Source organism: Edaphobacter sp. FHG110511_03, from assembly GCF_059115365.1.
Window position 1 is genome coordinate 230,686 of the sequence record NZ_JBZYWL010000006.1, and the last position, 115,343, is coordinate 346,028.

The window sequence follows — 115,343 nt, forward strand, 5'->3', positions numbered from 1 at the left end:
GGCGAGCCCACCCTTGAAACGGCATTGCAGGCAATGCGTTCCACCTACGGCTGTCAGCTTGCAGCCGCGACGCTTGGACACGATGGAGTTGTGGCCTTCGACGGAAGGAAATTTCATCATGCAGCGGCCTACCGTGTTCCTGTAGCGGACACTACCGGTGCTGGAGATATCTTTCATGCCGGATTTATCTTCGGCCTTCTTCAGAATTGGCCGCTCGATCGCCAACTTGATTTTGCATGTGCAGCAGCAGCTTTGAATTGCAGCGCAGTGGGAGCACGTGGCGGTATTCGGACAGTAGAAGAGATTATGACGCTGATCGAAAACGGTCCGCGATACCCGATTGAACACATCTCACAAGTGACACATTCGCCGGTAGGGCGCTAGCGCCAGCTTACTGCAAGATGCCATCGCAATTCCCGCTGCCTGGTCTTCTCCAACACTCGTTTATATTCCAGTAATTCAGCAAGAACCTGTTCACCCTCTGAGCCTAACTGTTGTGGTTCTTGCTGGAGTGCATCCACAAGCGCCACTACCGTCACTAGGCCGTCTTTGGCGGAGTACCATTGCGGCGGTGGCAGTCGATGCATTAGCTCTCGATTTCCTGCACCTTCTTCGATCAGCAGCGACATTGAATTTTCGTCTGCAGAAAAATATTCGATGAGAGGGCGAACGCCCAGACGCAAGGAGAGTTTCTCCAGAGCATCTTCGTTTCGGGCGAGTACCCGGCCATTGACGAAGATGTCAAATCCCGGGTCTTCCCCCTCAACCACGATATACATCGAAGCAGCCATTATCGAAGTGTATCTCCAGTAAAGTCATGAGAAAAGAACCTGATTTGGGACATCTATGAATTTAATGGAGTAGCGTGATCGACCTCAGGGAGTCCTAGTGGCAGAAGTAATCAATAAGAATCGTTCCCGAAACAGCCACATCGGAGGTTATGTCAAAACCTGTCGTACTTTCTCCACGACTACCGATTCCAAAAAATGATGTTCCGCCGTTTTGTGTGGCTGTACATATCTGCCCTTGCACGAGCTTCGTCTGCACTCGAGCAACTTTTCCTACTGTGGAATTCCTGGTCGCAACAAGTTCAATGCGTCCATGATCGCTAGTACAGTGATACCCACTGGCACAGCTAACACTTCCGGACGTATTGGCTGCTCCCAGGGTGAGTGTAGCCGGAGAAATAGAAGAACCAGCGGCAGAGCTCGCTGAAGCAGGCTGACTGCCAAGTTTTGGAATGTAGTAACCCGCCTCTGGAACAATGGTATAGACGGGTTGCGTTGCGCTGCCAGACTGCTGCACCGTCAACCCACTACCTCCCCGCCAGTTGATTGAAGAAATGCAGGGTGTATCGTGAGCTTGTGAGCCCCCTGAAACAAGAACATGGTCTTTGACTCCGAGGCAATCGGAGCCCTTGTCTGGTGTTTTTGGGAGTAATAGTTTGTCGATACTGGCGTTTTCCACTTCCAGCTTCTTTGCAGAGATCGTGTTTGTCTTGAAGGCGGCTGTACTGACAGTACTTGTTGCAGGGTCGTAGGCGATGTACCCGTTTTGCATTACGAATAATGTGTATGGAGCGGGGTGATCGCATCCCAATGAATCGCAACCGATCCGGAACAGAGTGCCACCGTTCATTGGCGAACTATCGACTCGGTGAAGAATCGAATATGGCCCGCGATGGATGATCCAGGTGATCGGATCCAAGGTTCCGCCACATCCTACATACATCTGACATGGATTGTTGTTGATCCATCGCGATGGACGAAAGTTGGATGAAATTCCTGCTCCCAGAAAAGCCCATAGCTCGGCGTGGGAATCTCCACCTGACGGTGGGGTATGCTGCGTAACTCCACTCATTCTGAAACGCATCTGGAAGCTGGGGTTATGTGGATTTTCGATGATATCGCCGGATTCCCAGGCAACGTTGTTTGGCTCCAATGGAACGCCGTCAGGCGTCCGGGGCGCCAGGATCTCTGCACCGGGATAGAGGTGAAACCCGTAGGAACTTGAGGGGAGATCGATTGTGGCTGAAGCAACTGTCGCATCCGGACCGGATTGTCTCCAGCTTAGGGAGATGTTTTGTCCGTTCTCATAGGCAGGCATCGATACTGTGCCATTGAAACTGGGATCGCTCGCATCGGCGATTACTACAGAGGGGGCCTGGTTATAAATGAAAGATGCATTGGGCTTAGCAAATAGTGCAGTCACGACACCGTCTTTTCTAGCAAGCTTGATCAAAGGGACGGGTGCGGAGTAAAGCTTTAACCCATTCTGGCGAACTGAGCCGTTGACGTTCCACACATAGGCGATGTGGGTGGAATCGGGCGTACCGACCACCGGATAGCTTGTTCGAAATCCGTCTCGTGCCAGATTTCTGTCCAGGCTGAGATAACTACCACAAAGGCCACCTTGCCAAAGCGAAGATGGGTTGTTTGCGTCAGTTGATGCCGTCGGATTCGGATTTTTGTGAATGAGCGTTACCTGTTGGGTATCCCCTTTCGGTAGAGAAACCGCAGTCACTGAAACCTGCTCCGGATACCAGCCACCTGCAAGACAGGCTACCCCAGGTTTGAAGGCGCCCTTCGTGAGGCTTACATCCAACGTAATTGATTCCGGAATATTGGCAATAGCAATGATAGGCAGCGGTGTCTGGATAATCCCGATTCCCGTCGATAGTGAAATATGCGCTGTTCCGGAAATTGCAACTGGCAGAGTATGAACTGAAGTTCCAGGGACAATTGAATCCTCTCCTGACACAGTGCCTGAGACAGTCCCTTTTGAAATATCGAGAAGAAATGCACCATCTGTCGTGGCATCTTGGCCGGAAGCAAAAACTACAGGAAGAATGGTTGTGCCGGCTGACGCTCCGTTGCCAACGGTTCCATGAAAATAGGTGTCGGTTTCTCCCCCTTCCCGCGTATCGACCGTGAAGCCCTCATCTGATTGTGCCGTGCTTCCGCCGTCGGTGAATGCATAGATATAGTCACCGCACGCAACATCTCCAACGGCATGCTTATGGCACCACAGATTTCGTTCCTGGGCAATACCGCGGCTGTTGAAGACAACTTCACCGTAATGGTCTTTTTGAACACCCCAACCACCATTGTTGCCCCAACTGTAGCTTGGTTGACTGAAGGTTGAAAAGGAGTAGTGTGCATCCTGCTCCGCAGGAAGAAAATGATCGTAGCTAGAGAGCTCAATATCGGAGGAAAGATGCTGCCGAAAATAATTAAAGTTGTTATGAAAGATCTGGATTCTTTGATCGCTGCGGAAGGTGGTTTTCGCACCGCAATCCATGCGCAAAGCTGTCCCGCCATCGCGGATAGTCGGGACATTGGCATGTGTAAATGAAGTGGTGAAGGTGTCTGGAGTCGCCGACAGAACCTTTAGGGTGATGCCGTTCAGGTAAGTAGCACGGTTCAGCTTCGAAACCAGAATCTCCTGTCCCGTTGCAAGATGATTGATTCCCCTAAATATTGCGACATTGTTCTCGATCTTCACTGCTGTGATTAGTGCGACGCAGTTTAAGGATACGATCTCATCCGGAGTTCCTTCGCTGCGGATAGCGGCAAATGGTGTCTGCGCATTTTCTGCGGAAAGCGAAGGGATCTTGATATCGCCAGTTGATTCACGCCCAACACTTGGCTGCGTCGCGTTCTGACAAAACGCAAAATTTACGACACTCAAACTCAGCAAAACCATATACATGACTTTGTTTGAAAGCATAGGCCCCCCGTAATAAGAATAAGACCGGCATGGACGAGATCTAGCTGTTAGATCATTGTCACAGCATGACAGCTATAATCCTGATGTGACGGATTCCTTCAAGCTATCTCGACGACCTCCTGGTAATACTTTGTTGATTGATGCCGACGACACGCTATGGGAGAACAATATCTATTTTGAGCGTGCAGTCGCCTCGTTCATCTCTTACCTCGACCACCAGACCCACACTCCTGATGAAGTTCGTGAACACCTGAATCAGTGTGAACATGCAACCATTTCTGCTCACGGTTATGGCTTGCGCAGCTTCCGTCGATCACTCGTCGATTGTTTCGAGCAGCTCTCTGGAGCCCCCGTTAGCGATGAGCAAAAAGAACGGATACACAGCTTTGCAGAATCCATTGCGCATCACGGGGTCGAGTTGCTTCCCCGAGTCGCTGAGACTCTTGCAGAGCTCTCAACGCGCCACCGTCTTATCCTCGTCACAAAGGGCGATCTTGTCGAACAGACCGGAAAATTTGAACGATCTGGTCTTGTTCCGTACTTTACGGCTGTTGAAGTTTTGCCCGAGAAGCATGATGAGGCATACTCCACTCTCTCAGTTCACCACCAATGCCATGCCGCCAATACCTGGATGATTGGCAACAGTCCCCGCTCCGATATTAATCCTGCGCTCAATGCAGGATTGCATGCGGTCTTCATTCCTCATAACTTTACCTGGATTCTCGAACGCGAAGCGGTGAGGCAGCCTCCTTTAGGACAGCATCTACTTGAGCTGACTGCATTTTACGAGCTGCTCGATCACTTTTAGAGATGTGACATTCTTCAAGCTATCCTGACGCATCCAATAGACACGTTATGTCCTCAATGGTTATTGTCAGCTTGACCGACCAGCGACGCCGTTTTCTTGCCTTCCTTGAGCGAAGAGTTCATGATCGGGCGGCGGCGGAAGATATTCTTCAGACGGCTTACACCCGAGCGGTTCTCCAAGCCGACACGCTCAAAGACGAAGATTCAGCTAACGCCTGGTTCTTTCGCATTCTTCGTAACACGCTAACTGATTATTATCGACATCACCAGGTTGAAGCGCGCGCTTTCGTGTCTTGGCAACCGGAGCTGGAGCCTCAAACATCCACGCCTGATCTGGTACCACCAAGTACTTGTGGCTGTATGGGAGATGCACTCGATGAAATTCATCCTGCTTATCGCGAGATCCTGTACAAGGTCGATCTCGCCGAAGTCCCCCTCAAGTCATTCGCCCATCAAGCAGGAATTACCACGGGGAACGCTGCCGTGCGCGCTCATCGAGCTCGCACGGCCCTTCGAAAACAACTTCTTTATCGTTGTGGTTCCTGTGCCCAGACAAACTGCCATGATTGCACGTGCCGGCCAAACTCTGTACGCCACTAGTCTTAGCAGCTAAATTCGGCTTTGTGCTAACAACGACCTCGTGTTGGAGTAAGATCTCTTTCGTTGGTTAGCGAATGGTGATGTCGCCGGAGCCGGTATTGGCGTGGATGATCGGTCCGCCTCCATTGACCGAGCCGCTGATGTGATGGTGGTTGAGGCTCCCTTGCATGGAAATGGGTTGAGAGACATTAACAGATCCGGAGCCAGTATCAGCGACGAGATTGAATTTAGCTCCGCTGCCGAGAGCCATTTGGATAGATCCGGAGCCAGTAGATAGTTTCCAGTCTGTGACGGGCTGACCTTCAACATCGATATCACCGGAGCCCGTAGAGGCTTTGAGGCCCCCATTTACACCATGAAGGTGAAGAGAGCCTGATCCGGTTTCAGCGCGGACGTCGCCAGGACCTGACTGACGGAGTTCTACGTCGCCTGATCCGGAACCGAGTGTCGCTGTTCCCTGAATTCCGCTGGCATGAACGGATCCTGATCCGGTCTGCGCCTTGAGGGTTGAGCCGACGTTTTCGATGGTCAAGTCGCCGGACCCGGTGGTGGCGGCGATATTAGAAGTCTTGGGAAGGGTTATATCGTAGTCGATGGAAATATTGCGGTATAGATCGCCATTGTGATGTTCGGGACCTATCGTGATTTCGTTTCCATTTTGTGCAATGGGAGGATTGTTGGAGATCTGGCGGACCCGAGCCTCCGCGTCTCCTCCCATCCAGCTATTACTGCTATGAATACGACCGACGATGTGGACTTGATTATCGGAACCGGGCTTAAGACGAATATAGCCGGAACCCGTGGCTATCGAGACGTTGGGGGAACTACCCACGTTGAGAGTGCGATCGAAGCTACCTTCAGCAGCGAAGGCGGTAGCGGCAATGAAGAAAATACCAGCGGTAAGGAGGGGACGTACATTCATGGTGGTGCCTCCAATGGAATTGGTTACGAATCTTTGTGAATCTTTGTTCCGATTTTGTTTATAAAAAGCGTGTTTCAACGTGAATGTCGGATAGCCATCGACATATCGGCCTGAATATTCTGTCCCGTCGCTTGAAACACAGGAGTCCTTCGCTGCATTCAGAAGAACGATGCTTTAGCGTATTGATACTGTCAATCTCTACTGCTGAAGGATGACGGTGTCGCCGACATTCAGACCGGACAGGACCTCGGTCCGGGTTCCGTTGGAAATCCCGGCCTTTATGGCTATCTTGCGACGGCCTTTCTTTTCTTTAGAATCGGGAACCTCGACGGAGGCGTTTCGATCCTTGTCATAGATAACAGATTGTTCGGGCACCGTGAGGACGCCTTTATGCTCTTCAAGGAGAATTTCAGCATTGGCGGTCATGTTGGCTTTAAGCTCGCCGCCAGGATTGTCGATGGAGACACGAACCTCGAAAGTGGTGACATTATCTTTCTCAACGCCGAGGGGAGCGATCTTGGTGACCTTGCCTAAGAAGGTCTTATCCTTGAAAGACTCTACTTTGATGCGTGCGGGTTGGCCCATGTAGACCTTACCGATGTCGGATTCATCGACCTTGCCTTGAACATAGACTTGAGTGGTATCCCCGATAGTCATGACGAGCGTGGCAGTGGAGCCCATAACCAGGATGGAGCTGACGGCATCGCCGAGCTCGACGTCGCGTGAGAGGATGACTCCGTCCATCGGTGAAGTTACGGTGGTGTAACTAAGCTGCTCCTCAAGCTGCTTGAGAGATGCCTGGGACTGAGCGACTTGAGCCTCAGCCTGGTGAAGCTTGGAGGTATCGACGGTGATCTGGGCGACGGCCTTGTCGCGGGTGTTAGCGGCAGCGAGATACCTCTGCTGGGCGTCGTCAAGCGCCTGTTGGGAGACGACACCGTCTTTGGACATTTCGAGATTTCGCTTATAGGTGTGCTCGTACATGGGAAGGTCGGGCGCTTCGGCGTTGACCTTGTCGTACTCGATGGCGGCTAGCGCCGCGCGAGCATTGGATTCGGCAGCGGTGAGCTGAGCCTTCTGGGCATTGACCTGGGCAAGAATCTCGATCTGGTCGAGTTGGGCGAGTACCTGCCCCTGCTTAACATGCTGGTTAATATCGACGTCGAGGCGGGTGACGATACCAGAGGCTTTGGACTTGAGCTCTACCTTGGTGATGGGCTGTACCTTTCCAGTGGCCACGACCGACTTGGCGATGTCGCCTTTTTCAGCTTTCGCAAGCTGGGAAGCTTCCAGTTTGGCGCTGTTTCCGCGAGCAGCGACGGCTACGCCGAGGATAACGATTAGGACCAGGCCGATGACGCCGGTCCAGATCCAGATTTTGCGCTTTTGTTTTCGCTGTGTCGCCAAGGTCTAGCTCCAGTTGAAGCCTAATTTAAGAAGAATCGTGTCGAAGATAGGGTACGCAGGAGGACAGGAGCCGGTTCCATCGCCTGAGGAAAAGTTTTGGCATGAACCGTACTTTAGACGTATCGGAAAGGTCGATGGAGAGAAATGATAGTCGCGGAATGCGAAATATTGGGTCGGAAAGGACAGAAGGGTAGCAGTCATGAAGGTTCAGACGTACTTGCGTAGAACTCCGAGGACCTTTCCCTGAACACTGACACTGGCGGCGGGAGCAAAAATTGGGGCCATCTCGGTATTGGAAGGCTGGAGGCGGATCATGCTGCCTTCGCGATAGAACCGCTTAAGGGTAGCATCGGAACCATCAACCAAGGCAACAATGATCTCCCCTTCACGGGCAGTGCGGGTACGTTCGACTAGGACGTAGTCGCCGGAGACAATATGCTCGTCACGCATGGAATCACCGCGGACTTCGAGTGCGAAGACCTCGCGATTGCCAATGATATCGCCTAGGGAGATGCTCTCGGCAGTCTCGATAGCTTCGACAGGTCTACCCGCAGCGATACGACCAAGCAAGGGAAGACGGTCAACGGAGCGCTTGCCTGTTCGTGTGGGCAGTACGTCGATAGAACGGCTGCGATTATGCGCACGTTGAAGAAGACCTTTGTTTTGCAGATTGGTGACATGTTTATGGACGGTAGCGAGCGAGCTGAGGCCAAGACCGCTGGCAATCTCTTCATAAGACGGGGAGTACCCGTTCTTTTGAGTAAAACCGGAGAGAAAGTCGAGAACCTCTTTTTGCCGCCTGGTGATTGCCATGCGGAAATTGTAGCGAATAAAAAGCGAATTGCAAGCAACTATCTTGGTTCTTATTTTCTTCTGCGCCAAAGGGAACCCCAAGATGCACAAATTCCCATTTTGAAATGACGTATGCAAAATACTGCACGGAAGTCTTGAAAGCTAGACCGCGATAAACCAAGGTAATAAAACGTCGCAGCCAAGGTTCCAAAGGATTCATGGCGGTGTGTCAGGAGATGAGCATGCAGATTTTGATCGTGGAAGATGATACGGCCTTGGGACTGTTTCTGCAGAAGGGGTTGAAGCTGGAGGGCCACGATGTCGAGTGGGTAGGGGACGGCGAGGCGGCGCTCGAACAAATGCACAAACGCAGGCCGGATCTGATGGTGCTGGACCTGAGTCTTCCTAAAAGAGACGGAATCGAGGTGCTTGAGCAAATGAAAGGGAGCTTTGACGAGACCGCAATTCTGGTGCTGACCGGAAGGAGCATGGTTGAGGAGCGGGTGAAATGCCTGAACTTGGGTGCAGACGATTGCATGCTGAAGCCATTCAGCTTTCATGAATTAACGGCGAGGTGCAGAGCCTTGCTGCGGAGGCGGGAGAGGTTTGCAGATCCCGTGCTACGCCATGGAGACGTAGAACTGAACCGGATGGAACGTCGGGTAACACGGAGCGGAATGGTGGTGGAACTGACGGGGAAAGAGTTCAGTCTGCTCGAGTATTTGATCCAGCGGCGGGAACGGTGTTGCAGCCGGGCGGAGCTACTGGAGGGTGTTTGGCAGATGTCGCCTGACGCAGGGACCAACGTGGTTGATGTTTACGTAAATTATCTAAGGAAGAAGCTGGCGGCTGTGGGTATGGAGGACGATGCGGGCCATGCCGTGATCGAGACGGTGCGCGGTGAGGGATATCGCATGAACAATAGGGCGGGGAGCGAGAAAAAGCAGCCTGGCCGAGAGCCAATCTGCACGATGAAGACTCCCTGGGCCGGGGCTCAACAGAGATAAAGGCGATGATCATCGAGAATCTTGTGGAACAAATGGATGGTTTGTTACATGCGTTATGCCAACCGCTTACGGTGTTGCAGTGCAGGCTCGCGCTTGGAGAGTTGAGCGGAGAGGCTTCGACGATGCGAGCTGCGATTGGCGAAGCCTTAGACGAGTGCGCGCGTGTGAATGAGAAGGTGGGAGCGATGCGCGAGATGTTGCAGGCGATGGAGAGACGGGGAGAAGTAGGACGATGATAAGCGAGATGGCGATTGCGAATGCGGGAATGGTGGAAGCGGGGGTGCTGTTTGGCGCGGTGTCGACGCGGAAGGTCGTGTTGGCTAGTGCAGATGCGGGATTGCGGGGGCGGCTAAAAATCTCATTGACGGGGATGCGTTGGGAGGTCTTTGAAGCCGTAGGCGGGGCGGAGGCGATGGAGCGTCTGGATGCCGTACGGCCGGAGGCGTTGTTGGTGGACAGCTGGCTTCCAGACCTCGAAGTGAGTGAGTTCGCAGGTCAGATTCGTATGCTGTATCCAGCTGTGGAGTTGATGCGGATGGATGGAAGCGCGGATGGACAAGTTCGTAGTCCCCGGCGCAATGAACTGCTACATGCCCTGCGCGAGGCCCAAGGCATGCAGGGCAATGATACCGCGGCATGGAACGTAGCTCCCACTATGGTGCCATCTACGCCGCGGATCATCGAGAGAGATCTGGCGCGCACGTCTGTGACGGTGGCGATGTTACCGGAGATGATTGGCGAGAGCGTTGCGATGCGCGAGCTGGCGCGACTAATCCGGCTGGTAGCGCCACGCTCAACGACCGTACTGATCGAAGGTGAAACGGGTTCGGGAAAAGAGGTGGTAGCGAAGGCGATTCATCGTCTGAGCGATCGTGCAAACAAGCCTTTTGCCGTCCTGAATTGCGCGGCGATTCCGGAGGCTCTGCTGGAGGCAGAGCTGTTCGGGCATACTCGGGGAGCGTTTACCGGAGCAGTACAGTCGCGTACTGGACGGATTGAAGCAGCACATGGAGGGACATTGTTTCTCGACGAGATTGGAGAGATGCCCTTGGCCCTCCAGGCAAAGATGCTGCGCTTTCTAGAGTGCGGCGAACTGCAACGCGTGGGCGACAACGAGACGACGCGCGTAGATGTGAGGGTGATCGCAGCGACCCACCAACCGCTGGAGAAGCGAGCCAGCGAGGGGGCTTTTCGATTAGATCTTTATCACCGGCTGGCCGTGTTTCCTATTGAAGTTCCGGCGTTGCGTGAGCGCATGGAAGACCTGAGCCTTCTAGCCGAATATATCCTCGCGAAATTAGGAGAGCGTATGCCGCGCAAGAGGTTGAGGGAAAACGCGGCGGAACAACTCCGGGAACACACCTGGCCGGGGAATGTTCGTGAGCTGATGCATGTGCTGGAGCGCGCGGCGATTTTGGCCGGTGATAACATGGAAATTGGCATCGAAGAGATTCGCTATCGGCGGACACCAAGATAAAAACGTAAACAAATAGTCGATTGATTCAATCGCTTAGAGCGCTCTCATCTGAGGGCGCTTTTTTTTGGCGCGTGGGGTGCATAAGAGTAGGTGGAGGCCTTGCCAATGCAGGTAACGACACCTTTGAGCAATGCGCTGACGCGCTACCTGGACCTGACGACGGAGCAGCTTAAATTGACGGCTGAAAATATGGCGAACGTGGACACGCCCGGCTACAAGACCAAGGGCTTCGACTTTGAGCACGAATTTGCTCGCCAGATGAATTTGTCGAATGCATCTGGACAGGTTGAGGGGCAGGAGGCGGAGGTAGGCGGCCTGGTTTCACGGCCAGATGGCAATAACGTCTCGATGGATCGCGAAGGTGTGCAACTGGCGAAGGCGCAACTGCAGTTCAAGCTGGGCGTACAGCTCTTGAAGAACGAGTACTCGACGGTAATGAGTGCGATTCATGCGGAGGCGAAGTAAGAATGAATCTCTTCGGAGTGATGGATGTGAGCTCTTCGGCGCTAAAAGCCGAGAGAGTGCGAGCCGAGGTAGTGGCTTCGAATATGGCGAACGCGGAGACGACAAGAACGCCTGAGGGCGGCCCCTATCAGCGGCATCATGTAGTCTTTGCGGCCGAAGGTGAAGGAGAATTTCAACATTCGCTGGTAAGTCATCTTGTCGGCAATGGTCTTCCTTCGTTGAATGGCGCGAGCTTGTCGCGCGGAGGGCTGACGGCTGCGACCGACACTCCGGGAGGAGTTGCGGTGACGGGAGTGATCGCCGATGGAAGCTCGCCCTTACGCCGGTACGATCCGCAGCACCCAGATGCGGGAGCAGACGGATATGTGTCCTACCCCGACATCAATCCGCTGACTGAGATGGTGGACCTGATGGGAGCGACGCGGTCGTATGGTATGAACGCGTCAGCGGTGCAGGCAGAGAAGAATATGGTGTCTTCATCGTTGGAGATTCTGAAGTAATTGGTATTTTGATTTTTATCTTTGAGGTGCAGGGATGAGTGACATTTTGACGGGAAATAGAGTTTCTGCTGTGAACGAGTTCAGCTCAATGGCAGGCCAGAGCTCGAGCATGGCAAAGAGCACGGATCAAAAAAACGGGACAGAGACGCCGTTCGCGGGGTTGCTGCAGTCGATGGTACAGCAGACCGCAGCGCTCGATCACCAGGCTTCGGCAACGGTGAGCGGGTTGCTGAGTGGGCAAGGCGTGGACATTCACCAAGCGATGATTGCAACTCAGAAGGCTGATATGGCCTTTGAGTTGGCCCTTCAGGTCAGAAATAAGGCTGTGGGAGCATATCAGCAGATGATGGGCATGCAGTTTTAGAGCGATGTTCGAAAGAGGTTAGAGGAGATCTCCTCTGCCGTGTTGGTAGTAAGAAGGATCGACAAACGCTTTTGAGCTTCGTTCGAAGAGCCTCCCTGGCGGCGATTCGTTGCCTCAATGAGACATTCGGACTTCCGATGCCAATATTGCGAAAGCTGTGGGGACACCACCACTCTGGAACGGATGAGAGCGAGCGGACGGAATGGTTGAGACAGAGCAGGAAGAGAAGACAGGGTTGCAACGGACGGAACCGGTACTGGTGAATCCAGGTAGCGGCGTTGCGGCCAGGGCAACTGCGATAGCCTCGACGCTGCGCGACAGGATCATGTCGCTTCCCTCGGGCAAGCGGACATGGCTGATGGCGTCGGCGGCGTTTCTCGCAGCCATGGTGATGGCGATGGTGTGGTACGCGGGCCGTAGAGACTGGAAACCGTTGTTTACAGGACTCGATGGCAAAGACGTCCAGCAGGTCTCGCAGGAACTGGCTGCGGCCGGGATACCTTACCAGATGACTCAGGATGGCGGGGCGATCGAGGTGCCGGCTGAGATGCTGGACAAAGCGCGTATGGAGATTGCGACGAAGGGTATGCCGCAGACAGGGCGGCTTGGTTTTGAACTGTTCGATAAACCGAACTGGGTGGGCAGTGAATTCGATGAGCGAGTGAACTATCAGAGAGCGCTCGAAGGGGAACTGGAGCATACGATCAGTACGCTGGGGGTGGTGCGGTCTGCGAGAGTCCACCTGGTTCTGCCAAAGCAATCCTTGTTTACCAGCGAAGAGCGAGCGGCGAAGGCTTCGGTTGTGCTAAAGCTGAAGCGTTCTTCTCTGGGCGAGGAGCAAGCGGATGCGATTCGCAGTCTAGTAGCTGGAGCCGTAGAGAATCTTAGCCCGGACGATGTAAATCTGGTGGACGCGGATGGCCGCGCGAATTTGAAGCCGAGATCCAAGAATTCCGTTGCTGCGGATGTGGAACAGGAAATGGAGGCGAAGCTGGTAGCGATGTTAGAGCCGCTGGCAGGACACGACAACGTTCGCGCGACGGTCAATGTTAGTTACGAGCAGGGAAATGAAGAGCGGACAGACGAGATTTATGACCCGAATCAATCGGCGGCATTGACTTTGCAGAAGAGCGAACAGGTCTCCGAACAAGCGCAAAGAGGCACCGGGGTTCCGGGGACGGCAAGCAACTCGCCGGCGGGAGCCCCGGCAGGAGCCGTACAGGGTTCGCAAGCCGCCGCAGCGCCAGGAACTCCTCCACTGCTGCAGAAGGAATCGTTGCCGGTATATCCGCAACAGGGAGCGGGCGCCGGACAGAGTCTTCGCGAGGAGAACGGAACCTACGGGGTGACCAAGCATGTGGTGCATATTGAAGAAGGCCCGGGGCGGGTTCGCAGGATCACTGCAGCTGTCGTGGTGAACGATCGAAGCTTGATAGAAGGCGCGGGTAAAGCGCAGCACATGATATGGAAGCCGCGAAGCGCCGATGAGATGCGACGGCTGGAACAACTGGCCCAAGCGGCAGTGGGATTCGACTTGAAACGTGGCGACCAAGTAGTGGTCGAAAATGTGGGTTTCAGCTCAAACTCGCCGGAGGCCCGCCCACCAGTGATGGAACAGGTGATGGAGCAAGCCCGTATGCTGTCACGGACGCAGCCAGGACTGGCTAAGACAATGATGCTTGGCATCTGCGTGGTTTTGCTTGTGCTGTGCGTGTTGCGACCGATGGGACGGCAGATCGCGGAGACACTGCGTCAACCCGCACTGCTGCCCGCGGGAGTCGATACGGCAAGTCTCGAGATGGGAATGGATGCGGATCAACTTGGTGGGAAGGCGGTGTCGCCGTTGACACTTCCGGGGAAGACAAAAGAGCAGATGCAGCATCAGGGAGTCTTTGAGCAGGTTGCTGAGCATATCCGGCGTGAACCGGTGCAGAGCACGCGGTTGTTAGAAGCATGGATCGGCTCGTCGGAGGAGATGGATTGATGGCGGAGCGTGGACAAAGAGGAAACGTCCCGGCAGCACAACGGCTTCCATTGATGCTTCCGGAGTCATCGGGGTTCGAGCCATTCGAAGGATCCGGCCTCCGAAAGGCCGCAATTCTGATGGTAGCGTTGGGAGACGAATTGGCCAAGACGCTGTTTCAAAGCCTTTCGGAGAGCGATGTGCACCGCGTGACCGAAGAGATTACGCGGCTGGGAGAGATAAAAGCACAGCAGCTTACCCAGGTGCTGACAGAATTCTATGGTCTGCTCGAAACCCAGCAATACATGGTTCGTGGTGGTCCAGAGTATGCGCTCCGTGTGCTCACCGAGGCCTTCGGATCTTCAAAGGCAGAAGCTTTACTGGCGCAAGTGAAACGCATTCGCGAGCGGGCAAACGGAGACATGGCGGTTCTGCAGAAGATGGATCCTCAGCAGTTGAGCAAGTTTCTGGAGAACGAGCATCCACAGACAATCGCGCTGGTACTGGCACACGTAGATGCGAAGCGAGGGGCGCTGATTCTGATGCAGATGCTGCCGACGATGCGCGTGGACGTGGTAAAGCGGTTGGCGGAGATGAGGCAGTTTTCGCCGGAGATGGCGCAAAAGGTCGCACTGGTACTGCATCAGCGCATGGAGGGTATGGGAAGCGGGGGACGGAAGTCCTATTCAGGCTTCAAGGCTGTGGCCGAGTTGCTTAACCGAGTGGATCAGACCGCGAGCAAAGTGATTCTTGAAGAGATCGAACACGAGGAGCCGAAACTGGCGATCGGAATTCGAAATCTGATGTTCACCTTTGAGGACCTGCTTACAGTTCCGGCTGAGAGCATTCGCGAATTTGTTGCTGCGGCTGACAAGAGGGTTCTCGCGATGGCGCTGAAGGGAGGACGAGAGAACCTGAAGGCACACCTGTTCAAGGCGATGAGTTCACGCGCGGTCGAGATGCTGAAGGAAGACATGGACGTAATGGGGCCGGTACGGATGAAGGATGTCGGGATTGCGCAGCAGGAACTGCTGGCGCTGGCTCGTCAGCTGGAGAGTGAAGGCAGAATGATGCTGAAGATGGGAGCAGACGATGATCTCGCCATTTGAAGCAACCCTGGAAGGAGAAACCCGGAGCCTTCGCGCCGTGTATCCGCTTGAGTTTAAGAATTTGAATGAGTTTTCGGTGGAAGAGACGGTCGACGCTATTCCAGAGCAGTCGATCCCAGAGAGAGAGGGCGAAGAAGTGGATGCTCTCGCTCAAATGGAGACGCATCTGTGCTCGCAGGTGGAGAACGGCCAAAGACAGGCCGATGCTATACGAGAAGAGGCCCGGGCTGAGGTCCGTGAAGAGATGCTGCTTGAGTTTGAAGAGAAGACAGCATCCGAACGGGAGTCAGTAGCGAAGATCTGCGAGCAATTTTCCAGAGAACGTACTCGATACTTCGCGGCAGTAGAAGTTGAAGTTGTTCGTCTTGCGTTAGCAATAGCCGCGCGTGTACTGCATCGGGAGATCGCGATGGATCCCTTTCTGCTGCAGGGAGTTGTGAAGGTTGCGCTTGAGAAGATGCAGGAGAGTGATGCGGTTACGTTTCGCGTACCTGAAGAACAGGTAGAGAAGTGGGGCCGTCTCCTTTCTGATGGAAGCAAAGGCGAAGTGGTGGTCACTGGTGACAGCCGATTGCGAGCTGGAGAGTGTGTATTTGAGACGACGGTCGGACGAGTGGATCTGGGAGTGAAAGCTCAGATGGAAGAGATTGAAAAGGGATTTTTTGATCTGTTGCAGCAGAGGCCGGCATGATGATTGCCAATGTCCAGAAGGAAGAAGGAAGATTATTGCTGCCGTATTTCGCCCGATTGGAGCGAGGACCATCGTGGCGCTGGAGCGGTCGTGTCGTTGAGGCAAATGGCCAGACGGTAGAGTCCGAGGGGCCGTTGTGTTCGGTGGGGGAATGCTGTGAGATTCTCGACTCAGGGGGAACGCGGCATCGTGGCGAAGTAATCGGATTTCGTGGACGCAACGTTCTTGCCATGCCCCTGGAAGCGACACGCGGGATCAGGTACGGAGATGCTTTGTACGCCACTGGGATGACACCGGGTATTGCGGTGGGCGAGGACATGGAAGGAAGGATCCTGGATTCGTTGGGAATACCACTCGATGGTCTCCCGGGCCCTAGAACGCGCGAATTATGGCCGTTGGACGGTATGATTCCGCACCCGATGGAACGGGTTCCGATCAAGAAGCAGATGAGCACGGGTGTACGAGTACTGGATGGAATGCTAACAGTGGGACGCGGCCAAAGGATTGGTATCTTCGGTGGATCGGGAGTGGGAAAGAGCACGCTGATTGGAATGATGACGCGGAATACGGCCGCCGATCTTACCGTGGTAGGGCTGGTAGGAGAACGTGGCCGCGAAGTGCGAGAGTTTGTCGAAGATTCGCTCGGGGAGGAGGGGATGCGACGCGCCGTTGTGTTGGTGTCGAGCTCAGACCAGAGCCCCTTGTTGCGAATGCGTGCGGCGCTTGCTGCTACCGCGGTCGCAGAGTTCTATGCTGCTCAAGGTAAGCACGTGTTGTTGGTATTGGATTCGTTGACGCGTTATGCGATGGCGGCTCGCGAGGTTGGCCTGGCCGCGGGAGAACCTCCAGCTACAAAGGGCTATACACCATCCGTGTTCACGCGGCTGGCGAAGCTGGTGGAACGAGCCGGAAACTTCAAACGTGGAAGCATCACGGCCTTCTATACAGTTTTGATGGAGGGCGATGATCAACAGGATCCAGTCGTCGATTCAGTGCGATCGTTTGTGGATGGGCACGTGGTTCTGTCACGATCGATGGCGTCAGCAGGATGGTATCCACCGGTGAACGTTCTCGATTCACTGAGCCGACTTATGCCAGCCGTAGTGAGCGATGAACATAAGAGGCAGGCGGCTTTGATGCGAAGACTTCTCGCGGCGCATGCTCGGTCGGAAGATCTAATCCGGATTGGAGCCTACAAGCAGGGAGCTGATGAGGAGCTTGACCGCGCGATGCGCGCGATGCCGATGATACGAGGTTTCCTCGAACAGGAAATCCAGGAAAGCATCGTTTTTGAGGAGACGGTGGAGCGACTGACGGCGATGGTGCTTTAGCGATGCAGCGGCTGATGGCATTACGGCGACTCGGCGCGGTATATGAACTGATTGAGGAGATTCACTCGATCGAAGCACGCATGGCCACTGCGGAGGTTAGCGAGGCTGAGATGGCGATCCATGCGGAGGCCGATATCTTGCATCTGGCCTGGCATAAGGAACGCGAAGCGATGAGCGCGCAGGATCGTCTCGGACGATCGGCAATGACGGCGCGGGAAGAGGTGGCGATCCGCAAGAAAGAACAGCTGCAGCCGATTTTAGAGAGACGAAGAGAGACCCGCGAGTTGGCGCAGGCTCGGCATATCGCGAGCAGGCTGTGGAGCGAACGCATGCAAACGTTGATAGACGGTGAAACTGAGCGGATTGCAGTTTTGCAGGAAAAGCTGGCGCAGGCTGCTTCCGATGATCGTTTTCTGGCCCAGAGATGGGGCAGGAAGCTGAGAGCAGACCTTTAGTAGGGGAGAGATGAATCTCTTCTAAGGAACTGGATCGCGATTTGGCAACGCAAATGCATTTTTCAAGAAAGGAGCGAGCGAGATGAAGATTGCGAGATTCATCAGGCCGGAAGAGACGCATGGGGTGCTTGTGCCCGGACTTTTGGGGGCTACCAACACGCAAAGCGTGTCGTTTGCCGAAGGTTTTGGAAATAGCATAACCTCCGCTGAAGAAAAAGAGGTACTTTCCGGAGGAAAATGCTTAATTCCTGCAAAGACGAGCGAGACAGAAGTAGGGAAGAATGGGTGGCCGGAGAACCCTTTCGTGACCCAGGCAGGTAAGGACAACATATCAAGCGGGACGATGCATATTGTCTCAGAGATGGCGAAGAACATTTCTGCAAACGCGGAGCGCGTGGTTGAGGGGATTCCATCGAAAGAAGAGGGAACTGGATCTGAATCTTCGGAAGGCATCTCGGCCGAAATAACGAAAAGGATTGTTTCCGGGCTGGAGGATCCACTTGCGTCCACTCAAAAACGAGGGGCTGTACTGGAGGGGCAGGATGAAACTTCGACAGAGAAGGAACTCATAACGTCTGAAGGCAAGATTTCTGATATCACGACAGAAGTCTTGAATGTCTTGCAAACCAGGGTGAGCAGCAGTTCCAAGGAAGAGGCAGGTTCCCGAACTGAGGAAGGTAAAGATGGTGCGAAGATCCGAAGAGAGAACACGCCACACAAACTGGTGGAGAAGGGAAATAACAAGCATTCCATTGCGAAGAAGCAAGAAGAAGGTATACAGACTGTAACGGTTACGCCAACATTAGAGGCGATCCTCGTAGCAACAGTTTCGCGGGAAAAGATGCCCCAGCAGCCGGCGATAGGCATTGCTGAAACTGTTGCACCAGGTAAGAATTCATCGATTGCCCCAGTTGTCGCTCCGAGCCGAGCAGGACGAACCAATTTGGGGAAGATGCAGACTGCAGGAGCTGCAGAATCTTCTTCCGTGTCGGCAAAAGAAAATGGGGCGATCACGAAGCGATCGACGCCTGTCGATCCTGCGCCGAAAGAGTCTGGTCCCGAACCGCACGAGGCAAAACCGGCTGCGGCGCAGAGAGCGATAGCAGACGGCGGCTCCGCTCATCAAACCGAGAGCGTGCATACAGCTCTGATGGAAGCTTCAGGGGGTGTCGCCTCGGCTGTGACGCATGTTCAACATCACCTATCGACTATTTCACCAATCGAGAAAGCCGCGCCAAGCACTGCGCACATGGTGAGCACGCAGAGCGGTGCCGAACCTAAGGCCCCGAACTTCTACACCGCGGACGAGTATAAGACTCTTTCAGCGAGTTCGACAACGTTAGAGGTTGGACTTCCAAATGGAACTCATGGATGGTTGAAGGTCCGAGCTGAGCTGGCCGACGACGGAGGAGTTCACGCCTCTGTGACGTCGAACTCCTCCGAGGGGACGGAGATGCTGCGGCGCGAACTCCCTTCACTGACGAACTACCTGCATCAGGAACAGGTTCCAGTCAGTTCGGTTGTTATCCATATGCCTTCAGGGGATATGGGCCTTTCGAATTTCTCCGGAGGAACTGGACAGAATCATGAGGCGGGTAGGGGCTCGGCTGAGGGGAACCCCAGTCACCAGAGTCCTGCCGCAATGAGCAGAAATGATGAGGGCGCCAGGCGGGGAGTCTCAGAAGAAGATGGCGGAGCCGGTTGGCCGTCGTTTGGGTATGCAAGGGCCGGCGGTTGGCTCAGCGTACGTGCCTAAACAAACCTGTTGTGAGATGGAGGAAAAGATGGATCTATCGCAGTTGAGTTCTCTTGTAGGACAAGGAAAGGCAGCAGACCGAGTCGCTACGGCACTGGTGCCGAAAGCGCGGCAGGACGTTAGTGCAAAGGATGAAAGCACGGGTAGCGGATCGGGAGAAGGTGGAACCGATAATTCTACGATTACCTCGAACGATTTTTTGACTCTGCTAGTCACGGAGTTGAAGAACCAGGATCCTACGCAGCCTACAGATCCGAACGCTTATATCCAACAACTGGTAGGCGTGAATAGCTTGCAGCAGCTAATTCAAATTAATCAAGGGCTGGGAAGTCTTGAAGACACTTTAGATGGTGCGATTACGGGCTAACGGACGTGGTCGTTGACAGGGAGCATTTACGCACGATGATCGGGCGTGAAATAGAGCAGACGTTATTGGGAGCTTCTGCGAAGGGATTCACTAAAGGAGAGAACGATGGGATCTTTTTCAATTGCATTAAGCGGCCTGCAGGCCGATACGACTTCCCTGAACACCATTGGGAACAATCTGGCGAACCTGAACACAACCGCCTATAAGCAGCAGGGGACTACGTTTGAGGATCTGTTTTATCAGCAGATCGGAACCTCAGGCTCGAATAACCCTCTGCAAGTCGGTGTAGGTACGCGCGTCTCGGGAACTGCAACCGACTTTACCCAAGGCACGCTCCTGCCAACGGGAGGGTCGGAGAACATGGCGCTGAGTGGTAACGGCTTCTTTGTCGTGAATCAGAATGGCGTTCAGCAATTGACACGGGCAGGGGACTTTCAACTTTCTCAACAAGGCGACTTGACCACTAAAGATGGCGCGAATGTGATGGGATATCCGGCAAACAACGGCGTAGTGGATGTAAATGCAGGACTGGTTCCGATCGAACTTCCTGTCGGTGTGACGCAAGCGGCGCAAGCAACTCAGAATATTTCAATTACCGCAAATCTTAACGCAGGAGCGGATGTGGGTACGGCGTTTACGACGCCGGTGAAGATTTACGACTCGCTCGGCAACAGCCATGCCCTTACCGTCACCTATACCAAGACGGCACAGAATGAGTGGAGCTATAGCGTAGGAATGCCTTCAGGAGACGCGGCAGGAACTCCTACGAACAACACAGGTACACTTACTTTTGATTCAAACGGAAACCTGACGTCTCCAACCGGGACCATCAGCGGGATTACTTTTCCCGGGCTAACCGATGGAGCCAGTGATTTGAGCTTTGATTGGAATCTTGCCACTGGCGGCAGCCCCACAATCACACAGACTACTGCTCCATCGACAACCGGCGCGGCCCCGCAGGACGGCTATGCTAGCGGAAACTATTCGGGGTTTACGGTGGACCAGAACGGAGTGGTGACTGCAAAGTTTGATAACAACCATACCCAGGTAATCGGGCAAGTCGCTGTGGCTTCAGTGACGAACACCCAAGGTTTAGTGAGGGTTGGGAACAATAGCTTCGAGACTACGGCAGCTTCGGGCGACGCAGTGGTCGGATCGGCGGGAACTGGAGGGCGCGGAACGATTGAAGATTCGACACTTGAGCAGTCGAACGTCGATATCTCGACTGAGTTCGCCAACCTGATTGTGGCACAACGCTCGTTTGAGGCGAATTCAAAGACGATTACAACCTTTGATTCGCTTACGCAGGCAACTTTGGGCATGATCCGCTAACAAAGGGTGCATAAAAAAGAAGTGCTAGGGGGCGGCTTTGGCCGCCCTCTTTTCTGTGCGATTTATTCCTATTGTGAAAATTCCCTAATCGAGGATCGGTCGTGGACGGCCCGACGATTGCATAAGAAAGAGACATCATGGCTACTACTCCTCCTGTAATCCAGGCAAAGATTACATCCGATCCGGTGAAGCTTCCTATTGTGCCTTTAATGATTGCGGTTGCACTTGGTGTCGTCGTTGCGACCATCGCAGTTGGTGGCCTCGTGTATTACCTGCTCCGCTCGGGCAAGGTCCCGCTCCGAGCGACCAGCGCCGCTCCGGCACCCGCCGTCGCTTCGATCAAAACGCACATGGTTTCACTGGAGCCCCTACTGGTTAATCTGGCGGACAACTCTGGAAGCGCTTTTCTGCGAGTCGGTCTGACGCTGCAAATTGCTGAGCCCTCGGGTGAAAGCGGAAAAGAGAGCAAGAGCGCAGAGGTAAAACCCTCAGCCAAAGATGCCGACGCCTCAGTGCGCGACACGGCGCTCACGGTCATGGGAGAGGAAACCTCGGAGCATTTACTGGCTTCGGGAGGGAAGGACCGCCTAAAAAAAGAGCTAAAGATGGCATTGGCTGATCACAATCCCGAGATCAAGGTCGTAGATCTGTTCTTTACCGAATTTCTGGTGCAGCGCTAAGAGAGAGTGCAGGAGAGACAGATGGGCGAAAATGAGTTGGCAAAACTGGAATCTATCATGCCCGCGAACTCGCAGGAGACCGTCGTACCGGCTGTGACAGCAGCACGCCCGTGGGTGATGCGGATTGAAGAACATGGTTTGTGGTCGCCGCTATCGCGGATGACTGTAGCCACAGCAGCGGGAATTCCTTTGAGTGGTTTCAAGATCGGGGATCTGCTGCGATTGGCTCCAGGACAAATTGTAGAGAGCAAATGGTCGCATACAGATGATATTCCGCTGAAGGCTGGCCGCGTTCAAGTTGCGTGGACGGAGTTCGAAGTTGTGGATCAGCACCTGATGGTGCGCCTGACGCGATTGGCATAGCCAAGATACGGAATTAGGGGAGTTGGGATGCGAAGTTCGATCTGGACAAGAGGGACGACAACAAACGTCGGTCACCCTGGTCTTGCAGAGATGTTATTGCGATTGTGGGCTGATCGGCGCGTAGCAAAAACTGAACGAGAACGCGAGATAGAACTGGTAGAGATTCTATCGCTTGGAGGGCGCCGTCAGTTGATGCTGATTCGCTGCGCCGGCGAGCGATTTCTCGTGGGAGGCAGTCTGGATCGAATTGAGACGATGGTGAAGCTTGAAAGCGGAGATCCTAGATTTGCACGTAAGGGTAGCACATGCGAGTAAGAGGTGTGACCGCAGGTCTTCTATTGTGGCTGGGGCTGTACGGGTCCATGCTCTCTGCACAGACAGGAGCTCTTGGAGCTAACCGAAAGGAATCCTTCTCCAATAAGCATCAACCTGCGGTACGGGCAGCCCATACGGAGGCGACTAAAGCGGCTGACAAGTTATCCCTGCATAAGATCTCGCCATCAAAGCCCGAGATCGTGACCCTGCACGCGAAGGAATCGATTGAAGATGCGATGAACGTTAGCCATAGCGTGCCATGGTCGATTGTTCTCGGGCTCACCTTGCTGACTCTAATCCCGGCGCTACTGCTGTCGGTTACGCCTCTGGTGCGGTTGCTAGTGGTCTTTCATTTTTTGAGGCAAGCCTTGGGAACACAGACCGCGCCTTCGAACCAGGTGCTGATGGGACTGGCATTGATGATGACCTGGTTCCTGATGACACCGGTTTTGTTACAGGTAGAGCAGCAGGCGGTGACACCATATCGCGCGGGGACAATCTCAGGGGAAGAGGCCATGAGCCGGGGTCTTCAGCCGGTCAAACAATACATGTTGCGATACGCACGCGAGAAAGACCTCACTGTCTTCGCTTCGGCGGGAATGAGCGCACGTCCGCAGACCAAGGATGATCTTCCGGTCCAGGTGGTTGTACCCGCCTACATTTTGAGCGAGCTGAAAGCTGGCTTCCAAATCGGCGCAGTGCTGTTTCTTCCATTTCTGCTGGTGGACCTGGTGGTAGCAAGCGTAACTACTTCGATCGGCATGATGCAGCTTCCACCAGTGGTGATCTCTACGCCGCTGAAGATTCTGTTGTTCGTGATGGTCGATGGATGGAATCTGCTTGCGGATCAGTTAATCAAGAGTTTTTGACGCATGGAGTGATACGAGATGGGACCTGACCAGACAGTCGAGATGATGCGCAGGCTGCTTGTAGAGGCGCTGCTACTGAGTGCACCGTTACTGTTCAGCGCTTGCCTGATAAGCCTGTTGGTGAGCCTCGTTCAGACGCTCACCGGCGTGCAGGAGCAGACGCTGACAGCAGTTCCTCGATTAGTAGTGGTTTTTGGCGTAGCTATGCTTGCGTTGCCATGGATGATCCACCGGATGGTGGCCTACTCCATTCATCTGTTTCAGGACTTCCACCGGTATCTGGGGTAGAGATGAGCGAATTGACGACAACGAATATGGCTGACTGGCCGCAATTTCTCACAACTGCGGTACTGGTAATGATTCGTGTGAGTGGTTTACTGGTTTTTGCCCCACTCTTTTCCTCTGCTGCAATAGCACCGCGGATTAAAGCCGGCTTTGTCTTTGCACTCACGATACTACTGGCACCAGTGGTGGTTGCCGTGCCCGATGCGAGGCCATCGCTGGACATGATGGGAGTGCTGGGGGAATTGGGCGTCGGGTTGGTCTTCGGATTGACCTTGATGATGCTCAATGAAGCCTTGCTATTTGCCGGAACTTTGCTCGGAATGCAGTTCAGTTTCTCTCTTGTAAATCTGCTTGACCCCAACTCAAAGATCGAGACGCCGGTGCTGGGCCAGATGCTGAGCTGGATCGGGCTGCTGGTTCTGATGGGAGCGGGGTTGGACCGGACGTTGCTGGCGGCTATAGTCCGCAGCTTCCGATCTGTGCCAGTGGGTCACGCGATGATTCAAGCCGGGACGGGATTCGCGGTTGCCGGGATGGCAGGAGGGATCTTTCTTGCAGGTTTGCAATTGGCCGCGCCGGTGATCGCGGCCGCCATGGTAGTGGAGATCACCGTCGCATTGATCAGCCGGATGGCTCCTCAGCTTCCGGCGATGGTGCTGGGAATTCCCCTGAAGACGCTGGTGTCTTTCGGGGTTTTGATTGGCAGCCTTGCGTTGTGGCCGGGATGGATCGAAGGACACTTCACGGCTCTTTTGGACACCGCAGGAAAGTTGATCGCGCACACATGAGCGGACAGGCGACAGAACAGGCAACTCCACAACGAAAGAAGAAGGCGAAAGAGAGGGGAGATGGAGTTCGCAGTCGTGAATTGCTTTCAGCGATGGCCATGCTGGGAGGCGTGCTGATGCTGGGAGCGACGGCGCATGGGTTTTCCGGTAGCTGGGGGAAGGTGTATCTCGAAAGTCTACGTTCGGCTGGAGTCGGCGAAATGAGCGGCGAGCGCGGATGGACCGAGACCGTACGAAACGTGATTCAGCCCGCATTCTTGCCGGTTGGTTTGGTACTGACTGCAAGCTTCGGATGCGCGCTAATAGCAGGCGTGGGGCAGGCTGGCGGAGTACAGATTTATCCCAATGCGATTGAGCCGAAGTTTTCGCGTCTTAACCCTGCGACAAATATTAAAAACCTGTTCAGCCTGCGACAGGCAATGCGTCTGGTGAAATCGTTGGTTCCTGCGACTGTCATGGTTGCGTTAGGGTGGAGCACTTTGAAGGCGAATATGTTGTCGATGCCGGCGATGAGCATGGTGCGGCTTCCATCAACCTTTTCAAGCGCCTATCGTCTCGCCCTCGATGCGGCCTGGTTGATGCTCGGCTGGTCTGCTCTGGACTACGCAATTGAGTGGAGAAGCTGGAACGAGCGGCTGAAGATGAGCAAGCAGGAGATTCGGCAAGAACTGAAGGAATCGATGGGAAACCCTGAAATCAAAGGAAAGATCCGACAGATTCAGCATGCGATGCGGAGGCGTAAGGTGAAGGCCGACATGAGCCGTGCCAGTGTCGTGATCACGAATCCCACGCACTATGCAGTCGCACTGGAATTTAGCTTTGAGACGATGCAGGCGCCGGTGGTTCTGGCCAAAGGACGCGATCTGTTTGCCGCCGAGATTCGAGAAGAAGCAAAGTGGGCGGGCGTCCCGATTATCGAAAATCCTCCGCTGGCGCGGAGTCTCTACAAGATGGTCGAGCCAGGACATTCGATTCCGTTTGAGCTGTATTCGGCGGTCGCAGGAATTCTGGCCTATCTCTACAGACAGAAGGTGGAAGAGCGGATGCGTAGACAGCGACAAGCACAACAGGCAATACCGCCGATGAAGCGTTATCCCGCTTCTATGGCTGCGGAAATACATAGTGCTGGAGGTGGGATGTGAGCGAACGAAAGACTGCGGGCGGATGGTCGCTCGCCAAGTTGCAAGGAATCTTTTTGCCGGTTGCGGCGATCAGCGTTGTCTTTGTAATGCTTATCCCCATCCCTAGCTTCGTATTGGATCTATTGCTGGCGGCTTCGATTACCGCGTCGGTGATCGTGTTTCTTACCGCAGTGCAGGTGCGGCGCGCAGTCGACTTCTCGGTCTTTCCGACACTGCTTCTTCTGCTGACTCTGTTTCGGCTGTCGTTGAATCTTGCGTCGAGCAGAAGAATTTTGCTGCATGGCCATGAGGGGACGGCGGCTGCGGGCTCGGTCATCGAGGCATTCGGCCAGTTCGTAGTCGGCGGCAACTACGTTGTAGGTTTTGTTCTCTTCCTCGCATTAATTGCAATCCAATTTCTTGTAGTGAGCCATGGCGCAGTAAGAACTGCGGAGGTTACGGCGCGGTTCACTCTGGACGCTCTTCCGGGCAAGCAGATGGCGATCGATGCCGACATGAACGCCGGCCTGATCGACGAGCAGCAGGCCCGCAAGCGCAGGCAGGCGATCGCCCGCGAGGCTGAATTCTATGGCGCGATGGACGGCGCGGCGCGCTTCAACCAACGCGACTCAATGGCAACGATTTTGATCACTGTAATCAATATCGTTGCCGGCCTTCTGATCGGGGTGATCCAGCAGGGGGCAGACCTTGCAACAGCGGTGAAGACGTATACCATTTTGACGGTAGGTGATGGCCTTGTAACGATGATCCCGAGTCTCCTGGTCTCCGTGGCCGGAGGGATGGTGTTGACGCGAGCCTCCTCCGCCGGGGCTCTCGACCAGGAATTAGGAACGCAGTTGTTGAAGGGGCGGAACACGTTGTGGATCGCCTGCGGCGTACTGGTCACCCTTGCGCTGATTCCGGGCTTGCCGAAGATGGCATTTATATTGATGGCGATTGGTGTAGCGCTCATAGCCCGAAGACTCCCTGCAGGACAGTCTCAGGTAGCAGATGTCGAGATAGATGAGGCGTCTGCGGGCAAGGCGAAAAACATCGCGGTGACGGGTGGAGAAAACCTTGCTTCGTTATTGAAGATCGATGAATTAACCCTCGAGATCGGATTCCAATTGATTCCGCTGGTGGACGAGAAGCAGAGCGGTCAGATGCTGAATAGAGTTCGCGCGCTTCGTCGACATCTCGCAACGGAGCTTGGCTTCATCGTCCCTTCCGTCCACATCACCGATAATCTCCGGCTGAAACCTCGCGAGTACGTAGTGAGCTTGCGCGGCGTGGAGATCGCACGCTGGCAGACAGAGCAGAATTGTCTTCTGGCCGTCAATGCGGATCCGAAGGCAAGGCCGCTTCCAGGTATAGAGACCAAGGAGCCAGCGTTTGGTGTTAGCGCACGTTGGATCCAGCCTGGGCTCGAAGAACAGGCGTTGGCGGCTGGTTACTCGGTCGTCGATCAAACGACGGTGATCGGAACCCACCTGGGTGAGCTGATTCGGCGTCATGCGCATGAATTGCTTGGACGGCAGGAGGTAAAGCGCCTGCTGGATAGCATCAGCGAGAGTCATCCAAAGCTCGTCGAAGAACTTGTTCCGAAGCTGATGTCGCTCGGCGAGGTGCAACGGGTTCTGCAGCAACTGCTGCGCGAGCAGGTCTCGATCCGAGACATGGGAGCAATTCTCGAGGCGTTAGTGGAATCGGCACCGCAATCCAAGAACTTGGTTCATCTTGTAGAAGCCGTCAGACAGTCTTTTGGCCGTGGGCTGGTGCATTCGTTGCTCGATAGAGAGGGTGAACTCAAGGTGTTAATGCTGGAACAGGCGATCGAGAGCGAGCTGATCGGCGCCTTCGACCCGCAAAGCGCAGGCATGTTGCTCGGGGATGGATCTCGCACCTCCGGAATGCCATCGGATTTTCTCCGTCGGCTTGTGGATTCTGTGAAGCGGCTAACCGTTGCGGGCGCTGGATCGGCCCTTCCCGTGCTCCTATGTCCGAGTCCGGCGCGCTATCACGTACGGCGTTGGCTGGAACCTTTTCTTCCCAAAATGACCGTTCTTTCGCCGATGGAGATCCCTCCGGAGGTGAGGGTGAGGAGCATAGGCACGGTTGGCTGAGCGGCAGGCAGGAGCAGGGCGATTTTAGACGTGGGAGGCGACGATGAACGCAGGACGATCAATACCGCTAGGGATGCTTGAGGCGGAGGTATGTGCTGGTGGACCACGATGGTTTGGAAATGGAGGCGAGGAGGCCGGGACGATGCCTGCTGAGAAGCCGTTTACGGAGCAAGCACTGAACGCTAGCCACTCGACAGAAGCGGAAGTTGCGAACAAAAGAGACCTGTTGCTGATGGAGCATCTTCCCACAGTTCGGTACATTGCCCGCCGTATCCATGAACGGCTACCGCAACATGTAGACCTCGATGACTTGGTTTCGGCAGGCGTTGTTGGCTTGATGGATGCGTTCTCAAAGTTCGATCATGGCAAGAAGGTTCAGTTTAAAAGCTACGCGCAGTTCCGGATCCGAGGTGCAATTCTCGATTCACTGAGAACGCTGGACTGGAGCCCACGTGAGTTGAGACGCAAAGGAAGGGCCGTTGAAGAAGCAATCCGTACCGTAACACAGAGGCTGCGGGGCGCTCCTTCGGAGCAGGAGATCGCCTCGGAGATGAAGCTGACGCTGGCTGAATATCAGCAGTTGCTGGGGGACCTGAAAGGGCTGGAGATCGGAAGTCTGCACATGGAGCGATCTGAGGACTCGGGCGATGAAGAGTTGGCCTATATTCCTGGATCTCCAGAGGAAGATCCATTGTTCCGCTGTTTGAAAGGCGAAATGAAACAGAGGCTGACCGATGCGATCGAAGACCTTCCCGAGAAAGAACGCATGGTCCTGACGCTTTACTACTATGAAGAATTGACGATGAAGGAGATCGGCCTGACGCTCGGCGTAGTCGAATCGCGCGTGTCTCAGATTCATTCCTCGGCGGTGCTCAGACTGCGAAGCTCGCTTGGCGGAGTACGAACTCAGCGGCGGTAATGAGCAGAAGAATGGAAGGAACACAGCACACCGGAACGTGATAGTTCAGGCTAATGTTCAATTGTACTTTTGAAGGGGAAATATGGAAAAAAATCTGGGGCAGGATGACATTGATGCTCTATTTGCTGCTGCGAACGCCTCGGCAAAGCCGCTCAAGGTCGAGGCGGATAAAGGGCCGGAGAAGTATGTCTTCAGTCGTGCAGGTCAGATTAGCAATGATCAGATGAGGGCTATCACAACGGTGAACGATTTGTTTGCGAGGAACCTGATGCACTCGATGGGAGCTTGGCTTCGCATGCCGTTCCGCGTAAAGCTTGTCGCCGGCGAACAGCTGCCCTTCAGCGAGTTCCTGGAGAGGCTCTCCGCTATGGCATACATCTGTTCACTGCGATTGGAGCCGCTGGGAGCGGTGGGGCTGTTGGAGGTCGACCTGGCTCTGGTCGCCCCGGTAGTGGACGTTCTGCTGGGTGGTGTGGGGCATGCGGCAGAGAAACGTGAGCTGACCGATATTGAAGAAGCCATCATGCGGGCGGTCATTGAAATGATCGTGCAGGAGCTGACATCCGCATGGCAGGCAGTGGGGTTGGAGTTTGCGTTTGAAAAACGCGAGACTGAGGCGCAGGCTGCTCGGACGATGACACTTGCGGAGAAGACACTCTGCGTAAGTTTTGAGGTGAGGATGCCCGAGGTACAGGGGGTGGTTAATCTGTGTCTGCCCGCTGTGGTGCTGAATGCGATTCTGCGAAGACTCATTGCTGAGGGCGACCGCCCTCGACGCAGATCGAAGGAGTCAGCTATACGGATGCGTGAGCTGATGGCTGAGTCCAAGGTAGAGGTACTGCTGCAGCTTCCGGCGATACGCGTCCGTGCCAGTGAAGTAGCAACATTGGAAAAGGGAACTGTGCTTCGTCTGATGGTGCCGCGATATGAAACCCCAGATCTGATCATAGGAGGACTGGCAATGGGCAAAGCTCAACCTGTACGTTGCGGAGAACATCGCAGTGCCAAGGTGGAGAACCTGTTCCACGGGGCAGGTACGCAGACGCCATCAAATTCGGTTTCAGAACCGCTGGTGAATTAGGGGGAGTGAGATGGAACAAGCCGTAAGTGAATCTGGGAATGCAGGGATTGAATCAAAGATGGATTTGTTGTGCGACATCGACCTGGACGCGACACTTCGATTCGGGGCTCGGGAGATGGCCCTGCATGAAGTGTTGGAACTCGGTCCTGGAAACGTGGTCGAACTCAACCGGCATGTAGCCGAACCGGTTGATCTGGTAGTGGGAGACAGAATCGTTGCGCGCGGAGAGGTCGTCGTCCTTAATGGCAATTTTGCTCTGCGTGTGACCGAAGTAGCCACTCCGCAACTGCGGTTGGAGAGCATACGATGCTTTTTCTAGGGAAGAAAACCGAGCCAAGGCTGGACTTTTTACAGACTTCGTCCCAAGGAAACCCGTTCGCACGGGTTGAGGACAACTATCGACCGTCGAATGTTGCGCGTCTTACACCGGGGACGATACAGGGGCCTAGGACATGTTCCAATATTCAGTGCACAGCAATGTGGACGGCACCTTGGCGAAGCCGGAAACGTCCTGTTTTTGAGGAACAGTGGGGCTGTAGCGGTCGATGTGTCCTTGAGATGGTGCGAGCGGCGGTGCAGCGTGAAGTCGGAAATGGTATGGAAAATGCCCCGGTACGACACCGACATCGGGTTCCGCTTGGTCTTCTGCTGCTGGCACAAGGCTGGATTACCCCTCTACAACTGCAATATGCTCTGGATGTCCAACGCGAACACGGTGGGCGCATCGGAGAGGTGCTTGTGGCTCAGTGCGATGTGGATCCTGATCGGATCACGCGAGCCTTGAGCCTGCAGTGGAGTTGCCCAGTGCTGAGCGCCAGTGGTTTCTCTCCACGAGAGATGGCATTCGTAGCCCCAAGAACCTTCGTGGAGCAGCTTGGCCTGTTGCCGGTCAGAGTAGCGGGATCGCGGATCCTCTACCTTGGTTTTGAGGATCGCCTGGATGCCTCGGCTGCGCTGGCGCTGGAGCAGATGTCGGGGCTTATCGTCGAGAGTGGCTTGATGAAGACACGAGAATATGAATCGGCTCGCCTCGCTTTTTTGGAAAGCGATGCCGTAGAGCTCAAGGAAGAATCCTATGGAGAGGCCGATGCCATGGCTGCGAGGATCACAGCGATCCTGGAGCAAAAACAACCAGTGGCCTCGAAGCTGGTTCGCGTCCACCGTTATTACTGGCTGCGTCTCTGGTTGGAGGCTGCAGCCCACCGATCGCAGGAAAGATTAGCGCGTAACGGCGAAGACATGCTCGATTACATATTTACGATAGGAAAATGAACAGAAAAGAATTGTCCTGGTCCGTAGCCAACTGGCGAAAAGTATTTTCTCTTCACTGATGTGGCAAAGAGGACAACATAAGCAGCTTCGTTTCCGAATCTATCGCTGCGAAAGATTCACATCAGCTGAGGTGTCAGCAATGGTCTGCGCGGCGGAGACACTCCGGGCCGCTGGAGCCGAATTGGATTGAGAAGGTCCGAGGCCGAGCTTAATGATGGCGCGAGAATCCGGCATCAACTTGGTTTGCCAACCGTTCTCGGCCTGAAATTTTTGCATAGCTGTTTCAGTAGCTGAATCCCAATGACCACTGGGTTCAGTCATATAACCAGAGCGAACAAGAGCCTGTTGAATCTCGATGGCTCTATTATCGTCGATCGAGCGCTGCCCTGTGTGTTTCGCCGGTGGCTTGGATTGCTTGGTTGTCGTTGATTTGTGATGACTACGGGTCTTGGCAACACAGGGAGTAAGTGCAGTTGCAAGAAGTAAAACGAAGCTTGGGAGTCGGCCTGGCCGCATTAGATAGAAACCTCGCGCTACAGCGTTGGGGGGCAGAGTACCGTTCGTTTCTGCCGAACTCTAGGGTTTAGGGTATCTCGAGGGAATTGAGGATGCAAGAAAAAGGTTGCCCCAAAATGTACCCGCTTCCAGTACGGGAAAACTAGAAGGGAAGGTAAATTTTCGAGGGGGCGGTTCTCTGAACCGCCCCCTCATAGAGGGGCCAGTTATGGAAGGGTTCCCCCAACGTAGGAGTTTCCACCGTCTTTCCGCATCGGAGAGTGGATGACGAAGACTACGTCATCCTTGGACTTTAGGGCAGTGACGACGGTTCTATAGGAGGCTTCATCGTTCACCGGCTGCTTATTGATTTCGGTGATGATGGCTCCTTTGGCTAGCCCGATTTCATCGGCAAAAGAGCCAGGACGTACGGTTGTAACGATTACGCCTTTGCTGATCCCGGTCTTCTGGGCCACAGCTGGAGGAATCGTTGAAACCGTGATGCCGAGCTTACTCTGTCCAGCGTCGGACTCCTGCGGAGTATTGTCATCGTCGTTGTTGTCACCAGCAAGGTCGGCGTAGGTCTTTGCTCTGTCTCCGATTGTCACGCTGGCAGTGCCGGGTTTACCGTCACGAAGATAACCGAGCTTGACAGCGCTCCCAACCTTACGGGCTGAGATATCGTTGACGAGGTCATCGCCATCCTTGATTTGACGGCCTTCGATGGAGACGATCACGTCACCCGGCTGAATGCCGGCCTTTGCAGCGCCTCCATTAGGAGTAACCGTAGAGACAATAATTCCATTCTTGAAGCCGTAGATTCGTCCAACCGCGGAACTGGTCGAAGACTGAAAGCTGATGCCGATAGAACCGCGAACAACCTTATGTTCCGGACCAATCAGCATGTTGTAGACATTCGCGATGATGTTCGACGGCATGGCGAAGCCGACACCCTGCGAACCCATGGATTGAGTGTAGATGGCGGTGTTCATACCAATAACGTCACCATCCATATCGACCAGCGGCCCCCCCGAATTGCCGGGATTGATCGCGGCATCGGTCTGAATAAACCGTTGGAATTGTGACTGCGAAATACCGGAGGGAGAGGGCTCATCAATGGATCGGTTCTTAGCCGAGACGATACCGGCCGAGACTGTCTGCGAGAGACCGAAAGGACTTCCAACTGCAAGCACCCAATCTCCTACCAACGCGCTATCGGAGTTGCCAAGCTTGACCGTGGGCAGCGGTTTGTCCGAATCAATTTTGATGACGGCGATATCGGTATCCTTGTCGACGCCGATCACCTTGGCTGGGCGGCCTTCTGATTCTGGACCACCGTCGGGATCGGTCGACAGTTTGACATAGATCTTATCGGCCTTATCGACCACGTGATTGTTCGTGATGATGTAGCCTCGAGCGTCGACGATGAAACCGGAACCAAGAGCACGGCGTTCACCCCCCATGGGACCACCGTCGCCATCGTCGTCTCCACCCCCCGGATTGCCGAAGAAGCGGTTGAAGAAGTCCTGCATGTCACCCTGCTGGTCGTCATCGCCGCCGGGAGGGGTCTGAGGAACCGGACCACGCTGGGTGCCACGACGGCCACGGCGATTTTGGGACTGTTTGGGAAGCGATTCGGTATTGATATTTACTACGGCAGGACCAACCTCTTTGGCGATCTGCGAGAAGCCATTGGAAAGCGTCTTCGCCGAGGGAATAACCAACTGCTTCGCGTCGGATGTGTCGGGCGCCTGTTCTTTACCGCTGACGCCACGCGTAATCACCGAGCCGACGAGAATGCCGGCGGACAGAGTGGCCAGAAGGGCGAAGGTCGTAGTGAGACGATGGCTGCGCATACGCTCGAGCCAGTTCGTGAACTTGCTTGTCGGTGTATCCATCAATAAATCGAACCTCTTTCGTGTGCTTCCTGTCCGTCACGGATGGACGGTATCTGCGAAGAGTTAAGTATAGCCCTCGAAGGGCAGGAAACTATGCTGCAGAGCCCTCCCTGGGGCATTCGGTTGTTAGACGCAAAAGAACTCGCAAAGGTATTTCGGCACCTTGTTGCAGGCAAATCGTTCTGCATCTTTGTGATGGCATGCGTTGCTAGAGCGGATGCTTCGAGACCGGTGAAGATAAGGGCAGGAGCTCGGTGACCAATATGCCTAGCAGAATCAGGAGAGCTCCGACAAACGAGCGGGAACCGAACTGTTCGCCCAGGAAGAAAAAAGAGGTCAGCCAGGCGAAAACCGGCTCCAGGGTAAGCAAAAGCGCAGTGTGGGACGGAGAGAGATGTCGTTGGGCCCAACTCTGGATGGTGAAGGCGGCGGCTGTCGCGAAAAGTCCGGTGACAGCGAGAGCCACGATCACCCGTGGCGTCATAGAGAAATAAATAGGTCCGCCCAACGACAGCGTGGCCCCCATGACTAACGCGGCGAAGAGGATCTGCAGCGTCGCAAGTTGCGGGATGGGAACTTGCGGTGAAGTGTGAGCCAGGGCGATAAGATGTCCTGCAAATGCAATTGCACAGAGCAGGGTAAGCAGATCTCCAACGCCGACGGAAGTGATGAGATTTGACCAGGTTGTACCTGTTGGAGTCGTGAGAAACATGAGGCCGGCAAAGGCGAGAAACGCTCCCAGGAGCGTGGCAATACCCGGAGCGGGGGCCGATGCAGGACGTACTACCGGAATCGCAGTAAGCAGGGGGACGATGACGACGACCAGGCTAGTAATAAAAGCAGACTTTGACGCCGTCGTTCGAGCCAGGCCTGCAGTTTGAAACTGATATCCGGCAGCAAGGAATAAACCAACGATAGCCCCGGATGCGATGGTCCGTCTTGGGATGTGCCGGAGATGGCGACGATTTAGGAAGATCAGCGCGAGCGCGGCCACACTCATGCGAAGGAAATTGAAGAGTAAGGGAGCCGTATCCTTTAATGCATCTTTGACCAGAACGAAGGTGACGCCCCAAAGGGCAACCACGGCAAGGAGCATGACGTGAGCGAGCGTGGATGGATTGAATCGGGACAAAACGTTGTCTTGAAGGCTGAGACCTCAATGATACCGGAGAGTCTCCCGTTTCAAGGGATTGAATGCATCGCCCCGTCCGAGCTCGCCGCGGTCGATTCCATCCCAAGCTGTGGCGTGATCTGCGTGGTGGCGAGCAGTAGAAGAAGGATGCGTCGCAGTGCGATTTCGCGACCGGCGGGGTCGTACCATTCTTTTAACGTATGAATGCTACCCCCCGTGCCTCCAGTACCGATGGCGAGCGCAGGAACCCCGAGCGAAAGCGGCAGGTTCGCGTCCGTCGACCCCAGGCGCAGCTCCGTGCGGAGGTTGAGGTGTCGATCGACGGCTCGAAGAGCGGCAAGCAATGCCGAGTCAGCGTGAAGTGAGGCCGCAGGGCGGTCGCCTATCGATTCAAGATGCAGCGAGGGTGGGCTGGGCAGGGATGTGAACGGCAGTATTGTATCGGCGATGATGCGGCGAATCTCAAAAGCGGCATCGCACAGCGGCTTGGACTCGCTGGAGCGAATCTCAAGCAGAGCGCTGGCCGAGGATGGGATGGAATTGACAGATGTTCCTCCTGAGATAGAACCCACGTTGAGAGTGGTCAGGGGAGAAGTGGGAAATGGCAGATCGGAGATGGCTGTCAGGGCGCGACTGAGCAGGAGAATCGGATTTGGGGTTCCGGCGTCTGACCACGAATGGCCGCCTGGTCCTTCAATCGTTATGCGATAACGCAGGCTACCGAGTGCCCGGGTTACCACGGCGGTGCCGCTGCCCTCCAAGGCGATCGCGGCACAGATACGGCTTTTGTATGGACTGTCGCCGAAGAGATGTCGCATGCCGCGCAGGTTTCCTTCACCTTCTTCGCCTACGTTGGCTGCAAAAAGAATGGTTGCCGGAGGGTTGATATGGGCGTATCGCAGGGCCGCGGCGATGGCCAGAAGCGCAGACAGACCAGCGGCATTATCGCAGACGCCCGGACCATGAATACGCGATGAATCTGCTCGCTCGACCGGGTCACACGGCGTGTCTGCAGGAAATACAGTATCGAGATGTGCCGAGAGCAGGATGACTGGCGAGGTGGATATGCAATCGTCCTCCGGGGAAAGCTCCGCCAACGCATTGCCTTCTTGGTCAAGGTGAACATTTGTAAGACCCAGGGAACGGAAATGCTCGAGAAACCATAGAGCGCGGGCCTGTTCTCCGAAGGGAGGGGCGGGGATGCGAACCATCTCCAGCAGCCATTTGTGAATCTGGGGCTGATGCAGATGCAGCCAGTGGAAGCCCCGATGGACGGGGGTGAGGGCAGCAAGGCTGGTGATGCGCTGATGGGTAGAAGCAGACATGTGTTGCTTGAAGGTTAGCGCGATTCTCCCGAGAATTTGTAATCGACTTCGAGAAGGAAAAGTCCTTGAGGCGGAGCAGTGGGCCCTGCAGCTGAGCGGGAACGGGCAGAAAGAATCGCTGAAAGGGCATCGGCTGAGGTGCGTCCGCGGCCGACATCGACGAAGGTTCCAACAAGATTGCGCACCATATGATGCAAAAATCCTGAGCCGGTTACGCGGTAGACCAGAAGTTCTGATTCACGATGCCAATACGAGGCGAAGATAGTACGAATTGCAGTTTTTTCAGGAAAAGAAAGGAATTCCTGTTCTTTACCGCGATCGCCCTGATCAGGATCGATAGCGGCAAATGAGGTGAAGTCGTGCCTGCCGATCACATGTGTGGCCGCCTGCTGCATAGCGGATAGATCAAGTGGCCATGTGCAATTCCATACGAAGGGAGCCAGCATCGGTAAGCAGATGGCTTGGGGGGCGATTCGATATTCGTAGGTTTTACGCCATGCGCCGTGGCGGGCGTGAAACTCCGCCGGAACCGCCTCCACCGTCAGAACGCGGATGCTCGAAGGCAAAAGATGGTTCAGGGCGCGCTGTAGGTTGGAGCCTGGGATGGGGGATGAAAGCGAGAAGGATGCGACCTGTCCGAGCGCGTGAACTCCTGTATCGGTGCGGCCTGAGCCCTGGGGGAGGACCGTTTCGCCCGTAATATTGTGCAGGGCCTCAGCGAGCGCGCCCTGAATCGTGGGCAGACCCGGCTGGATCTGCCAGCCGTGAAAGGACGTGCCATCATAGGCAATTGTGAGTTTCCAGTGGGGCATGAGACAGATTGGACGGTAACACAGGAAAAGGACGCAGGGTATACCGGTCTGCCAATCCAACCTGAAGCGACTAACGGACGAAGGTTGATATACTTAGCGGGTCAAGAATCAGAAATTTTTCACGGCAGCCCGGAACGAAATGGGGGATCGGTGCGTATCTCTGCCCATCTGTTCCGTTTTAAGTGAATTGAGGTAACCATCAGAGCATCATCTTTAAAGAGTCCTCAACTAGGGGCTGCGCGTCTTTAGAAAGACACTGTACAAAGAATAAGAACCGCTTTTACCTGTCGCCGGTCGTAATGGGCCCGACAAGAGAAGTTATCCCGGTGAGCCCTCCGAGCGCAGGGGGAGTGCCCGGTTCGGAGTCAAAGAGAAGGTTTTGGAGATCGCATCGTGAGATTAAGGGATATGCAGGCGGCAGCGAGCATCGGACTGCTGCTGATGAGCATGAGCACACAGCCGCTGATGGCGCAGCAGACCAACGTACAGCCCCAGACGAATCCGCAGCCCCAGACCCAGACCAACCCAACCACTCCGGCCCCACAGCAGCCGGTGGTGACGGACACGACGGGAACGCCGGGCCTTCCACAGGCGCCCCAGCCTAAACCGACCGAGCCCTTCTATCTGCGGGACACGATCGTGGATTACACCAAGCCGAAGAGCCATTTCTGGAACCCGCTTGCTCCCTATACCGCAACCAACGTTCCTCAGGCGCGGTTGGGCAACACGCCACAGCTGGATCAGCTCCTGCGCGACGGCAAGCTCTACCTGAGCCTGAATGATGCGGTCACCTTGGCGCTCGAGAACAACTACGACATCGAGATCGCTAGGTTGAACCTGGATATCGCAGACACCGATATCCTCCGGACCAAAGCTGGCGGCACCATCCGCGGTGTCAATACAGGAGTGGTACAAGGCACGATCGGCGGAACGACGTCAACGGTTTCGGCCGGCGGAGGCCCCGGCGGAACATCCACCGGAGCTGGCGGCGGAGCAGCGGGTGCTCAAGGTATCGTTCTGAGCACCAACGGTGGCGGACCCCTCCCTACAAATCTTGATCCATTGCTTACGGGGACGTTGCAGTATGAGGCTGCAAACACGCAACAGTCAACCACGTTCATCACTGGTACGAATACTCTCAGCCAGAATACTGGCTCGTATAATTTCGGATACCAGCAGGGATTCCTGACAGGTACCCTCTTCAACGTCACCTTCAATAATTCCCGGACGACAACAAATAACATCCGTTCGACCTACAGTCCGCAGGTCAACTCGCTCTTTCAGGCGAAGGTGACGCAGCATCTGCTGCAGGGTTTCGGCCCGGGACTCAATGGTCGTCTCATGCTTCAGGCAAGGAACGATCGGCGTATAACGGATTCTGCCTTCCGCCAACAGCTGTTGTTCACAGTTACCCAGGTAGAGGATATTTACTGGGGTCTGGTTAGCGCCTATGAAGACGAGCAGGCGAAAGAACGGGCGCTGGCACAGTCGACCCAGTTGACAGCTGACAATCGAAGACAGCTCGAGATCGGAACGTTGGCTCCCTTGGATGTTGTGAACTCGGACTCGGCAGTTGCAACCGACAAGCAGGCATTGGTCGCCTCGCAGACCAACCTCGAATATCAGCAACTATTGATGAAGCAGGCAATCGCCCGCAACCTGAACGATCCACAACTCTCGAATGCACCCGTCATTCCGACGGATCGCGTGGGTCTGGATCGGCTTCCCGAAGAAGACACGCCGATCGAAGATCTCGTGCGCCAAGCCTATGCCAACAATCCCCAGATTGAGCAGGCTACGTTGAACATGAAGAATAACGAGATTACGATTAAGGCCTTCAAGAATAATTTGTTGCCGACTGTAGATGCGTATGCTTTCTATGGCGGATCGGCGCTGGGCGGATCGCAGAATCCAAATCTCAATTGTGATCAGGCTGGTCCTGGAGTTTGCCCTGTTGCTTCCGTTGGGTATCGAGATGTGTTCTCGAACGCTTTCAACAACTCTTTTCCAGATAAAGGGGCTGGCGTCAACATTAGCATTCCGTTGCGCAACCGCATCGCGCAGGCGGACCAGGCGCGGTCGCAGATGGAGTATCGTCAGTCGCAGATGCGGCTGCAACAGCTCTACACGCAGACCCGCATCAATGTGATCAACGGTCAATATGCTTTGACCAACGACCGTGCCCAGGTGCAAGCCGCGCAGGCTGCGCGGGATTTTGCATTGCAGAGCCTCGATGCCGAACAGAAGAAGTACAAACTGGGAGCGTCCACAACCGCATTGGTTCTTCAGCAGCAGAGGAACCTGGCAGTTGCCGACAACAACCTGATCTCGGCAACAGCGCTCTACGCAAAGGATCGTGTGGCGCTTGGACAGCTTCTCTCCACTCTCCTGGACAAGTACAACATCAACATCGTGGATGCGGCGACCGGGAATATCTCCCACCCGCTGGCGATTCCAGGACTTACCCCACCAAAAGCGCCGGAGACGCCGAAGCCTATCTCGGCAACTCCATCCGCTCCTCCGCAGTAAGCTGAGAGCTATACCTGTAAAGAGCCCGGACAATGTCCGGGCTCTTTTGTTTGCGTGTGAGGGCAGTAGCTTCGAATAAGGTGAATAACGCTGCTGCACTACACTGGAAGTATGAGTGAAGGACACAAGACCGCATCGGAAAACGGCCTCGCAAACGCAGCATCAGCCTATCTGCGATCTGCAATACATCAGCCAGTGAAGTGGCACGAGTGGGGCGAGGAGGCATTTGCGCGTGCCCGCGCAGAGGATAAGCCCGTCCTACTGGATATTGGCGCCGTGTGGTGTCACTGGTGCCATGTCATGGACCGTGAGTCCTACGAAAATCCCGAGACGGCGAAGTTGATCAACGAACATTTTGTCGCGGTGAAGGTTGATCGTGACGAACGTCCTGACGTGGATACCCGTTATCAGGCTGCTGTCTCGGCCATCAGCGGACAGGGAGGATGGCCGCTGACAGCTTTTCTTACTCCTGATGGGAAGCCTTTCTTCGGTGGAACCTATTTCCCACCCGAGGATCGGCATGGTCGACCTGGACTCCCGCGCGTTCTGCTGACGATGGCGGAGGCCTTTCAACAGAAACGCGGCGAAGTAGACGACTCAGCGGGCAGTGTAATGGCTGCGATTGAACATAATGAGTCATTTATGGGACGCTCCGGCAATCCCGGGCCAGAGTTGGTTAGCAAGCTTATCGAGTCAGCGTTGAAGCAATTCGACGCGCGATCCGGAGGCTTCGGTTCGCAGCCGAAGTTTCCCCACTCGGGTGCTATCGACCTACTGCTCGACGTAGCTTCGCGAGCCTCGTCGCTCGCAGCACCCGCGACAGCCGACCAAGCTAAGACAGCGGCACTGGTAACCCTCGAAAAAATGTCTCGGGGAGGAATCTACGATCATCTCGCAGGCGGATTTCATCGCTATTCCGTGGATGACCACTGGGTCGTGCCTCACTTTGAAAAAATGGCATATGACAACAGCGAGTTGTTGAAGAACTACGTTCATGCCTTTCAAAGCTTTGCAGAGCCGCAGTGCGCGCGGGTAGCGAATGAGATCGTTCGTTGGATGGATGAGTGGCTCAGTGACCGTGAGCGAGGAGGATTTTATTCGTCCCAGGACGCCGATTTCTCGCTGGACGATGACGGAGACTACTTTACCTGGACGCAGGACGAAGCAGAGGAAGTTCTAACCCCCGAAGAATTTGTGATGGCCGGGACGTTTTACGATATCGGCGAGATCGGGGACATGCACCATAACCCGGCCAAGAATGTGCTGCATATTCGTAAGCCGTTTGAAAGTATCGCGATGGCCAACGGCATTGCTTTCGATGTGGCGAAGGATCTGCTGGCTTCCGCAAAGAAGAAGATGTATGCAGCGCGCCTGAAGCGGCCGACACCATACATCGACAAGACGATGTATGGTGGCTGGAATGGCATGTGCATCTCCGCTTATCTTGAAGCGGGGCGAATCCTGGACATGCCCGACGTCCTGGACTTTGCTCTGAAATCTCTGGACCGCGTTCTTTCCGCCGCGTGGGATCCGGCTCAGGGAATGGCGCACGTCGTGTCCTATGGTGAGGGGATGGCCCGCCAGCGGGTCGCGGGCACTCTTGAGGATTATGCCTTCATAGGTAACGCAGCACTCGACGCCTGGGAAGCGACCGGAGAATTACGTTATTACGATGCAGCACAAGCCATCGCTGAAGCGCTTGTTGCCCGCTTTTACGACAACGTAGGTGGAGGCTTCTTCGACACAGAACCGGCTGGTGATGGCAAGGAAAAGCTGGGAGCGTTGACTGTTCGCAGGAAGCCCCTGCAGGATTCTCCGACGCCAGCTGGAAATTCAGTTGCAGCAACCCTGCTGCTTCGCCTTGAGGCCCTTAGCGGTCGTGATGATTACGCCGCCAAGGCTCTGGAGACTCTGGAGACCTTTGCGGGAATCGTAGAACATTTCGGCCTCTATGCTGCCAGCTACGGCCTCGCATTACAGCGCATGGTGAAGGCTCCTGTACAGGTCTGTGTCATTGGCGATGATGCACAGGCTGGCCAGCTTGAGACAGTTGCGCTGGCCCGTTACGCAGTCAACAAGAGCGTAATTCGGCTGCGAAAAGAACAGCTCAGTGCTTTACCTCCCGCACTGGCGGAAACGCTTCCACATCTTCCGGGCTTGAAGGATGCCGCCGCCGGTAGCATCGCCGTCGTCTGCACGGGAAAAGGATGCCTGCCTCCCGTAGGGACAACAGACGAGTTGGTCGATGCGCTCAATCAAACTTTGTAGGCTGTAGAAGGTGGACGAGTCGAAACGATCGTCCACTTCAGGCGGCCATCACGAAGGTTTGGGCTATCCGCCAAGGGTGGGTGCTGCAGGGGGAGCCGTCGGATCAGCTTTCTGCTGCATCACCAGCATGTTTGACGAGATACCGAGAGGAACCCCCTCTTTCTCGAAAGCTAAAATAATTCGTCGGCGAAGTTCACGCAACACACCGTCACGCTGGTTTGCGCGGACCCGAATGTTGACTGGATAAATGACTTCACGACCTCGGATCTCATTAACTCCGACAATCTCCGGGTCGGAGATGACTACATCCTTGAAGGCAGGATCTTGGCGAACCTCATCTGCTAGCTTACGGAGAATCTCCATGACGCGATCAGGGTTGGCGCTGGCATCAACCGAAACCGGAAGCTGAGCGACGGAGAAGTCACGCGACTGGTTGGAGACGGTCGCGATCTGACTGTTAGGAATGACGTACAGGGTGCCATCGCCATCACGTAGACGGGTACTGCGCAATGAGAGGTCTTCAACCGTACCTTTTAGCCCTGCGATGGATACGACCTCACCGACGTTATATTGGTCCTCAAGCAGGATGAAGATGCCGTTTAGCATGTCCTTGAAGATCGATTGTGCTCCAAGACCGATGCCTACACCGAGGATTCCCGCAGAGGCCAGAAGTGGCTCGTAGGGGATGCCAAAGATGGTCAGGACCTGCAGAAAGGCAAGAAAACCGATGATCCCATAGGAGGTTGCGCGCAGGAGAGACGCCACGGTCCGCATTTGTGCGGCCCGATGGAAGTTGCCAACCTGCTGACTGGCCCTCACCTGGAGCCGTTTCACGAAAAATCGGACGATCCGCAGCAAGACAATTACGATAACGAGAACTGCGATAAGCTTCGGTGCCTTGTCACGAATAAAGACGACGATGTACTGATGCCAGTCATGGGTGGAGACATAGGAAAGGCGTTCTTCCTGAGGTATTCCTTGCAGGGTCACGGCCAGATGGAGCATGATACTGGCATCCTCGCTTTCGCGCTGGGTTCTTCCTCCAGCATGCAGGAACTCTCGGGCTGAATGCAATGCGCCAAAGCGAGAAAGGAGGCCACACATGAAAGGACTCCGGTTGACGAGCCTATGGCTTTTCCTGGCGATGGGAGCTTCATTCGTAATTGGTCAGGGTCAACGCCAAGGCAACTCTCTGCCCCCAATTCAGGCGCCTTCTTCTCAGAGATCGAATTTTCCTCCGATAGGGGGAATGGGACCGATGAATGCCGGCGATCCCTCGGGAACCCCGGACATTCTTAGCTCTCGTGTCGCTGAGCAGCAGGCCCGCTCCCGAAATAGTGAACGGCAGAAACGTCTGGAATTGGATACGGATAAGCTGGTGGGCCTGGTGAACGATCTCAGGCAACAGGTTGAAGACGAGAAAAAACTTTCCCCAGCGGATTTAAGCAAACGTGCTGAAGAGATCGAGAAGCTGGCAAGAAGCGTCAAAGACCGCATGAAAGGCTAACCTGAGCTCAGGGGTGGAAGTCTGCAGCCACGTTTACCTGAGGAAAGGGGAGGGTGGAAGTTCCTGGCGTCGCAGTGGATCGGAGTGTATCAATAATTGTAGAGGCACTCCAGTCTGGATGCGCCGCGCGCAGCAAAGCAGCAGCACCGGCTACCAGAGGGGCAGAGGCACTGGTTCCGATAGCCTGAACATAGGCCATATGGCCAAGGTTGAAGCAGCCGAAACTGTGTGACGTATCCGAGGGCAATCCGGACGCAGTGCCGGGAAGCCCGGAGCTGCAGGCCCCGCGGACCCATCCGCTGACATCCATATCGCCCCCGAGGGATAGCTTCCGCCCGGTGCGGCGACGGCATCGAGAGCGGATCCATAGTTGCTGTAGTATGCGAGGGATGACGGCCCGGCGACACAGACAGATCCGACGTTGACATTTTCACTGCAGGCAGGATTTGTCGAGGCAACTACTGCAAGCACGCCGCGGGACTGGGCGGGAATTTCGATATATCGCGAATTGGCGAGATTGGTCGCATCGTTTCCAGCCGCCGCCACAAGCACGGTTCCTGCCTGAGCGGCGGCATACGTGATACGGTCGAAGACCGTCTTCGTTCCAGCTCCATCTCCTGTTGAAAGGTCAATCATGGTGCCGAGCGACATGGAGACAACGTCGGCATGGTTCGCGATAGCATCATCCATTCCCTGGATTACCCAGCTCAGTAAACCGCTTGCCTCTCCGGCATTGCAACGAGCCACATCGCTGGCGCCGCTTGCAGCTGGCATGCGTTCCAGAACCTTGATACTTATCAGCGTTGCCGCTGGAGCGACGCCCACCGTCCTGCCCGTTGAAGGACCAAGCGCACCGGCTGCAAGCGAAGCAGTCCATGTTCCATGCCCATCCTGATCCTGCGGTGAGCCATCGTCGCATACGCTCGGCAGCTCGACAGGATTGACTTCGGAGAGGTTGAGTGCGAGATTTGGGGCAATATCAGGATGCGAAGCGTCAACGCCGCTATCCAGAATCGCGATCCGGACGCCTTTTCCTTTCGTGATATCCCACGGACCATGATTCGGGCCTCCCGGAATGTCGGCGCCATAGCCTCCCACCTGGCGAACCGCCCATCCTTGCGGAGAGTTGTAGTAGTTGTCAAAAGTCGCCGTCCCTACCGTAACGGAGAAAACCGGACGAGTGACCGGCCTCACTTGAAGGTGATGCGCGGTTACGACCCGGTCATGCAGGACATATTCCACATCGGGCTGTGCCGCCAACTGCCGCATGGCAGCCTGATCCTCTTCTGCAGCACCCTGAGTGGAAGGACCCGAGAGCCTCGAAAAGACGGTGCGCTGAAGCGTTTCACCCGCGGCGATTCCAAAACGAGGATGCCGCTGCACCATGTGCGCACCGACAGCCTGCGCGCGGGCACCTGCGTCGGCCGGAATCCTGCCGTCCCGATACACAACAAGATACCGATTTGGAATTACATTGCCTCCGTCATGAGTCAGCGATGACTGCGCATCAAGCCTCGATCTTGTCCAGACCAGAGCGCAAAGGAGGAAACGGGAAAGCAGGGAAGAGCACACAGCGACACCTCAAATCCATGGACTGATCTCCAGATCGGCGGAAAAAGAAAATTGCCGTAGCCAAGCCCGGCGAATGTGCTATTACTTTGGTTTATCAAGCAGGGTCTGGTCTAAAGATTGCATCCGACCTCACATTGACCCTGTTTGGGCCCACATGCTCTAATTGGCCGCTCTGCGGAGCAAACCCAGGAAAGTCCGCTGACTATGTAGTTTGCTGATTCAAGGAGACCTTTGCATGCATGTAGTAAGCCTTTTGGCTATGGCGTTTCAAGAGCAGGTTCCTTACACGCCTGCGACGGGAGATGGAAGTGATGGACGGTTTTGGCTCTGGATTGCGCTTTCGGTAGGAGTTCTGGCGCTGGTTGCAGCCCTGGCTCTGGCCCGCACGGTGATCGCCGCCGATACGGGAACGGCGGATATGCAGGTCATTTCCAACGCGATTCGAGAAGGTGCGGAGGCTTTTCTCAAACGCCAGTACCGTACGATCGGCGTCATCGCGATCGTAATTGCCGTGGTGCTTTTTATAGGCTTTCACATGTCGGACCGTACCTCGCCCTATGCCTTGAAGATGGTGCTCAGCTTCCTTACAGGAGCGATCTGCTCGGCGCTGGCGGGATACACCGGCATGTACTGCTCCATCCGGGCGAACATTCGCACCGCCTCCGCTGCCAGGAGCAGCCTGAACCAGGCGCTGCAGATGGCTCTGCGTGGCGGGGCCGTGACTGGGTTGGTCGTGGTGGCGCTCTCCCTGCTCGGCATCGGCGTGCTGTTTCTTCTTTTCGGCGGCCTTGAGAATCCAAGGGCTGTGCCGTATCAGCTCGTAGGCTTCGGCTTCGGGGCATCGTTGGTGGCGCTCTTCGCTCAGCTTGGAGGAGGCATCTATACCAAGGCAGCCGACGTGGGTGCGGACCTGGTAGGCAAGGTCGAAGCAGGAATCCCCGAAGATGATCCCCGCAACCCCGCGGTCATTGCCGACCTCGTCGGAGACAATGTGGGCGACTGCGCCGGTCGTGGGGCCGATATCTTCGAATCGACCGCCGCGGAAAATGTAGGCGCGATGGTCCTGGGCGCGGCCTTGTATCCGGTCTTCGGCATCAAGGGAATCCTGTTTCCTCTCATTGTCCATGCGATCAATCTGATCGCCAGTATTGCCGGCGTCTTCGTCGTGAAATGCAACGAGCAGGAAGATCCCATGCACGCACTCAATCGAGGCTTCTATCTCACCTCGGGGCTGGCGCTGCTCGGGTTTGCCGGCGCCGTCTATACCATGCTGAACGGCCCTGCGGTACAGCCAATCTGGTTCCTCGGCTGCGGCATCATAGGTCTGTCGACGGCATTCCTTTTCGTATGGATCACGGAGTACTACACGGAGTCCGTGTACCGTCCTGTGAAATCCATTGCCGAGGCTTCACTGACCGGACCGGCAACGAACATCATCAGCGGCCTGGCCGTTGGTATGGAGACCCCAGCCCTGCCCGTCATCGTCATCTCTGCGGCGCTTCTGTTGAGCTACTACTTCGGCGTGCGCGGCCTCGCTGGAGTCGTTGGCATCAGCGAATACGAAAAAGGCATCTATGGTACAGCTATCGCTACGATGGGCATGTTGAGCTGTGCTGCCTATATTCTGGCGATGGATACCTTCGGCCCGATCACTGACAATGCCGGTGGCATCATCGAAATGTCGCATCAGCCGCACGAAATTCGTGAGCGTACCGACAAATTAGACTCCGCTGGCAACACCACCAAGGCGCTTACCAAGGGATATGCCATCGGCTCTGCTTCGTTGGCAGCGTTTCTCCTATTCTCTGCTTATCTTGAAGAGATCAAAACGATCGTCTCTGATAAGGTCTTGAGCGCTGGCGGATATATGCCTGCGGGATGGAGCTTCACCAATATCAATCTCGCTCAGGTTCCGGTCTTCGTCGGCGCATTGCTGGGCGCGATGCTGACCTATCTCTTCAGCTCCCTCGCGATCAAGGCGGTCGGTCGAACGGCGCAGATGGTCGTTCAGGACGTAAGGGCGCAGTTCCAGGAAAATCCCGGAATTATGGCGGGAACCTCCAAGCCGGACTATGGCCGTTGCGTCAGCATCGTGACCGGAGCCGCATTGCGCGAGATGGTCGTTCCAGGCTTGTTGGCGGTTGGACTACCCGTTGCGGTTGGTCTTATCTTCCGTCACTTCAGCCCAAGCTATCATGCAAATACGACCGCCTATGCGCCAGGAACGATTCTCCCGGTTCCGGCGATCGCGGGACATATCGTCAACCTCGCTGGAGCGGAAGCCGTTGCCGGATTGCTTATGGTCGGAACCATCTCCGGAGTTCTGTTGGCTATGCTGATGAACAACGGCGGCGGCGCCTGGGACAATGCAAAGAAGTTCATTGAGACGGGACAGTATGGCGGCAAGAAGAGCGAGGCCCACAAGGCTGCGGTCGTCGGCGATACTGTGGGCGACCCTTTCAAGGACACCGCAGGGCCAAGTTTGCATGTACTCATCAAGCTGCTCGCAACGATTACCCTGGTGCTCGCCCCACTCTTTGTTTAAACGTGTGCCGCTGTAAAGGGAGCTGGCGAAATCCGGCTCCCTTTAAGCCATTCACTCCGCCAATCAGCGACAGCATCACAGATTCTGTATACCGTCTCGCGTTTAAGGAATGCAGATGAATGGTGTTGACATGATGGGGCGGAATTCGCTTGTTGCTGTGCATGCGTCGCGAGTCAATCCCTTTCCATAACCGGTACAATCTTCTTCGGGGGCGTGAAGTTCTCGTCCGCCCAGGATAAAGCTATGGTTCGACAATCGGGAAGTGGAGTTGCGGAGAGAAAGAAAGCCGCCGGCATGCTAAGCGGGACCTCGCTTACTCGCGAGCAGTTGGTTGAGTTTTACCGGCTGATGTATCTCTCGCGACGAACAGATGATCGCGAGATCGTGCTCAAGCGGCAACAAAAGATTTTCTTCCAGATATCCTGTGCGGGGCATGAAGCCTTGCTGGTGGCAGCAGGCATCGCGATGCGCCCAGGGTACGACTGGTTCTTCCCGTACTATCGCGACCGTGCAATCTGCCTCGCCCTTGGCAATACCGTTGAAGACCAACTGTTGCAGGCCATCGGAGCTGCCGATGATCCGGCAAGCGGAGGCCGTCAGATGCCTTCACATTGGTCGAGCCCAAAGCTGCATATTGTTAGCCCGTCTTCCTCAACCGCGACACAGTGCCTGCACGCTGTAGGGTGCGCTGAAGCAGGGCAATATCTCTCCAAACACCCTGAGGCGGCAAAGAAGCATGAGGGAGACTACCGCGAATTCAAAGACGTGGTCTTTCAGGGAGACGAGGTCACTTACGTTTCAATCGGTGAGGGAGCTACCAGCCAGGGAGAGTTTTGGGAGGCCCTGAATACCGCGAGCAACGGCAAGCTTCCGGTGCTCTTTGTGGTGGAAGATAACGGCTATGCCATTTCAACTCCGGTAGAGGCGAATACTCCCGGAGGAAATATCTCGCACCTGGTGGCAAACTTTCCTAACTTCCACTTCGCCGAGATCGACGGTACCGATGCGATCGCAAGCTACAACGCGATGGTAGAAGCGGTGGCGTACTGCCGGGCAGGCAAAGGGCCAGCACTCGTCCATGGACACGTCATTCGACCCTATTCGCACTCTCTCAGTGACGATGAGCGGCTTTATCGTACCGTTGCCGAGCTCGAGGCCGATGCGCTGCGGGACCCCATTTCGCGTCTGCAGATGTGGCTTCTTCGCGAAGGGGTTCTTGACGCCGACGCAATCAATCGTCTGGAGCGACAGGTCGATGAAGATGTGCAACGCGCAGCTGACAAGGCCATGATGGCCACGCTGCCCACGCCCGATACGATCCTGCGGCACGTCTACTCGGAACACCTCACCCCGATGGATGCGAAGTTCAATCGTCAACCGGAGAAGACGGCCGAACAGAGCGAGCGCACGATGGCCGACCTCATCAATATCTGCCTGAAAGACGAGATGCGTCGTGACAGCAGAATTGTCGTCTTTGGAGAGGATGTGGCCGATGCTACCCGGGATCAGCCACTGCGCGAAGGCAAGCTGAAAGGAAAAGGCGGCGTCTTCAAGCTGACCTCGGGGCTGCAACTGGAGTTCGGGAACGATCGTGTGTGGAACTCGCCATTGGCCGAGGCCAACATTGTGGGCCGCGCTATAGGCATGGCAGTGCGTGGGCTTAAACCCGTCGTCGAAATTCAATTCTTCGACTACATCTGGCCGGCGATGCATCAGATGCGCAATGAGCTCGCCGTCCTGCGCTGGAGATCGAATGACGGCTTCAGCTGCCCGCTGGTAATACGCGTGCCGATAGGGGGGTACCTCACTGGGGGCTCCATCTATCATTCTCAGTCCGGGGAGAGCATCTTTACCCACACGCCGGGCGTGCGGATCGTCATGCCTTCCAACGCGCTCGATGCTCTGGGACTGCTGCGCACCGCGATCCGATGCGACGATCCCGTGCTCTTTCTGGAGCACAAACGTCTTTATCGCGAGACCTTCGGCAGAGCCGTATATCCCGGTCCGGAATATGCGATTCCATTCGGCAAGGCCAATATCGTGCGCCCGGGAAAGGATCTCACGCTCATTACCTATGGCGCCGTGGTTCCGCGAGCCTTGCAGGCGGCGCAGAAGATTCATCGCGACAAGGGCATCGATGTGGAACTCATAGACCTGCGCAGTCTGGCACCCTATGACTGGGAGACGATCGCCGAGAGCGTGAGAAAGACCAACCGCGTGATTGTTGCTCACGAGGACATGATGAGCTGGGGTTATGGGGCCGAGATCGCCGCGCGCATCGCCGACGAGCTCTTCCATGATCTCGACGCGCCAGTGCGACGTGTGGCCGCAATGGATACCTTCGTCGCCTATCAGCCTCTGCTCGAGGATGTCATTCTGCCGCAGTCGCAGGACCTGTACGAGGCCATTGAGAATCTCGCAGCGTTTTAGGGAGCATTCGAGCGAAGCCCGAACCGCGATCTCACAGGGGCGAAACTTCCTTACCCAAACTGAGTTCTTAAGGAAGAAAGCTGGATGATTCAGGCGACCGATGACTTCAGGCGGCATCTGAGGAGATAACCCATGGCCCAGCCACCCGTCACGAGAAGAGGCTTCATGAAGGGCGGCGCTTTGGCGCTGGTTGGAACCTCAGCGATCCCTGGCTTCCTAGCTCGCAGTGTCATGGCAGAGATAACGACCGCTGCGGTAAGCAACAAAAAGTTGGTCGTGCTGTTCCAGCGTGGTGCGGCCGATGGGCTGAACATCGTCGTTCCCTACCGCGAGAAAAACTATTACGCCATGCGGCCCTCTATCGCCATTCGACCGGAAGAGGTTCTGGATCTCGACGGCTTTTTCGGTCTGCACCCCGCTATGGCTTCACTGAAGCCTCTGTACGATCAGGGGCATTTGGCCATCGTCCACGCAGCTGGATCGCCCGATATGACCCGCTCGCACTTCGACGCTCAAGACTACATGGAGAGCGGAACGCCGGGCGTGAAGGTCACCTCGGATGGCTGGCTTAATCGGGCTCTGCAGGCAGAGCCGCGATCCGTGACCTCCTCGCCCTTCCGTGCCGTAGCTCTTGGCTCCCAGGTCCCCCGTACCCTTGAGGGCAAGATTCCCGCCATCGCCGTGAACAATCTTAAAGACTTTGCAGTTGCTGGACGCGGCCCTCAGGCTTCGCCGATCAGCAATGCCTTCCAGGCGATGTATGACTCCAGTTCGGACTCCATACTGCACGGGACCGGACAGGAGACCTTCGAGGCTGTCAAGATGCTGCGGTCCGCCGATCCGGCAAGGTACACCCCTGCAGCGGGAGTGCTCTATCCCAACACCCAATTCGGAAACAGTCTCAGGCAGGTAGCTCAGCTTCTGAAGGCGAATCTTGGGGTCGAGGCCGCGTTTGCCGATATCGACGGATGGGATACGCACCAAAACCAAGGCAACAGCCGCGGCCAACTTGCGAATCGACTGCAGGAATTTTCCAATTCCATCGCGGCCTTCTGGCAGGACATGGGTAACGATGCAGGTAGTATCACTCTAGTTACCATGTCGGAGTTCGGCCGCACCGCTCGTCAGAATGGAACTGGGGGTACAGATCACGGTCATGCCAATGTAATGTTCGTTCTGGGGGGAGATGTCAGGGGCGGTAAGGTGTATGGCAAATGGCCCGGCCTGCAAAACGAACAGTTGAATGAAGGTCGGGATCTTGCTGTAACGACAGATTTTAGAAGTATCCTCGGAGAGGCCGCATCTCGCACGCTCGGCTGCAGAAATCTCGATTTGGTCTTCCCAGGCGAATCTCTTGCCAAGGCCAATTTTCTGGGAATTCTCGCCTGAAGCCGAGCTGTCAGAGATTTACGTAAATTCTATTTTTAGAATAATGATTTATCTCATCTTCAAAAAAATGTAAGAAACCCACACAACTTTTCATGGCTCTTGGCGTCTTAATGGATGTAACAAGAAAGCGCCGAGGCTAGCGGTTCCCACAGTTTCGGCTTCACCTATCCGCAATACAAGCTCCCTACCAAATGTAAGGCCTCCAGTGTATCGGAGGCCTTCTCGCCTTTATGACTCAGTTATTTAACTGATTACGCAAATCCAAATTTTCGATCCAGGGCGCAAACCCCGGCCCCATAGAAAAAAAGCATAAGGGCAATAACCATCAGCGCCAGAGAATACTCCGAGCCAGCATAACCATGGTGACGGTTGACCATCGCCACCGCAATCAGCATATTGATCGCGATCAGAAACGCAGCAAACCTGGTAAATAGCCCCAGAAGAACAAGAATTCCTCCCACAAATTCAGTCAGGGCGGAGACGATCCCAAGCCAGTAGGGAAATCCCAGCGCGGCGACAAACCTGCTGTGGTGTTCGATCGCCGAAAAAGCATTGCCGCCGTGGAATCCTCCTGCTGGAATTACCTTGCTATAACCGTGATAGATCATCGCGGCTCCTAGGACGAGCCGGAGTAGAAACGCCCCCCAGGGCTGCAGATTGTTAAGTGTGTTGGACATCGCTTCCGCCTTCAAAGGATGATTTGAGCGTAGCGCAGCCAGGCTCGTGTCAGCGCGGCTTTGTGCCGGAGGGTGTCGGAGAAGGCACCGTCAGATACTGATCCAGAAATCGGGTGACAGCCTCATTGAAGGCTGGACCAGAGCTTGTCGCAAGCGAAACGATGATCTTCGGATCAGCCGCCGTACGAAAGGCCACTGGGTCAGAGCTTCCTGTCGCTGCAATCAGCAGCTTTGGCCTCTGAAGTTGCGATAGAGGTTTGGCGAGCGGGAAATCTTCATGGAAGAGAAGGCCGGAGGGCAGAAACCTGAAGCGTGTATCCCGCTCGATGACCTCGCGCAGATCGGTATACGGTCGATCGAGAATCACACCCGGAATCTCTGGGTGTTCGAGAGCCAGCCTCGCCGCCAGAGAGGCCCCAACGCCAATGCCATAAGGAAGGATCGCGGTGCCTGAAATTCCGCGGATGCTTGTGAGATAGCTCCATGCAGCCTCACCATCCTCCGTCATGCGTTGCTGGCTGGGGTGGACGTTGGCGCTCTGGCCATAACCTCGATAGTCGAAGGTAAAAACGTTGAGCCCAAGATTCTGGAGAGCGGCCTGCGTAGAAGCGAAGCTTGCCTGGGGTCCATCTCCTCCAGCGAAAAACAGGATAGTCAGGTTGTTGTAATGACTTCCGGAAGCTGCTGTGAGCCACTCGCCCATGAGCTGCGGCTGCGCCGAGACGTCAGGATCGAAGCGAATCAGATTCCTGCCCGCAGGTTCCTGGCTCGCCACCTTGACGGGATGAAGCACAATCTGCCACTGACCGCGATAGAAGAGGAAACACAGCGTCAGGTAGACGCAGACGATCGCTACGGCGAAGACGGCGGCGAATGCCTTGAGCAGCCAGGCTCCCTGCACATTTGCGGTGTGGTGTTGCTGCTGGTTTGGCATCGGCGGGTCTGTTACGAATTTAGCATCTCCTTCGGTCGGCTTCGGACCCGATAGCATGGAAGGAGCGGAGGAGATTTGAAGTGGCAAAGTGGGTCAAATTGTGCGGCATCGCTGAGGCTCCCCCACCCGGAGAGGTGGCAGAGGCCGAGGCTGAGGGGGTTGCCGTCTGCCTTATCAATTTAGGCGGCGAATTATCTGCCCTGGATAACTGGTGCCCTCACCGCCGCGGGCCGCTGGGGCAGGGATGGCTGGAGAGGGACTGTGTTGTCTGTCCGTGGCACTCGTGGACCTTTCACGTGAAGACCGGTGAAGCGGAATTTCCTCCGAATGAGAAGGTCGAGGTCTTTCCTTTGCGCGTCGAAGACGACGACGTTCTGATCGATATCGAATAGCGTCTCGTCCAACCTGCCCAGACACCTTCCGTGTCGATCAACTCTTGTTATCCTTGCAGCAGCAATGGCCAATAAACCGATCGTCCTTACTATCCTCGACGGGTGGGGTTACCGTCCCGATACTCATGGCAATGCCATCGCGCTTGCGCGCAAGCCTGTCTACAACCGCCTTGTCGAAGAGTTTCCCAGCACCCTCATCCACGCCAGCGACCACTTTGTCGGTCTTCCGGACGGCCAGATGGGCAACTCCGAGGTCGGCCATCTCAATCTCGGCGCAGGTCGTGTCGTCCGCATGGACATTACCCGCATCGACGAAGCGATCGCGGACGGCAGCTTCTTTAAAGATCCCACGCTCGTCGGCGCCGTCACGCTGGCCGCACAGGACAACCGCGCGCTCCACCTCCTGGGTCTAGTCTCTGACGGTGGCGTCCACTCGCAGCTGCGCCATCTCTACGCGCTTCTGCGTTTGGCTGCCCGGCACAAGCTTACCCGCGTCTACATCCATGCCTTCATGGATGGCCGCGACACCATGCCCACCAGCGGTATCGGTTATCTCGAGGCACTGGAACAGCAGATTCGTGAGATCGGTGTCGGCCAGATCGCCTCGGTCTCCGGACGCTACTTTGCGATGGACCGAGACCTGCGCTGGGAGAAGGAGCGTCAGGCCTTCGACGCGATGGTCACCGGCACGCCGCAGGGAGGAACCTATACCGATCCTCTGGCCCATGTCCGCGAACTCTACAACAACGAAATTACCGACGAGTTCATTCCGCCTTTCACTGTCATCGACCAGCATGGAGCTCCCGTCGGCCCCATCTGCTCCAACGATGTGTGTATCTGTTTCAACTACCGTGCCGACCGTGTCCGCCAGATTACACGCGTCCTGGGGCGCAACTGCGATGTTCCCGGTGGTCTGACTGTAAACAACGCTCTCGATCTTCCCAATGCCGCCGAGCTCGACCTCGAGATTCCGCGCACCGAGGTTCCATCGAACATTCACTACGTGTGCATGACGCGGTACGACAAAAACTTCACGGTTCCTGTCGTCATCCCGCCCGAGTCGATGGATAACCTCCTGGCCAACGTCATGGCTGACGCCAATCTGCGCAACCTGCGGGTCGCCGAGACGGAGAAGTACGCGCACGTGACCTATTTCTTCAACGGCGGCATCGAGAAGCCGTTTCCCGGCGAAGACCGCGTCCTGATCCCATCCCAGAAGGTGGCGACCTACGATCTCGCTCCTGAGATGTCAGCGGCGGGAATCGCCGACGCTGTCGTGAAGGCCGTCAACGACACTGCCTTCGATGTCATCATCGTCAACTTCGCCAACGCCGACATGGTCGGGCATTCGGGAAGAATCGAGCCCACCGTTCGCGCCGTCGAAACCATCGATACCGAGTTGGGCCGTGTCTACCAGGCCGTCAAGCAACGCGGTGGGGCATTGCTGGTCACGGCGGATCACGGCAACGCCGAGCTTCTCATCGACCCGGTTACAGGCGGTCCGCACACCGCTCACACCACCAACCCGGTTCCGTTCATCCTGGTCACGGACGAGCGCGACACCAGCCATCATGCCATTCTTCGACCGGGAGGAAGCCTGCGCGACATCTCGCCGACGATCCTGAAGCTGCTCGGCCTGAAGAAGCCGCACGAGATGACGGGAGACGACCTGCAGAACGGCTAATTTTTTTCCCGGATTATGCTGGCTCCCTCAGATTTTGAGGTGGGGTGATTCGCTGTTGACCAACCCTCCCCCCTGCGGGTTTGGTGCAAAGTCTTCATGGGAAAAGGCTTAGCCTTGGACTTAGATCGTAAAGTATTCATGAAAAGAGGGTTGCAGGTAAAGTATTGATAATAATACTGCTAGATGGGGTTCTTTGCAGGTTCTCTCATTTCGCTCCAATGAAATTAGCTGCGACCCGAACAAAATACAGGGATTCCTCGACTCCGCTGCGCTCCGCTCGGAATGACGGATATTTTTTGTGGGCGGTTATTTTCGTAGACCGATACTTGCAGACAGATATTTGTAAGAAAGTAATGGTTAAAAACAAAGAGCCCGGATAGGATCCGGGCTCTTCTTGCGTTCTCTCTTTAGTATATCGAAAGCGCATAAACTCTTATGCAAGTGTATATGCTTTATTATGTTCTACTTACGTAGATATGAGCTTGACAGCTCTGTTTAGCTCAGAAGTTTGACCACACCGTCAGGTGTCTTAGTAAATCCATGAATTACCCGGCCTGTGTGGTCCAGGTGCAACAGAGTCAGCTTATCCGGAGCGATCTGAAGATGGCTGAAGCCGTAGACCTTTGCCGCATAAGGACCACGCTGGGCCTCTTCGATCTTCAGGGTGTAGAGATCCGCTCCTCCGCCGCCGGATAACACAAACGAGGTCGGGTGCCCTTCGAACTCCAGGTGCTGCATGTCGTGATCGTGACCGGCGAAGTAGAGGTGCGCCTTGTGCTGCCGCAACAGCGGCTCCCAATCGGCAAGGAGCACTTTATGATCGCCGTGCGGGCCGTTGGAATAGATCGGGTGATGGGCTATCACGATGAGATAAGGCGTATGCCGAGGCTTCTCGAGCTCAGCTTTCAGCCAGCTAAGCTGCTCGGCCTGTTCCTCCGGCGTGAGCGTGAAGTTCACACCTGAGGCCTGCGGACCTTTCGGGTGGGGCATGTTGCTGTCGAGTGCGATCACCGTCACCAGAGGCTGTGCGGAAGGGAATTCGAAGCTGTACCAGCGCGAGGGCATGATCCAGCGGGTTCCGTCTTTTTTCGCGTAGGCAAGCTCAGCGTCAACCTTGCTTTCCGGCATACGCTGATAGTCGTGATTTCCCAGCACGGCATAGGCGGGGCAATCGAAGTCCGCCTTCGGATACATGTCTTCGAACTGCGTCTTCCAGCGGGGAGAATCCACTCCGCCGGGAAGCTCACCGTACCAGTTGTCTCCCAGCATCAGCAGGGCATCCGGCTTTAGCCGATGCTCGCGGACATAGGCCTGCATCGCAGCGGCGACGGTCTTCTGTGCGGCGAAGTTTTCGTAGCCCCAGTCTCCGACCATGAGCCATTGCAGCCCTTCCGACTGTCCGTGAGGTTTGGCAAGCGAGGGGAGGGAACCAAGCCCCGCAAGCGCGCTGAAAGCAAAACTTTGACGAAGAAATCCACGACGACTAAGAGCCCCATTCATGGTGCGTTTATACCATCACGAGATGAAATTCGATTAAAACAGGCTGGTGCTGGAAGGCAGGGTTTCCTAATTCCAACGTTCTGCAAGGTCCGAGCGAAATACAGGGATTCCTCGGCTCGCTACGCTCGCTCGGAATGACGTTTTATTTTGGGCTAATTGCGGCTACGTGGGGAGGCTATTCCCAGAGGATGTTCTGCTAAATTTTGCGGAAGCAATTTCGTGAGGAAGCCAGCTGTCTAACCTCGCGCCAACATCCGAGAGTGCTAAAGTTCGCGGCGACCTTCGAGTGCGCGAGACATGGTGATCTCGTCGGCGTACTCAATGTCGCTGCCGGCGGGAACTCCTGTGGCTATCCGCGTTACCTTGACGCGAGTGTCGATGTGCCGGATCTCTTCGGCCAGATAGCGCGCTGTTGCCTCGCCCTCCGTTGTCGGCGAGGTTGCGAGAATCACCTCATCCACTGCGGAAAGCCGCGTCATCAGGTTTGCGATTCGAAGCTGCTCCGGCCCTACGCCTCCGATCGGGGACAGCGTTCCATGCAGCACGTGATATACGCCTGCGAAGCTTCGCGTCTTTTCGATGGTGGCGATATTCGTTGGTTCTTCCACCACGCAGACCAGCCTTTGATCGCGTACCGCACTGGTGCAGTAGCTGCACGGATCCACGTCCGTGATGTTGTTGCACACGGAGCACAATCGCAGCCGGGCCTTCAGTTCGCGAATCGCTCCCGCGAGCTTTTCCGCATCGTCCGCCGAGGAGCGCAGCACGTGGAACGCAAGCCGCTGCGCGCTTTTGGTGCCGATGCCCGGAAGCTTGCGAAGCTCGTCGATCAGCCGCGTCATCGGCTCGGCAAATCGCGCCACTAGCCCAGCCCCGGGAGGTTGAGCCCGCCCATCATGCCGGCTACGTTGGCCTTCATGGCTTCGTCGGCGCGGCGTCCGGCTTCATTGATCGCCGCGGCGATGAGGTCTTCCAGAAGCTCCAGATCGCTTCCTGCGCTTCCGACGGCGGAGGGTTCGATCTTTAACCGGAGAACCTCTTTTTTACCATTCATCCGCACGGAGACCACTCCGCCGCCGGTCGAGGCCTCAACGATCGTCTCGGCAAGCTTGCGCTCCATCTGCTCCTGCATCTGGCGCGCCTGTCCCATCATGTCTTTCATCTTTGCCAGGTCAGAGAAATCCATATCCAATCCTCGTAAGTTCTAGTCGTTGTCGCGCAGGTCGATCACATTGCGAATCTCGGCGTTGAACAGCCGCTGCGCCTGCTGCACGACAGGGTGGTCCATGGCCTTTGCCTGAGCGCTTCCGGTCTTTGCCGCCCTTGGCTTTTTGGAGGCCGCCGTCTTTGCCGCCCCCGGCAGCAGCACCAGCTTCCATTGAGCCGCACCGGCGCTTCTCAACGCGGCACGAACGATGCGATCAGCATCCGCGTTGATTACCATGGGAAGCATAGTCTTCGAGAGCTCGGTCTGCACGCGAAGCTCGTCGCCGGTGATGGTCCACTCCGCGTCGGCAAGTGCATCCGCTGCCGAACCCTGGCTTTTGGCTGCGCTCAGAGCTTCTATCGCAATGCGCTGCAGACCTTCTGCAGACTGCTGAGCATCCGTTGCTGGTTCTGATCGTTCTTCTGAACTTGTTACCGGTGAGGCCTCGGGTTCGAGCGTCGCAGTGGGAACCGCGCCCATCCCCAACAGTTCTGCGGCGACCTCGACTGCCGAAATTTCGGAGACAGGATCTGTCTCGACGATGGAAACCATCGGCGTGGAGGGTGGTGGTTGAGTCTGGACCAGAACCTCTGGTTGCGGGTTGACCTTTGGTGCTGGAGGAACAGGAGCCGGTTCGAAGCTCTTCCTACTATTGCTGGATGCGAAGGGAGAGAAGGCAGGCTTAGGAGGAGCCGCGGTCGCCGAGGCGGGAGCTGGCGAGGGCGTTGCGCGCGAGACCGGCGCTGTTGGCGTTGAGGGTGGCGTGGACGTCGAACGCGCGCGCGGAGGCGTTGATCCTGATGAGCCGCCCGTTACCGGAAACCGGCTCAAGAGCTCCTCTACGGGCAACAGCCGTTGCAGGTGGACCAGCTTCAGGAGGCCAAGCTCGAAGTGAAACCTCTGTTCCTGCCGATATCCCAGCTCGTCGAAGGTTCGCAGCATCACCTGAAGAAAGCGCGTCAACTCCTCCTCGGTGAAGAGTGCCGCAGAACGGCCTGCACGCTTCTGCTCATCGGCAGAGATCTGCAGAAGCTCCGTCGATCCTCCGTCCGCCTCTACACCGGCGATTTTCGCGATGACGCAGTTGCGTAGATAGCGCACGAACTGCCGAGCCAGTTGTGCCGGGCTGTTGCCCGCATCCAGCAGGTCGTTGGCTATCGTGATGACCTCGGCGCTGCGGTTGGCATCGATGGCTTCAAGGACGCGCTCGAAGACAGCGTTCGGAACCGTGCCCATCAGCTCCCGGATCTGGGAGGCGTCGAGCCGTGGCCGGCCATCTTCCACCGGAGCGCTGGCGATGGCCTGATCCATGATGGACAGGGCATCGCGCATGGACCCATCGCCTGCCTCGGCGAGAAGGGCCAGGGCGGCATCGTCGGCCTCCACCCCTTCGTGTGCGGCGATTCCCTTGATCTGCGCCAGAATATCGACCAGCTTCACGGCGTGAAAGCTGAAGTGCTGGCAGCGTGAGCGCACCGTCTGGGGAATGTCTTCCGGCTGAGTGGTCGCCATCATGAAGACGATGTGGTCCGGCGGCTCTTCGAGCGTCTTGAGCAGGGCATTGAAGGCGGCATCGGTAATCTGGTGCGCCTCATCGAGGATGTAAATCTTGTAACGATCGCGCGCGGGGCGGTATCTTGCCGCATCGCGCAGCTCGCGGATTTCATCGATGCCGCGATTGGTGGCGGCGTCGATCTCGATCACGTCAACGGCGTTGCCGGCGCGAATCTCCACGCAAGACTCGCAGACCTCGCAGGGCTCTGCGGTTGGCCGCTCGGCGCTGCCGATCGCATTGCGACAGTTCAGCGCCATCGCCAGAATGCGAGCGATGGTTGTCTTTCCGATTCCCCGGTGTCCGCTGAAGATATAGCCGTGAGCGATCCGGCCTTGCGTGAGCGCATTCATCAGCGTCACGGTTACGTGATCCTGCCCCGCGACATCGGCGAAGCGCTGCGGACGATACTTTCTTGCTAGAACCTGGTATGCCATAAACGCGGGCGGCGCTTAGCCGCATCTGGCTATTGTAGCGTCCGCGAGAGCTTCAAGCTTTTGCCGCGCGGCGAGCCTTACGCGCACGGCGTTTTACCTCGTCCTCGCTGAACATCGTTCCCCGGCACTTCGTCGACTTACAGTGGCAATCCGCGTCGTCGTCATCGCTGTCGTGCAGGTTATATTCGTAGGTCAGCTCCTCACCGGGAGCGATATCGCGAGTGGCGAGGATCCATATTTCATCGTCGATATGCTCGGTTTCGCAGTTCGGGTCGCAGGAGTGATTAATGAACATGGCCGTACCGAAGCCGTCGATCACGTTGCCGTTGCCGGTGCTGAACAGGTAGGTGATGAAACGGTCTTTGTAGCGCTCGTCCGCCTCATCCTTTCCGAAGCGCGGGCCGTCGTATTGAATGACCCTGGTGCCTTTAAGGATGGGCCGCGTCGTGTAGCAGCCCGCTGCATGGATAGAGGAAGAACGAATCATCAGGCCTGGGATCATTGAGAACTCATTGTGAATGTGTGGATTTTTGAGGCAGGGAACATCCATTTGGAGCGGCAAAAGCCTCTTCTTCCCAAGCCAGTCATGCTGAATATAACAAACTCTCGCACTCAGGCGTCAAACTCCCGAGACACGTAGTCTAATTAACGATGATGAGGCGTCTTTCGATTCGCGTCCTCCCGCTCATCGCTGTCTTCGCGATGACGGCGCTCGTGCGCGCTCAGACACCCCCACCTGCTCCATGTCCGCAAAAGACGGATAAGGCTTCGAGCAATTCCGATGGGAAATCTCAGCAGGGCAGCGATCCCTGCGCTCCTTCCACTGGAAAAGAGGCGCCTGCCGCGCAGCGTTTTCCGTTCCCGGGCGAGTCGGAGCCATCAAAGGCTCAGCCGCAGCAGAACACGCCCGATGCTCCTGCTCCGGGTGGAAAACAGCCTTCGGCAGCCGACAAGTTCCCCTTCCCGACCTCGGCTCCGCCAATGCCCGGCTCCGAACCCGACAACTCAGGCAGCAGCTCCGGTTCGTCCGGCAGCAGCTCTTCCAGTTCTGACGATCCTGCAAGTACACCGGCTGCGGACAAGCCGCCGATGAACGATAACGGGGACAGTCCTAAACCTTCGGCCCGCCGCCGTCTTCCCAAGGTAGAGAAGCTCCAAAGCGATGAAGACCGAGCCGCGGAAGACCTGAAGATCTCCAAGTTTTACGAGGATGCAGGCAATCTCAATGCTGCCTATCTCCGTGCTAAAGATGCGGTCAAGTCTCTGCCCTCTGACCCCGAGACGCACTTCGCCCTGGCCCATGTCGCGCAGAAGCTTGAGAAGCGCGACGAGGCGATCGCGGAGTACAACGCCTACCTGCAGTTGAATCCCGACGGTCTCAGGATCAAGCAGGCACACAAAGCCCTCTCCGAGCTCCAGCACTAGTCCGCAGTTCGATTACTGCAGGTGGCTGAACAGGTTGTCCTGTTGCAGTGCGGTGATTACGCTCAGCAACGCCTGGTACTGGGTCTGGCTCGACTTCAGCTCCGTCGCTACAGCTACAGGATCGGAGCCGACCAGCGCGCCCTGCTGCACCTTCAACTGCGCCTCCTGGGTCTGTGCATAGGTGCTCGTGGACTGGATCGTGCTCAGGGAGTTGTTCAGAAGACTGCGCTCCGTTGACACCGTACCGAGGGCATCGGTCAACGCAGAGCTGTCCGCTGAAATGCTTGCCGTGGGAGCTCCACTTGTAAGGTCTGACACCAGCTGATTCAAAACCCCGAGAACTCCTGAGCTGCCCGAGCCGAAGATCGACGAGCCCGGCAGGCTGATCTGGATCTTCTGGCCTCCCGGAGTCTCAATCGTTTGCACGTTACTATCGCCCTGGTAGCTGGCTGTAGAAGGCGTTGTCGTCGTATCCAGGCTGAAAGGCGTTGTTGTCCCTTGACTTCCGGCGAAGAGAAAGCTTCCCTGGTAGCTGGTGTTTGCCAGCGCCAGCACATTGTCGCGAATCGACGTGACCTGTTCCGCGATGGACTTCAGATTGGCATCGTTGAGCGTGCCGTTTGCCGCGCCGACGGCGAGCGAAATCGCCGAGGTCACTTGCGAAACAACTTCGCCCAGAGTTGAATCCACCATCTGCAGGCGCGACGAGACGCCCGAGGCGGTCTGCACGTAGGTGTCGATGGCTGCGATTTTGCCATCCAGCCGAAGGCTTTGGGTTGCAGCGGCCGGGTCGTCGGAGAGAGATCCCACGCGCAGGCCACTTGAAAGCTCCGCTGCAAGATCGTTCGAGTTCTTCATGGCGCTGTTGATTGCCAGCACAACGTTGTTGAAGTAGGTAGGATCTGCCCTCATGGTCTTCGCTCCCTCTGTCTTTCGCTTACGAGACGGACGTGGTTACGCCCAGGTTGATCGCGCTGGCCATCAGCTCATCGGTGATGGAAAAGATTTTGGCGGCGGCTTCATAGGCTCGCTGGTACTGGGTAAGATTTGACGCCTCTTCATCAAGCGATACGCCCGAAAGAGCATTGCGCTGGCTAGTCAGTTGAGACAGCGCAGCCTGCTGCACCGTGCTGTCCGACGACGCAGCGGATGCGGCACTTCCGATCTGCCCCAGCATATTCGTCAAGAAATTCAGCGGGGTCTGGCCTCCGACCGTTGCTCCATTTGCCAACCCGGCCAGCAGCAGGGCATTGCTGCTTCCCGTAGAGCCCTCGCCGACTGCCGCTGCTGCGATCGACTGTGGATCCGTCGTTGCCATCCCAATCAGAGCAGCAGCACCACTCGCGCTGCCCGGAAGCTGAAAGATGGCCGCGCCCGGATTTCCGTTTCCATCCAGTCCCTGCGCGTTTATCTGGTTGACCTGGGTTCCTATGTCATAGGCCAGCTTGTCCAGCGAGCTCTGGTACTGGGGCAGCAGTTGATCTCTTGCTTCGAGGGCACCGCCAAGGGCGCCACCCGTCAGCCCCGCCGTTACGTCCTTCGGCGGAATTCCCGCTGTGATATGGGTCGCACCAGATACCTGGGAGGTGCCTATCGCGTAAGACTGGCCACCGCTTACCAGCAATGCTCCATTCGTGGTGGTCAGGGTAATCTGGTTGTTCTCGATGGTGATCTGATCGAGACCGATGTACTGCGAAAGCTGCGCGATGGCCTGCTGCCTCTGGTCTTCGAGTACACCGGCGTCCCCATTCGGGCTGGTGCTTGAGATCTTCTGATTCAGCGTCGCAATAGTCGAGAGCAGGCCGTTCACATTGTCGACGTATCCCGAAACCTGCTTATCCAGATCCGACGAGACCCCGGCCATCTGATTCGATGCGGAGTTGAAGGCGCCGACCAGGTTGCTTGCAGCCGAGATCACTTTCTGGCGTGCGGCAGAATCCGACGGATTCGCTGTGAGCGACGATAGCGCGTTGTAGAAACCGTTCAGAGCCGTGCCGAGCGCTGTCGAACTGGCTGAGGTGGAGCTTGAACTGAGCCCGAAGATGCTCTGGACCTGGTTGAGAGCATCCCCCAGCGACTGGCTCTGCGCCTGTACCTGGATCTGTTGCTGCACTCTCTTCTCAAGAATGCGGTCGCGCTGCGAGGCTGCCGCCCCCACGCTCGCGCCCTGGCCTACGGTGACGTTGCCGATTGTGACGCTATCATTTTCCTGCCAGGTCGCAACCTCCCGCGTGTATCCGGGAGTGTTCTGGTTGGCAACGTTGTTCGAGGTAATGTTGAGCGCTGCCTGATTTGCCATCAGAGCCTGCTGCGCCAACGCCAGTGCCGAATTCAAGGTTCCCATCTTTACCGTTCCTTTCCAGCACACAACTTTCGACACACACCAACGTTATCTGTCCAAAGACACGCTTCCCCTGGCCCGGTCTTGAGAACCGAGCGCATCCAACCGTTGGTGAGCCTCTATCTCAAGAGGATCGCCATTCGTTTTCCATGAACTTCAGGGGCGGGACTTTCCAGATCCAGATTGCGACAGCGCCTGCGTCAATCGAGCAGCGACTGAATCAACTTGTCAGCGACCTGGGAGGACGAAACCTTATACGTTCCATCTGCGATTGATTTTTGCAGGGCTTCCACTTTTGAGGTACGGACATCGGATCCGCTGAGGGCCTGCGCAATTTTTTCACTCGCAGGACTGAGCTTCGTTTCGTCCGTATTCGTACGTGTTGCCGGCTTCGACTCTACCGCCTTTGCGCGGTCGACTACCGGGCGAATCTCCGAAGTCGATGTTGGGGCAACTGAATTCGAACTATGGTTCCAGTCACCAATTCCATTTGGGTAGCTCATTCTTCCTCCAACTGTACGAGTTCATCGGCAGCTCCGCCATAAACTTTAGTACTCTGCGCGATCATTATGCGTGCATTGGATCAGCTGAGACGGATTCGGTTTGACCATTCGTCCAAGAAGGCGATGAGTTCCTGCGGTGGCTTGAGCCAGATCTTTGCTTCGGTCTGACGATATTCATCACGCACCAGAATGGAAAGGCCCCGCTCCGAAAGCTTGCGGAATGCGTCCTCATCGGTAAGGTCATCCCCGAGAAACGCGACCGGTATAGTCTCGTCCAGCTCCTTCAGGACCGTGGCAACTGCGTCTCCCTTATCGGGGTGAGTGATGCGTAATTCGAGACCGCCCTCGAAGTGAAGGAGCTTGAGACCGGGATGCTCAGCGAGAGAGGACCAGCGGGTAAGAGTTTGCGAGAGTACCTTGGCGATCTGTTCTTCTGGCATGCCTCGCCAATGAACCGCTACGCCTCCGGGTTTAACTTCGGTGATGCCGGCCATGCCACTAAGTGCTAACCACTCCCGGGCCTGTTCCAAAACGGCACTGAATTCAGGCATGATCGGAATTTGCCGTCGTGTACCATCGGCAAGTTGATGATCAAGGCCATGAGCTCCCCAGATTTCGATCCCGCGAAAAGGGCTCAGCAAGGCCTGGACTTCCTCGATGGGACGCCCTGTGATTACGATGATTCTCGTTTTACCGCTTCGCTGGATGTTCTCAAGCACGGGCAGAACGCCGGGATAGGGGTAAGCCTGATAGCGGTCGACCTGAAATGGCGCCAGCGTGCCGTCATAATCCAACATCAGGACAGATGCTGGAGCGTTGGCCAAGCCATTGAGAAAATCTGAAATAGCGGTGGTCCCTTGCAAATCTGACATTACAGTCTCCATGGAGAAGGGAATCAACGCTGAAGGCGGAGGTCGCAGAGCTCCCCGATAAGGCTGCCTGCCCACCAATAAATGTTGTGCTCTTTCACTGTTTTTCGCATTCTTCGCATTCTGTCAACGATTTCGCTGGTGTCCATATCCAGAATTCTTGCGATTGCTTCTCCCGTTGCCTGGATGTCATAGGGATTGATGATGATCGCGTCCCGCAACTCTCTGGCCGCTCCTGTGAACCGGCTCAGGATCAAGGCTCCGCGCTCATCATCGCGCGATGCGACGTATTCCTTGGCGACGAGGTTCATCCCGTCGTGAAGAGACGTAACCATGCATAGATGAGCCGCACGATAGTAGCGCCGCACCTCTTTATGAGAGTGCTGTCGATTCAGAAAGACGATAGGTCTCCACTTGCCGCGCTTGAAGCGATCATTGATGCGATTGGCTTCGAATTCCACTTCTCTTTGGAATTCGGCATATCGGGGAATGGTGCTACGCGTTGGAGCGCCAATCTGGATAAAGGTGAATCTGCCCTGGTAACGAGGGTGGCGTTCAAGAAAGGACTCGACAGCCTGGAAGCGCTCGATGATTCCCTTGGTGTAGTCGACCCGGTCTACGCCTACACCGAGGAAGGTTGCTTCGATTCCCAGTTCGGAGATGATGGCGCTACGTTCCTCCTCGGCATTCCGTTCTGAAGGGAGAGAGGTTTCTTCGGTGAGTTCAACGCTGATGGGGAATGGAAGAACAGAGGACCAGTGATCGTTGCGTTTCACTGAAAAGTGCTCCCAATCCACTCGGGCTTCGAGGACCCGATCTACCGTGCTGAGGAAATTGTTGCAATGCGCCTGCACGTGAAATCCGATGAGATCGGCACCGAGCAGACCATCCAATAATTCTCGCTGCCACGGACAGATGCTGAAGGCTTCCGGATTCGGCCAGGGAATATGCCAGAAGATAGCGACTCTGGCATGAGGCATTCTGTCCTTGATCATTCGGGGCAGCAGAGCAAAATGGTAATCCTGGATCAAGACGACAGGATTCTGTTCGCCCGCCATCTCTTCAACCAGAGCGTCGGCGAACCGCTCGTTGACGGTGTTGTAGTACTCCCAGTCCGAGGCTCTGAATGTAGGACGGGTGTGCGCCATATGGCAGAGCGGCCATAAGCCTTCGTTGGCAAAACCGTAGTAGTAGCCCTCTTCTTCCGCAGCGCTAAGCCAGACTCGGCGAAGGGTATATTTGGGATCGTCGGGCGGAACCTGCAATCGGTTGTTGCTATCTACTGTTTCTGCATCCGCGGAGCCGCTGCCCTGCGCCACCCATGTGCCATTGCAGGCACAGAGGATTGGCTCGATGGCTGTGACCAAACCACTGGCTGGAACGGTGACCGTGATTGCGTTGCCTTGCCAGTTATGAATGTAGGGTTCCCGGTTCGAGACCACGAACAGGTTGCTTCCATCCAGCTTATTTCGAACATGCTCCGCTAATCTTTGCGCCGTCCACAGGGATTCATTGGTATTCCGCAGCCGAGCTTCTACTTCCGCCGCTGTGCGAGCTCGCCGCATACTCTCTGCCAAGGGCGCCATCTCGCGCGCCAGAGGCAGTAGAAAATCGAGGTCCTTGGATGGCGGTTGGACAGCCTGCCTTCCGGTACGGAGTGTCTTCATCCACTGCGCTGCACGCGCGACCGGGCCGACAAGACTCCAGCGCACGATAAGCAGCGTAATTGCCACAATTACGAGGACTTGACCGGCTATACGAATAAAGATCCGGCCCCAGACGCGAAAGATCTCGGTGCGAATGTAGCCAGTCTCATAAACGATGACAATTCCACCGATGATTTTCTTATCGGCGGCATGAAGCGGTGCCGCCAGCAGATACACTCGCCTGAAATGCAACCGCGTGAAACCGGTCTCCGGGCGATCATGGGCAAGCGCACTCGTGAGAGCCTCAGGCGCTCCGGGGAGCAAAGATCCTAACTCACGCGTCATGACCAGTCTGGAGCTGTCGCGATCATAGATTCCTATACCCAGGAGATGATCGCGATTGCTGAACCTTCGAACCAGCTGCTCGAGTCGAACAGTATCTCCGTTTGCCAGATAGAGTTCGGCACTGCTTGCAAGACTTTCTCCGAACGTCTCGGCCTTGTACTGCAGATCGCGGCGCAGAGCTTCCTTATCATCCTGAACGTCAGACCAGGATGATACGAGAGATACCAGGGTAACCCCCAGAATCAGCGCTATGATCAGTCGCAAACTTAGAATCCGCATAGGCCCAATAATGCATACTCCCACGGGAGCAGCGTAAGGTTAGTTTAAAGGTTGATCCCCATTGATGTCTTCTACTTGCCGATACTTCCTAAAGGCTTTGTGAATGAAGATCACGTTGGTGAAGTTCGAATTTTATCGATCCGAATGGCCCAAATCGCGTTCTGGGGCAATGCGATCGCGAATCAGCTGTTTGAGTTCCTTCATCTCCGGGAATCGTTCCTGCTTCGCACGCGACCACACGATGTCTTCTCCGATCCGTACTTCAAAGATGCCACCGGTGCCTGGCTGAAGACAGACCTGTCCGATTTCGTCCTGAAATGTGGTCAGCAACTCCTGTGCAGTCCAGCCGGCCCGGAGAAGCCAGCGGCATTGTGTGCAATATTCAATCTCAATCCTAGGAAGACTTTTATTCATCTTCCTAAGTCTATCTCGCCGTTATCAGCGCGTGACGATGCCAAGTTACGAAAGTCGAGGTCTGGCGTGGCACAGATGAGCAGCCGTGCCCGTTCGGATAAGCGAATACTTCGACAGCAAACGAAAGGTTGAATTTGTGCATCTAAGGGCGTTGTGATGGGGTAAATGTACCGCCATCACTTCCTTGCAGAGAGCTTCTTCTGTGCATCCAGAAATCGGCGTACACGGTCAAGCGATCGGGCTTTTCCGAAGACAAGCATGCTTTCAAGTAAAGGTGGCGACATCGTGCTGCCGGTAATGATCGCTCGAAGCAGCATGAAGTTCTCTTTGACGGACCAGAGCTTCTCCTCTCCCAGCTTCTTCAACGCAGGTTCCAAAGCTTCGTGGTTCCAGTCGGTAGCTTCAAGCGTTGCAAGTTGATCCTGCGCAAACAGAAGTGTCTCTTCGAGGGTGCGCTTCTTCGGAAGAAAGATCTCTTGAGATGGCATGACGTTATCGGAGAAGAAAAAGCTGGTCAGATCTCCGAACTGGCTCAGGGTTTCAATGCGAGTCTGCATTAGGGAGGAGATCTGACGCAGATAGTCATCGCCAAAGACGCGGTTGCGGACTGCAGCGAAGAACTCTTCGGGTGACAGCTTGCGAAGATACTCACCGTTAAGCCACTTAAGTTTTGTGAGATCAAAAACGGGCCCGCCGAGCCGGATGTTGGTAAAGACAAAATGCTCCACCATCTCAGCCAAGGTGAACTGTTCCGTGCCGTTATTAATATCGCCGGGCATGCCTCCGCCCATAAGACCAAGAAAATTAGTGATGGCCTCGGGCAGATAACCGCTGTCGCGGTAGTAAATGAGTGAAACGGGATTTTTCCGCTTGGATATTTTCGACTTGTCCAGATTGCGCAGTAGCGGCATGTGCCAAAAGCGAGGAAGCTGCCAGCCGAAGGCGCGATAGAGCAGGACATGTTTCGGCGTAGAAGAGATCCACTCTTCTGCGCGGATGACATCGGTGATCTCCATGAGGTGATCGTCGACGACGTTGGCAAGATGATAGGTTGGGTAGCCGTCGGATTTGAGAAGAACCTGATCGTCGACGTTGTTGTGATCGAAGGTGATCGCGCCGCGAAGTTCGTCCCGAAAGGTCGTGGAGGAGGAGAGATCCGAACCATGGGGGGGAACAGCAAGCCGTATGGTGTATGGTCTCGCGGTCGCAAGGTTCTGCTCGACCTGCTCCGTGGAGAGATGACGGCAGGTTCCGGGATATCGAGGCGGAAGTTTGGCCGCAATCTGCTGCTTACGTACGGCTTCCAGTTCGTCAGGACTGCAGAAACAGCGATACGCGGTGCCGTTTTTGAGGAGGACTTCGGCATGTGTGCGGTAGATCTCCGTTCGCTCCGATTGGCGGTAGGGGCCGAAAGGTCCGCCGACGTCCGGTCCTTCATCCCAGGCAAGCCCAAGCCAGCGGAGAGAATCAAAGATCATCTGCTCGGAGGTGGAAACAAAGCGCGCGCGATCGGTGTCCTCGATGCGGAGGATAAATTTACCCGACCGCTGGCGCGCATAGATGTAGTTGAGCAGGCCAATATAGGCGGTGCCAACGTGAGGGTCCCCGGTAGGTGAAGGAGCAATGCGGACGCGGATAGAGGCTTCTGTACGGATACTGGTCATGATAGCGGTCAAGTATTAATGCTAGCAGAGCCAGAGGCGGCACATAAGCAGGGGGAAGAGTAGGACCTAAGGGCGCTCTCCATACACCGAAATCGTTAAGACGGAGCCCTGAAACTGGTAGGACCGTATAAGGCGAAATGTCGACGCCTTTTTATGGATGTCGTAGTGGGTTCCGCTTACGACGGTCGGGACGGAAAGCAAGCATTCGGCATTGAGAGCAGGTATCTTCGACTTCCATGCCCCGGCAAGAATATTGGCGATTTCGCCAAGCCCATCAAGGACGGTGTCGTCGACGGTAGGAACTTCCGTGCCTATCATGCAAGTTGTAATCTGCTTTGCTCCAGATTCATTGACGACAACAGTGAAGGCCCCGCTGAGTGCTCCTGCCAGTCCGATGACAGCAGTGAGTGTGACGGGAACATTCGTAGGCGCGATCGGAGTCTCAGAGACATTGACAGGCACTCCCATCATGAGGCCAAGAACCTCCTCAACGGTTTGGTCGAGGGTAACTGTATCTGTAGCCAGAGCGACGAGGCTGTCGGAAGTAGCGGCGTCAACGGTGGACTGAGCCATATTAGGTAGGGTTCTCCTTCGGCGAATAAAAGCCTTATCGGCATAACCGCGTTAAAGATGAGCCCCGCCTTATGCTTTCTTAGGAAACGCGTTGCCTAACTCGGCCAATTGATCGAGGAATGGCTGAGGGATCGTTCCGTCCAGCTTGACAGGCACGTCCCATGTGACGGATCCACCAAAATCTCTGATTTTCTTCGTATAGGTGATGACTTGATCTGTAGTAAAGCGCGGTGCTCCCGAACCCCACTTTTCACCGAGAAAGCTGAGCATGTGAACCTGAGCGCCGTCAACGCGGCCATCCACAGAGCGGCGAACGGTGGCTAATTCAGGTTTGTCGATTTCTCCAGCGGTGTAATCATCGCATGGACTCATAGAGACAATGCGATAAGTCACGCCGGGATTGAATGCGAGGCTGGAATCCGGATTACCAGCACGAGCGGCAGCAGCCAAACTTGCAAAGTTAGGCGAATCCGATGAGCGGTACATTGAATTGGGAAAGTAGCAGCCGTCGAACCACCAGCCTGCCACTTTCTTTGCCCAGCGCCGTGACCATTCCGTAATGACCTGTTCCCACTTGAGTTGGAAATTTTTGTTTGGGTATGGGCCGTTCAACCATTCGAGCGCTGCTACTGCCGTCTTATCCTGCCCTGGAGCTCCTGATGGGAGATAAACCATCAGTTTGATATCTCGTTTTCGTAAGGGTTCGTAGAAGTCCGCGACGAGATCTCGATGGGAACATTTGCCAGGTTGAATACCCGTGATTTTGTCATATACAGAGTTTGGAGAAAGGTAATAACCGGAGTTTTGCCCGATGCTGAGCTGATAATGGCCAGCCCCGACTGATTCCAGGTGCTTGGCCATTCCTTCGACATCGAAATCGTCTACAAGCTTGTTCCAGAGATCCACCGTCATAACAAGGTTGTTTGTACGCGCTTGCCAATCGGCAAGGTAATGGGTCATGACGCCCCAGCAATAACGAGGGTCCTGCATCCAGGCAGCGCGGCTCGAGACAGGGTTAGACTGCGCCGATGATGGTGTGGACGCCACACCTTTCACTGGAAGAACTGCGCGAAGTGGAAGGGCATCTGCGGCTATTGCGGAGACGGTGCCGAGTAGCAAATTGCGACGTGATAGTTTCGTAGAGCTCATGAGTGTTTCTCCTAGCGCTGCAAATCTCCCGGCCTTTCTGGTACCCCTGGTTGGTCCAGGAACTGAGCGGTTGTGGCAGGGCCAAGATTCTTCCAATCCTGCAAAACCCACACCAGCTTTTTATCAGGACTTACTTCCAGGGCCTGGATGATGTTCGGACGGTCTTCCCGTTTGCTTCCGCCAGTTGAGCTAAAGATGACTGTATTTCCGTTCGCAAGACGCTCGGAGGTCTGGATGTTGTGCAGGATGACATCAGCAGGGAGATCGGATTGCTTGAACTCCCACACGGTTTCGCCCTTCGGGTTTACTTCACGGACCAGCTTGTCGCGTTCGTCCGTGATCAGCGTGTTTCCGTTGTGCAAGCGGGCAGCTGCCCACGGCGTCGGAATCTCATAGGTCCAGATTGGGTTGAGATGTTTGTCGTACTCCACCACCTTATTCAGCTTCAGGAAAGGTACAAGATACGTCCCCTTGGCTGTCATTCGAATGCGGCGGAATTGTGGGTGTACCGTCTTCTGATCAGTAAGACTCTCAGCAGGGAGCACATGCTCAACCTCAACCTTACTTGTCTTCTTATCGACGATCATGAGTCGCGGCGGAAGTCCGTTCTGTACTAACAGAACTTTGTTGAGCCCGATGGGCTGGCAACTGTGGATCTCAGTACCCGCCGGTGCGTCGTAGTGCCAGACGATCTCTTTTTGCGGTGTTACCTCCTCAACCGCGAACTGGCGTGTGAAGAGAATATGCCCATTGGTAAGCAACCAGACGTCATCGATTTCGCCGCGGGTTCCGGTGAAGTAGTTCCAGATAACCTTGCCGTCATTTACGAGGAAGATGTTGTTGTAGCCTTCGCCCGCATAAAGCATGGGATGCTGTGAGATGCCATGGCCGGGGCGCTGAACTACGCTGATGGGATCGGGCCAGTTGCGATCGATCGGGTGTTCGTTCGGGCCAAGGCGAGGGACGTTGGCAGCTGTAAAACTCTGGAGGACTGTAGTCAGCGGCAGATGGCTCGCGGCTAAGGCAAAGGTTGTAAGAATGAAGGTAGATAACGCAATATGCCAACGCATTGATCCTTCCTCTCGAAAAGCAATAGCCACAATAAGCGGTAGAAACTTTCGTTTGCAAATTGTATACGCATACATTTATGGTGTTTGCTCACCTGTGAATTTTATTTTTTACGGATTGAAATCGAATAGGGACCCGAAACCCGGAGGTCGAGTTTGAAAGACAGTTGGCCTGGACCCGAATCCACAGACACTCAGTTAACAAGGAGAGAATGGCTCGGACGAGTAACCATGCCTGCAATAGCAGGTGCGGTTATCGGGTCTCTTGGAGGACGAAGTGCCATAGCGCAGACATCGCGGTCTAACGGTTCGAATAATGACCTTGGCGCACGCGTCTATAACATTCGCGATTACGGAGCAAAGGGGGATGGTAAAACGCTCGATACCGGTGCTCTACAAGCGGCCATTGACGCCTGCACGCTGGATGGAGGGGGGACTGTTCTGGTTCCGGCAGGTATCTTCCTGATTGGCACCGTTGAGTTGAAGAGCAATGTTACCGTGCACATCGTGGCTTCCGGAAAATTGCTGGGGAGTGGCGATGGCAAACAATACCATGCCGTGGAAGCGATTCCTCTGACGGGTGACCACACGATTGAAGATGGGAATTGGGCACTCCTCTTCGCCGTGAATGCAAAAAATATAACTTTAGAAGGCCCCGGGACGATCGATGGTCAGGGGGCACAATTTCATTCCGCGGTTCGCGGCACGCCTCCTCCCAGCGGCCTGGGAGGGAACCGTCGTCCGTATCACCTGCTTGCGTATCGATGCGAAGGTCTCGTGGTCCGTGATATCGATCTGCTCGACTGCGCATATCACAGTGTTCGTATTATCCAGAGCAAACGCGTTCACCTGGATGGCATTTACATCCACAATCGAGTTAACGGAAATAATGACGGATTTCACTTCATCAGCGCCGAACACGTTACGCTGAGCAACTGCATCGTGAAGTCACAGGACGATGCGTGTGCCATGTTCGGGTCGTGTAAGTACATCACCATTACCAACTCTTCATTTAGCACGCGCTGGTCCGTATTCCGCTTTGGCGGGGGGCACGCGGAAAACATTACGGTCTCCAATTGTTTGTTCTATGAGGTATACGGGTGTCCCATCAAGCTTCATGCTTTTCCCGGGGATTGTTTTGAACACATTTCGTTCTCTAACCTGGTAATGCGGAACGTGACGGGTCCTATCAACATTAGTATTGGCCCAAGCGCACCACGCAATCAGCTCAACAAGCCGGCTTCCCAACCACCTGCAGCGCATCCTGGCGAGACAACTCCTGCGATCGTGCGCAATATCTCGTTCAGTAACATACACGGCACCGTGACGACCGATCCTCCGCAGCTTTCAGAGGCATCCGTCACCAGTGGCTACAACCCTGGAGAACGCCACTCCTGCATCACGCTCAACAGCGTTGGCGGATCGACGCTGGAGAATGTCTCTTTCGACAATATTCATCTAACATTCGGCGGCGGTGGTACAGCCGAAGACGCTGCCAGGCGTGAGCTTCCGCCATTTGCCGGCGAGTACTTCATGCTCGGCCCGATGCCGGCTTATGGTTTGTATGCGAGAGGAGTGCATGGCCTCACGATGCAGAATATCCGGTTCCAGGTCAGCTCTCCGGATCAGCGTCCCGCGGTCATCTTCGATGGCGTAACCGATGCATCCATACAAAGTTTGAGCGCAGACAGCAATTCTTCCAGTGAATCCATGCTTCGTTTCACCAACAGCAGGGAAGTCCTGATCACGGCACCGCGCGTCCTTACCTCTACCGGAACCTTCCTTCAAATCGAAGGTACAGAAAACGAGAGGATCGTCGTGGATGGCGGTGACATCTCAAAGGCCACAACTGCACTTGCTTTTAAAGATGGCGCAACCAAAACGGCAGTCAGGCTGCGGCGGTAAGCTTCGGATCCATAATGAATGATGAGGAAGCCGGGAGTACGATCGGGTAGTTTGGCAAAGCGCAGGTGGAGTCTGTGGTGAGTTTAAAGTGACTGACAAAAATGCGCGTTTGCCGGAATCATCAACGGCATTGAGATTGACAGCCATACTGTGATCCTTCAGTGGTAAGCTCCGGACAAAGGTTCTCAGAGGAGGCTGCATGGCTTCAATCACCGGCTTTGGCGGTGCATTTGTCCGAGCGAATGATCCAGAAGGTTTGTATAAATGGTACGAGCGGCATCTCGGTCTAACGAGGTCCGAGGGGTCTTTCGCGTTTCCTGCCTCGACGCAACGCGCTCAGGTCGTCTTCGCCTTCTTCGGACAAGAGGATGCGTATTTTCCTTCGGCACAGAAAGCGATGATCAACCTCCAAGTGGATGACCTCGATGGAGTGCTGGACCGTTTGACAGACGAAGGTGTCACGGTCGATCCCAAACGTGAAAGTTACGATTTTGGAAAGTTTGGCTGGTTCATCGACCCAGAGGGAAACCGTGTGGAGCTTTGGCAGCCTGCCGCAACGGATTGATGCCGATCCGATCCGGTTCAAGCCGCGCGGGAGGGTCGCTACAACATCCCGAGTAGCTTTCCTGTTCTCTCAATATCCACTGCTTTTTGATAAGTCGTTCCCTCAGACCCGGAAACCCGAGGGTGCAGAATGGTCGTTTGCTCTATATGTTGGTTAGACGTAGTCTAATTATGGCGATGCGCATTTTCCGGCAATTCGGTGTGCTGGTCCTGCTTCTGGTGTCATGCTTGGCCCCGGCGATGGCTTGTCTAGCTCCCGATGCGCAGATGAACACCGAAGAGCGCGCCTGCTGCCGGGCGATGAAGAGCCAATGCGGGGAGATGGAGATGCCGGCGTCGTATGGCTGCTGCCAAAAGACTCCGCCGAGCGTCCACGATAACGCGCTGGACACGAAGGCCGTGACGTTCCACCCGACTGTGGCTCCTATGATCTGGTTGGCTGCTTTCGAGCTGGTGAATCCAACCTCTGCTGTCGCCGGGTTGGTTGAAAGCCCCAACTACTCGCCTCCGAAGTCCCCGCCTTCCACCGTTTCCATCCTAAGAATCTAGGCAGCTCCTCTCTAGCGCTCTACTTTCGCCGAGTGCGCACGCTTGTCTGCGTGTGTTTCGGCGAATGCCTTGAACTGCACTTGAGATTGGAGTTTCCGTATGAGCATGGTCTCTTTGACCGCCACGCTCGTGCTGGCCACGGCGTTTTCTGCTCTGGGGCAGACGCCGGTCGTAAGCACGTCTACGCCCCTGTCCCAGCTTTTGGCTGAGGCCGGAGCAAATAACCCACAAATTTCCGCAGCCAATTACGGCGTGCGGGCTGCGAGGCAGATGGCGCCGCAGGTGACGACGTTGCCTGACCCGAAGTTCACCTACCAGCAGTTGAGTGTGGGCAGTCCGAAGCCGTTTGCGGGCTATACCAACAGTGATTTTGCCTATGTTGGTGTCGGTGCATCGCAGGAGTTGCCCTTTCCCGGGAAGTTGCGCGCGCGCGGTGAAGTCGCCGAACGCGACGCCGATACGAAGCAAGCTGAGGTCGAAGTGACGAAGACCGGCATTGCCGATGCGGTGAAAGCGGACTATCTCCAACTGGCCTATCTGCAACAGACACTCGGCATCCTCCGGCAAAACGAAGCCGTTCTTGACCAACTCATCCAGAATGCCACCGCCCATTATCAGGTTGGTCAGGGGATGCAACAGGATGTCTTGCAGGCACAGGTCAACCGAACCAAGATCGTCAAAGAGATCACCATGCACCATCAGGAGATGGGGCAGATACAGGCCCATCTCAAGGGTCTGCTCAGTCGGGACCAAGGATCGCCGGACATCATTACGGAAGACCTGACCGCTACTCCTCTCCAACGAACCTCCGATGAACTTCTTGCGATGGTCCGGCAAAACAACCCCCAGATCCAAGTGGACGCAAGTTCCATTCAGAAACAGGAAGCGCAGTTGGTGTCCGCAAAGCGCGAGGGAAAGCCGGACTTCGAGGTTGGCTATCTCTACCAGAACACCGACCGGAAGTATCGGGACTACTACATATTCACCTTGGATGTGCGCTTTCCTCGTAAGACGCGGGTGAATGCGGAGATTGCAGCGGCCACGGAGAAGCGCTCCGAATCTCAACAGACCCTCGAGGCACATCTGCAGCAGCAACTCGCAGAGGTGCAGGAGGGGTATGTCAAAGCAACAAGCGACGAAGAGTTATTGAAGGAATATCGGGAAGGTCTCATCCCGCAATCCGATGCGGCGTACCGGGCAACATTGAGCGCCTATGCCTCGAATCGTGAGCAGTTCATTCATGTCCTCTCGTACTTCACCGATCTTCTGAGTCTGAAGCTCGAATACGCGCAGACCCTCGTGGATCACGAAGCTGCTTTGGCCCATCTCGAATCTCTGACAGGAGCGACACTGCGATGAACAAATATGTCTTGAGAACCTCTCTCGTCTGGATCATTGTCCTGGCAGTTATCGCGGGGATATGGGGCTTCCGCTCTCATTCAATCAAGTTGCCGATGTCGCAGAAGCCGCCGATGTCCGGGGAGATGCAGCCCGTTGCCTCCGGTCCGCCTGCCACTGCGGATGAGCCAAAGCCATCCATGTCAGATATGCCAGAGATGAAGATGGATGCTCCGCTGGTTCCGGTGCACCTCACACCCGAGCGGATGCAGAGCATCGGCGTGCAGACTGGCACGGTCGAATACAAGCAACTAAACGATGACATCCGTGCGACCGGCACGGTAGACATCAACGAGCGTCTGATCTCCTATGTGCAGGTGCGCTTTCCTGGGTACATCCGCAAAGTGTTTGCCAACGCCACCTATCAGTACGTGCATAAGGGAGAACCACTCTTCACTATTTACAGCCCTGACCTTGTGGCAACGCAGCAGGAGTATCTACTGGCGCGGCAGAATCAGAAGACCATGAGCGCCAGCAGCGTTGATGGTGTTGCCGACGGCGCAGCGACTCTTTCGACCGCGGCGGAACAACGACTGCAGCAGTGGGACATCCCCGAGAGTGAAATCGCGAAGCTGAAGGACACCGGAAAGCCAGTTACGGACCTGACCATCAACTCACCTGTTGAGGGCTACATCACCGAACGAAATGCTCTACCGAATATGTACGCCGAACCCTCGACCAAACTTTACACCGTAGCCGATATGTCGCGCGTCTGGGTCTACGCCCAGGTATTCCAGGACGCCATAGGCCGCGTAAGACGCGGCGATACAGCGCAGATCACTGTCGATTCGTACCCAGGCCGCACGTTCTCCGGTCAGATCGAGGAGATCCTGCCGCAGGTGGATATGGCGACGCGCACGGTCCGTGTGCGGCTGGCAATGGCAAATCCGGGACTCAAACTGAAGCCTGGCATGTTCGTGAACGTCGATCTGAAGACCAGCCTGGGGAGACAACTGATCGTTCCTGCGTCGGCTGTCTTTCAATCCGGCACACGGCAACTGGTGTTCCTCAATCATGGCAACGGCAGCCTTGAGCCAAAAGAAATCGCAATTGGTCCTCGTGTCGGCGATGATTTCATCGTTCTAAAAGGACTGAAAGCACACGAATCCATCGTGACATCAGGCAGCTTCCTCATCGACTCGGAAAGTCAGTTACAGGCTGCGGCAAGTTCTTTCGTGCCACCACCACCGGGTAGCGGGGGAAACGCTCAAACGGCGACTGCACCCTCTGCAGCCCAGGCGAACATCGACTTCACCACCGATCCAAATCCACCGCAAGAAGGCAGCAATGTCTTTCGCGTGAAACTCACGAATGCGGGCGGAACTCCCCTTGATGGAGCTGACGTTACGGTCACGTTCTATATGGCTGCGATGCCTGCGATGGGAATGGCCGCAATGAATACAAATACCAAGCTCATCGACAAAGGCAACGGCGTGTATGAAGGAAACGGCTCGTTAGGCTCGGGCGGCGCATATCAGGTCACCATCTCCGCTCAGAAAAACGGCCAGGTGATCGCAACCAAGCAGTTGCGCGTGAACGCGACAGGAGGGATGTAATGCTCTCCAGAATTATTGACGTTTGCGCCCGCAATCGCTTTATCGTCTTCACCGGAGTGTTGCTGCTCACACTTGCCGGTATCTGGTCATTGCAGCATGTGCCGCTGGACGCACTACCGGACATTTCGGACGTGCAAGTGATCGTTCATGCGGGTTGGGCAGGCGAGCCACCTGATGTCATCGAAGACCAGGTGACCTATCCCATCGTCACGAGTTTGCTGGCTGCCCCGCATGTCAAAGCCGTTCGCGCGCAGACCATGCTGGGCGACTCTTACGTCTATGTGGTTTTTGAGGACGGCACGGATCTCTACTGGGCGCGCTCGCGAGTCATCGAATACCTGCAACAAATAAGCGGACGCTTGCCGGAGAACGTGCATCCTTCGATCGGTCCTGATGCGACGGGTGCAGGCTGGGTCTATGAATATGCCATCGTCGATAAGAGCGGCAAACACAGTCTTGCCGACCTGCGCAGTTTGCAGGACTGGCATCTCCGCTATGCGCTGGAGACTGTGCCCGGAGTTGCCGAGGTAGCCAGCATCGGTGGCTTCGTCAAGCAATATCAGGTACAACTCGACCCCAACAAGCTACTTGCTTATGGCATTCCACTTTCTACCGTCATCGACAAAGTAAAGATGAGCACGAATGAAGTCGGCGGTCGTGTTCTTAACCTGAGCGGCGCGGATTACATGATCCGTGGTCTCGGCTATCTGCACTCACTGGACGATCTCGCTACGGTCGCCGTCGGCAGTAAAAATGGGATCCCTGTGCTGGTGCGTGATTTGGGAACGGTGAGCTTTGGTCCGGATATACGCGAGGGGGTCGCGGAGTGGCACGGAGACGGAGAGACGGTCGGCGGAATCATTGTTATGCGCCAAGGCATGAACGCATTGAACGTCATCAACGGGGTGAAGCAGAAGCTGCGTGAGCTAGCGCCCTCACTGCCGCCCGGCGTCCAGATCATGACAGGCTACGATCGATCCGACTTGATCGATGCGTCGATCAAAACGCTACAGCGTGATTTGACCGAAGAAGCTATTATCGTCAGCCTCGTCATCATCATCTTCCTGTTTCATTTCCGTTCTGCGCTCATTGCCATCGTCGCGCTGCCTATCGCGGTGTTGATCTCTTTTATCCCAATGTACTGGCTGGGAGTGAGCTCGAACATCATGTCCCTTGGCGGCATCGCCTTGGCGGTTGGTGTCCTTGTCGATGCTTCCATTGTGATGGTCGAAAATGGATATCGCCATCTGTCGGAACGGCAGCAAAACGATCCCAACCCAGTATCGGAACCGGAGCGACAGACAATTCTGATCAACTCGGCTAAGCAGGTTGGTCCGGCACTCTTCTTTTCACTGATTATCATCGTCGTTTCTTTTATGCCCGTCTTTCTGCTCGAAGCGCAGGAAGGACGCATGTTCCGTCCGCTGGCATGGACCAAGAGCCTGGCGGTCGGCTCCTCCTCCATCCTTGCCATCACCCTCGTGCCGGTCCTGATGGTGATGCTGATTCGCGGTCGGCTCAAGCCGGAGAATGCGAATCCGATCTCACGGGTCACGCAGGCGATTTACCTGCCCATCCTGAAGGTCTGCCTGCGACACCGCTGGCTCACCATCGTGGTCAACCTGATCTTCTTGCTAGTCACGTTTCCACTAGCGACACGTTTGGGCAGCCAGTTCATGCCTGCTCTGTTTGAAGGCTCCACTCTCTACATGCCGACCGCACTTCCAGGCATCTCCATCGAACAAGCGAAGGTTCTCCTGCAGCAACAGGATCGCATCCTTCGCAGTTTCCCGGAAGTTGCCAGCGTATTCGGTACTGTCGGTCGTTCGGACAGCGCAACCGACAATGCGCCGCTAGATATGTATGACACCACGCTCATGCTCAAACCCCGAGAGCAATGGCCCGATGGGATGAGTTACGAAAAACTCATTCAGCAGATGGATGAGAAGCTCCAGTTTCCTGGGCTCTCGAATACCTGGACCAGCCCGGTCGAAAACCGTGTGGATATGGAGCTGACCGGTATCAAGACCCCGCTGGGCATGAAGGTGCAGGGGCCGAATGTGGACGACATTCAACAATTGGCCTCGCAGCTTCAGACTGTTCTCTCTGGACTACCGCAAGTGCGGTCTGTCTTTGCTGAGAAGGTTGCGCAGGGCTTCTACGTCAATGTCGAAGTCAAACGAGAAGAGGCAGCGCGCTACGGCCTCACGATCGCAGATGTTCAGACAGCGGTCTCATCCGGCATCGGCGGACAGAATATCGCGGAGAACATCGAGGGCCGAGAGCGCTATCCCATCAATGTCCGCTACCAGAGAGATTTCCGCGACAATGTTGAGACGATGCGTGGGGTGCTGATCGGCACTCCTTCGGGAGCGCAGATTCCGCTCGGTCAGGTAGCGAAAATCTCCTTCACGCGTGGGCCAGCCATGATCCGGGATGAAGATGGCGCATTGACCGGATACATCTACATCGATCTCAAAAACTCTGACTACGGTGGCTTCGTTACAAAGGCAAACAAACTGATTCACGACAAACTTACCTTGCCTGCAAACTACACTTTCCAATGGTCGGGTGAATATGAACTCGAACTACGCGCCAGGCAACGGCTACAACTAATTCTTCCGGTTGTCTTCTTCGTGATCTTCCTGTTGCTTTACTTGGTCTTTCACTCCGTTGCCGAAGCGCTTGTTCTCATCTTCCCAACCATCTACGCCATGAGTGGAGGGTTGCTCCTGCAATGGGTCCTTCATTACAACTTCAGCGTCGCTGTGGCGGTGGGTTACATCGCGCTGTTCGGCATCGCCGTAGAAACAGGCGTTGTCATGGTTGTTTACCTCCAGGAAGCGCTCGAGCATAAGCTGCGATCCGGCAAGATAGTGACGAATGCCGATGTAGAGGAAGCGGCCATTGAAGGAGCTGTTCATCGTTTACGGCCAAAGCTCATGACAGTCTGCGCCGTTCTCGCTAGCCTGGTTCCAATCCTCTGGGAATCCGGCATAGGCTCAGATGTGATGAAGCCCATTGCCGCGCCTATCGTTGGCGGCATGATTACTTCCGCCATCCACGTACTGATCCTTGTACCTGTCTTCTTCGTCATGATGAAAGAACGGGCATTGCGTCAGGGAAACCTACACGCGCGGAATCACGGTTCCGACATTGACAGTTAGGAGAGCTTGGTCCCGTTCGGACGCGTAGGCGTGGAGTATCGGATGAACCAGCATCCCATCTCGACGCTAGTTGTCCCCGAGCGGTAGCTTCCAAATATCCTCACAGTACTGACGGATTGTGCGATCAGATGAGAACTTGCCTGAACGCGCTGTATTCAGCATGGACATGGTCCCCCAACGTGAAATGTCGGCATAGGCTTTGCCGGCTTCCTGCTGCGCCGCAGCGTAGGCATCAAAGTCAGCGAGCACGAAATAGCGGTCGGAATTCATCAAGTCATTTACCAGCGGCGCAAACAAATGGCGATCGCCGTTTGAAAACCTTCCGTCCCGCAAGCCGTCTAACACCTCGCGCAGTAGCGGACTCTTATTGTAGTAGTGGCGTGGGTTGTAGCCGGCCTGTTGCAGATCATTGATTTCCGCCGCAGTCAGGCCGAAAAGAAAGAAGTTCTCTTCACCCGCCTCTTTGCGGATTTCAATGTTCGCTCCGTCCAGCGTGCCAATGGCGACGGCCCCATTCATCATGAACTTCATGCATCCGGTTCCGCTTGCTTCGAAGCCGGCAGTGGAGATTTGCTCGGACAGATCGGCAGCAGGGTAGATGCGCTGCCCCAGCGAAACCGAGTAGTTCGGAAGGAAAATGACCTTCAGAATATCTTTTACCTGGGGATCATTATTGACCAGCTCACCCACCTGACTTATCAGTTTGATGATGAGCTTCGCCATCGTGTAGCTGGGAGCAGCTTTTCCCCCAAACAGAAACGTACGGGGCGCGAGGTCTTTCGTAGTACCGGCCTTTATCTGGCAATACAGCGAAAGGATGTGCAGTGCATTCAAGTGTTGACGCTTATACTCGTGCAGCCGCTTAACCTGCACGTCAAACATCGACGTCGGATCCACATCGATGGACACCGTCTCCTTAATGTGGACGGCAAGCCGCCTCTTCGAAGCTTCCTGCGTCTTTCGCCAGCGATCGAGGAAGCCTCTGTCCTTGGCAAACGGTTCCAACAACTTCAAGCCGTACAGGTCCTTGTGCCAGCCTGTTCCGATGGTCTCGTCAATCAATCCGGTAAGTTCTGGATTGGAGAGCATCAACCAGCGGCGCGGTGTAACGCCATTGGTCTTGTTGCTGAACCGTTCTGGAAAAGCCTCGTAGTAGTCATGCAGAGTAGTTTTTTTCAGCAGCTCCGTATGCAATTCCGCAACACCATTGATCGCTTTGCTGCCAACAACAGCAAGATGCGCCATTTGTACGCTGCGTTCACCGTCCTCTCCGATGATGCTCATACGCCGCATCCGTGCGTCGTCATTGGGATAGTGGTAACGCATCTCATCCAGAAATCGACGATTGATCTCGAAGATGATCTCAAGATGTCGCGGCAGCAGATTCGCGAACATGTCCAACGGCCAACGCTCTAGCGCCTCGGGCAAAAGCGTGTGGTTGGTGTAACCAAAAGTGGATTGCGTCACGCGCCACGCATCCTCCCATCCCATCGAATGCTCGTCCATCAGCAGACGCATCAGCTCCGCAATGCCAATCGAAGGATGCGTATCGTTCAACTGCACAGTCCATTTCTTGTCGAATTCTATGAGCGGTTTTCCGAGCCCTAGATGCAACCGAACCATGTCTTGCAAAGAGCACGACGTAAAGAAAAATTGTTGTGTCAACCTCAGACGCTTGCCTTCGACCTTCTCGTCGGGCGGATATAAAACTTTGCTGATGGTCTCGGATTCCATCTTAGCGCGCACGGCGCCCATATAGTCGCCGCTATTGAACACGCCTAAATTGAACGAATCGACTGCTTCGGACTTCCACAGCCTCAAGCGGTTGACCGTGCGTGTCTTATATCCCGGAATCGGCGTATCGAATGGAATGCCCTTGATCTTATAGCCAGGTACCCATCTATGGCGCATTGCACCCTTGTCATCCGTGTACGTTTCGGTATGCCCAAAGAGCCCTACTTCCACCGAAGTGGAGGCGCAAATCTCCCATGGATTGCCAAATTGCAGCCATTTATCCGACTTCTCTACCTGCCAGCCATTCACGATTTCCTGGCGGAAGATACCAAATTCATAACGCAGCCCATAGCCAATCACCGGTATCTCCAGCGTGGAGAGCGAATCAAGAAAACACGCAGCCAATCTACCCAATCCGCCGTTACCCAGACCGGGCTCAGGCTCCTCGGCGGCGATGGTCTTCAGATCGAGCCCCAAGCTCTTGAGCGCCTGCTCGATTTGCGGCGTCAAATCCAGATTTAACAGATCGTTCTGTAGATGAGGCCCCAGCAGGTACTCGGCGCTCAGGTACGCAAGAACCCTAACATCTTTTTGCCTGTAGGTCTCAATCGTCTCCAGCCATTGATCCATCAAGCGATCGCGAACAACGACTGAAAGCGCGTGATACTTATCTACCAAGCTGGACCACTCCAACGGCCTGCCTACGCTATGTGTCATGTGATTGCGGAACGAAACTGCAATCTCTTCAGCTGTTGTACCGGCGCGGTTCTCGCCCGCTAGCGTGTCCCTCTGTTGCTGCTCGTTGTCCCGGGTCAACGGAATATCCTGCTCTTGTTTTCGCATGTGTTTCAATTTGTTCTCCACAGAGCACTAATACTGCCCACATCTACATCTCCAAGATAACTCGACCGCTCACACGGGGTTCACTCTCGGGCGGTCGCTTCGACACTATATCGCCACGTCGCGTATCCAGGGAAACTCAAAGGGTATTTCTGTTTAAATCTCTGAATATTATGGTCACTCTAAGAATTTTCTCCACCGTCTCTTCGCTGAGCGGAGGCTTGTCAGAATCACCGGCGATGAGTTCTTCAGCCGCGTTCTCTCGTTGCTTATCAGGACGCTCACTTCGCCGTGGAGAGGGATCGTCGGACTCTAAAATCATGCGTAGTTCTTCCTCTGTCTCTTCGAGATAAATTTCCTCCTGCCTAGCGTTGGTCAATCAGGGCGCGTCGCTGACTCGACGGATTGCGGGCGTCAGCGTGCCCGATAATCCGCTCATCACGGCCGTGATTGAGCATGTGCAACGACTTTCCGAACCATATCTGTTCAATCACGCGATGCGCTCGTGGCTGTTCGCTGAAGCGATTGGCCGCATAAAGGGGATCAATTACGACCGCGAAGTCGTGGCTATTGGCACGATACTCCACGACATCGGCCTTACTGCTAGTGTGTCAGGGCCTAATCGCTTCGCAGTGAATGGTGCCGATGCTGCACTGTCGTTCCTTAAAGGAAAGGGTCTATCGAATCGCCGAACACAACTGATTTGGGACCTGGTTGCGCTTAACTCGACGCCATCGCTGGCACTTCACAAGGAGCCGGAAGTGGCGGTCGGCACGATGGGCATCGGACTCGATTACCGGATACGAGCCACGACAACTTTTTGCGCGACTTCGGCGAGAGATTCGTTCCTGGCTACAAAACTGTGTCAACGGTCGACCTGTTGATGAACGCTCCGTTCGATGAATAGCGATGAACTTTTGCGACGGAGGTCGAAACTGCAAGCTCTCCGATCCACGGACCTTTGACAATGTTGTAGGCTGGATCGGCGGAATCAAAAGATACTAGTTGAATTGCTGGCCTCCTAGCGTCATGCGAGACGTCCTCACGCGCCCTAACCGGCATTTGTGGCCAGTCTTGCCAATCGCGCCGTACTATCCACACACGACGGGTTTCTCCTTCACTTGTTACTCATTCTGGACATGTTAGTCGCGGTTCGGGGAAATCGCCGAGCGTTCTGCGCTTTGTTCTGGGTCGAAATGAAGGATGGTGTCACAGAACGCCGGGATGTTCTGTCTTAACAAGTACAAGAGACCGATGGCATTGGACAATGCGTTGGTCAGCATAAGGGAGACAATTATGAAAATAGTCGTGATCGGCGGTACCGGACTCATTGGATCGAAACTCGTCAACAAGCTTCGTGAGCACGGGCACGAAGCGGTAGCGGCATCACCGAATTCGGGTGTCAACACTCTCACGGGCGAGGGGCTGGCCGAAGTGATGAAAGGTGCCTCGGTAGTTGTTGACGTATCAAACTCTCCCTCCTGGGAGGACGCCGCAGTACTGAATTTCTTTGAGACATCAACCCGTAATCTCCTCGCCAATGAAGCGGCCGCAGGGGTAGGGCATCACGTTGCTTTGTCGGTTGTAGGCACGCAGCGGCTGGCCGAAAGTGGTTACTTCCGGGCTAAGATTGCTCAGGAAAAACTGATCAGAGAATCTTCTATCCCCTACTCCATCGTGCTTGCGACGCAGTTCTTCGAGTTCCTCAAGGGCCTCGCCGACATTTCGTTCGACGGGGAAAAGGTGCGACTGCCATCCGCGCTCTTCCAGCCGATGTCCGCCGACGATGTTGCGAGTGCCGTGGGGAAGATTGCAGTAGGTCAGCCGGTAAACGGCATCGTCGAAATTGGTGGTCCCGAACAGTTTCGAATCGATGAACTAGTCCGACGGCGCTTGGCGTCACTCAAAGATCCCCGCCAAGTCATCGCTGACCCAAATGCGCTTTACTCGGGGGCGAAACTCGGCGAGAGAACGCTGGTTCCGGACAATAACGCACGACTAGGCGAGACCCGTTTCGAAACCTGGCTGACTCAGCCCGCAGCACAAATTCCTCAGCCCGCAGGTGTCGCGGCGGTGAACAAGGAGAAGAAGGCCAGCTGAATCACCACCACAGACGCCACTGGTGAACGCGACGTACCGACCAAAGCACGATGTATGAAATGGCATCGCTCAGACGAAAGGGGATTTTATGAGGTTCACAAAACTGATTTTGGCGCTGGCATTTCTTATGTCCGGCGTGCTGATAGCGCAAGAGGCTAAGGTAACGGAGCTCATGTCGAAAGACCTCACAATGTGTTCTGGCAAAGAGGGTCTGATGATCACTGTGGACTATCCTCCGGGCAGTAAGGATCCAATCCATCGCCACAATGCATGTGGATTTATTTATGTGCTGGAAGGCTCCATCGTGATGCAGGTTAGAGGCGGAAAAGAAGTGACTCTGACGCCTGGTCAGACCTTCTACGAAGGCCCCGATGATGTCCACGTGATTGGGCGCAACGCGAGCCAAACCAAACCGGCGAAATTCGTCGTGTTCTTCGTGAAGGACAAAGGTGCTCCCGTGCTAGTGCCCACTAACTGAAACGTGAAATCGTGAGCAGTAATACTTGCACAAACTAGGGAGAAATTCATATGAGCACGATTACGGTAAAAGATGGCACCAATCCCATACGGCCGTTAGATTATGAGCTTGAAGGTCATACTCTAAGCCATTGATTCGTTGCCAGTAGCAAATGAGACCCCGGAAAATTTGGGAGAAAAACCGAATCGCGCTTCTTTTGAAATTGCGGGATAGCGCATAATTATTCTCGCACTCTCCATCTAGGATGTTCCTGGAAAGAGGAGACGGCTCTTATCACCCGTGGCAGCAGTGGCATCGGTCTTGCCGCGACCCGAACTTTCATTGCGGAGGGTGCGCAGGTCACCATTACTGCCCGCGAGCAGAAGATGCTCGATGGAGAAAGATGACTAAAGGTAAGGTTCGACAGTTCTTGATCTAGCTCTTGGAGAATCGAATCGATTCAGTCAAGCGATTGGAGCATGCGATGGACACGTTCGAACAACCGACGACAACGCACCGTGTCGGAACGGGAGGCCGGGGATCGCTAGAGAACTTCAGAGACCGTCGACGGGCGTTTCGCGCTCTGCACGAGGCAGGCTGTTTCCTCATTCCAAATCCGTGGGACGTTGGCTCTGCACGGTACTTGCAGCAACTGGGATTCCCCGCGCTGGCGACAACCAGCGCGGGCTTTGCGTTCTCGCAGGGGCTGCCTGACTCCGAAGGTGCGCTCACTTGTGAGCGCAATCTGGCATACATAGCTGATATCGCGGGCGCGGTCGATGTTCCGGTCAATGCGGACTTCGCGTCTGGCTACGGAGCGTCACCGCAAGATGTGGCCGATAATGTCACGCTCTGCATCGCGACCGGCGTCGCCGGCCTATCGATCGAGGATGCAACCGGTGATCCATCGTCACCGCTTTACGAGCTGCCGCTCGCCGTCGAGCGTGTGCGCGCCGCGCGCGAGGCGATCGATCAGTCTCATGCCGACGTCCTACTGACGGCGAGGGCAGAATGTTTCCTTGTCGGCCATCAGGATGCGCTTCGTGAGGTCTGTCCTGCGTCTGCAGGCATTCGCTGAGGCGGGGGCGGACGTGCTATTTGCACCCGGCCCCCACGACCCTACGACGATCAAAGCGCTCGTTGACGCTGTTCGGCCGAAGCCGATCAACGTCCTGGTGGTTCGGGAGAGTGGCTTGAGCGTCGCCGACATAGCGGCGCTCGGCGTGCGACGCATCAGTGTCGGCGGCGCGTTGGCTCTTGCTGCATGGACCGGTTTCACGCGCGCAGCGCAGAAGTTGAAATCGGAGGGGAGCTTCGCTGGCTTCGCGAGCTTGGTCTCGTACGCCGACATCAACGGGTTCTTGGTGACCGACTACCGCCAGCGTCAATCTGACCGGCGGCGGTCGGCGGAGTCACAAAGCTAAGTATTCAAGGAGGCGACAGATGACAAGAGTGGTTGATCTATCGAACTCTCCCTCCTTCGGAGACGCGGTCGTGATGGAGTTCTTCGAGGCTTCAACCCGCAATCTGGTCGCACAGGAAGTTGCGTATGACTGAGACCACACGCTCGCCGCTGCTCTCAAGCGCCGCGAATGCAGCGCTCATGTTTCCGGTGTTGAGTTCCGGGCAGATTGCACGGATTGCTTCGCACGGAGTGATTCGTCCAATTACCCGCGGCGAAGTGTTGATCGACAGCGGCCAAACCAACGTGCCGTTCTTTGTACTGAAGGCCGGTGAGATCGAGGTTATTCGCCCATCGGAACTGGACGAGGTTTTGGTCGCGATTGTTGGGCCGGCTCAGTTCACCGGTGACATCAGTATGATCCTCGGTCGCCCAGCGCAGATGCGCCTCCGTGTGAGTGACTCCGGCGAAGTCGTCCAACTGACACGTGACCAGATGCACGCCCTCATTCAAACCGACGCCGAAATCAGCGAAGTCTTGATGAGAGCGTTGATCCATCGACGGCTCGCGGTAGTTGCGCATGGGATTGGCGACGTGCTGCTAATTGGCTCCGTCGGGTCCGGGGCAACGCTACGAATTAAACAATTCCTGACGCGCAATGGCCACCCCTTCAAGTACCTCGATCTTGACCGGGACGCCGATGTACGGCAATTGCTCGATCGCTTTCACGTGGAGCCGGCGGAGATACCTGTCGTGATCTGCCGCGGCGAGGCGGTGCTGAAGAATCCCAGTAATCAGGCGATCGCCGACAGTCTCGGCTTCAATAAGGGGATCGATCACACCCACCGGCGCGATGTCGTCATTGTCGGCGCCGGACCAGCTGGTCTTGCGGCAGCCGTTTACGCAGCTTCCGAGGGACTCGATGTCCTGGTTATCGAGGCGAGCTCGCCTGGAGGGCAAGCGGGCTCGAGCTCAAAAATCGAAAACTACCTTGGATTTCCAACTGGGATTTCGGGGCGAGAGCTGGCCGAACGCGGTTACGCCCAGTCACAGAAGTTTGGCGCTGAGGTCATGATTGCCAAAGGCGCCATCGAGTTGGTCTGTGAAAACAACGCGTACGGCGTGAGACTCGATGACAGCGTGACCATCCGGGCTCGCACAGTGGTCATTGCCACCGGAGCTCGATACCATAGGCCCTCGCTCGCGAATCTCTGTCAGTTCGAAGGTGCGGGTGTCTACTACAACGCGACTTTTATGGAAGCGCAGCTCTGCGATGGTGATGAAGTCATAGTCGTAGGCGGAGCGAACTCGGCGGGCCAGGCCGCAGTGTTTCTGGCGCAGACGGCGAGACGCGTTCATCTGCTCGTCCGCTCCAGCAGTCTTTCGGCGAGCATGTCGCGATACCTGATTCGACGCATCGAGGAGACCCCAACAATCCAGGTCAAGACAAGAACCGAGATCGTGGCTTTTGAGGGAACCGAGCATCTTGAGCGTGTGCGGTGGCGCGATGGCACGGGCGCGGTAACGAGTCAGGATCTTAAGCACGTATTCCTGATGACGGGGGCCGACGCGAACACCGGTTGGCTGAATGGCCGTGTCGCGCTTGATCCGAAAGGTTTCATCAAGACCGGATGGGACCTGACGAAGGAAGATCTCGCCGCAGCGCGATGGCCGCTCGACCGCTCACCGCATCTGCTCGAAACCTCGCTTCCGGGCGTGTTCGCCGTGGGTGACGTTCGGTGCGGGAGCGTCAAACGCGTGGCATCGGCAGTCGGCGAAGGGTCGATCGCGGTTTCGTTGGTCCACCGCGCGCTGTCCGAGTAGTTCGCAGGCCATCGAGAGCTTAAATGACCGAACGTCATCAAGACCATTGAGCACGCGAACGCGAGACGGTACGCGGATAGGACTTAGTCCAGCATGCCACTCCACGTCACCACCTTGTCGGCCGCTTCCTAGCGGAAGTTTTCTACCATCTTGATAACGCTCTGGGGATCGGACTGAGTGTAGAAGATGGTGCGACCGTCTCGCGACGCGCTCAGGCTGGGCTGCCAGTCGCTGGGGCTTTTTTCAAGTGACAGGACTGGCGTAATCCGCCGGGTGGCGAAGCTGTAGAACTCGATCGTAGGACGTGGTTCGGCATCGACGTCCAGCAGGTAGAGTCCGCTCTCCGTCACCGCCCAGTGTCCCCAATAAGTCACTTGCGGTTTGCCGGTCACCACAGGCGACTCGCTGCCTCCGTTTGCGGGCATGCTCCATATCCCAGGTTCGTCAAACTTGCTGTAGTAGATGGTTTGCCCGTCGTAGGACTCAAGAGGATCAAAGCCGCCATGCTCGGTCAGCTGCCTCTCTGACCCGTCCTCAAGAGAGTGCTTCCAGATCTGTCTGCTTCCCGTACGCGGAGAGGCGAAATAGATGAACCTGCCGTCGCGGGACCAACTTGGCACTACATTGTCGGAGTCGCCATGCGTGATCGCATGAAGGTTCCTGCCCTCTGCATCAACGACATAGATGTGGGAGTAGATATGGATGTGATTCTCTACGTGGGCATCGAAGGCTATCCATCGTCCATCGGGCGACCAGCGCGGAGTGCCCGAGTGCCCGCCTATATAAGTAAGTTGCACGGGATGATCGCCCTCAGAGCTGTTCAGCCAGATCTGGCGTGCGCCGGAACGTGCTGATTGCAGCGCAAGACGCGTCCCGTCCGGGGAGGGTTGCGCGGCGTCCTCCATGAACTGTGAATAGATGAGCTTCCTTGTATGAAGTACTGGACCGCCTGCTTTCGAAAGATCCGCTCGCCAGATTATCGCGGGAGCATGGTGACGGGGAGAACCCATTTGGCTCTCCGCATAGACGAGGCTCCGCCCGCCCTGGGAGATCGAACCCACGCCCGGGTAGAACATCTCAGGTTCGACCGAGCCGCCTGATACCGGTACCCTCCAGGGGCGCACCATGTTTCCTCGCATCCAGTAGAGGACGATGTATTTGCCGTCGGGTGTCCACATCGGGTTCCAGAAGAACGCATCGGCTGAAACAAGACGCCTCGGTGGGCCACTGGTAAGCGGCACGGCGTAGAGCTCGCTATGGCCTCCGTCGGTCTGACGAGAAAATGCAACGGTTCGTCCGTCCGGGGAAAGCGCATCGTCGGAGCCAAAGTCTCCGTGAGATCCCGCCGCCAGACAGCGCTTCTTGCCGGTTGTGAAGGAGAAGAGCACAAGCGCGCGCGGACCACCTGGGGCGCACTGGTCAAGCATCACCATGGCTTTGCTGTCCGGAGTCCAGATAGGCCGGCCCGCGACCCATTCCCGGCAGGGCGAGTCCGTCAGTCGACGCTCGGGGCCGCCGAGTGCGGGGACCGTGTAGACCCCATCGCGTTCGCTACTGCAGCGGGCAAAGGCAATCTCCCGCCCATCCGGCGACCATTGCGGGGGGCCGGGAACACCGTCGCCTCGCTTGTGGTGTGTGATTTGTAGCGGCGTGTCGCCTCCTACCAACTGCACATAGATGTCATAGTGTGTGCGCTCCACACCATTCCAAACGAACGCGATCTGACGCCCGTCCGGCGAAAACGACGGGAATCTCGCGTCTCCGAGCGCGCTCGTGAGAATCGACGAACGCAGATTCGAAGACATCATGTTCGGCTCGCCCGAGAGCGGCTTAGGCTGGCTCCTAAACTGAACAAGGACGGATCGAAGAGACGCAGATCGAATGAGGGCGGCGATTCCAATTGCGGATATGACGCATGCGATTACTAGGGCTAACTTCCTGGAGAGCAGCCTTCGACGGTCTGGCTTCTCGTCGTGCGTAACAGTGCCGACTTCAACGCTACCGTTACTCTGTCCCCACATGTTGGATACAGCCATCTCGGATATCGCAGTCAATCGAGACGAAGCGCGGTTATTCTGCGCATCCCCCGGTTGTGAGACGGGCGCGACAAAGCGATAACCCTTCTTCGGAATGGTTTCGATGTAGAGAGGCTTGTCGGCCGAGTCGCCCAAGGCCTCGCGGAGCTTCATGACAGCAGAATTCAGGCTGTGGTCGAAATCGACGAAGGTGTCGGATGGCCAGAGATGTTGGCGCAATTGCTCGCGCGTGACCATCTGCCCGGCGTGCTCCAGCAGCAAGAGGAGAATAAGCGCTGGCTGTTCACGCAGTTTGATAACGGCCCCATTGCGGCGTAGTTCTCCACTCGAGGTGTCCAGTTCGAAGACGCCGAAGCGCCAGGTCCGTGGTGTGTTGACCGGCATGCCCATTAGCGCGCTCCTCTGGGCTGGACAAACTTTACACCTTTCCCGATCGGCAGGCCAATCGAACCCGAATCACAAATTTACTCGATAGACAAAGTCCTTTGGTGTCAAGGGCGGAGAGCGCAATCAGCAGATGATGACGGAATGATCTCCAAAGCATTGAGCGGATCGCCGCAGCGGCGCACATTGCGAATATTCCCGAGCGGTAGTTGGAGCAGGACAAAGCCGCAGGATCATCGAGGAGGTTCGCCATGTTTCGTATATCTTCCATCCTTACCTGTGCAGCTCTGGTGTTGTCGCTCAGCGCGGCTCTATGTGGACCGGTGGCAGCACAAGATAAGTCGGTCACCGTTAAGATTCCATTTGATTTCTCAGTCAACGACCAGAATGTACCTGCGGGCAAATATCGCATCTCACTGCAGGCGCCGCGTTATCTCTTGTTCGTCGACACCCAGTCCACCAAGAAGCAGTACCTGATGTTGGTCCAGCCCACCTGGGAGCAAAACAGTAACGACCGGGGGCACCTGATCTTTCGGCGGTATGGAGACAGCAACTATTACCTCTACCAAGTCTGGATGCCGGGCCGAGGTGAGGGACGGCAGCTGGTGCGCAGCCGGTCCGAGCAGAAGACGCTGCGGGGGCGGAAATCTTCATCGCTCGCACAGGTGCAACTTCCAAGTGGGCCGGTACGGCAATAATCCGGCCGGGCATGGAATCGCCCTCTTTTCGTAACCCATCGCAATCTCCTATTCGTTTTCGAAGAGTCATCATGGGCTCAGATCAGTAGGGACGTGTCTGATCGAAGTACCTGTTCTGCTGAAGCAGAATGAACCCGATAGGTGTGGCGAGCAGCCCAGCTCCGACCGCGAAGGCAATGACTAGCATGCGGGCATCGGGTCGTGCGGCCATGATGGTGCTGATGCCAAGCGGAAGGAAGAACAACACGGATGTGATAAGGCCTGGCGAGAAACGGCCGCGTTTACGCAGAAACGGAAATATATGCATGAAGATGGCATTGATGACCATGAGGCCAGGCATGCCGAGTGCAACGCCAGGGTATTCCGGCGCGACGAAGACGCAGGTGATCCCTACGATCATGACAAGGCAGTTGGTGAGGTAGAACTCGTTCCAGCGGGCAGGTAAGTGGAGGACCTGCTGCGCCCAGTTTTTCCAGTCGAAGACGAACTCCTCGACTACGTGCGCGCCATAGGCCGCGGTACAGAGCCAGAGCAGTGTTTGAAGGTGTGACATTCGAAGTTCCTCGCTCTCCAGAAATCGAATAGGTTTTTTGAAAAAAAGAATGTTCCTTCTTTATTATCTGATTTGTCAAGGAACTGATTGAATGCCAAAAATTTCAGAAGAAAAGCGACAGGCGCGTCGCGACCAGATCCTCGCTGCCGCATGGCGGTGTTTTGCCCACAAGGGTATCCATGCCACTTCCATGGAGGAGATCCTCCGTGAGGCTGATCTCTCGGCAGGCGCGGTTTATCTCTACTACAACGGCAAGGACGAACTCATCCTCGCAGCCATCGAAACCTATATGAGTGAACTAAGAGGATTGCTTTTGCCTCTGCTCATGAGTAAGACACCCCTGCCGCCCGTGTCATTCACCAAAGAGATCACCGCAGCGATCTCGTCTCATACACAACAACGGGGGATCGATCTGAACGTGATCGTTCTGATGTGCTGGAGCGAGGCTCAATCAAATCCCAGGGTCAAGAAGCTTGTCTCGGGGTTTCAGTTCAAGTATCGGGAGGCGCTGGTCGGCATTGTTCGTACCTGGCAAAAAGAAGGACATCTCGCGAAGAAGGGCGAACCAGATGACATAGGAAAAGCTCTGCTGGCATTCTTCCTTGGTTTCATCGTTCAGTCTGCCTTGCTTGGGAGAATCGAGCCGGACACAGCCGCACAAGGAATTGCCGGATTACTGACGAATATCAAGATCTAACGACCTCAGTCCTGATATGTCGTCTTGTCGAAAGTGATCTCTCGCGCCGGTGAGTGTGCGGTGAAGAGAGTATTCCTTTGCGCCATCGTCTGAGGCGCCGTATCAAATTCACTCCTGTGAAGGGCCCCAAGACAGTTTGTCGAATCAACGTAAGAAGCAGAGCAAGAGCCAACGTTCTGAGAGGAGAACCAACGCGTGAGTCCAGACGGCGACGGTGAAGGCATGGCCCGCGCCTGGCGGAGCGCCCACGTGTGTCCTAATTGCGGAACGTGACCGATCTGTCAGAACTAGACTTGAAGGCTGTTACCACCGGACTCGTTTCTTGTCCTCGGTGTGATTGGGGAGGACGCATGAGATTCAGACAGTCGATGCAAACAGATCCAGCTAAGTCCCGCGTTCCACGTACGCTGAAATTGGCAGTTTGAGTTGCGTGTGCTTCTTTACGTCGGAGACCTTGCGCATGTGGGCGAATACAAGCTCGCTGGAGAACTTGGAGTCATTGTCCGCTCGCGAGACGAGGTAGGTCTTCAGCATCAGTTCGCCATGCACCAGAGGTCTCACCGTGACTCCATTCCGGGCGAGCAGGAGGGCGGCAGCCTTGACGACGAAAGCCTCAGCTGAGCCATCGGCAACAAACGGGAACGCCTCCTCGGGTGCAGCCCGGATGACGGGACGGCATTTCCACGCGTCGCCAATCGGACAGGACTACATTCGTCCTCCCGGCTGCTGTCTCGTGGATTGCCCGCACTATGCTGCGGCTGCAGGAGAGTGGTGCGAGACCGACTTTCCCGTTCCGAACGGGAATCGCCTGCCGCTGCACGATGAGAGGTGGGATGCTGCCGGTAGTACGGCGGCATCGGGTGGCACCCTTTCCGCCATACCTACCGATCCTGGCTGGATGACACCGGAGCACCGATGGAAGTGCAGCAGAAGCTCATGCGGCACTCCCGAATCTCGACCACGATGAACGTGTATGGCAACGCGCTGATGGAAGCAAAGCGCGAGGCAAATGCGGCAGTCGTTAGCAGAATATTGAGGGGCTTATAAATATTGAGGGGCTTATAACTCGATGATAGTGAGTAGCCAAAACGTGCGAAAACCCGGTGGAGCAAATGTTACTGCTCTTACACCGGGTTATTCCGGGTTGGCGGATTCGCTAAGTGGTTGCGGGGGTAGGATTTGAACCTACGACCTTTGGGTTATGAGCCCAACGAGCTACCGGGCTGCTCCACCCCGCTTGTTAAATATAACGCTCCTTTCATAGAGGGTCAAATCTCCACGAGAGGTACTTGGAGGTACTCATTGCTGTTACGACTCATCCGCGTAACTTTTTTTGGTGGAATACGTTTTATGAATTGAAGCATTCGTTGGAGGAAGTTATGAGGCAGGACAGTCGTTGGCACAAGGGGCTTGGTGGAGTCGTTGTACTTTCCATAGGCCTGGCAGCAGTCAGCTTCGCGCAAGATAAGCCGGTTTCAGATGCGCAGGTTGAGGCCAATGTATTAAAGTCGCTGGCCAGCGCACCCGAACTAGCCGACCAGGCGATTGGTTCCTCGACGGTCTATGGCACGGTGACTCTGAGCGGTTCGGTTGAGAATGAAGTTTTGCGGGATAAGGCCGAGCAGTTAGTCGCAAATACCCCTGGCGTTAAGAAAGTCGTCGACGAGCTGACTATAGGAGTGTCCACTCCCGCCGCGACCGGTGTGTCCCAGCCTGCTGAAGAGACGGTGGACCAAGCGGAGCAGGGAAGTGGCGTCCCCCCACAGCAGCCGGATGATGCAACGGTTTCAGGGGCTCCGCAGCCTCCACCCTATCCCCAGGCATCACCCTATCCCCAGACACCACCCGTGCCCGCCGCACCCCCAGGTGCTCCAGCTCCTGTCGAGCGTTCCCCAGGGCAACCGGGTTCTCCTTCTTATTCGCAGCAATTCCCAGGTCCTCAGCCTGCTCCTCAACAGCCTTACAGGGTGCAGCAGCAGCCAGGTCAATCCGTCACGATTCCTACCGGAACAATGCTCAGGGTAAGGCTCAATCAGGCAATGGACAGCCGTCACACGCAGCCAGGGGCTCCCTTCGACGGTGTTGTTCTTAACGATGTGCTTTCCAATGGCATGGTGGCGATTCCACGCGGAGCGCTCGTGCAGGGATATGTGGCAGACGCTCAGCCTGGGGGAGATCTGCGGGGCCGCGGCGGGATCGCGCTTCAACTGTCTCAGGTCACGTTGGAGGGACATCCTTATCCTCTTGCAACCGAAGCCTGGTCCCACCAGGGTTACGACAAGACCGGTCAGACCGCCGGAACGACGGTTGGGTTGGGAGCCGCAGGCGCAACCATTGGAGCGATCGCCGGCGGCGGCCCTGGAGCTTTGCTGGGAGCAGGGATTGGAGCGATTGCCGGACTCGGGATATCCTCCGCATCACGGCAGGGGGAAGCTGCCATTCCCTCCGAAGCGATTGTGTCTTTTCGGCTGGCCCAGCAGGCGGCCTTGACGACGGTCTCTCAGGCTGAACTCGATCGCCTGGGAGCCGGATTGCCTCCTCCACCTGCGAATGCGATGAGGCGACGGTCCTATCCTCCACCCCCACCGCCGCCCTATGGCTACGGACCCGCCTATTATCCATATGGCTATCCCTACTATCGCTAGCAGACGGCCCATCGGGTAGACGGATTGGATGTATCTGACTCCGGCAAAGGGCTTCCTGCCGGAGTCAGAAATTTCATGCGAGTGATTTATACTGGTTTCTTGCCCTGCCTCCAGCGCGCGCTCCTGACGGTACGCTCTGGCTACGCAAATCCCGGGCGACCGCACATCCGTGTATGACGGTGGCGTTTTAAAGTAAAGGTCTTCAGTCAAGCATGATTCGTATTCTGCAGCAGGACAACCGCATCACGAAGATTCTCTTTGCTGTCATCATCGGCTTCGCAGTCGTCACCATGGTGATCACGCTCGTCCCCGGCGTCTTTGACAGCTCTTCGACAAATGATGCCAACGCCTTCGCAACTGTGCGAGTTCCGGGCCTTTTGGGCCGCCTTGGTATCGACAGCAGCACCGTGAAGATGACCGAGGTTAATCAGCTCGCCTCCCGTCAGCTGCAGCAACAGCATCTCCCGGAATTTCTGCTGCCATACATGTCGCAGCGCGCCGGACAAATCCTGGTGCAGCGGCAGGTCCTCAAGCACGAGGCCGACCGCCTGAATCTGGAAGTGGGCGATGCGGATCTGCGTCGCGAATTGGAGACCGGCCCATTTGCGCAGTATCTCTTTCCTGGCGGCAAGTACATCGGCGACGACGCCTACATGAACTTTGTTCAGAATTTCTTCCAGGTCAGCCGTTCCGACTTCGAGTCCCAGATCAAGAGCGATATGGCGCTGCAACGCTTGCAGGCCCTCATCACAGGAGGGGTCAGCGTCTCGGATAACGCCGTTCGCGAAGCTTACCGAACGCAGGGAACCAAGGTTAAGTTCGACTACGCGGTCATCGCTGCAGATGACCTGAGGAAGAGCATCAATCCCTCCGACGCCGATCTCGAAAAGTTCTTCAAGGACAACCAGGCTCGTTACGCGACGGCCATTCCGGAGACACGCAAGATTCAATATGTCTCCTTCGACGCCTCGAATCTACCCGGCGGCAAGCCACAGATCTCCGACGCCGACGTGCAGGCTTATTACAACCAGCATCAGGCTCAGTTCCAGGTGAAGGAGCAGGTCAAGGTTCGCCACATCCTCATCGCCGTCCCTTCGGGAGCCGACAGCAAGACCGACTCTGCTGCGAAAGCCAAGGCAGATGATCTGTTGAAGCAGATCAAGGGTGGTGCGAACTTCGCGGATCTGGCGAGCAAGAACTCGGACGATCCAGGCAGCAAGACCCAGGGTGGAGAACTCGGATGGCTCGACCGCGGCCGTACGGTTCCGGAGTTTGACAAGGTGGCCTTCACGCTGGCTCCTGGACAGACCTCGGATGTGATCAAGACCCAGTTCGGCTACCACATCCTTCAGGTCGAAGAGAAGAAGACCGCACACCTCCGGCCTCTCTCTGAGGTCAAGGCTGAGATCGTTCCCATCCTCGAGCAGCAACGCGTAGGTGCCGCTGAACAGACGTATGCCTCCCAGCTTGCAGCCGATGCCAAGAAGAACGGCCTCGAGAAAGCCGCTCAAGCCCGGGGCTTGCATACAGTCGCGACGGACTACCTTGCCAAAGACGGTGTGATCGCTGGCTTGTCCGATGGCTCGGCCTTGTTGACGCAGGCGTTCACCGTAGTCAAGGGTGCCGACCCCGCCTCGGTTTCGACCGGTGATGGATTTGCGGTCTTCCAGGTAACCGATATCAAGGCTGCCCATGCTCCCGTATTTGCCGAGTACAAGACACACATTCTCGATGATTACCGTGAGCAGCAGGTGCCTCTCTTGTTGAACACGCAGCTCGCCAAGCTCGACGACCGAGCGAAGGTTCTCAACGATCTGAAGAAGGCTGCTGACGAGATGAAGATTCCCGTGAAGACGAGCGAGTTGGTTGCTCGCGATGCACAGGTTCCTGAGATCGGTTCGATGGGTGGCCCGGCATCGGTTGCCTTTACCTTGGCCAAGGGAACAATCTCAGGTCCGATTAACCTGGGCAGGGCTGGCGTCGTATTGTCGGTTACCGAAAAACAAGAGCCGACAGCCGAGGATATTGCAAAGAACTTCGACCAAACTCGCGAGCAGCTGGTAAACGAGCAGCGGGACGAGCTATTCCGCGTATATGTCGGAAACCTCACAAAGAAGTATGAAGAAGCGGGTGCCATTCGCTATTCCAAGCGACAACAGGCGCCACCGTCGTTGCCCGCTGGCAACTAGATCGTAAACTTTAAACCCGAGCAGAACCGGGGCCTGTTCCTTTGAAGGAACGGGCCCCATCTTTTTTGCATCTGACGTGTCACACTTTGAGAACGGCCGGTGGATGGCGGCTGCTTCTTTGAGAGCAAGAAAGCGTCCAATGACGAAGGGGGCACGATGAGAAGTGAAGTTACCAGTGAAGCGCGATTGTCCGGGGTCTTGTTACATGTGACGTCGCTGCCTTCCTATGGTGGTATCGGAGACTTTGGCCCGGCCGCCTATGCATTCGTAGATTTTCTGGTGCAGGCAAAACAACGGCTCTGGCAGGTGCTTCCCCTTAGCCCCACCGGATACGGAAGTTCTCCTTACTCCGCTCTTTCGGCCTTCGCAGGCAACCCTTTGCTGATCAGCCTGGAAAGGTTGGTCCGGGATGGCTGGCTTTCCAAAGAGCGTATTGCCGGTCTGGCAGGCCATGACGGCCCTGTTGATTTCGAGCGAGCTAAGCGTGAGAAGCTGCCGCTCATCGAGGAGGCCGCTGCTGCATTCCTCGAACGCGCATCCGACGCCGCTCGCGCGCGATATCAGCAATTTTCCCAGAACAACATCTCCTGGCTGGCAGACTATGCCATGTTCAGCATTCTCCGGCGAAGATTTGACTTTGTCGCCTGGAACCAATGGCCCGAGGAATTCGCGCACCGTCGAGCCGAAGCGATGACCCAAACTTTAAATAGCTACAGCCGTGAGCTCGCTATCGAACAGGTCATTCAGTTCTTCTTCGATGAGCAATGGAGCGAGCTCAGGAATTACTGTGCACAACGAAAGATTCGCATCCTTGGCGACGTTGCCATCTTTGTCAGCTATGACAGCTCCGATGTATGGACCAACCCCGAGGTCTTCGAGCTCGACGACAATCGCATGCCTGTCCGCGTCTCCGGCGTACCGCCGGACTATTTCTCCGAGACTGGCCAGCGATGGGGCAATCCTCTCTATAAATGGCAGGCTCTCCAGGAAAGTGGCTTCGGCTGGTGGGTGGCACGGATTCGCCGCTCTCTCGCCCTTTACGACATCATCCGCCTCGATCACTTCCGCGGATTTGAGGCTTGCTGGTCCATCCCCGCTGACGAAGAGACGGCGATCAATGGGGTGTGGGTCAAGGCTCCGGGCATTGAGCTCTTCAGTCATCTGAAGTCTGTCTTTGGGGAGCTTCCGTTTGTGGCCGAAGATCTGGGCCTGATCACACCGGCCGTCGATGATTTGCGCGAACATTTCCAGATGCCGGGAATGCGGGTGCTTCAATTCGGCTTTACCGATCGCGGCAGCCATTTGCACCTGCCGCACAGCTTCGTGCCCAACACCGTCGTCTACACCGGCACACACGACAACAACACGACGCTGGGATGGTGGCGAGACGGAGCGACTGAGTCGGAACGCGCACACCTCGAGACCTATCTCCAACCCATTCACCATGACGGAGAGGTCGTATGGGCCCTAATCCGGGCCGCCGCCCGCTCCGTGGCGAACATCTGTATCTTTCCCATGCAGGATGTACTTCACCTCGGAAGCGAAGCGCGCATGAACGTTCCCGCGGCCAGAGGCGGGAACTGGTCGTGGCGGTATAACTCGAATGCGCTGCATCCCGACTTCGCCGCCCAGCTGGCTGCGTTGATGGAGATGACGGACCGCGATGGCTACGTGCTTCCGGTGCCTGAGCCGATTCAGGTCTTCAGCTCTGCGGCAGAGCCGGGTCGGAGCATTTAGACTGGTAAGGTAATCTCAAAAATCAGGAGTCTCCATGCCCCTCTCTGGCGAAGCCATCCGTACTATGAACTATGTTGACGATATCTCGGTGACGCTACGGCGCATTCTTGCGGTTCTGCCTTCGCTGACCGACGAAGAGCGGCAGCGCGTTTCCGATCATATCAAGCATGCCGATCCCAGCTACGACTCCGTAATAGCAGCAGTAGCGGGAAAAAAATGAGCGAAGCACCCGGCTCGCACGGCGATCCCGCAATCCGCGTGATCGCCGTGATCGGGGCAGGGCAGGCAGGCCGTACCTTTGCGATGGCATGCTCGGCAGCCGGTTTTTATGTTGTCCTCGAAGACGTCATGCCTTCCAATCTGCGAAAGGCTGAGGTGGAGTACTCCGACCTCAGCCTGCGCGGAGGCTATGGAGCTCTTGAACTGGCCACGACCGTAGAAGGTGCGGTCCGGGAAGCCGATATCGCCATCGATTTTGTGCCGGACGAGCTGGAATCCAAGCTCGAGATCTTCAGCATGATCGACCGCATGGCCCCCCCGAAAACGATCCTCTGCACGCCCAGTGTGGCCTTGAGCATCACCGATCTGGCCTCCTGCGTTTATCGTCCGGACCGATGCGTGGCCATCCGCGGAGAGGTCCTTCATGGGAAAACGGTACAGGTGCTTTATCCACCCTCAGTCGACCAGGTAGTTCTTCATTCTGTCCAGAATTTGCTAGGGCGCCTTGGAGCCTTCCCAGTCGCGATGCCTGATCCTGAGTCTTCAATTCTCACTAAAAATTTGCGCCAATAGAGCCTCCCGGCCTGCCACTCGCTGTCTCATTTCGATCCTTTCGTCACAACTGGAACTCTTTTCTCTAAATTTACGTAACGGAAGAGAGATATCTTAGTCAAAGAATCGTCATGCGTGCTCTTCTGGACATCTTCGCTCAGGTCTTCCGGTCAATCGGAGCTAATAAGCTGCGCTCATTTTTGACGATGTTCGGAATCGCCTGGGGAGTGGCATCCCTTCTTCTGCTGATCGGCCTGGGGGAAGGCTTCCGTTCCGGCCAGCGCAGGGGATTGGCCCAGCTCGGCCAGGACGTCATCATGACCTGGGGTGGGAATATTCCTGCGATGCCGAATCAGCATACCGGCATGAGACCCTACAAGTTGACGGTGTCGGATGCGGAGGCGATTCGGAATGAAGCCCAACATGTCCGCAATGTGACCGCATTCATCAACCGCGGCGACCTCAAACAGGTGAGCGAGTTTTCCAGCTCCGGCGGCTCCGTCATGGGGGTCCAGGCAAACTATCCCGAGATCCGGAATATCCCGATCGACCAGGGCCGCTTTCTGAGTGCAGACGATATCGCACAGCGCCGCAGAGTTGTTGTCCTGGGCCAGAAGAACAACAAGCTGCTCTTTCCAGGACGACCTTCGCTGGCAGCGTTCATAACGATCAATGGAGCGAGGTTCCAGGTGATCGGTGTAGCCGAGAAGATTGGCCGCGGCAATAACGACGGCGACAATCAGCGGCTTTACATTCCGCTTACGACGATGCTCGAGCTGTTTCCCATGACTGGGGAGAATATTCCCCAGGACTCCGTTACCTCGATCCAGTATCAGCCTTCGGTTCCTGAACTGAACGAGACCGCGAAGGCTGAGGTGCATCGTGTAATCGCAGAGAGGCACGGCTTCAATGCGAGCGTCAAAGACGCCTTCGAGGAATGGGACACCATCAAATCCGAGCGGACGGTGGGTCTGATCTTCACCGCAATGGATGTCTTCCTTGGAGGGGTTGGAATCGTTACCCTCGCCCTGGGGGCGGTCGGAATCATCAACATCATGTTGGTCACCGTCACGGAACGGACCAAGGAGATTGGCCTGCGGAAGGCGCTGGGTGCAACCAATCGCAGTATTCTTACGCAGTTTTTTCTTGAGGGCCTGATGCTGACCGGCTTGAGCGGATTGATCGGAATCGTCGGCGCGGGAACCCTGATGTTCCTTCTGGGCAAGGCCATGGGGAACAACCAGATGGGGTTCGATCCTCCACGGCTGGTTCCGTGGTCGGCGGCCATGGCGATGGGAACGCTGATTTTGTGCGGCGTGGTCGCTGGGCTTTATCCTGCGAGCAAGGCCGCTGCGCTCGAGCCGGTTGAAGCACTGAGGAAGGAGTAGAGCATGCTCAAGGATATCTTCCTGCAGGCGATGGAGGCGATGCGTTTCAACGGCCGCCGGACCGCGATCACTGTAGTCGGCATGGCCTGGGGAATTGCAACCGTCGTGCTCCTGCTGGCTTATGGAGCGGGCTTCGGGCGCGCCTTTGAGACGATCTTCGCCCAGTTCGGCACCAACATGATCGGCGTCTTTCCCGGAACCACCAGCGAGCAGGCGGGAGGCGCCAAGGCCGGCGTCAAAGTCCGGTTCAAGCAGGATGACGTGGAGCGCATCGAGGAGACGGTGCCCGGTATCCTTCACGTCTCACCCGTGCTCTGGAAGCAGGTGCCGGTTCAGAATGACCTCCACTCGTTCACCTGGGAGGTCGATGGAATTACGCCGGAGCTGGCCGACATCATGAACATGCAGATCGACGAGGGCAGATTCATCTCCGCGACCGATATGCAGCAGCGCAATCATGTCGCTGTGATCGGCTCGGAGGCGAAGACGAAGCTGTTCTCGGGCATGTTCCCGCTGGGCCAGAAGATCCGGCTCAACGGCGTCAGCTTCGAGGTGATCGGCGTTCTGAAGGCCAAGATGCAGGAGGGAGACGACAACTTGAATCGCGTCGTCGATATTCCGTTTCCCACGATGGGTGACATCAAGGACACCAAATATATCGATGGCATGTGGATGAGCTTCAAGGGCGACCACAAGGCAGTGGAGCGTGCCTTAAGGAACGAATTAGGCGTGGCGCACGGCTTTCGCCCCTCGGACCGGAACGCTGTCTTCGTCGCCAATATCATGGAGCAGCTTTCGCAGTTCCGCATCATCTCGCTGGGCCTGCAGGCGTTGCTGCTGTTTATCGGCGTTCTGACGCTTGGGATCGCGGGGATCGGCCTGATGAACATCATGCTGGTGAGCGTGCAGCAGCGAACGCGCGAGATCGGGGTTGAAAAGGCTCTGGGCGCGCGCAAGCGGCATATCCTGTTTCAGTTCCTTGCCGAGGCCCTGGTTATTACCGGTGTTGGAGGGCTGGGCGGTATCCTGCTTGCCTTCGCGGTGAGCAAGATCGTCGGTGGAATCACCTTCTATAGCGCCATCGCCACGAACGCCAGCGCGGCGGATATCTACCTTCTGATCTCACCCAACATCGTGATCGTCGCGACGACGGTGCTGGTGCTGGTGGGCATCGTCAGCGGAATGATTCCGGCGATCCAGGCGGCTAACCTCGATCCAATCGAAGCCCTGCGATACGAGTAGGGTACCCCTTACCAAATTAGTGCAAAGTCTTAGAAACAGGTGACTTAGGTCCGGACTTCCGTTCAAGGCCCTACGCTTCCATGAGGGAAGTCCTGTGTCTCTTTTCCTCTGATTTCAGTCTACAGAGAGAGGGAATCTAACCGGCAACTATAAATTGCTGATGTGAAATGGCTTGCCTAAAGATTCCACTTGACAGCTGAGGGCACGGGAGTTTTTCGTATGGGGCCTGAAGATCACGGAGGACGGCGCATGAGTGAGAGATTCTTATCGCTGATGCTGGCCCTGGTGAGCCGCACCCTGCTGCTGCGAGACAGGTGGAGCGGCAATATGGGGAGATGGCTGAGTCTCTTTCCGTTTGCCTCGCATCGATTCGTCCTGATGAGTGGAAGAAGGGAACTCTCGGCTGTCTACATCTCCGCCGGAGAGGAGGCTCCCGCCTTCGTAATCTGTCACGGAATCGGTGAGAGGGTCGAATACTGGGGGCTAGTGCAGGACCTGCTGCGGCGGGAGGGAGTGTCCTCGCTGGTCTTCAACTATACGGGCTTTGGAGCGAGCTCCGGGCTGCCCTGCGCTACCTACTGCGAAGAAGATGCGGTGGCCGCGGTGGAGGAGCTGGTCAGACGCGGTGTGAGGGATATCTTTCTTCTCGGTTTCTCCATGGGGACAGGAGTTGCCTCTGCGATTGTCCCGCTCGTGAATGTTAGAGGCGTGATTCTTTGCCAAGGGTTCTCTTCGTTACGAGAGGCGGCGCAGGTTGCCGGGATTCCACGATGGGTGACCCTGCTGGCGACGGATGCCTGGCGGACAGAGGAGAGAGTGAGGGGACTGAACGTTCCGGTGCTGGTGGTCCATACAGTAGATGACGGGCTGTTTCCGGTCACCATGGCGGAGAGGGTGGGGCGGGCCTGCGGCGAACGGGGAGAGACGATCGTCCTTTCCGGGTTTCCGCACAACACGCCGATCTTCGCGGCGCCGGAGAAGTATTGGAGACCGGTTGTAGCGTGGGCGAAGAGGCGGATTGGGAATCCTGGCAAAAGCCATCGAGCTTTGCTCGATGCCCCACCTTAGAGGTAGATGAAATCAGTCCGCGCTCAGGGGCTCGAGGGGAATATCGGTCCCAACTCCTGTGCCCAGTTCCTGGTCCTTGTACTGGAGCTGATAGAGCTTCCAGTAGAGGCCGCGCTGGGAGAGAAGCTCCTGGTGGGTTCCGTGTTCGCGCAGCTGACCTTTGTGCATCACCAGAATGGTATCGGCGCGCTGGATGGTGGAGAGGCGATGCGCGATGAGGATGGACGTACGCCCGGTGATCATGCGAGAGAGGGCCAGGCGGACGCGCAGCTCCGTGTCTGTATCGACGGAGCTGGTGGCCTCGTCGAGGATGAGAATGCGGGGCGCATGGGCGAGAGCGCGGGCAAAGCTGATGAGCTGCTTCTGGCCGGTGGAGAGCGTGGCACCGCGCTCCTGTACAGGCTCCTTGAACTGGAGCGGGAGGCTGCGGATGAAGTCGCCGACATTCACCTCGTCGCAGGCGCGTTCCAGCTGCTCATCGGTAATCCAGGAGGAGCCGAGACGCACATTGTCGGCGATGGTGCCGGTGAAGAGGAAGGGGTCCTGAAGGACGACACCGAAGCGGCGGCGGAGCGTGGTGAGATCCTGTCGGCGGACATCGACTCCGTCGACGAGAATCTCGCCACGCTGGATGTCGTAGAAGCGCATCATCAGGCCGGTGATGGTGGTCTTGCCTGCACCGGTGTGGCCTACGATGGCGGCGGTTTCGTCAGGCTCGATGGTGAAGCTGACGCCACGAAGAATCCATTCGATATCGGCGAAGGAATCCAGCTCTTCGCTGCTGGCGTTCTGGATGCGGGCGAGCTGATGCTCGTCGAGATTCTGATAGGTGAACCAGACGTTGCGAAACTCGACGCGGCCGGAGTTATCGCCGGCTACGGGATGGACGGGCGAGACGATCTCGGATTGGGTGTCCAGCAATTTGAAGACGCGCTCGGCCGCAGCCATGGCCGCCTGCAGGATGTTGTATTTGTCGCTGAGGTCCTGGATCGGGCGGAAGAAACGCTGCGCGTACTGGATGAAGGCGATCAGAATGCCGATGGAGACGGTTCCGAAGAGGCTGGTATGCACCGCGCCGTCGCCGGGCAACAGATACGTGTGAGCGGAGAGCCAGGAGAAGCTGGTGGAGTGAAGGACGCTGATGCCTCCCCTCCAGATGACGAGAGCGATCGCGGTCGTGCTCAGGAACTCGACGATGGGATAGTAGAGTGCGTAGGCGAAGATGGCGTCGCTCCACGCCTTCTTGTTTTCGGCATTGACGGAGGAGAAGTCGTCGAAGGCGCGGCGCTCGCGATTGAAGAGCTGCACGATGGCCATGCCGGAGACGTACTCCTGGGTGAAGGAGTTGATGCGTGCCGTGGCAGAGCGCTGACGACGGTAGCTGTCGCGCACATGCTTGCGGAAGATGCGCGTGACGTACAGGATGGCCGGGATGACCGAGATGGTGAGCAGGGCCAGTGGCCAGCTCATGCGCAACATGATGATGACGATGAAGGCCAGCACGAAGACGTCTTCAAAGATGGCGAGGACGCCCGAGGTGAACATCTCGTTGAGGGCATCCACGTCTGAGGTGACGCGGGTGACGAGGCGTCCGACTGGATTGCGGTCGAAGAAAGAAGGCGACATGCGCTGCAGATGGCGGAAGATCTGGCTGCGCAGATCGAACATGATCTTCTGTCCGGTCCATTGCATCAGGTAGGTCTGGACGAATTCGAGGCCGAACGTGATGACGAGCGCGCCGAGATAGAGCATGGCGAGCTGAGTGATCCCTGTGATGGGGGAAGGATCGAGGTGCCGTGCAAGCCAGGAGAGCTGGGCCGGGGAGGTACCGGTCATGTAGGTGTCGACCGCTACCTTCACCAGATAAGGCCCCATGACATCGGTAGCAGCCTTGAAGAGGATTGCGATGGAGGAGAGAACGACCTGAAGGCGGTAGGGCCGAAGATAGGTGAGCAGGCGGCGCATCAGGCGACCGTCATAGACCTTGCCTACGACTTCATCCTCCTGCGGAGTTTTCTTCGCAGGCTCCCTGGAGGCGCTGGCGGGTGTCTTCTGATCGGCCATCTGTATCCATTCTAGATGCTTGCGGACGAGGCCGGATGCTAAAGAATGGTTACGGCTTCGCGGCAGTCGCGATCTCGGCGATTCCGCGTACGGCTCCCTGACTGGGGAGTTGGGCGAAGACGAGCAGGCGCATCCGGGCGGGATCGGAGTCGGCTGGGGCGTTGATTTTGAAAGAGATGGGGCCGTGCCCAAGATCCTGCAGCTTTCCGATGCGCTCAAACGAGCGAGCGATGCTGACGTGGTTTAGTTGCTTGCCCCCGTTTTCCCCAGCCTTGACTGTGGTGGAAGCCTCGGGATCGATGAGGACAGCGTAGAGGTCGCCATGAGGCAGGTCCATTGTCCCGACGGAGGAGACGGAGGCAGCAATGCGTTTGCCTTCAATCGAGGGGGCGGAGAGGGAAAGCCCCAGCTTCGGGGCCTGCGCGGCCTGCGAGATGGAGGCGACCGCCTTGGAGGAATCGCTGCCGAGGAACTGCGACTGGCCATCCACGACCATCTGTGGCGTATAGGCATCGTCAAACTTCAGCCGGGGAGCATAAAAGTTCTGGCGCTGGGTGAACTGCGAGGAGGAGAAGCGGTCGCGCCAGCCCTGGCGGTCCCAGTAGTCGACGTGCTCTTCAAGGACGATGATGTGGGCGTTGGCGACAGGCTGCTCCTTTTGCAGAACGGCAAGGAGCTTGTCGGCGGGCGGGCAGCTGGAGCAGCCCTCGGAGGTGAAGAGCTCTACGAGAACCGAGGTGCGGGTTGCGGACTGAGCGAGGAGAGGGAGGGGAAGTCCAAGGAGGAGAGCCGCAGTGAGACGGAGCTTGATTGAAGTCACGATGGTTCCTTTTCGAGAAAGCCGCAGGGTGGCATTCTACTGCCTGGTTGGATGGAGGCGCGATGCTCGCGGTCACAAATGAAAAGGATGGGGGTTGAAGTGGCCCATGTGGAACGGCTTTCGAGGAGATTTGCTATGCTCGGCGTACATCGTTCGCTTGAGGCTGGGGAGAGATGCTGCTCGAGTTACGCGCGGAAAACTATGCTGTGATCGACCGGACTGTTGCCAGCTTCGGGCCGGGATTGAACCTGATGACAGGGGAGACGGGTGCGGGCAAGTCGATCCTTATCGATGCGCTGCAGATGCTGCTGGGCGGTAAGGCCTCGTCGGATGTGGTGCGGCATGGCGAGGAGAAGGCGGTGGTCTCGTGCGTCTTTGAGATGACTCCAGGGGCCGGGGCGGTGCTTGAAGCCAATGGGATTGATGCGGAGGCGGATGAGGTTTTGCTGCGGCGTGAGATTGGAGCCAATGGCAAGGGCCGCGTGTTTGTGAACAATCAGCCTGCGACGGTCGGGGTGTTGCGTCAGCTTGCGCCGGAGCTTGCGCTTGTGCACTCGCAGGGCGAGACGATGGGGGCCTTCGACCAGGCGCAGCAGAGGACTCTGCTGGATCGCTTTGGCGAGATTGCCACCGACACCGTCGCGGCGGCTTATGCTGCGTGGAAAGAGACCGCGGAGAAGCTCGCGGAGCTGGAGGCCGATGAGCAGGACCGTTTGCGCATGGCGGATCTGTGGCGGTTCCAGGCGAAGGAGATCGAGCAGGCGGGGTTGACCACCGAGGATGAGGATGCGCAGCTGGAAACCGAGAAGAGGGTTCTGGCGAATTCGGAACGCCTGTTCACGGCTGCGATGAGCGCGCATGAGCTGCTGTATGAGAGCGAAAACTCTGCCGAGACGACGCTGAGTGCGGCGCTGAAACATATAGAGGATCTGGCGCGGTTCGATACGCGGTTTGCGGCGGCTGCGCAGCAGCTGGGCGCGGCGAAGGCGACGGTGGAGGATGTGGATGCCGAAGTGAGGGAGTTCGCGGAGAATGTGAACGCGTCCCCGGGGCGGCTGGAGGAGATTGAAGACAGGCTGGCGGCGCTGGACCGGCTGAAGCGCAAGTACGGCCAGACGCTGGCAGAGGTGATCGCATTTGGAGCCGAGGCGTCACGCAGGCTGGCCGAAGTGGAGAACCGGGATGCGCTGCTGGTAGAGCTGCATGCGAAGCAGGAGAAGGACGCAATAGCGTATCGCGCAGCGGCGAACAAGGTTACGGCGGCGCGACGGGATGCGGCGAAGCGTCTGGAGAAGCTGGCCGTGGGGCAGATCAATGATCTGGCGATGAGCACGAGGTTTGAAGTGAAGGTGAATCCGGAGGAGTCGTCGGCGGCATGGACGGCGCACGGATGGGACCAAGTGGAGTACAGGATTGCGACGAATGCGGGCGAGCCGTTGAAGCCGCTGGATGAGATCGCCTCGGGCGGCGAGATGTCGCGGGTGATGCTGGCTTTGAAGGTGACGGTGGAAGAAGGAACGCAGGGCGGCGGAAAGAAGAAGAAGATTCCTCTGCCGCGAACGCTGGTCTTCGACGAGATCGACATCGGCATCGGAGGAAGAGCAGCGGAGGCGGTTGGCAAGAAGCTGAAGACGCTGTCGCGCGGACAGCAGGTGTTGTGCATTACGCATCTGCCGCAGATTGCGGCTTTTGCCGACCAGCATTTTCTGATTGAAAAGACCGAGAAGCGCGGAAGGACGCAGACCGAGATTCGCAAGATGGACGATGCGGAACGAGCACGCGAGATCGCCCGGATGCTGAGTGGAGAGAAGTTGACGGAGACGAGCCTGAAACATGCCGAACATCTGTTGGCAATGAGCCGTTAGAGCCTGAAAAGTTTGCCGCGGGTTTCGGAGATCGCACACATCTCGTTCGCGGGCGATGGCATCCGAAGTAGGCACACAGCAGTCCCTTTGGAGGGATCTAGCGATGGCCAATCTTCCCCAAAAATGTGCAAAGCAGGGTTGCAGCTGCACGGCGCAGCCGGGTAGCAAATACTGCTCGACCCAATGCGAGGATTCTCGGAAGTTTATGACGCTGAAATGCAACTGTGGACATCCCGATTGCGCGGGTTGATGTTGCTTCATAACTTATTGATATTGCAGCCTGCTAACCTTCTTTAATTCAGGCCGTTTCTTTGACGAGTGGGATTGGGAGCGGGTCTGCGCGGGAGGCCCTGTTTGCACCAGATGTGGTTCATCCCAATGCCTTTTTAACCCCTGAACGCGGTATACTTATCAGGTGACCACTACGACCCTCGATCATGTTGCTGTAACCGAGAGCGGCTCTTCCCCGACAACCAAGCGCGTCCTTCTCCTCAAGCCTCGCGGCTTCTGCGCGGGGGTTGTTCGCGCGATCGACATTGTCCGGATCGCCCTGGAGACATTTGGCGCGCCGATCTACGTACGTAAGGAGATCGTGCATAACAGCTATGTCGTCAACGATCTGGCGAAGAAGGGCGCGATCTTTGTCAATGAGCTTGATGAGGTACCCGAGGGCGCACGCGTGATCTATTCGGCGCACGGCGTCTCCCCAGCGGTACGGCAGAGGGCGAAAGATCGTGGTTTGAAGGTCGTCGATGCGACCTGCCCCCTGGTGACCAAGGTGCATGTAGAGGCGATCAAGTTCGCCAAGCAGGGGTACTCCCTGGTGTTGGTGGGGCATCGCGATCACGAAGAGGTTGAGGGAACACAGGGTGAGGCTCCTGAGGTGACTCAGGTAGTTTCGACCGTGGAAGAGGTCGCGGCTCTGGTAGTTCCGGATCCGGACAAGGTGGCTTACCTGACGCAGACGACGCTCTCGCTGGACGAAGCGAAGTACATGATCGATGCGTTGAAGAAGAAGTTCCCAAACATCGTTGGACCGCACGCGCAGGACATCTGCTATGCGACCGAGAACCGGCAGACCGCGGTGAAGAACGTCGCTCACGGAGCGGATGTGGTGCTGGTGGTGGGTTCGCGCAACAGTTCGAACTCCAATCGGCTGGTCGAGGTCTCGCAGAACCTGGGGACGAACTCTTACCTGATTGATAAGGCCGAGGATATCCGGCCGGAGTGGTTGGAGGGGATGAACGCGATCGCCGTGACCGCGGGTGCTTCGGCGCCTGAGGTCCTGGTCCAGGAGGTCGTCGGCTATCTGCAGTCCAAGGGTTACGGCTCGGTGGATGAGGTTGAAGTGATGCCCGAGAATGTGCGCTTTGGGCTGCCGCCTGAGATTGTCCAGGCGATTGCATCCGCGCCCCAGCCGGCACAGTAGACGAAGGGCAGAGAGTACGCTTTTCCTCGTTTTATTGGTTTCAGAGAGTCACAAATGAGCAACGTTGCAAAGAACCCGCAGATCCCAAACCAGCCCAAGATCCAACCGCGGTTCGGCCGGCTGGATCTTGGGCTGGACCATGTTGTGGATGGCATACGGCGAGCCAAGGATTGGCTGCTGGGCCAGCAGCATGAGGACGGCTACTGGTGCGGGGAACTCGAAGCGGACGTGATGCTTGAAGCTGACTATATCTTCATGCACACGCTGCTCGGCACGGGCGATCCAGGCAAGATGCAGCGGGCTTTAAATGAGATTCTGCGGCATCAGAATGAAGACGGCGGATGGAGTCTTTATCCGGGCGGCCCGTCCAATATCAACTATGGAGTAAAGTCCTACCTCGCGCTCAAACTGATGGGCTGGTCCAAGGACCATCCTGTTCTAGTGAAAGCACGCGAATGGATTCTGGCTAACGGCGGCGTGGTGGAGTGCAATACCTTCACCAAGATGTATCTCTGTGCCATGGGACAGTACGACTATGATGCCGTCCCGGCGGTTCCGCCCGAGATCGTGCTGTTTCCCAATTGGTGCTACTTCAACATCTACGAGATCAGCGCCTGGTCGCGCGCCATTCTGGTGCCGCTCTCGATCATCTACGCGAAGAAGCCCTTCAAGAAGCTGACTCCGGAGCAGGGAATCGACGAGCTCTTCGTGGGAGGACGCCATAACGCCAACCTGCACCTGCGCTGGGACACAAAACGCCCAATCAGCTGGCGAAATTTCTTTCTGTTTACCGACCGGATGGTCCACTGGTTCGAGCGCGTTCATATCCGGCCTCTGCGTAAGGTCGCTATCCACAGGGCGGAGCAGTGGATCCTCGAACACTTCGAGAAATCCGACGGCCTGGGCGCGATCTATCCCGCCATGCTGAACGCCATCGTGGCGCTGCGCGTCCTCGGCTACTCCGAGAGCGATCCGCAGCTCATCCGCGCACGGGACGAGTTCGAAAAGCTGGGTCTCGATTTTCCCGAGGGCGAACCAAACTACCCCACACCGACCTTCCGAATGCAACCCTGCTTCTCTCCGGTCTGGGATACGGCGCAGGTGCTCTCGACGCTTGGCGATGCGGGTCTTTCGCGCAGAGATCCTCGTCTGGTAAAGGCCGCAGACTGGCTGCTCTCGAAGGAGATTCGTTACAAAGGAGACTGGTCGCATAAGGTGAAGAATGTCGATGCCAGCTGCTGGTGCTTCTTCTTCAATAATGATCATCAGCCTGATGTCGACGACACCGGCGAGGTTCTGCTGGCCCTGAAATCCGTGGACAACCCCCGCGAGCGCTACCAGCATGAAGTGACCCAGCGCGCGGTCGAGTGGGTCTTCGCTATGCAGTGCAAGAGCGGTGGGTGGGCCTCGTTCGACAAGGACAACACCAAGAAGATCTTCGAGTCCATTCCGTTTGCCGACCACAACGCCATGATCGATCCGCCCACCGCGGATATCACCGGGCGCGTTCTGGAGATGTTGGCGCAGTATGGATACACTCGGCGCGACCCGCGTGTAGAGCGAGCCGTGCGGTTCGTCCTGAAGGAGCAAGAGGCGGACGGATCGTGGTTCGGCCGTTGGGGCGTGAACTACCTCTATGGCACCTTCCTGGCGCTCCGTGGTCTGCGCGCGATGGATTTTGACTCTAACGAGCCAGCGGTGCAACAGGCGGCCGAATGGATTCGCATGGTGCAGAACACCGATGGCGGATGGGGAGAGACCTGCGGCACCTATGACAACGCCGACCTGCGCGGCACGGGACCATCGACTCCGTCTCAGACAGCCTGGGCGTTGCTTGGGCTGCTGGCCGCTGACGATACCCGTTCGGACTCGGTTGCAAAGGGAATTCGCTGGCTGATTGAACGCCAGCATGAGGATGGAAGCTGGGATGAGCTGGTACCGGGAAGGAACGGAGAGAGCTACTACACGGGAACAGGGTTTCCGCGTGTGTTCTATCTGGGATATCACCTGTACAAACAGTATTTCCCGTTGTTGGCTTTGACGACGTATCAACGCGCGATGACGCGCGAGGCGGATGAGTAGGGCCGCCGCATTATAGATTTTTTTTGGGAGGAAACCCAGAATGGCAGTACCAGTCTCACAGGCCTGGACAGTCGCAAGCTATGTATTGAAGCAGAAGCTGAGCGGACGGAAGCGATATCCGCTCGTGCTGATGCTCGAGCCCCTTTTCCGCTGTAACTTAGCATGCGCAGGCTGCGGAAAGATTCAGTACCCGGCGCATATTCTGAAGGCTGATTTGAGCCCGGAAGAGTGCTTTAAGGCGGCAGAAGAGTGTGGCGCCCCGATGGTGTCTATCCCGGGGGGAGAGCCGCTGCTGCACCCGCAGATGCCGGAGATCGTCGCCGGTCTGGTGGCGCGCAAGAAGTATGTGTACATGTGCACGAATGCTCTTCTGCTGAAGGAGAAGCTGCACCTGTTCAAGCCGTCGAAGTATCTCTCCTTCTCAGTGCATGTGGACGGAGAGAAGGAGCATCACGATTTCTCCGTCTGCCGCGAAGGCGGATACGATATCGCGATGGAGGGAGTTCGCGCTGCGGTGGCAGCGGGCTTCCGCGTGACGACGAACACGACGTTGTTCGACGGTGCTGACCCGAACAGCGTGCGCAGGCACTTCGACCAGCTGATGGAGGCCGGTGTCGAAAGCATGATGGTCTCGCCCGGTTACACCTACGACAAGGCTCCGGACCAGAATCACTTTCTCGGCAAGGCGAAGTCGCGCAAACTCTTTCGCGCGATCCTGTCGAATCGGAAGAAGTCGTGGGAGTTCAACACCCACCCGCTCTTTGCCGAATTCCTGATGGGCAAGCAGAACTTCGAGTGCACGCCATGGGGCATGCCGACCTTCTCGATCTTTGGCTGGCAGAAGCCCTGCTATCTTTTGCAGGACGGCTATGCCGATACCTTCAAAGAGCTGATGGAGACGACCAACTGGGAGAACTACGGCGCGAAGAGCGGCAATCCCCAGTGCGCGAACTGCATGGTGCACTCAGGTCACGAAGCCTCCGCAGTCGATTACAACTTCGGTTCTCTGAAGGGTTTTCTTGTTACCGCAAAGAAGTATATGTTCCCGTCGCTCTATCCTGATGCTGAGGCTGAAAAGCTGTTGAACGAGTGGAAACCCGCTCACGCGATGCCTCTGGTCCAGATTCAGGATGCGACGAAGGGCCAACTTGAGCCGGTTTCGGGAGATTAATCGCAAATGGCGACAGAGCAGCAGGAACATCTGAAGATCGAGCAGCTTCGTCAGCAGAGCGCTGATGAGATTGAGACCATTGCAGGCCGCGAGAAGGAGAATCTCGAAGGCTGGATTCCGAATCTGGCGACGGATGCGGAGATTCGCGAAGCTCTGGAGAAAGCCTTCGACTATCGCGGGGACGTCACGATCACGCGCAAAGATGGGACGAAGGTTGAGGGCTACCTCTTCGATCGGCGCTCGGGTTTTTCGCTTGCGGACTCATTCGTGCGCGTCATCCCCACGGCCGATAAGACGAAGGTGAATGTCAGTTACGCGGATATTGCGGCGCTTGCCTTTACGGGACGCGATACCGCGGCAGGCAAGACCTTCGAGGCCTGGGTGAAGAAGTACTGGGAGAAGAAGGCTGCCGGGGAGAAGAACATCCAGATAGAACCGGAGAAGCTGGACTAGGTCAATCTCCGGTTCGGGGTTCCTCTAATGATCAAACTGTTTGCCGGAACGAAAAGCTGATTCCTCCACTCCGCTATGCTTGGGTCGGAATGACAATCGTTTGGGGATGCTCTCAGGGACTAGATCACTTTTGAATACATATCCCGAGCAATCGGGGAAAGACGACACGTGCGCGTATTCATCACTGGAGCGACAGGCTTTGTAGGATCCCATGTGGCGCGGAAGTATGCCACCGAAGGGGCGCAGCTACGCCTGCTCACGAGGAAGACGAGCCGGCTCGAAGGCCTTGAGGGACTGGATGCGGAGGTTGTTACCGGCGATCTGCGGCAGCCGGAGAATCTTCGCAGCGCGCTAACCGGATGCGACGCCCTGGTGCACGTGGCCGCCGATTACAGGTTGTGGGTACGCGACCCGAAGGAGATGTACGCGGCCAACGTCGATGGGACGCGCGAGCTTCTAAGGCTGGCGCGGGAGACGGGTGTGGAGCGTGTCGTGTACACGTCGAGTGTGGCGACGATGGGCTTCAAGTCTGACGGCTCGGTAGTGAACGAGGACACGCCGGTCTCTCTCGAGGACATGATTGGGCATTACAAACGGTCGAAGTTTCTTGGCGAGCAGGAGGCGATCAAAGCTGCTGCCGCTGGACAGCATGTGATGATCCTGAACCCTACGACTCCCATTGGGCCAGGGGATGCCAAGCCTACGCCTACGGGAAGAATCATCGTCGACTTCCTCAACAGGAAATTTCCTGCTTATGTCGATACCGGACTGAATCTCGTCGATGTGGATGAGGTCGCACGCATGCATGTTGTAGCGCTTGATCGTGGAACGCCGGGGCAGCGGTACATTCTTGGGGGCGAGAACCTTACGCTGAAACAGATTCTCGATCGCATGTCTGCGATTACGGGACTGCCTTCTCCGACGAAGAAGGTTCCTCATGCAGTCGCGATGGGCTATGCGTTCTTCGACGAGATGATTACGGGAAGGCTCCTGAAGAAGGAGCCTCGCGCAACGGTTGAGGCTGTGCGCATGGGGAAGAAGAAGATGTTCGCTTCCTCTGCGAAGGCGGAGCAGGACCTCGGGTTTCATGTGCTGCCGATCTATC

103 protein-coding genes and 1 tRNA gene (2 of these 104 only partly in view) are annotated in these 115,343 nt (G+C 56.1%); 68 read left to right on the top strand and 36 right to left on the bottom strand.

All coding sequences use genetic code 11. The features are described 5' to 3' along the window. On the top strand, positions 1-384 hold the final stretch of the coding sequence (locus AC5S26_RS23380) for a carbohydrate kinase family protein (RefSeq protein WP_494187361.1). Its footprint begins 579 nt before the window's first position; the window shows 384 of its 963 coding nt (coding positions 580-963); its start codon lies off the left edge, out of view; it ends in the stop codon at positions 382-384. On the opposite strand, the gene AC5S26_RS23385 is transcribed toward AC5S26_RS23380, so the two are convergent. Continuing rightward, positions 381-791, bottom strand: coding sequence for a hypothetical protein (locus AC5S26_RS23385; RefSeq protein ID WP_494187362.1), 411 nt, complete (start codon positions 789-791; stop codon positions 381-383). The two genes, AC5S26_RS23380 and AC5S26_RS23385, sit on opposite strands and share 4 nt — an antisense overlap. A 94-nt stretch (positions 792-885) precedes the next feature. Further along, positions 886-3,729: a hypothetical protein gene (locus AC5S26_RS23390; RefSeq protein WP_494187363.1), complete on the bottom strand. Its 2,844-nt coding sequence runs from the start codon at positions 3,727-3,729 to the stop codon at positions 886-888. A gap of 130 nt (positions 3,730-3,859) precedes the next feature. Here AC5S26_RS23390 and AC5S26_RS23395 point away from each other — a divergent pair, with 130 nt between their 5' ends. Both AC5S26_RS23395 and AC5S26_RS23400 read left to right on the top strand, forming a co-directional pair. Beyond that, positions 3,860-4,537, top strand: coding sequence for an HAD family hydrolase (locus AC5S26_RS23395; protein WP_494187364.1), 678 nt, complete (start codon positions 3,860-3,862; stop codon positions 4,535-4,537). Between the two features lie 47 nt (positions 4,538-4,584). Beyond that, positions 4,585-5,136, top strand: coding sequence for an RNA polymerase sigma factor (locus AC5S26_RS23400; RefSeq protein ID WP_494187365.1), 552 nt, complete (start codon positions 4,585-4,587; stop codon positions 5,134-5,136). A gap of 67 nt (positions 5,137-5,203) precedes the next feature. Here AC5S26_RS23400 and AC5S26_RS23405 read toward each other — a convergent pair whose 3' ends face one another. The 3 genes from AC5S26_RS23405 to lexA all read right to left on the bottom strand — a co-directional run bounded on the left by AC5S26_RS23405 (position 5,204) and on the right by lexA (position 8,278). Continuing rightward, a complete protein-coding gene (locus tag AC5S26_RS23405) occupies positions 5,204-6,058 on the bottom strand; it encodes a DUF4097 family beta strand repeat-containing protein (RefSeq protein ID WP_494187366.1) in 855 nt (284 codons plus the stop codon). Positions 6,059-6,256: 198 nt separating this feature from the next. Next, a complete protein-coding gene (locus AC5S26_RS23410) occupies positions 6,257-7,465 on the bottom strand; it encodes an efflux RND transporter periplasmic adaptor subunit (RefSeq protein ID WP_494187367.1) in 1,209 nt (402 codons plus the stop codon). A gap of 207 nt (positions 7,466-7,672) precedes the next feature. Continuing rightward, entirely contained in the window at positions 7,673-8,278 is a 606-nt protein-coding gene (gene lexA / locus AC5S26_RS23415) for a transcriptional repressor LexA (protein WP_494187368.1), read from the bottom strand. A 221-nt stretch (positions 8,279-8,499) separates the two neighbouring features. On the opposite strand from lexA, the gene AC5S26_RS23420 reads away from it, so the two are divergent. The 26 genes from AC5S26_RS23420 (at position 8,500) to AC5S26_RS23545 (ending at position 30,890) form a co-directional block, all read left to right on the top strand. After that, positions 8,500-9,264, top strand: coding sequence for a response regulator transcription factor (locus AC5S26_RS23420; RefSeq protein ID WP_494187369.1), 765 nt, complete (start codon positions 8,500-8,502; stop codon positions 9,262-9,264). Between the two features lie 5 nt (positions 9,265-9,269). Beyond that, the gene (locus AC5S26_RS23425) at positions 9,270-9,500 is read left to right on the top strand and encodes a hypothetical protein (RefSeq protein ID WP_494187370.1); all 231 of its coding nucleotides are present in this window, start codon (positions 9,270-9,272) and stop codon (positions 9,498-9,500) included. Then, the gene (locus AC5S26_RS23430; protein ID WP_494187371.1) at positions 9,497-10,741 is read left to right on the top strand and encodes a sigma-54 dependent transcriptional regulator; all 1,245 of its coding nucleotides are present in this window, start codon (positions 9,497-9,499) and stop codon (positions 10,739-10,741) included. Before AC5S26_RS23425 ends, AC5S26_RS23430 begins: the two co-directional genes overlap by 4 nt. 105 nt (positions 10,742-10,846) lie before the next feature. Then, positions 10,847-11,206 (top strand): flagellar basal body rod protein FlgB, encoded by a 360-nt coding sequence (gene flgB, locus AC5S26_RS23435; protein WP_494187372.1) that lies wholly within the window; start codon positions 10,847-10,849, stop codon positions 11,204-11,206. A 2-nt stretch (positions 11,207-11,208) separates the two neighbouring features. Next, positions 11,209-11,706 (top strand): flagellar basal body rod protein FlgC, encoded by a 498-nt coding sequence (gene flgC / locus AC5S26_RS23440; RefSeq protein WP_494187373.1) that lies wholly within the window; start codon positions 11,209-11,211, stop codon positions 11,704-11,706. Positions 11,707-11,740: 34 nt separating this feature from the next. Further along, positions 11,741-12,070, top strand: a complete 330-nt coding sequence (gene fliE / locus AC5S26_RS23445; protein ID WP_494187374.1) for a flagellar hook-basal body complex protein FliE — start codon at positions 11,741-11,743, stop codon at positions 12,068-12,070. Positions 12,071-12,272: 202 nt separating this feature from the next. Then, entirely contained in the window at positions 12,273-14,054 is a 1,782-nt protein-coding gene (gene fliF, locus AC5S26_RS23450) for a flagellar basal-body MS-ring/collar protein FliF (RefSeq protein WP_494187375.1), read from the top strand. Next, a complete protein-coding gene (gene fliG / locus AC5S26_RS23455) occupies positions 14,054-15,142 on the top strand; it encodes a flagellar motor switch protein FliG (protein WP_494187376.1) in 1,089 nt (362 codons plus the stop codon). Before fliF ends, fliG begins: the two co-directional genes overlap by 1 nt. After that, positions 15,126-15,833, top strand: a complete 708-nt coding sequence (locus AC5S26_RS23460) for a FliH/SctL family protein (RefSeq protein ID WP_494187377.1) — start codon at positions 15,126-15,128, stop codon at positions 15,831-15,833. The genes fliG and AC5S26_RS23460 overlap by 17 nt, the downstream gene beginning before the upstream one ends. Further along, positions 15,830-17,164, top strand: a complete 1,335-nt coding sequence (locus AC5S26_RS23465) for a FliI/YscN family ATPase (protein WP_494187378.1) — start codon at positions 15,830-15,832, stop codon at positions 17,162-17,164. The genes AC5S26_RS23460 and AC5S26_RS23465 overlap by 4 nt, the downstream gene beginning before the upstream one ends. Before the next feature lie 14 nt (positions 17,165-17,178). Next, the gene (locus AC5S26_RS23470) at positions 17,179-17,619 is read left to right on the top strand and encodes a hypothetical protein (RefSeq protein ID WP_494187379.1); all 441 of its coding nucleotides are present in this window, start codon (positions 17,179-17,181) and stop codon (positions 17,617-17,619) included. Between the two features lie 82 nt (positions 17,620-17,701). Beyond that, positions 17,702-19,375 (top strand): hypothetical protein, encoded by a 1,674-nt coding sequence (locus AC5S26_RS23475; RefSeq protein WP_494187380.1) that lies wholly within the window; start codon positions 17,702-17,704, stop codon positions 19,373-19,375. A 28-nt stretch (positions 19,376-19,403) separates the two neighbouring features. Beyond that, complete coding sequence (locus AC5S26_RS23480; protein ID WP_494187381.1) at positions 19,404-19,742, top strand: flagellar hook assembly protein FlgD; 339 nt, start codon at positions 19,404-19,406, stop codon at positions 19,740-19,742. A gap of 105 nt (positions 19,743-19,847) precedes the next feature. Next, a complete protein-coding gene (locus AC5S26_RS23485) occupies positions 19,848-21,074 on the top strand; it encodes a flagellar hook protein FlgE (RefSeq protein WP_494187382.1) in 1,227 nt (408 codons plus the stop codon). Positions 21,075-21,211: 137 nt separating this feature from the next. Further along, the gene (locus AC5S26_RS23490; RefSeq protein ID WP_494187383.1) at positions 21,212-21,754 is read left to right on the top strand and encodes a flagellar basal body-associated FliL family protein; all 543 of its coding nucleotides are present in this window, start codon (positions 21,212-21,214) and stop codon (positions 21,752-21,754) included. Between the two features lie 21 nt (positions 21,755-21,775). Further along, complete coding sequence (locus tag AC5S26_RS23495; protein WP_494187384.1) at positions 21,776-22,117, top strand: FliM/FliN family flagellar motor C-terminal domain-containing protein; 342 nt, start codon at positions 21,776-21,778, stop codon at positions 22,115-22,117. Between the two features lie 90 nt (positions 22,118-22,207). Beyond that, on the top strand, positions 22,208-22,432 hold the full coding sequence (locus tag AC5S26_RS23500) for a flagellar biosynthetic protein FliO (RefSeq protein ID WP_494187605.1): 225 nt from the start codon (positions 22,208-22,210) through the stop codon (positions 22,430-22,432). Further along, the gene (gene fliP, locus AC5S26_RS23505) at positions 22,423-23,301 is read left to right on the top strand and encodes a flagellar type III secretion system pore protein FliP (RefSeq protein ID WP_494187385.1); all 879 of its coding nucleotides are present in this window, start codon (positions 22,423-22,425) and stop codon (positions 23,299-23,301) included. The genes AC5S26_RS23500 and fliP overlap by 10 nt, the downstream gene beginning before the upstream one ends. A gap of 18 nt (positions 23,302-23,319) precedes the next feature. Next, positions 23,320-23,589 carry a flagellar biosynthetic protein FliQ gene (locus tag AC5S26_RS23510; protein ID WP_494187386.1) on the top strand — a complete coding sequence of 90 codons (270 nt, stop codon included), beginning with the start codon at positions 23,320-23,322 and terminating at the stop codon, positions 23,587-23,589. A gap of 2 nt (positions 23,590-23,591) precedes the next feature. Next, positions 23,592-24,374: a flagellar biosynthetic protein FliR gene (locus tag AC5S26_RS23515; protein WP_494187387.1), complete on the top strand. Its 783-nt coding sequence runs from the start codon at positions 23,592-23,594 to the stop codon at positions 24,372-24,374. Continuing rightward, positions 24,371-25,516 (top strand): EscU/YscU/HrcU family type III secretion system export apparatus switch protein, encoded by a 1,146-nt coding sequence (locus AC5S26_RS23520; RefSeq protein ID WP_494187388.1) that lies wholly within the window; start codon positions 24,371-24,373, stop codon positions 25,514-25,516. Before AC5S26_RS23515 ends, AC5S26_RS23520 begins: the two co-directional genes overlap by 4 nt. Then, a complete protein-coding gene (flhA, locus tag AC5S26_RS23525; RefSeq protein WP_494187389.1) occupies positions 25,513-27,618 on the top strand; it encodes a flagellar biosynthesis protein FlhA in 2,106 nt (701 codons plus the stop codon). Before AC5S26_RS23520 ends, flhA begins: the two co-directional genes overlap by 4 nt. Positions 27,619-27,661: 43 nt before the next feature. Continuing rightward, positions 27,662-28,537, top strand: coding sequence for a FliA/WhiG family RNA polymerase sigma factor (locus AC5S26_RS23530; RefSeq protein WP_494187390.1), 876 nt, complete (start codon positions 27,662-27,664; stop codon positions 28,535-28,537). An 82-nt stretch (positions 28,538-28,619) separates the two neighbouring features. Continuing rightward, on the top strand, positions 28,620-29,618 hold the full coding sequence (locus AC5S26_RS23535) for a flagellar motor switch protein FliM (protein WP_494187391.1): 999 nt from the start codon (positions 28,620-28,622) through the stop codon (positions 29,616-29,618). A 10-nt stretch (positions 29,619-29,628) separates the two neighbouring features. Next, entirely contained in the window at positions 29,629-29,937 is a 309-nt protein-coding gene (locus AC5S26_RS23540; protein WP_494187392.1) for a FliM/FliN family flagellar motor switch protein, read from the top strand. Positions 29,938-30,215: 278 nt separating this feature from the next. Further along, entirely contained in the window at positions 30,216-30,890 is a 675-nt protein-coding gene (locus tag AC5S26_RS23545) for a cyclic di-GMP-binding domain-containing protein, MshE-related (protein ID WP_494187393.1), read from the top strand. A 99-nt stretch (positions 30,891-30,989) separates the two neighbouring features. On the opposite strand, the gene AC5S26_RS23550 is transcribed toward AC5S26_RS23545, so the two are convergent. The 5 genes from AC5S26_RS23550 to truA all read right to left on the bottom strand — a co-directional run bounded on the left by AC5S26_RS23550 (position 30,990) and on the right by truA (position 36,552). Beyond that, a complete protein-coding gene (locus AC5S26_RS23550) occupies positions 30,990-31,406 on the bottom strand; it encodes a peptidoglycan-binding protein (RefSeq protein WP_494187394.1) in 417 nt (138 codons plus the stop codon). A 206-nt stretch (positions 31,407-31,612) separates the two neighbouring features. Beyond that, on the bottom strand, positions 31,613-33,283 hold the full coding sequence (locus AC5S26_RS23555; RefSeq protein WP_494187395.1) for a trypsin-like peptidase domain-containing protein: 1,671 nt from the start codon (positions 33,281-33,283) through the stop codon (positions 31,613-31,615). A 208-nt stretch (positions 33,284-33,491) separates the two neighbouring features. Further along, a complete protein-coding gene (locus tag AC5S26_RS23560; RefSeq protein ID WP_494187396.1) occupies positions 33,492-34,415 on the bottom strand; it encodes a DMT family transporter in 924 nt (307 codons plus the stop codon). A 50-nt stretch (positions 34,416-34,465) separates the two neighbouring features. Next, positions 34,466-35,740: a M20/M25/M40 family metallo-hydrolase gene (locus tag AC5S26_RS23565; RefSeq protein ID WP_494187397.1), complete on the bottom strand. Its 1,275-nt coding sequence runs from the start codon at positions 35,738-35,740 to the stop codon at positions 34,466-34,468. A 14-nt stretch (positions 35,741-35,754) separates the two neighbouring features. Continuing rightward, the gene (gene truA / locus AC5S26_RS23570; protein WP_494187398.1) at positions 35,755-36,552 is read right to left on the bottom strand and encodes a tRNA pseudouridine(38-40) synthase TruA; all 798 of its coding nucleotides are present in this window, start codon (positions 36,550-36,552) and stop codon (positions 35,755-35,757) included. Positions 36,553-36,960: 408 nt separating this feature from the next. On the opposite strand from truA, the gene AC5S26_RS23575 reads away from it, so the two are divergent. Continuing rightward, positions 36,961-39,081, top strand: coding sequence for a TolC family protein (locus AC5S26_RS23575; protein WP_494187606.1), 2,121 nt, complete (start codon positions 36,961-36,963; stop codon positions 39,079-39,081). Positions 39,082-39,192: 111 nt separating this feature from the next. Further along, the gene (locus AC5S26_RS23580) at positions 39,193-41,349 is read left to right on the top strand and encodes a thioredoxin domain-containing protein (RefSeq protein ID WP_494187399.1); all 2,157 of its coding nucleotides are present in this window, start codon (positions 39,193-39,195) and stop codon (positions 41,347-41,349) included. Positions 41,350-41,412: 63 nt separating this feature from the next. Here the strand turns inward: AC5S26_RS23580 and AC5S26_RS23585 are convergent, their stop codons facing one another. Then, the gene (locus AC5S26_RS23585; RefSeq protein ID WP_494187400.1) at positions 41,413-42,354 is read right to left on the bottom strand and encodes a mechanosensitive ion channel family protein; all 942 of its coding nucleotides are present in this window, start codon (positions 42,352-42,354) and stop codon (positions 41,413-41,415) included. A 253-nt stretch (positions 42,355-42,607) separates the two neighbouring features. Between AC5S26_RS23585 and AC5S26_RS23590 the strand changes: the two genes are divergently transcribed. Then, positions 42,608-42,856 (top strand): hypothetical protein, encoded by a 249-nt coding sequence (locus AC5S26_RS23590; protein WP_494187401.1) that lies wholly within the window; start codon positions 42,608-42,610, stop codon positions 42,854-42,856. 7 nt (positions 42,857-42,863) lie between these two features. On the opposite strand, the gene AC5S26_RS23595 is transcribed toward AC5S26_RS23590, so the two are convergent. Beyond that, on the bottom strand, positions 42,864-43,055 hold the full coding sequence (locus tag AC5S26_RS23595) for a S8 family serine peptidase (protein ID WP_494187402.1): 192 nt from the start codon (positions 43,053-43,055) through the stop codon (positions 42,864-42,866). Then, positions 43,007-44,428 carry a S8 family peptidase gene (locus AC5S26_RS23600; protein ID WP_494187403.1) on the bottom strand — a complete coding sequence of 474 codons (1,422 nt, stop codon included), beginning with the start codon at positions 44,426-44,428 and terminating at the stop codon, positions 43,007-43,009. Before AC5S26_RS23600 ends, AC5S26_RS23595 begins: the two co-directional genes overlap by 49 nt. Before the next feature lie 235 nt (positions 44,429-44,663). On the opposite strand from AC5S26_RS23600, the gene AC5S26_RS23605 reads away from it, so the two are divergent. The 3 genes from AC5S26_RS23605 (at position 44,664) to AC5S26_RS23615 (ending at position 50,792) form a co-directional block, all read left to right on the top strand. Continuing rightward, positions 44,664-46,973 carry a sodium-translocating pyrophosphatase gene (locus tag AC5S26_RS23605; RefSeq protein ID WP_494187404.1) on the top strand — a complete coding sequence of 770 codons (2,310 nt, stop codon included), beginning with the start codon at positions 44,664-44,666 and terminating at the stop codon, positions 46,971-46,973. Positions 46,974-47,216: 243 nt separating this feature from the next. After that, positions 47,217-49,403, top strand: a complete 2,187-nt coding sequence (locus tag AC5S26_RS23610) for an alpha-ketoacid dehydrogenase subunit alpha/beta (RefSeq protein ID WP_494187405.1) — start codon at positions 47,217-47,219, stop codon at positions 49,401-49,403. Between the two features lie 132 nt (positions 49,404-49,535). Then, complete coding sequence (locus AC5S26_RS23615) at positions 49,536-50,792, top strand: DUF1501 domain-containing protein (protein ID WP_494187406.1); 1,257 nt, start codon at positions 49,536-49,538, stop codon at positions 50,790-50,792. 251 nt (positions 50,793-51,043) lie between these two features. Here the strand turns inward: AC5S26_RS23615 and AC5S26_RS23620 are convergent, their stop codons facing one another. Both AC5S26_RS23620 and AC5S26_RS23625 read right to left on the bottom strand, forming a co-directional pair. Continuing rightward, a complete protein-coding gene (locus AC5S26_RS23620) occupies positions 51,044-51,469 on the bottom strand; it encodes a DoxX family protein (protein WP_494187407.1) in 426 nt (141 codons plus the stop codon). 49 nt (positions 51,470-51,518) lie between these two features. Continuing rightward, on the bottom strand, positions 51,519-52,403 hold the full coding sequence (locus AC5S26_RS23625; RefSeq protein ID WP_494187408.1) for an alpha/beta hydrolase: 885 nt from the start codon (positions 52,401-52,403) through the stop codon (positions 51,519-51,521). Positions 52,404-52,483: 80 nt separating this feature from the next. Between AC5S26_RS23625 and AC5S26_RS23630 the strand changes: the two genes are divergently transcribed. Further along, positions 52,484-52,795, top strand: a complete 312-nt coding sequence (locus AC5S26_RS23630; protein ID WP_494187409.1) for a Rieske (2Fe-2S) protein — start codon at positions 52,484-52,486, stop codon at positions 52,793-52,795. Between the two features lie 64 nt (positions 52,796-52,859). After that, positions 52,860-54,479, top strand: coding sequence for a 2,3-bisphosphoglycerate-independent phosphoglycerate mutase (gene gpmI, locus AC5S26_RS23635; protein ID WP_494187410.1), 1,620 nt, complete (start codon positions 52,860-52,862; stop codon positions 54,477-54,479). A 495-nt stretch (positions 54,480-54,974) separates the two neighbouring features. Here the strand turns inward: gpmI and AC5S26_RS23640 are convergent, their stop codons facing one another. The 5 genes from AC5S26_RS23640 to AC5S26_RS23660 all read right to left on the bottom strand — a co-directional run bounded on the left by AC5S26_RS23640 (position 54,975) and on the right by AC5S26_RS23660 (position 59,677). After that, the gene (locus AC5S26_RS23640; protein ID WP_494187411.1) at positions 54,975-55,979 is read right to left on the bottom strand and encodes a metallophosphoesterase; all 1,005 of its coding nucleotides are present in this window, start codon (positions 55,977-55,979) and stop codon (positions 54,975-54,977) included. A gap of 263 nt (positions 55,980-56,242) precedes the next feature. Continuing rightward, a complete protein-coding gene (gene recR, locus AC5S26_RS23645) occupies positions 56,243-56,842 on the bottom strand; it encodes a recombination mediator RecR (protein WP_494187412.1) in 600 nt (199 codons plus the stop codon). Next, complete coding sequence (locus AC5S26_RS23650) at positions 56,842-57,165, bottom strand: YbaB/EbfC family nucleoid-associated protein (protein WP_494187413.1); 324 nt, start codon at positions 57,163-57,165, stop codon at positions 56,842-56,844. The genes recR and AC5S26_RS23650 overlap by 1 nt, the downstream gene beginning before the upstream one ends. A gap of 18 nt (positions 57,166-57,183) precedes the next feature. Further along, complete coding sequence (dnaX, locus tag AC5S26_RS23655) at positions 57,184-59,175, bottom strand: DNA polymerase III subunit gamma/tau (protein WP_494187414.1); 1,992 nt, start codon at positions 59,173-59,175, stop codon at positions 57,184-57,186. A 52-nt stretch (positions 59,176-59,227) separates the two neighbouring features. Then, a complete protein-coding gene (locus AC5S26_RS23660) occupies positions 59,228-59,677 on the bottom strand; it encodes an SET domain-containing protein (protein WP_494187415.1) in 450 nt (149 codons plus the stop codon). Positions 59,678-59,826: 149 nt separating this feature from the next. Between AC5S26_RS23660 and AC5S26_RS23665 the strand changes: the two genes are divergently transcribed. After that, the gene (locus AC5S26_RS23665) at positions 59,827-60,600 is read left to right on the top strand and encodes a tetratricopeptide repeat protein (protein WP_494187416.1); all 774 of its coding nucleotides are present in this window, start codon (positions 59,827-59,829) and stop codon (positions 60,598-60,600) included. Between the two features lie 12 nt (positions 60,601-60,612). Here the strand turns inward: AC5S26_RS23665 and flgL are convergent, their stop codons facing one another. From flgL to AC5S26_RS23690, 5 genes are all read right to left on the bottom strand, one after another. After that, positions 60,613-61,512 (bottom strand): flagellar hook-associated protein FlgL, encoded by a 900-nt coding sequence (gene flgL, locus AC5S26_RS23670; protein ID WP_494187417.1) that lies wholly within the window; start codon positions 61,510-61,512, stop codon positions 60,613-60,615. Positions 61,513-61,537: 25 nt separating this feature from the next. Then, complete coding sequence (flgK, locus tag AC5S26_RS23675) at positions 61,538-62,944, bottom strand: flagellar hook-associated protein FlgK (protein ID WP_494187418.1); 1,407 nt, start codon at positions 62,942-62,944, stop codon at positions 61,538-61,540. A 197-nt stretch (positions 62,945-63,141) separates the two neighbouring features. After that, a complete protein-coding gene (gene flgM / locus AC5S26_RS23680) occupies positions 63,142-63,444 on the bottom strand; it encodes a flagellar biosynthesis anti-sigma factor FlgM (RefSeq protein ID WP_494187419.1) in 303 nt (100 codons plus the stop codon). An 80-nt stretch (positions 63,445-63,524) separates the two neighbouring features. After that, positions 63,525-64,316: a trehalose-phosphatase gene (otsB, locus tag AC5S26_RS23685; protein ID WP_494187420.1), complete on the bottom strand. Its 792-nt coding sequence runs from the start codon at positions 64,314-64,316 to the stop codon at positions 63,525-63,527. Positions 64,317-64,339: 23 nt separating this feature from the next. Further along, on the bottom strand, positions 64,340-66,568 hold the full coding sequence (locus tag AC5S26_RS23690) for an alpha,alpha-trehalose-phosphate synthase (UDP-forming) (protein ID WP_494187421.1): 2,229 nt from the start codon (positions 66,566-66,568) through the stop codon (positions 64,340-64,342). Between the two features lie 66 nt (positions 66,569-66,634). Here AC5S26_RS23690 and AC5S26_RS23695 point away from each other — a divergent pair, with 66 nt between their 5' ends. Continuing rightward, a complete protein-coding gene (locus tag AC5S26_RS23695) occupies positions 66,635-67,129 on the top strand; it encodes a hypothetical protein (protein WP_494187422.1) in 495 nt (164 codons plus the stop codon). 44 nt (positions 67,130-67,173) lie between these two features. Here the strand turns inward: AC5S26_RS23695 and gltX are convergent, their stop codons facing one another. The 4 genes from gltX to AC5S26_RS23715 all read right to left on the bottom strand — a co-directional run bounded on the left by gltX (position 67,174) and on the right by AC5S26_RS23715 (position 71,453). Continuing rightward, on the bottom strand, positions 67,174-68,661 hold the full coding sequence (gene gltX, locus AC5S26_RS23700) for a glutamate--tRNA ligase (RefSeq protein ID WP_494187423.1): 1,488 nt from the start codon (positions 68,659-68,661) through the stop codon (positions 67,174-67,176). Positions 68,662-68,727: 66 nt separating this feature from the next. Then, a complete protein-coding gene (locus AC5S26_RS23705; RefSeq protein ID WP_494187424.1) occupies positions 68,728-69,234 on the bottom strand; it encodes a chemotaxis protein CheX in 507 nt (168 codons plus the stop codon). 69 nt (positions 69,235-69,303) lie between these two features. Further along, the gene (locus AC5S26_RS23710; protein ID WP_494187425.1) at positions 69,304-70,383 is read right to left on the bottom strand and encodes a hypothetical protein; all 1,080 of its coding nucleotides are present in this window, start codon (positions 70,381-70,383) and stop codon (positions 69,304-69,306) included. 11 nt (positions 70,384-70,394) lie between these two features. Next, positions 70,395-71,453 (bottom strand): hypothetical protein, encoded by a 1,059-nt coding sequence (locus tag AC5S26_RS23715; RefSeq protein WP_494187426.1) that lies wholly within the window; start codon positions 71,451-71,453, stop codon positions 70,395-70,397. Positions 71,454-71,681: 228 nt separating this feature from the next. On the opposite strand from AC5S26_RS23715, the gene AC5S26_RS23720 reads away from it, so the two are divergent. The 6 genes from AC5S26_RS23720 (at position 71,682) to AC5S26_RS23745 (ending at position 80,589) form a co-directional block, all read left to right on the top strand. Next, on the top strand, positions 71,682-73,355 hold the full coding sequence (locus AC5S26_RS23720; protein WP_494187427.1) for a glycoside hydrolase family 28 protein: 1,674 nt from the start codon (positions 71,682-71,684) through the stop codon (positions 73,353-73,355). A gap of 199 nt (positions 73,356-73,554) precedes the next feature. Next, entirely contained in the window at positions 73,555-73,920 is a 366-nt protein-coding gene (locus tag AC5S26_RS23725; protein ID WP_494187428.1) for a VOC family protein, read from the top strand. Positions 73,921-74,090: 170 nt separating this feature from the next. Then, positions 74,091-74,468: a hypothetical protein gene (locus AC5S26_RS23730; RefSeq protein ID WP_494187429.1), complete on the top strand. Its 378-nt coding sequence runs from the start codon at positions 74,091-74,093 to the stop codon at positions 74,466-74,468. A gap of 99 nt (positions 74,469-74,567) precedes the next feature. Then, positions 74,568-75,827 (top strand): TolC family protein, encoded by a 1,260-nt coding sequence (locus AC5S26_RS23735; RefSeq protein ID WP_494187430.1) that lies wholly within the window; start codon positions 74,568-74,570, stop codon positions 75,825-75,827. After that, the gene (locus tag AC5S26_RS23740; RefSeq protein ID WP_494187431.1) at positions 75,824-77,422 is read left to right on the top strand and encodes an efflux RND transporter periplasmic adaptor subunit; all 1,599 of its coding nucleotides are present in this window, start codon (positions 75,824-75,826) and stop codon (positions 77,420-77,422) included. The genes AC5S26_RS23735 and AC5S26_RS23740 overlap by 4 nt, the downstream gene beginning before the upstream one ends. Then, positions 77,422-80,589: an efflux RND transporter permease subunit gene (locus tag AC5S26_RS23745; protein WP_494187432.1), complete on the top strand. Its 3,168-nt coding sequence runs from the start codon at positions 77,422-77,424 to the stop codon at positions 80,587-80,589. Before AC5S26_RS23740 ends, AC5S26_RS23745 begins: the two co-directional genes overlap by 1 nt. Before the next feature lie 66 nt (positions 80,590-80,655). On the opposite strand, the gene AC5S26_RS23750 is transcribed toward AC5S26_RS23745, so the two are convergent. After that, positions 80,656-83,166 (bottom strand): glycogen/starch/alpha-glucan phosphorylase, encoded by a 2,511-nt coding sequence (locus AC5S26_RS23750; protein ID WP_494187433.1) that lies wholly within the window; start codon positions 83,164-83,166, stop codon positions 80,656-80,658. 416 nt (positions 83,167-83,582) lie between these two features. Between AC5S26_RS23750 and AC5S26_RS23755 the strand changes: the two genes are divergently transcribed. From AC5S26_RS23755 to AC5S26_RS23780, 6 genes are all read left to right on the top strand, one after another. Beyond that, positions 83,583-84,047: an HD domain-containing protein gene (locus AC5S26_RS23755; RefSeq protein ID WP_494187434.1), complete on the top strand. Its 465-nt coding sequence runs from the start codon at positions 83,583-83,585 to the stop codon at positions 84,045-84,047. A gap of 412 nt (positions 84,048-84,459) precedes the next feature. Then, positions 84,460-85,263, top strand: coding sequence for an SDR family oxidoreductase (locus AC5S26_RS23760; protein WP_494187435.1), 804 nt, complete (start codon positions 84,460-84,462; stop codon positions 85,261-85,263). An 88-nt stretch (positions 85,264-85,351) separates the two neighbouring features. After that, a complete protein-coding gene (locus AC5S26_RS23765; protein ID WP_494187436.1) occupies positions 85,352-85,741 on the top strand; it encodes a cupin domain-containing protein in 390 nt (129 codons plus the stop codon). A gap of 463 nt (positions 85,742-86,204) precedes the next feature. Beyond that, positions 86,205-86,798, top strand: coding sequence for an isocitrate lyase/PEP mutase family protein (locus AC5S26_RS23770; RefSeq protein WP_494187437.1), 594 nt, complete (start codon positions 86,205-86,207; stop codon positions 86,796-86,798). 13 nt (positions 86,799-86,811) lie between these two features. Beyond that, positions 86,812-87,144 (top strand): isocitrate lyase/phosphoenolpyruvate mutase family protein, encoded by a 333-nt coding sequence (locus AC5S26_RS23775; protein WP_494187438.1) that lies wholly within the window; start codon positions 86,812-86,814, stop codon positions 87,142-87,144. Between the two features lie 125 nt (positions 87,145-87,269). Beyond that, positions 87,270-88,946, top strand: coding sequence for an FAD-dependent oxidoreductase (locus tag AC5S26_RS23780; RefSeq protein ID WP_494187439.1), 1,677 nt, complete (start codon positions 87,270-87,272; stop codon positions 88,944-88,946). A 128-nt stretch (positions 88,947-89,074) separates the two neighbouring features. Here AC5S26_RS23780 and AC5S26_RS23785 read toward each other — a convergent pair whose 3' ends face one another. Continuing rightward, a complete protein-coding gene (locus AC5S26_RS23785; RefSeq protein ID WP_494187440.1) occupies positions 89,075-91,366 on the bottom strand; it encodes a winged helix-turn-helix domain-containing protein in 2,292 nt (763 codons plus the stop codon). 251 nt (positions 91,367-91,617) lie between these two features. Between AC5S26_RS23785 and AC5S26_RS23790 the strand changes: the two genes are divergently transcribed. Next, a complete protein-coding gene (locus tag AC5S26_RS23790) occupies positions 91,618-92,064 on the top strand; it encodes a hypothetical protein (protein WP_494187441.1) in 447 nt (148 codons plus the stop codon). A gap of 82 nt (positions 92,065-92,146) precedes the next feature. Here AC5S26_RS23790 and AC5S26_RS23795 read toward each other — a convergent pair whose 3' ends face one another. Continuing rightward, the gene (locus AC5S26_RS23795; protein ID WP_494187442.1) at positions 92,147-92,617 is read right to left on the bottom strand and encodes an HXXEE domain-containing protein; all 471 of its coding nucleotides are present in this window, start codon (positions 92,615-92,617) and stop codon (positions 92,147-92,149) included. A gap of 91 nt (positions 92,618-92,708) precedes the next feature. Between AC5S26_RS23795 and AC5S26_RS23800 the strand changes: the two genes are divergently transcribed. Further along, on the top strand, positions 92,709-93,314 hold the full coding sequence (locus tag AC5S26_RS23800) for a TetR/AcrR family transcriptional regulator (RefSeq protein WP_494187443.1): 606 nt from the start codon (positions 92,709-92,711) through the stop codon (positions 93,312-93,314). A gap of 384 nt (positions 93,315-93,698) precedes the next feature. Here AC5S26_RS23800 and AC5S26_RS23805 read toward each other — a convergent pair whose 3' ends face one another. Then, positions 93,699-93,875, bottom strand: coding sequence for a hypothetical protein (locus AC5S26_RS23805; protein ID WP_494187444.1), 177 nt, complete (start codon positions 93,873-93,875; stop codon positions 93,699-93,701). A gap of 37 nt (positions 93,876-93,912) precedes the next feature. Between AC5S26_RS23805 and AC5S26_RS23810 the strand changes: the two genes are divergently transcribed. Continuing rightward, complete coding sequence (locus AC5S26_RS23810; protein ID WP_494187445.1) at positions 93,913-94,281, top strand: hypothetical protein; 369 nt, start codon at positions 93,913-93,915, stop codon at positions 94,279-94,281. A 194-nt stretch (positions 94,282-94,475) separates the two neighbouring features. Here AC5S26_RS23810 and AC5S26_RS23815 read toward each other — a convergent pair. Further along, a tRNA-Met gene (locus AC5S26_RS23815) sits at positions 94,476-94,552 on the bottom strand. A gap of 141 nt (positions 94,553-94,693) precedes the next feature. Here AC5S26_RS23815 and AC5S26_RS23820 point away from each other — a divergent pair. The 8 genes from AC5S26_RS23820 (at position 94,694) to AC5S26_RS23855 (ending at position 104,354) form a co-directional block, all read left to right on the top strand. Beyond that, positions 94,694-95,959 (top strand): BON domain-containing protein, encoded by a 1,266-nt coding sequence (locus AC5S26_RS23820; protein WP_494187446.1) that lies wholly within the window; start codon positions 94,694-94,696, stop codon positions 95,957-95,959. 212 nt (positions 95,960-96,171) lie between these two features. Beyond that, a complete protein-coding gene (locus AC5S26_RS23825; RefSeq protein WP_494187447.1) occupies positions 96,172-98,148 on the top strand; it encodes a peptidylprolyl isomerase in 1,977 nt (658 codons plus the stop codon). Positions 98,149-98,304: 156 nt separating this feature from the next. Further along, the gene (gene malQ, locus AC5S26_RS23830; RefSeq protein ID WP_494187448.1) at positions 98,305-99,885 is read left to right on the top strand and encodes a 4-alpha-glucanotransferase; all 1,581 of its coding nucleotides are present in this window, start codon (positions 98,305-98,307) and stop codon (positions 99,883-99,885) included. A 34-nt stretch (positions 99,886-99,919) separates the two neighbouring features. After that, entirely contained in the window at positions 99,920-100,105 is a 186-nt protein-coding gene (locus AC5S26_RS23835) for a hypothetical protein (protein WP_494187449.1), read from the top strand. Beyond that, positions 100,102-100,677, top strand: a complete 576-nt coding sequence (locus AC5S26_RS23840) for a 3-hydroxyacyl-CoA dehydrogenase NAD-binding domain-containing protein (RefSeq protein WP_494187450.1) — start codon at positions 100,102-100,104, stop codon at positions 100,675-100,677. Before AC5S26_RS23835 ends, AC5S26_RS23840 begins: the two co-directional genes overlap by 4 nt. A 110-nt stretch (positions 100,678-100,787) precedes the next feature. Beyond that, positions 100,788-102,044: an ABC transporter permease gene (locus tag AC5S26_RS23845; protein WP_494187451.1), complete on the top strand. Its 1,257-nt coding sequence runs from the start codon at positions 100,788-100,790 to the stop codon at positions 102,042-102,044. Between the two features lie 3 nt (positions 102,045-102,047). Beyond that, positions 102,048-103,286 carry an ABC transporter permease gene (locus AC5S26_RS23850; RefSeq protein WP_494187452.1) on the top strand — a complete coding sequence of 413 codons (1,239 nt, stop codon included), beginning with the start codon at positions 102,048-102,050 and terminating at the stop codon, positions 103,284-103,286. 249 nt (positions 103,287-103,535) lie between these two features. Continuing rightward, positions 103,536-104,354, top strand: coding sequence for an alpha/beta hydrolase (locus AC5S26_RS23855; protein ID WP_494187453.1), 819 nt, complete (start codon positions 103,536-103,538; stop codon positions 104,352-104,354). A gap of 12 nt (positions 104,355-104,366) precedes the next feature. Here the strand turns inward: AC5S26_RS23855 and AC5S26_RS23860 are convergent, their stop codons facing one another. Together AC5S26_RS23860 and AC5S26_RS23865 are read right to left on the bottom strand one after the other, a co-directional pair. Next, entirely contained in the window at positions 104,367-106,418 is a 2,052-nt protein-coding gene (locus tag AC5S26_RS23860; RefSeq protein WP_494187454.1) for an ABC transporter ATP-binding protein, read from the bottom strand. 49 nt (positions 106,419-106,467) lie between these two features. Further along, entirely contained in the window at positions 106,468-107,238 is a 771-nt protein-coding gene (locus AC5S26_RS23865; RefSeq protein WP_494187455.1) for a DUF1223 domain-containing protein, read from the bottom strand. 173 nt (positions 107,239-107,411) lie between these two features. On the opposite strand from AC5S26_RS23865, the gene recN reads away from it, so the two are divergent. The 6 genes from recN to hpnA form a co-directional block, all read left to right on the top strand. Continuing rightward, positions 107,412-109,103, top strand: coding sequence for a DNA repair protein RecN (recN, locus tag AC5S26_RS23870; RefSeq protein WP_494187456.1), 1,692 nt, complete (start codon positions 107,412-107,414; stop codon positions 109,101-109,103). A gap of 415 nt (positions 109,104-109,518) precedes the next feature. After that, complete coding sequence (locus AC5S26_RS23875; protein ID WP_494187457.1) at positions 109,519-110,532, top strand: 4-hydroxy-3-methylbut-2-enyl diphosphate reductase; 1,014 nt, start codon at positions 109,519-109,521, stop codon at positions 110,530-110,532. Positions 110,533-110,586: 54 nt separating this feature from the next. After that, positions 110,587-112,614: a squalene--hopene cyclase gene (gene shc, locus AC5S26_RS23880; protein ID WP_494187458.1), complete on the top strand. Its 2,028-nt coding sequence runs from the start codon at positions 110,587-110,589 to the stop codon at positions 112,612-112,614. 40 nt (positions 112,615-112,654) lie between these two features. Continuing rightward, a complete protein-coding gene (hpnH, locus tag AC5S26_RS23885; protein ID WP_494187459.1) occupies positions 112,655-113,785 on the top strand; it encodes an adenosyl-hopene transferase HpnH in 1,131 nt (376 codons plus the stop codon). A 6-nt stretch (positions 113,786-113,791) separates the two neighbouring features. After that, on the top strand, positions 113,792-114,238 hold the full coding sequence (locus AC5S26_RS23890; RefSeq protein WP_494187460.1) for a hypothetical protein: 447 nt from the start codon (positions 113,792-113,794) through the stop codon (positions 114,236-114,238). 168 nt (positions 114,239-114,406) lie between these two features. Next, on the top strand, positions 114,407-115,343 hold the 5' portion of the coding sequence (hpnA, locus tag AC5S26_RS23895) for a hopanoid-associated sugar epimerase (RefSeq protein ID WP_494187461.1). The gene runs 74 nt beyond the window's last position; 937 of the gene's 1,011 nt are visible here — the first part of the coding sequence; the start codon lies at positions 114,407-114,409; the stop codon falls past the right edge of the window.

Coding starts and splice junctions, on each gene's coding strand:
- AC5S26_RS23650 (WP_494187413.1), bottom strand. CDS start 57,165: ATGGATTTCTCTGACCTGGCAAAGATGAAAGACATGATGGGACAGGCG.
- AC5S26_RS23800 (WP_494187443.1), top strand. CDS start 92,709: ATGCCAAAAATTTCAGAAGAAAAGCGACAGGCGCGTCGCGACCAGATC.
- AC5S26_RS23465 (WP_494187378.1), top strand. CDS start 15,830: ATGATGATTGCCAATGTCCAGAAGGAAGAAGGAAGATTATTGCTGCCG.
- AC5S26_RS23475 (WP_494187380.1), top strand. CDS start 17,702: ATGAAGATTGCGAGATTCATCAGGCCGGAAGAGACGCATGGGGTGCTT.
- AC5S26_RS23715 (WP_494187426.1), bottom strand. CDS start 71,453: ATGCGTTGGCATATTGCGTTATCTACCTTCATTCTTACAACCTTTGCC.
- AC5S26_RS23835 (WP_494187449.1), top strand. CDS start 99,920: ATGCCCCTCTCTGGCGAAGCCATCCGTACTATGAACTATGTTGACGAT.
- AC5S26_RS23795 (WP_494187442.1), bottom strand. CDS start 92,617: ATGTCACACCTTCAAACACTGCTCTGGCTCTGTACCGCGGCCTATGGC.
- AC5S26_RS23590 (WP_494187401.1), top strand. CDS start 42,608: ATGAATGCCGGCGATCCCTCGGGAACCCCGGACATTCTTAGCTCTCGT.
- AC5S26_RS23420 (WP_494187369.1), top strand. CDS start 8,500: ATGCAGATTTTGATCGTGGAAGATGATACGGCCTTGGGACTGTTTCTG.
- AC5S26_RS23500 (WP_494187605.1), top strand. CDS start 22,208: ATGTTATTGCGATTGTGGGCTGATCGGCGCGTAGCAAAAACTGAACGA.
- fliF (WP_494187375.1), top strand. CDS start 12,273: ATGGTTGAGACAGAGCAGGAAGAGAAGACAGGGTTGCAACGGACGGAA.
- AC5S26_RS23705 (WP_494187424.1), bottom strand. CDS start 69,234: ATGGCTCAGTCCACCGTTGACGCCGCTACTTCCGACAGCCTCGTCGCT.
- AC5S26_RS23460 (WP_494187377.1), top strand. CDS start 15,126: ATGATCTCGCCATTTGAAGCAACCCTGGAAGGAGAAACCCGGAGCCTT.
- AC5S26_RS23535 (WP_494187391.1), top strand. CDS start 28,620: ATGGAAAAAAATCTGGGGCAGGATGACATTGATGCTCTATTTGCTGCT.
- AC5S26_RS23595 (WP_494187402.1), bottom strand. CDS start 43,055: ATGGCCTATGTTCAGGCTATCGGAACCAGTGCCTCTGCCCCTCTGGTA.
- AC5S26_RS23480 (WP_494187381.1), top strand. CDS start 19,404: ATGGATCTATCGCAGTTGAGTTCTCTTGTAGGACAAGGAAAGGCAGCA.
- AC5S26_RS23720 (WP_494187427.1), top strand. CDS start 71,682: ATGCCTGCAATAGCAGGTGCGGTTATCGGGTCTCTTGGAGGACGAAGT.
- AC5S26_RS23770 (WP_494187437.1), top strand. CDS start 86,205: ATGGACACGTTCGAACAACCGACGACAACGCACCGTGTCGGAACGGGA.
- AC5S26_RS23725 (WP_494187428.1), top strand. CDS start 73,555: ATGGCTTCAATCACCGGCTTTGGCGGTGCATTTGTCCGAGCGAATGAT.
- AC5S26_RS23530 (WP_494187390.1), top strand. CDS start 27,662: ATGAACGCAGGACGATCAATACCGCTAGGGATGCTTGAGGCGGAGGTA.
- AC5S26_RS23485 (WP_494187382.1), top strand. CDS start 19,848: ATGGGATCTTTTTCAATTGCATTAAGCGGCCTGCAGGCCGATACGACT.
- shc (WP_494187458.1), top strand. CDS start 110,587: ATGAGCAACGTTGCAAAGAACCCGCAGATCCCAAACCAGCCCAAGATC.
- AC5S26_RS23730 (WP_494187429.1), top strand. CDS start 74,091: ATGGCGATGCGCATTTTCCGGCAATTCGGTGTGCTGGTCCTGCTTCTG.
- AC5S26_RS23405 (WP_494187366.1), bottom strand. CDS start 6,058: ATGAATGTACGTCCCCTCCTTACCGCTGGTATTTTCTTCATTGCCGCT.
- AC5S26_RS23495 (WP_494187384.1), top strand. CDS start 21,776: ATGGGCGAAAATGAGTTGGCAAAACTGGAATCTATCATGCCCGCGAAC.
- AC5S26_RS23585 (WP_494187400.1), bottom strand. CDS start 42,354: ATGCTCCATCTGGCCGTGACCCTGCAAGGAATACCTCAGGAAGAACGC.
- AC5S26_RS23615 (WP_494187406.1), top strand. CDS start 49,536: ATGGCCCAGCCACCCGTCACGAGAAGAGGCTTCATGAAGGGCGGCGCT.
- flgC (WP_494187373.1), top strand. CDS start 11,209: ATGAATCTCTTCGGAGTGATGGATGTGAGCTCTTCGGCGCTAAAAGCC.
- AC5S26_RS23850 (WP_494187452.1), top strand. CDS start 102,048: ATGCTCAAGGATATCTTCCTGCAGGCGATGGAGGCGATGCGTTTCAAC.
- AC5S26_RS23780 (WP_494187439.1), top strand. CDS start 87,270: ATGACTGAGACCACACGCTCGCCGCTGCTCTCAAGCGCCGCGAATGCA.
- AC5S26_RS23825 (WP_494187447.1), top strand. CDS start 96,172: ATGATTCGTATTCTGCAGCAGGACAACCGCATCACGAAGATTCTCTTT.
- AC5S26_RS23555 (WP_494187395.1), bottom strand. CDS start 33,283: ATGGATACACCGACAAGCAAGTTCACGAACTGGCTCGAGCGTATGCGC.
- flgM (WP_494187419.1), bottom strand. CDS start 63,444: ATGAGCTACCCAAATGGAATTGGTGACTGGAACCATAGTTCGAATTCA.
- fliE (WP_494187374.1), top strand. CDS start 11,741: ATGAGTGACATTTTGACGGGAAATAGAGTTTCTGCTGTGAACGAGTTC.
- AC5S26_RS23760 (WP_494187435.1), top strand. CDS start 84,460: ATGAAAATAGTCGTGATCGGCGGTACCGGACTCATTGGATCGAAACTC.
- AC5S26_RS23580 (WP_494187399.1), top strand. CDS start 39,193: ATGAGTGAAGGACACAAGACCGCATCGGAAAACGGCCTCGCAAACGCA.
- AC5S26_RS23400 (WP_494187365.1), top strand. CDS start 4,585: ATGTCCTCAATGGTTATTGTCAGCTTGACCGACCAGCGACGCCGTTTT.
- AC5S26_RS23605 (WP_494187404.1), top strand. CDS start 44,664: ATGCATGTAGTAAGCCTTTTGGCTATGGCGTTTCAAGAGCAGGTTCCT.
- AC5S26_RS23840 (WP_494187450.1), top strand. CDS start 100,102: ATGAGCGAAGCACCCGGCTCGCACGGCGATCCCGCAATCCGCGTGATC.
- AC5S26_RS23710 (WP_494187425.1), bottom strand. CDS start 70,383: ATGAGCTCTACGAAACTATCACGTCGCAATTTGCTACTCGGCACCGTC.
- dnaX (WP_494187414.1), bottom strand. CDS start 59,175: ATGGCATACCAGGTTCTAGCAAGAAAGTATCGTCCGCAGCGCTTCGCC.
- AC5S26_RS23785 (WP_494187440.1), bottom strand. CDS start 91,366: ATGCCGGTCAACACACCACGGACCTGGCGCTTCGGCGTCTTCGAACTG.
- AC5S26_RS23855 (WP_494187453.1), top strand. CDS start 103,536: ATGAGTGAGAGATTCTTATCGCTGATGCTGGCCCTGGTGAGCCGCACC.
- AC5S26_RS23425 (WP_494187370.1), top strand. CDS start 9,270: ATGATCATCGAGAATCTTGTGGAACAAATGGATGGTTTGTTACATGCG.
- truA (WP_494187398.1), bottom strand. CDS start 36,552: ATGCCCCACTGGAAACTCACAATTGCCTATGATGGCACGTCCTTTCAC.
- AC5S26_RS23640 (WP_494187411.1), bottom strand. CDS start 55,979: ATGAATGGGGCTCTTAGTCGTCGTGGATTTCTTCGTCAAAGTTTTGCT.
- gpmI (WP_494187410.1), top strand. CDS start 52,860: ATGGCCAATAAACCGATCGTCCTTACTATCCTCGACGGGTGGGGTTAC.
- lexA (WP_494187368.1), bottom strand. CDS start 8,278: ATGGCAATCACCAGGCGGCAAAAAGAGGTTCTCGACTTTCTCTCCGGT.
- flgL (WP_494187417.1), bottom strand. CDS start 61,512: ATGAGGGCAGATCCTACCTACTTCAACAACGTTGTGCTGGCAATCAAC.
- AC5S26_RS23890 (WP_494187460.1), top strand. CDS start 113,792: ATGGCGACAGAGCAGCAGGAACATCTGAAGATCGAGCAGCTTCGTCAG.
- AC5S26_RS23510 (WP_494187386.1), top strand. CDS start 23,320: ATGGGACCTGACCAGACAGTCGAGATGATGCGCAGGCTGCTTGTAGAG.
- AC5S26_RS23845 (WP_494187451.1), top strand. CDS start 100,788: ATGCGTGCTCTTCTGGACATCTTCGCTCAGGTCTTCCGGTCAATCGGA.
- flgK (WP_494187418.1), bottom strand. CDS start 62,944: ATGGGAACCTTGAATTCGGCACTGGCGTTGGCGCAGCAGGCTCTGATG.
- AC5S26_RS23625 (WP_494187408.1), bottom strand. CDS start 52,403: ATGCCAAACCAGCAGCAACACCACACCGCAAATGTGCAGGGAGCCTGG.
- AC5S26_RS23745 (WP_494187432.1), top strand. CDS start 77,422: ATGCTCTCCAGAATTATTGACGTTTGCGCCCGCAATCGCTTTATCGTC.
- otsB (WP_494187420.1), bottom strand. CDS start 64,316: ATGTCAGATTTGCAAGGGACCACCGCTATTTCAGATTTTCTCAATGGC.
- AC5S26_RS23660 (WP_494187415.1), bottom strand. CDS start 59,677: ATGATCCCAGGCCTGATGATTCGTTCTTCCTCTATCCATGCAGCGGGC.
- AC5S26_RS23490 (WP_494187383.1), top strand. CDS start 21,212: ATGGCTACTACTCCTCCTGTAATCCAGGCAAAGATTACATCCGATCCG.
- AC5S26_RS23565 (WP_494187397.1), bottom strand. CDS start 35,740: ATGTCTGCTTCTACCCATCAGCGCATCACCAGCCTTGCTGCCCTCACC.
- AC5S26_RS23610 (WP_494187405.1), top strand. CDS start 47,217: ATGGTTCGACAATCGGGAAGTGGAGTTGCGGAGAGAAAGAAAGCCGCC.
- AC5S26_RS23520 (WP_494187388.1), top strand. CDS start 24,371: ATGAGCGGACAGGCGACAGAACAGGCAACTCCACAACGAAAGAAGAAG.
- fliG (WP_494187376.1), top strand. CDS start 14,054: ATGGCGGAGCGTGGACAAAGAGGAAACGTCCCGGCAGCACAACGGCTT.
- AC5S26_RS23740 (WP_494187431.1), top strand. CDS start 75,824: ATGAACAAATATGTCTTGAGAACCTCTCTCGTCTGGATCATTGTCCTG.
- AC5S26_RS23750 (WP_494187433.1), bottom strand. CDS start 83,166: ATGCGAAAACAAGAGCAGGATATTCCGTTGACCCGGGACAACGAGCAG.
- hpnH (WP_494187459.1), top strand. CDS start 112,655: ATGGCAGTACCAGTCTCACAGGCCTGGACAGTCGCAAGCTATGTATTG.
- AC5S26_RS23390 (WP_494187363.1), bottom strand. CDS start 3,729: ATGCTTTCAAACAAAGTCATGTATATGGTTTTGCTGAGTTTGAGTGTC.
- AC5S26_RS23385 (WP_494187362.1), bottom strand. CDS start 791: ATGGCTGCTTCGATGTATATCGTGGTTGAGGGGGAAGACCCGGGATTT.
- fliP (WP_494187385.1), top strand. CDS start 22,423: ATGCGAGTAAGAGGTGTGACCGCAGGTCTTCTATTGTGGCTGGGGCTG.
- recN (WP_494187456.1), top strand. CDS start 107,412: ATGCTGCTCGAGTTACGCGCGGAAAACTATGCTGTGATCGACCGGACT.
- AC5S26_RS23545 (WP_494187393.1), top strand. CDS start 30,216: ATGGAAAATGCCCCGGTACGACACCGACATCGGGTTCCGCTTGGTCTT.
- AC5S26_RS23790 (WP_494187441.1), top strand. CDS start 91,618: ATGTTTCGTATATCTTCCATCCTTACCTGTGCAGCTCTGGTGTTGTCG.
- AC5S26_RS23620 (WP_494187407.1), bottom strand. CDS start 51,469: ATGTCCAACACACTTAACAATCTGCAGCCCTGGGGGGCGTTTCTACTC.
- AC5S26_RS23515 (WP_494187387.1), top strand. CDS start 23,592: ATGAGCGAATTGACGACAACGAATATGGCTGACTGGCCGCAATTTCTC.
- flgB (WP_494187372.1), top strand. CDS start 10,847: ATGCAGGTAACGACACCTTTGAGCAATGCGCTGACGCGCTACCTGGAC.
- AC5S26_RS23665 (WP_494187416.1), top strand. CDS start 59,827: ATGATGAGGCGTCTTTCGATTCGCGTCCTCCCGCTCATCGCTGTCTTC.
- AC5S26_RS23735 (WP_494187430.1), top strand. CDS start 74,568: ATGAGCATGGTCTCTTTGACCGCCACGCTCGTGCTGGCCACGGCGTTT.
- gltX (WP_494187423.1), bottom strand. CDS start 68,661: ATGACCAGTATCCGTACAGAAGCCTCTATCCGCGTCCGCATTGCTCCT.
- AC5S26_RS23540 (WP_494187392.1), top strand. CDS start 29,629: ATGGAACAAGCCGTAAGTGAATCTGGGAATGCAGGGATTGAATCAAAG.
- AC5S26_RS23470 (WP_494187379.1), top strand. CDS start 17,179: ATGGCATTACGGCGACTCGGCGCGGTATATGAACTGATTGAGGAGATT.
- AC5S26_RS23820 (WP_494187446.1), top strand. CDS start 94,694: ATGAGGCAGGACAGTCGTTGGCACAAGGGGCTTGGTGGAGTCGTTGTA.
- AC5S26_RS23550 (WP_494187394.1), bottom strand. CDS start 31,406: ATGCGGCCAGGCCGACTCCCAAGCTTCGTTTTACTTCTTGCAACTGCA.
- AC5S26_RS23860 (WP_494187454.1), bottom strand. CDS start 106,418: ATGGCCGATCAGAAGACACCCGCCAGCGCCTCCAGGGAGCCTGCGAAG.
- malQ (WP_494187448.1), top strand. CDS start 98,305: ATGAGAAGTGAAGTTACCAGTGAAGCGCGATTGTCCGGGGTCTTGTTA.
- AC5S26_RS23765 (WP_494187436.1), top strand. CDS start 85,352: ATGAGGTTCACAAAACTGATTTTGGCGCTGGCATTTCTTATGTCCGGC.
- AC5S26_RS23575 (WP_494187606.1), top strand. CDS start 36,961: ATGCAGGCGGCAGCGAGCATCGGACTGCTGCTGATGAGCATGAGCACA.
- AC5S26_RS23430 (WP_494187371.1), top strand. CDS start 9,497: ATGATAAGCGAGATGGCGATTGCGAATGCGGGAATGGTGGAAGCGGGG.